Below are 115,343 nucleotides of genomic sequence, written 5' to 3'. Positions count from 1 at the left end.
CACGAGGAACATGACGAACATCACGGCACCGCCCCGCCCGCGACGCCCTCCGGGGGGCGGCCCCGGTACCCCTGCGACTACGCTCGGAGCCGGATCCGGACCTTGATCGGAGGCGGCGGGATGACATCGGTGCCGGGGCGCAGGAGCAGTACCTTCACCCGTCTGCTGCGACACGGCTTCACCCACCCCGCCGCGGCCGAGCGGCTGCTGGGCCTGCCCGAGATGGTGCCCGTGCGCGCCGACTCCGTCCTCCTCGACGCCCTCGGCGCCACCGCCGACCCCGACCTGGCCCTGCGCGGGCTCGTGCGCCTGGTCGAGGCGCAGCAGCCGGACGAGCGGCAGGTGCTGCTCGACACGCTGATCTCCGCGAAGCCGCTGCGCGACCGGCTGCTCGGGGTGCTCGGCGCGTCCGAGGCGCTCGGCGACCATCTGGCCCGGCACCCGCACGACTGGCAGGCGCTGGTGATGTACGAGGCGTCCGATCTGCACCCCGGGGTGGACGACTTCGAGCGGGGACTCGCCGAGGCGACCGACCCGGTGTCGCTGCGCGTCGCCTACCGCCGCTGTCTGCTGTCGATCGCCGCCCGCGACGTGTGCGGCACCACCGACGTGGCGCAGACCGCCGCCGAACTGGCCGACCTGGCGACGGCGACGCTGCGCGCGGCCCTCGCCATCGCCCGTACCGACGCCCCCGAGGACGCCGCGGCCTGCCGGCTCGCGGTGATCGCCATGGGCAAGTGCGGCGGCCACGAGCTCAACTACGTCTCCGACGTCGACGTGATATTCGTCGGGGAGCCCGCGTCCGAGGCCACGGCCGGGCCCGCGTCCGAGGCCACGGCGCTGAAGGCCGCGACCCGGCTCGCCTCGCACCTCATGCGGATCTGCTCGGAGACCACCGTCGAGGGCGCCATCTGGCCCGTCGACGCCAATCTGCGGCCGGAGGGCCGCAACGGGCCGCTGGTACGCACCCTCTCCAGCCATCTCGCCTACTACCAGCGCTGGGCCAAGACTTGGGAGTTCCAGGCGCTGCTCAAGGCGCGGCCGGTGGCCGGCGACCCGGAACTCGGCGCCGACTACGTCGACGCGGTCTCGCCGCTGGTGTGGCAGGCGGCCGAGCGGGAGAACTTCGTGCCGGACGTGCAGAAGATGCGCCGCCGGGTCGTCGACAACATCCCCGCCGCGCACCTAGACCGTGAGCTGAAGCTGGGGCCGGGCGGGCTGCGGGACGTCGAGTTCGCCGTACAGCTGCTGCAGCTGGTGCACGGCCGCACCGACCCGGCACTGCGCAGCGGCTCCACCCTGGAGGCGCTCGGGGAGCTCGCCGCGGGCGGTTACGTGGGCCGGGCGGACGCGGCGCAGCTCGACGAGGCGTACCGCTTCCTGCGCTCGATGGAGCACCGGATCCAGCTGTACCGGCTGCGCCGTACGCACCTGGTCCCGGAGGGCGAGGAGGACCTGCGGCGCCTCGGGCGTTCCCTGGGGCTGCGCGCCGACCCGGTGGCCGAGCTCGACAAGGAGTGGCGGCGGCACGGCTCCGTCGTGCGCAGGCTGCACGAGAAGCTCTTCTACCGGCCCCTGCTGGACGCGGTCGCCCAGCTCGCGCCGGGGGAGACCAGGCTCAGCACCCAGGCCGCCCGGCAGCGCCTGGAGGCGCTCGGGTACGCCGATCCGGCCGCCGCCCTGCGGCATCTGGAGGCCCTGTCGTCCGGGGTGTCGCGCAAGGCGGCGATCCAGCGGACGCTGCTGCCGGTGCTGCTGGGCTGGTTCGCGGACTCCGCCGACCCGGACGCGGGCCTGCTGGGCTTCCGCCAGGTGTCGGACGCGCTGGGCAAGACGCCCTGGTACCTGCGGCTGCTGCGGGACGAGGGCGCCGCCGCGGAGAACCTCGCCCGGGTGCTGTCCGCCGGACGGCTCGCCCCCGACCTGCTGCTGCGAGCCCCCGAGGCGGTGGCGCTGCTCGGCGATCCCGAGGGACTGAAGCCGCGCGGCCGCGACCATCTGGAGCAGGAGGTGCTCGCGGCGGCCGGGCGGGCGGACGGCGCGGAAGCGGGCGTCGCCTCGGCCCGCGCCGTGCGGCGGCGGGAGCTGTTCCGTACCGCGGCGGCGGATCTGATCGGCTCGTACGGCACCGAGGAGAACCCGGCCGAGCTCGACCCGGGCACGCTCGTCGACCGGGTGGGCGACGCCGTCACCGACCTCAGCGCGGCCACGATCGCCGGTGCGCTGCGCTCCGTCGTCCGCGAGCGGTGGGGGGACGAGCTCCCCACCCGGTTCGCGGTCATCGGCATGGGCCGCTTCGGCGGACACGAGCTGTCGTACGGCTCGGACGCCGATGTGCTGTTCGTCCACGAGCCCCGCGAGGGCGTCGACGAGCACGAGGCCGCCCGGGCGGCCGGGACGGTCGTGGCGGAGATGCGGCGGCTGCTCCAGCTCCCGAGCTCCGACCCGCCGCTGCTGATCGACGCCGATCTGCGCCCCGAGGGCCGCAACGGGCCGCTGGTGCGCACGCTCGCTTCCTACGCGGCCTACTACCGCCGCTGGTCACTGGTCTGGGAGAGCCAGGCCCTGCTGCGCGCCGAGCCGATGGCGGGCGACGAGGAGCTGGGCGCCCGCTTCATCGAACTGGTCGACCCGCTGCGCTACCCCGCCGACGGCCTGGGCGAGGACGAGGTCCGGGAGATCCGCCGGCTCAAGGCCCGGATGGAGACGGAGCGGCTGCCGCGCGGCGCCGACCCGACGCTGCACACCAAGCTGGGGCGCGGTGGTCTCAGCGACGTGGAGTGGACGGTGCAGTTGCTGCAGATGCGCCACGGCCGGGCCGAGCCGGGGCTGCGCACCACGCGCACCCGGGCGGCGCTCGCCGCCGCCCGGGACGCGGGCCTGCTGTCCCCGGAGGACGCCGGGATCCTGGACGACGCGTGGGTGCTGGCGACGCGGGTCCGCAACGGCGTCATGCTGGTGAGGGGCCGCGCGGGCGACACCTTCCCCTCCGACGCGAAGGAACTGGCCGCGGTGGGCCGGTATCTGGGGCACGGCCAGGGGCATGTGGGCGAGATGGTCGACGGGTACCGCCGGGCGACGCGGCGCGCCCGCGCGGTGGTGGAGCGGCTGTTCTACGGGTCGTAGCCGACGGGCCCTCGGTTGCAGCCGACGGGCCCTCGGCCGTGCCGACGCGCCCCCGCCGTGGCCGGCGGGGCCTCGGTGGGCGGGATCCGGGGCCGGCCGAGGCCCGGGCCGGCGGTGTGCGGGGCCCGGGGCCGACGGGGCGCGGGGGCGGCGGGGGGTGCCTCCGGGTGCCGGCCTACGCCGTGAGCACCGGGCCGCCGCGGACCGGGTCCGGCACATGCCGCGGCAGCCGGTGCGGCAGGGACCCGTACCAGACGTAGGACAGGCCGTAGCCGAAGCCGAGGCAGAGCAGTCCGCCGACGGCGTCCAGCCAGAAGTGGTTGGCGGTCGCCACGATCACCACGAGCGTGAGCGTCGGGTACAGCAGCCCCAGGATCCTGCCCCAGGGCGCGGTCGCCAGCGCGAAGATGGTCAGCCCGCACCACAGCGACCAGCCGATGTGCATCGACGGCATGGCCGCGTACTGGTTGGACATGTTCTTCAGATTGCCCGAGGCCATGGAGCCCCAGGTCTGGTGCACCAGCACCGTGTCGATGAAGTTCTGGCCGTTCATCAGCCGCGGCGGCGCCAGCGGGTAGAGGTAGTAGCCGACGAGCGCGACGCCGGTGGTGGCGAAGAGGACCAGCCGGGTGGGGGCGTAGCGGCCGGGGTGCCTGCGGTAGAGCCACACCAGGACGCCGATGGTCACCACGAAGTGCAGGGTGGCGTAGTAGTAGTTCATGGTCACGATCAGCCAGGTCACCGAGTTGGCGGCGTGGTTGACCGTCTGCTCGACGGCGATGCCGAGGGCCTGCTCGGCCTCCCAGATCCAGTCGGCGTTCCGCAGGGCCTGGGCCTTCTGCTCGGGGACGGCGTTCCGGACGAGGGAGTACGTCCAGTAGCTGACCGCGATGAGGAGGATCTCGAACCAGATGCGCGGCCGGCGGACCGACCGCCACGCGCGCAGTCTGCTCCGCTCCGGGGCCGGGCCGTCCACGGTCACCATGGGTGACGGGGACGCGGTCCGGTCTTCCGAGGACTTCACGGTCGCTTCACCCATGGGAGGAGAGTCTGCCAGACGGGTGCGTGCGATCCGATCATCCGTCGGGCTGGTTCGGGAGGGGGTCCGGTCCCCCTTGAGGACGAGCCGGAGCCCCCGTATGTCCCGGGCGTCGCGCGGAATTCGGGAGTCCGGTGGAGGGGCGCGCGAGCCGGGTGGGACGGATCAGGGCGAACCGTGCAAAGGCCCCGCCGCGGTCGAGCCGCGGACGACCAGTTCCGGCATGAACACGAACTCGCTGTGCGGAGCCGGAGTTCCGCCGATCTCCTCCAGCAGGGTCCGGACCGCGGCCTGCCCCATCGCGGGGACGGGCTTGCGGACCGTCGTCAGCGGCGGATCGGTGAAGGCGATGAGGGGCGAGTCGTCGAATCCGACGACCGAGATGCCGTCGGGCACCTCCAGCCCCCGCTGCCGCGCGGCCCGGATCGCGCCCAGCGCCATCATGTCGCTGGCGCACACCACGGCCGTGCAGCCCCGGTCCATCAGCGCGGACGCCGCGGCCTGACCGCCCTCCAGGGTGTAGAGGGAGTGCTGGATCAGTTCGGACTCGATCCGCCGCTCGTCCAGGCCGAGCTGGTCGCGCACCGCCTTGACGAAGCCCTCTATCTTCCGCAGTACCGGCACGAAGCGGCGCGGTCCGAGGGCGAGCCCGATACGGGTGTGGCCGAGGGAGACGAGATGGGTCACGGCGAGCTGCATCGCCGCCCGGTCGTCGGGCGAGATGAAGGGCGCCTGCACCTGCGGCGAGAAGCCGTCGACGAGGACGAACGGGACGCCCTGGGCGCGCAGCTTCTCGTAGCGCTGCATGTCGGCGGTGGTGTCGGCGTGCAGCCCGGAGACGAAGATGATGCCCGATACGCCCCGGTCCACCAGCATTTCGGTGAGTTCGTCCTCGGTGGAGCCGCCGGGGGTCTGGGTGGCCAGTACGGGCGTGTAGCCCTGGCGGGTCAGTGCCTGCCCGATGACCTGGGCCAGGGCCGGGAATATCGGGTTCTCCAGCTCGGGCGTGATCAGCCCGACGAGCCCGGCGCTGCGGCGGCGCAGCTTCACGGGGCGCTCGTAGCCGAGGACGTCGAGTGCGGCGAGCACTGATTCGCGGGTGGTCGAGGCAACACCTGGCTTGCCGTTCAGCACGCGGCTGACCGTGGCCTCGCTGACCCCCGCCTGGGCTGCGATGTCGGCAAGCCGTGCGGTCATGGGATTGGACTGTACCGGTCGCATGTCAGATTGCCCACCAGACGGTCGAGTCGGCGGGAAGCACCGCCGTCCCGCCGCCGAGCTCGGGTGGCGCGGAGGACAGCAGGCACCTTCCGGGAACGGGGAGCCGCACGCCGGTGCCACGCGTGTTCGTCGTGCAGACGAACCCGTCACGGGCGAAGGCCAGCACTCCCTCGGGGGCGTCGAGCCAGGTGACGTCCGCGCCGGCGCCCAGCCCCGGGTGCTCGCGCCGCAGCGCGAGAGCGGCCCGGTAGAGCTCCAGGGTGGAGCCGGGCACCCCGGTCTGCGCCTCGACGCTGAGCTCGGCCCACTCGGCGGGCTGCGGGAGCCAGCTGCCGCCGCTGCCGAAGCCGTACGACGGGCCCGAGCGGGTCCAGGGGATCGGGACCCGGCAGCCGTCGCGGAAGCCGTCCTGGCCCTCCGCGCGGAAGAACGACGGGTCCTGGCGCACCTCGTCCGGCAGATCGAGGACCTCGGGCAGGCCCAGCTCCTCGCCCTGGTAGACGTACACGGACCCGGGCAGCGCCAGCATCAGCAGCGCCGCGGCCCGGGCCCGGCGCAGGCCCACCGGCCCGCCGCCGTAGCGCGTGGTGTGCCGGGGCACGTCGTGGTTGGACAGCACCCAGGTGGTGGGGGCGCCGACGGACGCGGTCGCCGCCAGCGACGCCTCGACGACCTCCCGCATCCGCTGTGGGTCCCAGGGGCAGCGCAGGAACTGGAAGTTGAACGCCTGGTGCAGCTCGTCGGGGCGCACATAGAGCGCGAGCCGCTCCGGGCTGGGCGCCCAGGCCTCGGCCACGCCGATGCGCTCTCCGCCGTAGCCGTCGAGCAGCCGCCGCCAGGAGCGGTGGATCTCGTGGACGCCGTCCTGGTCGAAGAAGGGCAGCACCTGGGCACCGATCATCTTGGCCTGCTCGCGGGCTCCGATGTCGGGCAGCCCGTCGGCCTTGACCATGCCGTGGGCGACGTCGATGCGGAAGCCGTCGACCCCGAGGTCCAGCCAGAAGCGCATGACCGCGTCGAACTCCTCGCGCACGGCGGGATGCTCCCAGTTGAGGTCGGGCTGCTCGGGGGCGAAGAGGTGCAGGTACCACTCTGTGCCCCCCTTGCCGTCCGGGGTCGCCGTACGGGTCCAGGCGGGGCCGCCGAACACCGACTCCCAGTCGTTGGGGGGCAGTTCGCCGTGCTCGCCCCTGCCGGGCCGGAAGTGGTAGAGCGCCCGCTCCGGGCCGCCCGCCAGGGCGGAGCGGAACCAGGCATGCCGGTCGGAGGTGTGGTTCGGGACGATGTCCACGATCACCCGGAGCCCCAGCCGGTGCGCCTCCCTGACCAGGGCGTCGGCGTCGTCGAGGGTGCCGAAGAGCGGGTCGACGGCACGGTAGTCGGAGACGTCGTAGCCGCCGTCCGCCTGGGGTGAGGCGTAGAAGGGAGTCAGCCACACCGCGTCCACGCCGAGTCCCGAGAGGTGGGGGAGCCGGTCGCGGATGCCGCGCAGATCGCCGATGCCGTCGCCGTCGGCGTCGGCGAAGGAGCGCACGTACACCTGGTAGATCACGGCGTCCCGCCACCAGTCCCCGGGCCGGGCGGTCCGCGGAGCCTGCGGGACCGGAGAGACGGCAGTGGTCTGCGAGACCGGAGCAACCGGAGTGACCGGAGCAACCGGAGTGACCGTGGAGGTCGGCGAGGTCTGCGCGACCGGAGCGACCGGAGCGGCGGGCGCGACCGGGCCGATCTGCGCGACGGGGGTGACCGGGGTGACGGGGGTGACGGGGGTGACGGGGGCGACCGGGGCGATCTGCGGCGTGGTGGTGGTGCCGAGCTCCTGCGTCATGGGCGCTCCTTCGGATGCCTGTTTCGGGACGTTCCGGATCTTCCAGTCAACGGCGAGCTGTCTCCGACGGTAACAGCGCTGCAATCTCTTGCGAAGCGGTTGCGGGGGCGCATCCGGGGCGCTGGAGCGGGTTCGACGGCGGATGACAAGGCGCACAACGGCAACCGTGAGGACACGTGGAGGTAACGATCACGGTCCCTTGCGGAAAATTGTCGCAAGGTCTTTCGGTCTGCTTTCAGCCTTGTTACGTTCCTGCACGAATCGGCGCCGTGATGGAGCGGGCCCGGGTTGAAGGAGTTCACATGCGACGTGGCATAGCGGCCACCGCTCTGGTCGCGAGCCTGGCGCTCACGGCGACCGCGTGCGGCGGGGACGACGCCGAGGGCGGCAAGAGCGGCTCGGGCAAGCTGTCGGGCACGGTCACCTGGTGGGACACGTCGACCGTGGGCAGCGAGGACAAGGTCTTCAAGAAGCTCGCCGAGGGCTTCACCAAGCTGCACCCCGACGTCAAGGTCAACTATGTGAACGTGCCCTTCGGCGAGGCGCAGAACAAGTTCAAGAACGCCGCCCAGTCCGGCTCCGGCGCCCCCGACGTGATCCGCTCCGAGGTGGCCTGGACCCCCGAGTTCGCCGACCTCGGCTACCTCGCCCCGCTGGACGGCACGCCGGCCCTCAAGGAGGACAAGGACTTCCTCCCGCAGGCCGCCGCCTCCACGAAGTACAACGACAAGACCTACGCCGTCCCGCAGGTCATCGACTCCATGGGCATCTTCTACAACAAGAAGATCTTCCAGGAGGCCGGCGTCCAGCCGCCGTCCTCGATCGCCGAGCTGAAGACCGTCGCCAAGAAGATCAAGGACAAGACCGGCAAGACCGGCCTCTACCTGCGCGGCGACGACGCGTACTGGTTCCTCTCCTTCCTCTACGGCGAGGGCGGCAACCTGGTCGACGCCGAGAAGAAGCAGATCACCGTCGACAACCCGGCCGGTGTCAAGGCCATGAAGGTCGTCAAGGACCTCGTCGACTCCGGCACTGCGAAGACCGACGCCACCGACGGCTGGAACAACATGCAGACGGCCTTCAAGGACGGCAAGGTCGCCATGATGATCAACGGCCCGTGGGCGGTCACGGACACCTACTCCGGCAAGGAGTTCCAGGACAAGTCCAACCTCGGCATCGTCCCGGTCCCGGCGGGCTCCGACGGCCAGGGCGCCCCGCAGGGCGGCCACAACCTCGCCGTCTACGCCGGTTCAAAGAACCTCGACGCCTCCTACGCCTTCGTCGAGTACATGACCTCGGCGGAGTCCCAGACCACGGTGGCCAAGGACCTCAGCCTGCTGCCGACCCGCTCCTCCGTCTACGACAAGCCCACCGTCTCCGGCAACGAGATGGTCGCCTTCTTCAAGCCGGTGGTCGACAAGGCCGTCGAGCGCCCCTGGATCCCCGAGGGCGGCAGCCTCTTCGCCCCGCTGGTGACCGAGTACACCAAGGTTCTCACCGGCCAGACCACCCCCGAGAAGGGAGCCAAGGCCGTCGGTGACGCCTACCGCAAGCTCCTGAAGGACTGGAAGTAGGGGCCGGCGGGGGAAGCAAGAGTCGGCACTAGTCGGCACTAGTCGGCACTAGTCGGCACTAGACGGCACGAGACGGCAAGAGAAGAGGAAGACCGACCGATGGCTGTCCACACCAGCGGCCAGTCGGTGGCGGAGGCCGCGGAGCCCGGGAGGGCCCGCGGCCGTCGCCGCGACTCCGCAGGCACACCCGGCAAACTCCGCCGGGGCCTCTCCACACACTGGTACGCCTGGACCATGGTCGCCCCCGTGGTGATCGTGATCGGCGTGATCATCGGCTACCCGCTCGTCCGCGGCGTCTACCTGTCGCTGACCGACGCCAACGAGCGCAACGTCGAGCGGTCGATCGGGGTGAACCACCTCCCCGCGACCTACGAGTTCGTCGGGCTCGACAACTACGCCGACGCGCTCACCGGCAGCCAGTTCCTGGGCACCCTCGGATGGACGCTGGTGTGGACGGTCTCCTGCGTGGCCGTCACCTTCGGCCTGGGCCTCGCCCTCGCCAACATCCTCAACCGCAGGATCGCCGGCCGGTCGTTCTACCGGATGCTGCTGGTCCTGCCGTGGGCCGTGCCCGGCTTCGTCTCCGTGTTCGCCTGGCGCTTCCTCTACAACGAGGACAACGGCCTGCTCAACAAGCTCCTCGCGGGCGGCGGCATCGACGCCGTGCCGTGGCTCAACGACCCGACCTGGGCCAAGTTCTCGGTGATCGCCGTCAACGTCTGGCTCGGCGTCCCGTTCATGATGGTCGCCCTGCTCGGCGGACTGCAGTCCATCCCCGGCGAACTGTACGAGGCCGCCGAGATGGACGGCGCCAACGCCTGGCAGCGGTTCCGCAACATCACCATGCCCGGGCTGCGGTCGGTGTCCACCACCGTGGTGCTGCTGAGCACCATCTGGACCTTCAACATGTTCCCGGTGATCTTCCTGCTCACCCGGGGCGGCCCCGGCGAGGCCACCCAGATCCTGGTCACCCAGGCGTACAAGTTCTCTTTCGAGATCAGCCCGCGCGACTTCGCCCAGTCCTCCACCTGGGGCGTGCTGATCCTCGTCCTCCTGATGGTCTTCGCCGCTGTCTACCAGCGCGTCCTCCGCAAGCAGGGAGAAACCTGGTGACCACGACCAACGCCCCGGCCACCCCGGCCGGCACCCCCGTGCGCGGACGCCGTTCGCCGATCGCCTCGGCCGGGCTGCACCTCACGCTGCTCACCGCATCCGTGATCGCCGTCTTCCCGGTCCTCTGGGTGCTGCTGACCTCGCTGAAGCCGGCCAGCTACGCCACCACCACGGACTTCGTGCGGGAGACGACGCTCCAGAACTACACCAAGCTGCTCCAGGACACCGAGTTCCTCACCTGGTTCGGCAACTCGCTGCTCGTCGCGGGCCTGACCACGGTCCTCGGCGTCTTCGTCGCCGCCACCACCGGCTACGCCGTCAGCCGCTTCCGCTTCCCCGGCAAGCGGGGCCTGATGTGGACGCTGCTGATCACCCAGATGTTCCCGGTCGCCGTCCTGATCGTGCCGATCTACAACATCATGTCGAACCTGGGCCTGCTCAACGAGCCGGCCGGCCTGGTCATCACGTACCTCACCATCGCGGTGCCGTTCTGCGCCTGGATGATGAAGGGCTTCTTCGACACCATCCCGCGCGAGATCGACGAGTCGGGCCAGGTCGACGGGCTCACCCCGTTCGGCACCTTCTGGCGGCTGATCCTGCCGCTCGCCCGCCCGGGCATCGCGGTGACGGCGTTCTACTCGTTCATCACCGCCTGGGGCGAGGTCGCCTACGCGTCCGCCTTCATGGTCGGCGACGAGAACCTGACCCTCGCCGGGGGCCTGCAGAAGTTCGTCAACCAGTACGGCGCCCAGTGGGGTCCGATGACCGCGGCCTCCGTGCTCATCGCCATCCCGGCCGCGATCGTCTTCCTCTTCGCGCAGCGCCACCTGGTCACGGGCGTGTCGGCGGGCGCCGTCAAGGGCTGACGCCGCACATGCCCCACCTTCCCCCCAACCACCACCATCCCAGGGATGAAATGACCCAGCACCTCGCTGCCCCCGCCACCGCGACGACGTCCGGCCACCGCGCCGAGCCAGCGCCATGGTGGCGGGACGCGGTGATCTACCAGGTCTATCCGCGCAGCTTCGCCGACGGCAACGGCGACGGCATGGGCGATCTCGCCGGGATACGCAGCCGGCTCCCGTACCTCAGGGAGCTCGGCGTCGACGCGGTCTGGCTCAGCCCCTTCTACGCCTCCCCACAGGCCGACGCGGGCTACGACGTCGCCGACTACCGGGCCATCGACCCGATGTTCGGCACGCTCCACGACGCCGACGCGCTGATCCGCAGCGCCCACGCCCTGGACCTGCGCATCATCGTCGACCTCGTGCCCAACCACTGCTCCGACCAGCACGACTGGTTCCGCCAGGCACTGCGCGAGGGCCCCGGCTCCCGGCTGCGCGAGCGCTTCCACTTCCGGCCCGGCAAGGGCGACGACGGCGAACTGCCGCCCAACGACTGGGAGTCGATCTTCGGCGGGCCGGCGTGGACCCGTACGGTGAACCCGGACGGCTCGCCGGGCGAGTGGTACCTGCACCTCTTCGCCCCCGAGCAGCCGGACTTCAACTGGGAGCACCCCGCCGTGAGGGACGAGTTCCGCTCGATCCTCCGCTTCTGGCTCGACCTGGGCGCCGACGGCTTCCGCGTGGACGTCGCCCACGGCCTGGTCAAGGCCCCCGGACTGCCCGACATCGGCTCCGGCGACCAGGTGAAGCTGCTCGGCAACGACGTCATGCCGTTCTTCGACCAGGACGGCGTCCACGAGATCTACCGCTCCTGGCGGCGCATCCTCGACGAGTACGAGGGCGAGCGCATCCTCGTCGCCGAGGCGTGGACGCCGACCGTCGAGCGCACCGCGCTGTACGTCCGGCCCGACGAGATGCACCAGGCCTTCAACTTCCAGTACCTCACCACCAACTGGGACGCCGAGGAGCTGCGCGAGGTCATCGACGGCTCGCTCGCCGCGATGCGCCCGGTCGGCGCGCCCACCACCTGGGTGCTGTCCAACCACGACGTCACCCGGCACGCCACCCGCTTCGGCAACCCGCCCGGCCTCGGCACCCAGCTGCGCGAGCAGGGCGACCGCGAGCTCGGCCTGCGCCGGGCCCGCGCGGCCACCCTGCTGATGCTGGCGCTGCCCGGGTCGGCGTACGTCTACCAGGGCGAGGAGCTGGGCCTGCCGGACGTCACGGACCTGCCGGACGAGGTGCGCCAGGACCCGTCGTTCTTCCGCGCGGAGGGCCAGGACGGCTTCCGCGACGGCTGCCGGGTCCCGATCCCCTGGACCCGCGAGGGCGCCTCGTACGGCTTCGGCAGCGGCGGCAGCTGGCTCCCGCAGCCCGCGGAGTGGGCCGAGCTGAGCGTGGAGGCGCAGACCGGGGTGCCCGGCTCCACCCTGGAGCTGTACCGCGCGGCCCTGGCCGCCCGGCGCGAGCACCCGGGACTGGGCGCGGGCGACGCGGTGACCTGGCTGGACGCACCCGACGGCGTCCTCGCCCTGTCCCGCGAGAAGTTCGTCTGCACCACCAACACCACGGGCGCGCCGGTGCGCCTCCCCGCCCCCGGCGCACTGCTGCTGGCCAGCGCGCCGGTCGGGGTCGACGGCGGCTTCGCCGTCCTGCCCGCGGACGCCACCGCGTGGTGGACGGTGTGACGCTCCCCAGGCCGAGGGCCTCGGGGGCGGCCGCCCCCCGGCTCACCGACATCGCCGCGCAGGCCGACGTCAGCGAGGCCACGGTCAGCCGTGTCCTCAACGGCAAGCCCGGTGTGTCGGCGGCGACCCGCACCCGGGTCCTCGCGGCGCTCGACATCCTCGGCTACGAGCGCCCGGTGCGGCTGCGGCGGCGCAGCGCGGGACTGGTCGGGCTGGTGGTGCCCGAGCTCACCAACCCGATATTCCCCGCGTTCGCCCAGGTCATCGAGCAGGTGCTGGCCGGGCACGGCTACACGCCGGTGCTGTGCTGCCAGCAGCCGGGCGGCGCCAGTGAGGACGAACTCGTGGAGCAGCTGGAGGAGAGCGGTGTCGACGGCATCGTCTTCCTCTCGGGACTCCACGCGGACACGGCCGCGGACCAGCGGCGGTACGCCGATCTCGCCGCGCGCCGGGTCCCCTTCGTGCTCGTCAACGGCTTCAACGAGCAGGTCTCGGCGCCGTTCGTGTCACCCGACGACCACATGGCCGCGGGCATGGCGGTGCGCCATCTCGCCGAACTCGGCCACACGCGCATCGGGCTCGCGGTCGGGCCGGTGCGCTATGTGCCGTCGCGGCGGAAGACGGAGGGCTTCCTGGCGGCGGCCGGCCCGGACGCCGAACGGTACGTCCGGCACACGCTGTTCAGCGTCGAGGGCGGTCACGCGGCCGCCGCCGAGCTCATCGACGCGGGCTGCACCGGAATCGTCTGCGGCAGCGACATGATGGCGCTCGGGGCCATCCGGGCGGTGCGGGAGCGCGGCCTGGACGTGCCGGGGGACGTGTCGGTGGTCGGGTACGACGACTCGCCGCTGATCCCCTTCACCGACCCGCCGCTGACGACCGTGCGGCAGCCGGTCCAGGCCATGGCGTCGGCGGCCGTGGGCGCGCTGCTGGAGGAGATCCGCGGAAACCCGGTGCCGAGCACCGAGTACGTCTTCCAGCCGGAACTGGTGGTACGCGGCTCGACGGCACGGGCGCGGGGCTGACCGAGCGGGGTTGAGAACGCGGGCTCAGAGCGCGGGGCCGAGCGCTGGTCGGCGGCGCAGGCGGCCGTGGGGCTGGGCTCTGGTCGGCGGCGCAGCGGCCGTGGGGCTGAGCGCGGTGCCGAGGGCGCGGTGTTGAGGCCGTGGTGCTGAGCGCGGTGCTGTGGGCGCGGGGCCTGAGCGCCTATCAGGCGCTCGCGCCGGCGCCGGGGGCCCGGGGCCCGTGCCAGGCCGCCGTCCCGGTGCCGTCCGTTCACGGCGCGCGCAGGCACCCCACCGGAGTCCGCGCGGAGCCGCCCGCCCCGCCCCGCCGGGACCGGCACGCCATCTGCCCGCAGGGTGAAAATCCTTGCAGGCAGATGGCGTTCATGTTTCCCGGATGTGTCCGAACTGTTGACCGCGCAATCGTTCGGGCCTACCGTCACCTGCGCAGAGGGCTCTTTCAGTTTTGCAGCAAGAACATTCAACCTCCATCCCGGAGTTCTCGCTGCCCCCACCTCCCCACATCTCCACCTCCCCATCTCGACACCCCCCTTCCTGAGCCGCAGGAGGAACCACATGGCCAGCAGATCTCTGGCTGCCGCACTCGCCGTCGCGGCGGGCTTGGCCGCCGCGGTGATCGCGCCACCGGGTGCCGCGCAGGCGGCCCCGCCCGGCACCAAGGACGTCACCGCCGTCCTCTTCGAATGGCGCTTCGACTCGGTCGCGCAGGCGTGCACCGGCACCCTGGGCCCGGCCGGATACGGGTACGTCCAGGTCTCCCCGCCCCAGGAGCACATACAGGGCGCGCAGTGGTGGACGTCGTACCAGCCCGTCAGCTACAAGATCGCGGGGCGGCTGGGCGACCGCACCGCGTTCACGAACATGGTCAACACCTGCCACGCGGCGGGCGTCAAGGTCGTCGTCGACACGGTCATCAACCACATGGCGGCCGGGAACGGCACGGGCACCGGCGGCTCGTCCTACACCAAGTACGGCTACCCCGGCCTGTACTCCTCCTGGGACATGGACGACTGCACCGCGCAGATCACCAACTACCAGGACCGCTTCAACGTCCAGCACTGCGAGCTCGTCGGGCTCGCGGACCTCGACACCGGCGAGGAGTACGTCCGCAACAAGATCGCGGGCTATATGAACGACCTGCTGTCCCTCGGCGTCGACGGCTTCCGTGTCGACGCGGCCAAGCACATGCCGGCCGCGGACCTGGCCGCGATCAAGGGCAAGCTCACCAACCCGGACGCGTACTGGAAGCAGGAGGCCATCTACGGCGCCGGTGAGGCCGTCCAGCCCAGCGAGTACCTGGGCAACGGCGATGTGCAGGAGTTCCGCTACGCCCGCGACCTCAAGCGGGTCTTCCTCAACGAGAACCTGGCCTACCTCAAGAACTTCGGCGAGGGCTGGGGCTATATGACGAGCGGCAAGTCCGCCGTCTTCGTCGACAACCACGACACCGAGCGCGGCGGCGACACCCTCAGCTACAAGAACGGCGCCGACTACACGCTGGCGAACGTGTTCATGCTGGCCTGGCCGTACGGTTCGCCCGACGTCCACTCCGGCTACGAGTGGACCGACAAGGACGCGGGCCCGCCCAACGGCGGCACGGTGAACGCCTGCTACACCGACGGCTGGAAGTGCCAGCACGCCTGGCGCGAGATCTCCTCCATGGTCGCCTTCCGGAACACGGCCCGAGGTCAGGGCGTCACCAACTGGTGGGACAACGGCGCCGACGCGATCGCGTTCGGCCGGGGTGACAAGGCGTACGTCGCCATCAACCACGAGACGTCGGCGCTGACCCGCACCTTCCAGACCTCCCTCCCGGCCGGCGGCTACTGCGACGTCCAGTCGGGCACGGCCGTCACGGTGGACGGTTCGGGCCGGTTCACCCGGACCCTGGGCCCCAACACCGCCGTCGCGCTGCACACGGGCGCGAGGGACTGCGGGGGCGGTGGCGGCGGTTCGCCCGCCTCCGGCGCCTCGTTCGCCGTCAACGCCACCACGGTGCCCGGGCAGAACATCTACGTCACCGGCAACCAGGCCGCACTCGGCAACTGGAACACCGGCAGCGCACTCAAGCTGGACCCGGCGAGCTACCCCGTGTGGAAGCTCGACGTCGACCTGCCCGCCGGCACCGCCTTCGAGTACAAGTACGTGCGCAAGGACGGTGCGGGCAACGTCACCTGGGAGACCGGGGCGAACCGTACGGCGACGGTGCCGCCGACCGGCAGGGTGAGCCTGAACGACACCTGGCGGTCCTGAGGGCGGAGCCGGGCGGGGTCGCCGGGTGGCGCGGCCTGTGGAAGGCCGCGCCACCACCCGCCCGGCCGGCCGGGGCGCGCACTTCCGTTGCGTTCCGACAAGCCCTGACAAGCCCTGACGGGCCCTGACAAGCCCTGACAAGCCCTGACGGGCCCTGACGGGCTCTGACGGGCACTGACAAGCCCTGACGTCCCCGACGATCCCCGAAGGGCCCCGAGGTCCCAACCAGCCCGACGAGTCCCGACCAGTGAGGAGCAACCTCGTGACACCCCCCTCGCGCGGCAGGCGCAGAACGGTGGCGGCCGCCCTGGCCGTCGCCGTGTGCGCCGCACTCGCGCCCGCCGTGCCCGCCGCGGCGGCGAAGCCTCCCTCCCCGCCGTCCGACGCCAGGCTCGCCGCCGAGCCCGCCCGGCACGAACTGACCCGTGAGCAGTTCTACTTCGTGCTCCCGGACCGCTTCGCGAACGGCGACCGCCGCAACGACCGCGGCGGACTGACCGGCTCGCGCCTGCGGACCGGCTACGACCCCACGGACAAGGGCTTCTACCAGGGCGGCGACCTCAAGGGACTCACCAAGCGCCTGGACTACATCAAGGGCCTCGGCACGACCGCCATCTGGCTCGCGCCGATCTTCAAGAACCGGCCGGTCCAGGGCACCGGGAAGGACGCGTCGGCGGGCTACCACGGCTACTGGATCACCGACTTCACCCAGGTGGACCCCCACTTCGGCACCAACCGGGACCTGGAGACGCTGATCGACAAGGCCCATGCCAAGGGCATGAAGGTCTTCTTCGACGTCATCACCAACCACACCGCCGACACCGTCGACTACGCCGAGAAGGCCTACGGCTACCGCCCCAAGGGCGCCTACCCGTACCTCGACAAGGACGGCCGCCCCTTCGACGACCGCCAGGGCATCCCGCGCGGGGCGGTCGACACCGGCTCCTTCCCGTACACACCGGTCAAGGGCGAGGGAGCCGTGCGCAAGGTCCCGGCCTGGCTCAACGACCCGACGATGTACCACAACCGGGGCGACTCCACCTGGGCCGGGGAGAGCGCCGAGTACGGCGACTTCGTCGGCCTGGACGACCTGTGGACCGAGCGGCCCGAGGTCGTCGAGGGAATGAAGCGGATCTACGAGAAGTGGGTCCGCGACTTCCGGATAGACGGCTTCCGGATCGACACGGTCAAACACGTCGACCTGGACTTCTGGACCCAGTGGGCCACCGCGCTGGACGACTACGCCGCCAAGCGCGGCCGCGAGGACTTCTTCATGTTCGGCGAGGTCTACTCCGCCGACACCGCCGTGACCTCGCCGTACGTCACCCGCGGCCGGCTCGACTCGACCCTCGACTTCCCCTTCCAGGCCGCCGCCCGCGCCTACGCCTCCCAGGGCGCCGACGCCGGCCGGCTCGCCGAGGTCTTCGCCGACGACTACCGGTACACCACCGACAAGGCCAACGCCTACGAGCAGGTGACCTTCCTCGGCAACCACGACATGGGCCGCATCGGGACCTTCCTGAAGCAGGACAACCCCGGCGCCGGCGAAGCGGAGCTGCTGAAGCGGGCCCGCCTCGCCAACGAGCTGATGTTCCTCAGCCGCGGCAACCCGGTCGTCTACTACGGCGACGAGCAGGGCTTCACCGGCGCCGGCGGCGACAAGGACGCCCGCCAGACGCTCTTCGCCTCGAAGACCGCCGACTACCTCGACGACGACCAGCTCGGCACCGACCGCACCCACGCCGACGACGCGTACGACACCGGCCACCCCGTCTACCGCTCGATCGCCGCCCTGTCGAAGCTCACCCGCGAGCACCCGGCGCTGCGCGACGGCGTCCAGCGGGAGCGCCACGCCGAGGACTCCGTCTACGCCTTCTCCCGCACGGACGCCGGCAAGCGCGGCGGACCCGTCGAGTACCTGGTGGCCGTCAACAACGCGACCACCGGCAAGACCGTGACCGTGCCGGTGGACTCGGCGGAGTTCCGGGCCCTGTACGGCGGTTCCGGCACCGCCCGCGCCGAGGACGGCAAGCTCACCGTCACCGTCCCCGCCCTGTCGTCGCTGGTGCTGCGCGCCACCGGGCCCCTCGCGCCCCCCGCCGCGAAGCCGTCCCTCACCCTGAAGGCCCCCGCCGCCGGGGCGACCGGCACCGTGGAGATCTCCGCCGACGTCCACGACGGGCAGCTCAACCGGGTCGTGTTCGCCGCGCAGGTGGGCAACGGCGCATGGCGCACCCTCGGCACCGCCGACCACGCCCCGTACAAGGTCACCCAGCACATCACGGCCCCCGCCGGGACCCCCCTGCGCTACAAGGCGGTCGCCGTCGACAGCCTCGGCCGCACCGCGAGCGCCCTCGCCGCCACCACCGCGGGCCGGGTACCGCCGCCCGAGAAGCCCACGGCCGTCGAACGCACCCACGCGATCGTCCACTACAAGCGCGCCGACGGGGACTACGACGGCGCGCGGCTGAAGGCCGCCGGGACCACGGCCGCGTTCACCGGCCGCGACGCCTGGGGCGCCTTCGCCTGGGTCAAGGTCCCCGCGGGCACCTCGTCCCTCCCGTACACCGTCGAGAAGGACGGCGCCGCCGACGGGCCGCAGCGCACCGTCGACCTCGGCCGGACCGGCGAGGTCTGGATCACCCAGGGCCAGGACGGCCAGTTGGACACCGCACCCGACGGCGCCTACCCGCCGCAGGACCCGAAGAAGGCCGTGCTGCACTACCACCGGGCCGACGGGGACTACGACGGCTGGGGCCTGCACGTCTGGACCGGCGCCGCCGAGCCCACCGACTGGTCGAAGCCGCTGATGCCGGTCCGCCGGGACGCCTACGGCGTCACCTTCGAGGTCCCGCTCGCCGAGGGCGCCGGCTCGCTCAGCTACATCGTCCACAAGGGCGACGAGAAGGACCTGCCGACCGACCAGTCGCTGTCGTTCGGCAGCCACGGCCGCGAGGTGTGGATGCTCGCCGGGCAGCCGGCGTACCTGCTGCCGGCGAGCGGCGGCGCACCCTCGCTCGACCTGTCGAAGGCCGAGGCACAGTTCATCGACCGCGACACCGTCGTGTGGAAGGTGAAGGCCACCGACGCGACCAGCCAGCAGCTGGTGTACGCGCCCGGCGGCGGCATCGAGGTGGTCGACGGTGCGCTCAGCGACGAGGGGCACTGGCTGCGCCTCACCCCGTCCGCGCTGACCGACGCCCAGAAGGCGAGGTTCCCGCACCTCAAGGACTTCCCCGCCTTCACCGTCGACCCGCGCGACCGCGACCGCGTCGAGAAGGCCCTGCGCGGCCAGCTGATCGCCACCCAGCGGGCGGCGAACGGGGCGCTGCTCGCCGCCACCGGAGTGCAGATCCCCGGCGTCCTCGACGACCTCTACGCCGGCCAGGCCCGGAAGGCCGCGCTCGGGCCGGTGTTCCGCAAGGGCCGCCCGACACTGTCCGTCTGGGCACCCACCGCACGCAAGGTCGCCCTCGACATCGGCGGCAGGACCGTCCCGATGCGCCGCGACGACACCTCCGGCGTCTGGTCGGTCACCGGCCCGGCGAGCTGGCGGGGCAAGCCCTACCGCTACGCCGTGACCGTATGGGCGCCCAGCGTGCAGGAGCTCGTCACCAACAAGGTCACCGACCCGTACTCCACCGCCCTCACCACGGATTCCGCCCGCAGCCTCGTCGTCGACCTCGCCGACCCGAAGCTCGCCCCCGAGGGCTGGTCCACCCTGCGCAAGCCGGCGGCCGTGCCGCTGAAGGACGCCCAGATCCAGGAGCTCCACGTCCGGGACTTCTCGGCCTCCGACCGCACCGCGAAGCACCAGGGCGGCTACCTCGCCTTCACCGAGCGCGGCTCGGCCGGGATGAAGCACCTGACGTCCCTCGCGAGGAGCGGCACCTCCTACGTCCACCTGCTGCCCGCCTTCGACATCGGGACCATCCCCGAGCGGAAGTCCGACCAGTCCGCACCGGAGTGCGACCTGAAGGCGTACCCGCCGGACTCCGAGGAGCAGCAGGCCTGCGTGGCGAAGACGGCGGCGAAGGACGCCTACAACTGGGGCTACGACCCGCTGCACTACACCGTCCCCGAGGGCTCCTACGCCTCCGACCCCGAGGGCACCCGCCGCACGGTCGAGTTCCGGCGGATGGTGCAGGGCCTGAACGGCGCCGGGTTGCGCACCGTCATGGACGTCGTCTACAACCACACCGTCGCGAGCGGCCAGTCGGAGAAGTCCGTACTGGACCGGATCGTCCCCGGCTACTACCAGCGGCTCCTCGACGACGGCTCGGTGGCCACGTCCACCTGCTGCGCCAACACCGCACCCGAGAACGCCATGATGGGCAAGCTCGTCGTGGACTCCGTCGTCACCTGGGCGAAGGACTACAAGGTCGACGGCTTCCGCTTCGACCTGATGGGCCACCACCCGAAGGCGAACATGCTCGCCGTCCGCGAGGCCCTCGACGCGCTCACCGTCGAGAAGGACGGCGTCGACGGGAAGAAGATCGTCCTGTACGGGGAGGGCTGGAACTTCGGCGAGATCGCCGACGACGCCCGCTTCGTCCAGGCCACCCAGAAGAACATGGCCGGTACGGGCATCGCCACGTTCTCCGACCGGGCACGGGACGCCGTCCGCGGCGGCGGGCCGTTCGACGAGGACCCGGGCGTGCAGGGTTTCGCCTCCGGTCTGTTCACCGAGCCCAACGCCTCCGGGGCCAACGGCACCCCGGCCGAGCAGCGGGCCCGGCTGCTGCACTACCAGGACCTGATCAAGGTCGGGCTGTCGGGGAACCTGGCGTCGTACACCTTCACCGACACCCGGGGCCGCACGGTCAAGGGCTCGGAGGTGGACTACAACGGTTCACCGGCGGGCTACGCGGCCGCGCCCGGCGACGCCCTGGCCTACGCGGACGCCCACGACAACGAGACGCTCTACGACGCCCTCGCGTTCAAGCTGCCGCCGTCGGTGTCCGCCGCCGACCGGGCCCGGATGCAGGTGCTGGCGATGGCGACGGCCGCGCTCTCCCAGGGGCCCGCGCTGTCCCAGGCCGGTACCGACCTGCTGCGGTCGAAGTCGCTGGACCGCAACTCCTACGACAGCGGTGACTGGTTCAACCCCGTCCACTGGGACTGCCGCGACGGCAACGGCTTCGGCCGCGGCCTGCCGCCCGCCGCCGACAACAAGGCCAAGTGGCCGTTCGCCAAGCCGCTGCTGACCGCGCCGACGCTGAAGCCGGGCTGTGCGGAGATCACCGGCACCTCGGCCGCCTACCGCGACCTGCTGAAGATCCGTACGACCGAGCAGGCGTTCTCCCTCGGCACGGCGGACAAGGTGCAGTCGGCGCTGTCCTTCCCCCTCTCGGGGACGGACGAGACACCCGGCGTGATCACCATGCGCCTCGGCGAACTGGTCGTGGTGTTCAACGCCACCCCGGACCGGCGGACCCAGCGGATCGGCGCCCTCGCGGGCACCTCGTACGGGCTGCACCCCGTCCAGGCGGGGGGCGCGGACGCGGTGGTCAAGTCGGCGTCGTACGACGGTGCCACCGGCACCTTCACCGTGCCGGGCCGCACGGCCGCCGTGTTCGTCCGGCGCTGACCCGGGGCCGACCGCGGCCGACCCGCGGCTGATCCGGGGCTGTTCCGGGGCCGATCCGCGGCGGCGCGCCGGGGCCCGCCGGGCTCAGGCGCGCTGCTGCGGCACCCGTGCCGCGGACGCCTCGGACACCGCCTGCGGTCCGGACGCCGCGGACACCGACTGCGGTCCGGACGCCGCGGACGCCGACTGCGGTCCGGACGCCGCGGACACCGCCTGCGGCGCCAGGGCCACGAGCCGGCCGACGAGGTCCCCGAGGGGACCGTCGGCCGGCTCGTCCCGCATGATGCGGGCCAGCACGGCGGCCATGTCCTCGTCGTACGCCGCGGGCACCGCCACCAGAACGGCGAAGTCGTGGACCAGTTGGCGCTCCAGCTCCGCGCGCGGCACGTCCCGTCCCTCGAGCCAGATCAGCGCGGTGGACTCGGCGAGCGACACCCACGACCGGACGACCAGCCGCAGGCGCGGCGCCGGGTCGGTGACGCCGAGGTGGCCCAGGATCTGCTCGTAGGCCGCCCGGCGGACCTGGTCGATGACCGCGCTGGTGGTACCGCTGCCGGCCGCGGGACCACCCCGCATCAGAGCCGCGAAGCCCGGCCCGTGCTCCTCGACGAAGTCGAAGAACCGGCGCATCACCCTCAGCAGCCTTGCGCCGAGCGGTCCTTCGTGGCGCTCGGTGAAGCGGTGCGCGAGGTCCTCCGCCGCCCGCCGCAACGCGGCCTCGTACAGGCTCTGCTTGCCGGGGAAGTAGTGGTAGACCAGCGGGCGGGAGATGCCCGCGGCGGCGGCGATCTCGTCGATCGACACCTCGTCGGGCGAGCGGCGGCTGAACAGCTCCAGCGCCACTCCGATCAACTGCTGCCTGCGCTCTGCGACGCCCATCCTTCGGCGAACCCCGGTCGTCATACGAACAGCGTATCGGCCGGGCCTCGGACGCCGTCCGCCGCTCGACGGGTACGCTCCCGGACCATGACCGCTTCTGACCAGGAGACACCCCCGGAGGCACCGGTGGACGCGGGTACGCGGGTGGCCCCGGGGGCGCCGGTGGGCGCGGCGGCGCCGGAGGGCGTGACTGCCGATGCGCCGGCGACCGCCGATACACCGGTGACTGCCGATATGCCGGTGGCTGCGGAGGCGCCCGCGACGGTGAAGGCGCCCAAGGCGGTGGAGACGCACGCGACCACGGAGATGCCCGCGACCGTGGATACACCCGCGGCGGTGGAGGCGCTTGTGCCCTCGCCGGAGGGGATGAGCCCCCGCCGGGCCCGGATGCTCCGGATCGCCGCCGCGTCCGTCGTACTCGTCGCGCTGGCGGCGGTCCTGGCGGTGCGGCTGGCCAGCCGCACATCGGTGCTCGTGGTCGGGGTGTACGGACTGGCCATGATCCTGTGCGGAGTCGTCATCGAACTCAGCCGCCACGGCCGCACCCGGCTGGGCACATATCTGCTGGGCGCCGGCCTGGTGGCGGCCCTGGCGGCCGACTGGCTGCTGCTGCCCTGAGGCACTCGACGGCACCCCGCCGACGGGTCCGGTACGAGCCGGTCACCGCCCCGGAGTTCCTGCGCCGGGGCGACCGGCGGTACCGGTACCTGATGCAGGCCGGGCCGCGGCCCCGCGGCCCCGTCGGCCGCCCCGCGGTTCACGGCGGTCAGCGGAGGGCCGGGATCCGAGTACCGTCCGCGAGGCGCCCGCCGAGCTCCACCCGCACCCCCTGGCGTGCCGGCACGACGAGGTGGTTGCCCTCCGCGCCACCCGTGACCCCGCCGGAGGCGCGCACCGAGGCGACGTCCCCGCTGCCCGCCGCCAGTACGTACCACGTCCCCGTGCGCGACCTCCACAGCACACCCGCCAGCAGCCGCGGATCCCGCCGACCACACGCGGGCGACACCTCGGAACGGGCCACCACCACACCGGGCGACGCGGCCGCCGATCCCGACGCCGGAGGCTGGAACTGGGCGAGCACTTGGGCGCCCGTGCCGCGCCAGGTCTCCGCGCGGGTGCACAGCCAGGCGGCCCTGCCGTTCCCCTCCGGCAGCCACTGACGCGTGTAGCGCCAGGTGTTGACCTCCCGCACCCCGTTCGAGCGCATCGCGGTCAGAAGGCACGCCGTACGCGCCCACGCGGTACGCGCCTCCTCCGGCGCGCCGGGTACGTCACCGGCGGACAGCGGAGGACCCCAGGTCAGCCGGGCCGGGACGATCTCGCCCAGATCGGTGAGCAGCCGCCGTGCGCCGTCCCCGGCGAGCTCCAGCGCCTGCCACGACCGGCACTCGCGGGCCGCGACCGGGCTCGGCACCGCCTCGGTCACCCCGTGCGCGTCACGCTTCAGCGTCCGGGGCTCCGCCTCCGGTTCGAGCAGATCCCGCGCCGAGGCACCGCTCACCCAGGGAGCCGTGAGATAGCGGACGCCGTCGCTGCCCCGGCCGACCAGCAGCGCCCCGGCGGTGGGCGCGTCCGCCGCATCGGTCCGCGCGAGGTCCAGTGCCGGCCCGCCGCCCGTGCCCTCGTCCGGCTCCGCGTACCGCACGACGCGCAGCCCGTCGTGGAACAGCACCACACGGGCCCGGCCCACCGCGCCCGCGAACAGCAGCTGCGGGGCTCCCACCGGCGGCCCCGACGGAGTGCCGGGCGTCGCGGACACCCGCACCGCCGCACCGGGCCGCGCCCATACGGCGAGCGCCCGGCGCAGCAGTGCGCGGTCCCCGCTCAGCGCACCCCGGGCGGGCCACACGGAGAAGTCCGTGCGGCTGGAGGTCCGCCAGGCCAGGGGCCCGACCCGCTGCAGTCGGGACGGGTCCAGCGCCGCCTCGGTCGCCGGGTGGCGTGTGTACGGCGGGGCTGCGGCCTCCGCCGGTGCCCAGCCCTCTCCGGGCAGGCCCAGCAGCGTGCCGACGACGAGCGCGGCCGCGGCCGCCGCGACCGCCGCCTTCGCGTGCCTGCGGCGGCGCATCAGATCGGTCGGCCGGGCCTGCAGGGAACAGGGGTCGAACTCCGGGGAGTCCAGCAGCGCGACCGCCGTCCCGCGCTCCGGGGCGCGGAGCCCGTCCGCAGCGGCGAGCGCCGCATGCGGGTCGGCGACCCCGGCGCCGGTCAGCACCTGCCGGACCGCGGCGTCGGGCAGCGTCTCCAGGGCGCGCAGTACGTACGCGGCACGGGCGGCCCCGGACAGCGCGGACAGCGCCTGGCCGAGGGCGAGTTCGTCGGCGCCCCCGGAGCGCGGGAACAGCCGCAGCCCCCATACCTGGGGCAGCAGCGGCGGGAACTGCACTCGCTTCGGCCAGGCCCGCCGCCGCAGCGGAAGACCCGCGTCCAGCGCCTGCCGCACCACCCGCCCCCGGACGTACGCGTACCCCGGCGCGGCCGTTCCGCGCGGAACCGGGACCCTCGACCCACCGGTCTGCGGAAGCCGGGCGGTACGGCCGCGCGGCAGGGAGCGCTGCACGATCCAGTGAGCGGTCAGCACCCGGCGATTGCGGCCGAGGGAGGACGGCAGGACGAGGTAGGCGATCCGCACCAGACGCGGATAGTGCTCCACGAGCGCGGCTTCGGCCTGCTCCACGTCGACGGCGCCTGGGGCGGGTTCCTGGGTGCTCACCCTCAGCTGAACGAGCGAATACTGCGATAGTCACCAGCCCCGGCCGGCCGGCCCGTGGGGCGGGAACCCGGCGGACCGCCGGCTTCACGGACACGGTACGGCGGCGGCTTCTCCAGGGTGTCGTGGGGCGTGAGATGCGGGTGCGACGTGCGGCACGTTACTCCCCGTTCCTCTGCACACCGGCGCGCCGACCGGGCACGATGGCCCGATGAGTACGCAACGAGCCCGAAGCACCGCCCCGATGGCCCTGGCCGCGCTGGCACTGACGGCCGTCACGGCCCTCACCGCCTGCGCCGGGGACACGGACGACGCCCCCGATGTGCCGAAGACGGCGACGGGGAGTCTGGAGCAGCTGGCGAAGCAGGCGGACTGCGAGCCGAACATCCAGACGGACGCGGAGGAGCTGCGGCAGGCGAACTGCACGACGAAGGACGGCAAGTACATCCTCACCACCTTCGCCACCGACCGCGGCCAGCGCGAGTGGATCAACGAGGCCAACGACTACGGCGGCTCGTACCTCGTCGGCAGGAAGTGGGTCGCGGTCGGCGACGAGAAGGTGGTGACGGCACTGCGCGGCCGGCTCGGCGGGACCGTGGAGCGCGGTGCCTCGCATGGCGGGCACTCGGGGAGCAGTGCCGGCAGTGGGGGGAACGAGGACGAGCACTCCGGCCATCACTGAGCGGGCCGCGCAGGCCGGCGGAGGGAACACGCCGGGGAGGGGGCGGGGGGAGGGACCGGGTAGCGGCCGGGACCGGGGGAGCAATGCGCCGGGGAGGGCCGGCCGAGGAGTGCGTGGGGAGGGGCCGGGGAGGCACCGGGGAGGCACCGGGGAGGGGCCGGGGAAGGGCCGGGAACGGCGGCGGAAGGTGGCGCCGAACCCCGGGACTCAGGCGGGAAGCCCGGGGATCGGCGCCGGCTCAGGGAGCGGTCAGCGGCACGTGCGTCCGCTGTTGATGCAGTTCACCATCTTCTTCATCAGGTTTTCGTCGAAGACGTTGATGAAGTCGCCGTGGTCGGTGACGGGCTTGTGCAGCTGCTCCGGGAAGGAGTCGACCGCGAAGACGCTCGGGTTGGCCCCGTCGAACACCGGCGGCGGCACGTCGTACACGATGCGCTGCACGAGCTGCGGGATGGCGCGGAAGCCGTTGGGGCAGGCGCCGTTGGCCTGGGCGAAGGCGACATGGGTACGGTGGTTGGCACTGTCGGTGTTCTGGCCGTCCCAGCAGCTCTGGAACTTGAACGTCCGCACCACCTGACTGCCCTCGGGGCAGATCGGGTACTTGTCCTTCAGCTGGCGGTTCTCGAAGCCGGTGCAGCTCCACGAGGCGTTCGCGTTCGCATCACCGTTGACGAACGCCTTGGCGTCACCGGTGATGATCCGCAGGAGCCGCGGCATCGCCGTCACCTTCGACCGCGGGTTGCCCACGAAGTCCATGGTGACCTGCGACGGCGTCTGGATCTCACCGACGTTCTGGTCCTTGCCACCGCCGTCGGCGTCGGCGTCGGCCTCCTGCTGCCCGTTCTGCAGCCGCAGCACCGGCCAGAAGTACGACGACTTGTCGCCCTGGTTCACACAGGTCGTCTCGCCGGCCGCGAGGTCGTCGTCACTGGCGAAGGCGTCGTTGGCCTGGTTGCCCACGTAGTCGTGCATATGGTGGGCACCGTTGGCGACACCCGGCGCGACGATCACGTTGTCCGGGTTGAACTTGCCGTTCTCGTTCACCCCGCAACTCGTCGTGAAGACGCCACGGGAGGCACCACGCCGATTGCGCGGGTCACCGGCGTTCGGCTGCACCGACTGGATCTCGACGAAGTCGGACTGCTCCGGACCGTTGCCCGCCTGACCAGCGTTGCCGCCGCCGTCCTGACCGCCGCCGTCCTGGCCTTGGCCGTTGCCGTCGTTCTGACCCCCGTCCTGACCCTGACCGCCGTTCTGGCCCTGGCCGTTGCCGTCGTTCTGATTGCCGCCGTTCTGGCCCTGACCGCCGCCCTGGTTTTGGCCCTCGTCGTCGGCCCGCAGGGTGCACGACGCCATGGACTCCAGACCCTGCGGCTTGGGCGCCTTGCCGCGTTCGATGAGTGCGGCGATCCGCTGGAGGATCACCGTCCGCTCGTTCTTCAGCGGGGTGAGGATCTGCTGCTGCCCGTACTGGGGGTTCTGCTCGATCCGTTGCCTGAGCTCGGCGAAGCGCTGGTACGCCGTGGTGATCTGGGTGTCCAGCGTGGCGAGTTCACGGTCGACGTTGCGGCGCTCCTGCTTGGGCACCTGTTTCAGTTCGTTGCCGACGTCCGGGCAGTCGATGGTGGAGACCGACTGACCGGCGGCCTGGGTTCTGTTGGGGCTCTGACGGCCCTCACCCGCAGATGCGTAGACGTTGACCGCGATCAGCCCACCCCCGCCCAGAATCAGGGCGGCCGAGGCGGCGATCGCCCGGTTCGCCAGCGTTGAGCGTTTGCGTGTTGTGCGTGCCATGGAACTCCAATCCCGGGGTGGGAGCAACGCGCCGTTCCATACGGCGTCGCGCCGCGCCCCGTTCAGACGGGACCGGATTTCGTAGAAATCTCCATTCTCAAAACGGGCCTCACCGGGTACCAACGGGCGGGCCTGGCATGGGCGTTGCCGCATCCCCCGCGAGTGCCGCCGGCCCGCCGCGCGCGCCCCGCCGCCGTGTGCCGTAACACTCGCTGCGGGACGCAGGACCGGGTTCGGCGACCCGGCAACGCGGCGACCTGGCAACGCGGCGACGCGGCGACGCAACCCGGCAACCCGGCAACGCAACCCGGCGACCCGGCAACCCGGCAGCGCGGTGCGGCGGCGTGGCAAGGCGGCGACGCGGCGAGGCCTCAGGGCGGCCGCCGGGAGGCCGGCCGGATCACCGGCGGCAACGCGGAAGGGGCGCCCGCCGGATGACCGCGTACGGCCGGCGGGCGCCCCTTTTGAGGCGGTGGCGGGATCAGACCTGGCCGGCCTTCTCCAGCGCGGAGCAGCAGGTGTCCACCAGCAGGCGGGTCACCACGTACGGGTCGACGTTGGCGTTCGGACGGCGGTCCTCGATGTAGCCCTTGCCGTCCTTCTCGACCTGCCACGGGATGCGCACCGAGGCACCACGGTCGGAGACGCCGTAGCTGTACTCGTTCCACGGTGCCGTCTCGTGCAGACCGGTCAGCCGGTCGTCGATGCCCGCGCCGTAGTTCTTGACGTGGTCCAGCGGCTTGGAGCCCTCGCCCAGCGACTCGCAGGCGGTGATGATGGCGTCGTAGCCCTCGCGCATCGCCTTCGTGGAGAAGTTGGTGTGGGCGCCGGCGCCGTTCCAGTCGCCCTTCACCGGCTTCGGGTCGAGCGTGGCGGAGACGTCGAAGTCCTCGGCGGTGCGGTACAGCAGCCAGCGGGCGATCCACAACTGGTCCGCCACCTCCAGCGGCGCGAGCGGGCCGACCTGGAACTCCCACTGGCCGGGCATGACCTCGGCGTTGATGCCGGAGATGCCCAGCCCCGCCTGCAGGCAGTGCTCCAGGTGCGCCTCGACGACGTCCCGGCCGTGGATCTCGTCGGAGCCGACACCGCAGTAGTAGCCGCCCTGCGGGGCCGGGAAGCCGCCGGCGGGGAAGCCGAGCGGACGGTCGCCGTCGAAGAAGGTGTACTCCTGCTCGATGCCGAAGATCGGCTCCTGCGCGGCGAACTTCTCCGCCACCTCGACCAGCTGGGCCCGCGTGTTGGACGGGTGCGGGGTCATGTCCGTGTTCAGGACCTCGCACAGCACCAGCACGTCGCCGCCGCCGCGGATCGGGTCGGGACACGTGTAGACCGGCTTCAGCACGCAGTCGGAGGCGTGGCCCTCGGCCTGGTTGGTGCTGGACCCGTCGAAGCCCCAGATGGGAAGCTCGGAGACGTCTGCGGCGGGACCCGTCAGAATCTTCGTCTTCGAGCGAAGCTTCGCGGTCGGCGCGGTGCCGTCTATCCAGATGTACTCAGCCTTGATGGTCACGGGCCCTCATCCTTCGCGGGTGCAGCGGGTATGAGGCGCAGCTTCGCAACCCCGGATTTCCCGGCCATTGCTCGATTGTGAACCCCGTGTTACTCGGAGATCCCGCGTTCCCGGGGGCGCGGGTGTACGCGGAACGGCCGGCCGGGGGCGGCGCGGCACTGGCGTCCGGCGAGCGGTCGTGCAGCGGCACCGGTCACGGGCGCCGCACGCGTCGTATACGCCCGGGTGGTCCGGGCCGGGCCTCGGGCGATGCGGCGGGGCCCGCCGGGGTGATCGAGAGCGGCGGCGTCCACGGCGCTGAGCGGGGAGCGTTCCCGGCCCGGGCCCGACGGCGGTGCCGCCGGTCCGCTGTCCGGCCCGGTCCGGCGTCCGACTCGGCCCGCTGTCCGACTCGGTCCGCCGGGCCTCAGGCCCGTCGGCCCGCGGGTCCGCGGGTCTGCGGTCTGCGGGTCTGCGGGTCCGCGTGGTCCGCCCTCCGCCGTTTCGCCGACGGTGCGATCCCCGAGGCAGACTGGCCGCATGACGAAGCCGCGCATCGGACTGATCGGAACGGGCCCCTGGGCGGAGCACACACATGCCCCGGCTCTCGCGGCGCACCGCGGGGCCGTCTTCAGCGGCGTGTGGGGCCGGCGCCGGGAGGCCGCCGCCGCACTCGCTTCGGCCCACGGAGTCAAGGCGTACGAGGACATGGACTCCCTCATCGAGGCGAGCGACGCCATCGCGTTCGCCCTGCCCCCCGACGTCCAGGCCCCACTGGCGGCCCGCGCGGCCGCCGCCGGGCGTCATCTGCTGCTGGACAAGCCGGTGGCGACGACGGTGGCCGGGGCCCGTGAGGTGGCGGCGGCGGTGGAGCGGTCGGGCGTCGCGTCCGTCGTCTTCTGCACGCTGCGGTTCGCGGCGGAAACGGCCCCGTGGATCGCGGAACAGGCCGCCTCCGGCGGCTGGTTGACAGGGCGGGCGCACTGGCTCGGCTCGCTTTTCGGGCACGGCTCCGACAGCCCCTACGCCGCCTCGCCCTGGAGGCGGGAGAGGGGCGCGCTGTGGGACGTCGGCCCCCATGCGCTGTCCGTGCTGCTTCCGGTGCTCGGCGACGTCACGGAGCTGACGGCCCTGCGGGGTCCGGCCGACACGGCCCATCTGGCCTTCCGTCACGCGTCGGGTGCGTCGAGCACGGCCACGGTGGGCCTGAGCGCCCCTTCCGAGGCGGCCGGCGCGAGCATCGAACTGTACGGGGAGCGGGGACGCGTCCCCATGCCGGCGTGGAGCGACGCCGTCGGATCGTTCGGTTCGGCGATCGACGCCCTTGCCCGGTCGGCCCGCACGGGTGAGCCGCACGCCTGCGACGTACGCCTGGGCCTGCGGATCACGGAGATCCTGGCGGAGGCCGAGGAACGGCTGGGGGCGGCGCGGACCGGCGCGGCCGGGGACTGAAGCCGCCCCGTGCGGACGGGGTGACGGCTGTTCGCGGACGGACCGCCGCACCGGTCCCCGCCGCGGCGACGAGAGGGGCCGGCCGGCCCCGTTCCACGAGAGGGCGGAGGAGCGGCCGGACCGAGGGTTCCGTCCGCCCCTCCGCTTCCCCGGGTGCCCGGAGGGCGGTCGCAGGCACCGGGGGGCTGGGGGCGCGTCAGCCGACGCGCTCGATCCGGGCGTTGCGGATCAGGAACTTCCCGGGCTCCCGGACCTGCTCGAACGCCGCGTTGTTGAGCAGCGCGCAACTGCCGGACGCGGACGTGACCTCGACGGTCGTCGACTTGTCGTTGTCGAGGTTCGTCACCTTCAGCAGCGTGCCGACCGGGAACTGGCCGCTGGAGGCAGCCGGAGCGCCGCCCTCGCCGGAGAGCGTCACGGTCGAACCGGCGCAGACGACTTCCCCGGCGGCGGCGCCGCCCTGGCCACCCGCGCCGTCCGCGGGCGGCTGCTCGGCGGCGGGGGGCTCGGCCGCTTCGCCACCGGCACCGCCCGCCTCGCCGCTGAGGCGCTCGATGCGGACCTCGCGGATCACGTTCTTGCCGGCCTCGCGGACCTGCTCGAACGCCGCGGCGTTCAGCAGGGCGCAGCTGCCGGAAGTCGACGTGACCTCGACGGTGGTGGTCTTGTCGTTCGCCAGGTTGGTGACCTTCAGCAGGGTGCCGATCGGGAACTGGCCGCTGGAGGCGGCCGGAGCGCCGCCGTCGCCGGAGAAGGTGAGGTTCTGTCCCGCGCAGACGACCTCGCCGGTGGCACCCGCCTCCGCACCCCCGCCGGGGGCCGCACTTGCGGACGCCTCGTCCTGACCGGCCGAGGGCTCGGCCGGCGCCGCCGCCTGGTCTCCGCCTCCGGAGCCCTGCGCACAGCCCGCGGCCTGCTGCTGGAGGTTGATCTGCTTGATCACCGCCTCGCGGTTGGCGATCCGTGCTTCCGACTGGGCGTCGGGATTGGCCCGTTGAGCGGCGATGAAGTTCTCGTTGTTGCGTACCGCCTGGGCGAATCCGTCACAGGCCGCCGAGGCATTGCTTGTACCGGTCATGACAACCGCAGTCCCGCCGACCAGCGCCGCAGCGCCGATCATGAGCGCGATCTTCTTCTTGCCGCTGAGGGTCTTCTTGCGCGACACGTAAGGCTCCTGTCCCCGGCTCTGAACGGCGGCCGGATCGGTTCCGTGTGCCGTTACGTACGAGTAGGCCGAGGTGCCCGCTCAATGTCTCAGCGGCGACTTCCTTAACTGAGGCTTAAGTTCTCGCAGGTGGCGCGGGTGGGGCCGTACGGCGGGCCGGCGGGTGCCCTGGGGTGGCCCACCCGCCCGGCCCGCGCTCGCACCCGCTCGGCCCGCTCCCGCACCCGCCCGGCCCGCGCACCCGTGCCGCCCTCGTCCCCGTGTCAGTTCCGGCGGGTACGGAGTCCGCGGCGGCCGAGGGCGTCCCGTACCGCCTCGTCGGTGCGGGCCACCACCGCCGTGCCGTCGTCCGCCGTGATGATCGGACGCTGGATCAGTTTCGGGTGCTCCGAGAGCGCCCTGACCCACCGGGCGCGCGAATCCGCGTCCCGCGGCCAGTCCTTCAGACCGAGTTCCCCGGCCACGGCCTCCTGGGTGCGGGTGATGTCCCACGGTTCCAGTCCGAGTCGCTCGAGTACGTCGCGGATCTCGCTCTCGGACGGGATGTCCTCGAGGTATCGGCGCACCGTGTACGACGCGCCCTCCTCGTCCAGCAGGTGCAGCGCACCACGGCACTTCGAGCACGCGGGATTGATCCAGATCTCCATGTCAGCACCGTACTCCCCGTCTGTCACTCGAACACCCTGAACACCCTCTGGCCAGGGGCGATTGTCAGTGGCGGCCGGTAAAATCGAACTAGTTCGTGAGGGATCAACCACCGCGCCAGGAGGTCGCCGATGGGCGTTGCCGCGATCACGACGACAACGGGGACGAGGACAGGGACGGGGACGGGGACGGAAGCGAGGACGGGGGCGGAGACAAGGGCGGGAACGGAGCGGGGCGCCAGGTCGGGGGCGAGCAGGCGTGCCGGGAGGGGGGCCGGGGCTGGGGCGAGCCTGCCGGAGCGCCGGTCCGCAATGCCCGGGGCGGCGAAGCGGCCACTGCCCGCGGGACTGCCGCGCGAGTGGTACGAGACCCACAACCGCCGGCTCAAGGCCATGCGCCTGGCCATCGCGCTGCTCGACACCGGCGTGTACCACCCGGCGAACGCGAGCAACCGGCGGATACGCACCACGGCCGAGAGCATCGGCATCCGCCCGCCGTCCGACACGACGTGCCGCATGGTGCGTTCACTGATCCACTACGACGACTGACCGCTGACCGCTGACCGCTGACCGCTGACAAATGACAGCTGACGACTGACAGCTGACAGATGACCACAACTGTCGGCTGATGACCGACAACTGCCCACCGAGCACCGAGCACCGGCAACCGACGGCCGAAGACCAGCGACTGACGTACCGCCGTACCGCCGAACTGCCGAAGCGGGTACGGCGGACCCGCGTCGGGCGATCGGGAACGCGTCGCCGTCGGCCCCGTGCAGGCGCGGACCGCCCGCGCCGCCCGGTGCCGTCGTCCGGCCACGTCGTCCGGCCGTCAGGGGGTGCTCGGCGCTCTGCCGTCGCGGGCGGGGATCCGTCGGGTCCCCGCCCGCGACGCGGGCGACGGCAGGCGACGACGGCCGACCGGGGCGTGGCCGACCGGGGTGCCGGACGTGCCGCTCGTGTGGCGTGTCACAGACAAGCCGACCGGAGCTGTGGGAAGTTCAACTCTGCTTTCCCTCAGTTGAGTTGATGTATCTCACCGGCCCGTCTGCCGAGAGGACCGCATGAGCACGCTGGAAGCCATCACGCTTGACCAGGTGGTCGACACGAACCGGTATCCGCTGACCGACCTCGACGGTTCCCAGGGGCAGGCGGTGGTGGCCGGGGCCCGGCGCGAGCTGTCGGACCTCGGCTGCACCGTCCTGCCGGACTTCATCCGGCCCTCCCTCCGGGACGTCCTCCGCGAGGAGGGCTCGTCGCTCGCCCCCCGCGCCTACCACGACACGGAGACGGTGAACGTCTACAACATCGCCGTCGACTCGGATCTACCCGAGGACCACCCCGGCCGGAGGACCTTCCAGCGCGGCAACGCGTTCGTCGCCAGGGATCGTATCCCCGAGGACTCCCTGATCGGCAGGCTCTACTCGAACGACCTGTTCCGGGACTTCGTCGCCCGCTGTTTCGGGCTGCCGCGCCTGTACGAGCTGGCGGACCCGCTCTCCGGGCTGGTCCTCAACGTGGTGCCGCCCGGCATGGAGCACCCCTGGCACTTCGACACCAACGAGTTCACGGTCAGCATGCTCACCCGGGAGGCGGAGGACGGCGGCGCCTTCGAGTACTGCCCCAACATCCGGTCCGCGCAGCACGAGAACTTCGCCGCCGTACGGGATGTCCTCGACGGCCGTGGAGACCGGCTGATCCGCCGCCTGCCCCTGCGCCCGGGTGACCTGCAGTTGTTCAAGGGCCGCTACTCGCTGCACCGGGTGAGCCCCGTCGGCGGCGGGACCGCCCGCCACTCCGCGATCTTCGCGTACAGCGAGCGCCCCGGTGTGATCGGGAGCGTCGCCCGCACCCGGCAGCTGTTCGGGCGGGTGCTGCCCGAGCATCTGGAGGCCGAAGGCCGGGCCGTGCGCGGCGACCGGCTGCTGGACTAGCGGTCTCCGGGGCCGTGCGCGGGCCGGGCTGCTCGACTGCGGTGTCCGGGGCCGTACCCGCAGCCGCCCGACCGCCGTCCCCGACCGCCGCAGCCGCCCGACCGCCGTGCCCGTCCGACCATCGCGGCCGCCCGGCCACCGCGCGCGCCCGGCGACCGTGCCCGGCGCCCGGTCGCCGTCCGTCCCGCCCCGCAGACGCTCCCCACGCAGCGACCCAGCCACCTAGCGACCCAGTCACCCGGCCACCCAGTCACCGGCCACCCAGCCACCCGGCCCCCGGCGCCTCGGCCACCCCGGCCCCGGCACTGCTGCGCCCGGCCACCCAGCGACCTCACGGAGGAACAGCACCCCGTGCGATTCGACGCCACCGGAAAAGTGTCCCTCGACCACATCTACGCCCAGCCCGACCCCCGTACGTACTTCACCGTGCTCCGCCCTCTCGGCTACTGCGTTCCCCAGCAGGCCAAACCGTGGTTCGCCAAACTGATCCAGGAGTACCGCGAGTCCCGGCAGGTCACCGTGCCGCAGGTGCTGGACATCGGCTGCTCCTACGGCATCAACGCCGCCCTGGTGAAGTACGACGCGACCCTGGACGAGCTGTACGAACGCTACGGTGACTCCCGGGCCGGGGACGAGAGCCGGGCGGCCCTGCTCGCGCGCGACCGGGAACTGGCCCGCTCCCGCGGCCCGGCGCGCCCTCTCCGCTTCGTCGGCCTGGACGCCGCGGGCGGAGCGCTGGCCTACGCCCTCGAAGCGGGCTTCCTCGACGACGCCGTCCACGCCGACCTGGAGAACCACGACCCCACACCCCGCCAGCGCGCCCAGCTCGCCGGCACGGACCTGGTGATCTCGACCGGCTGCCTCGGCTACGTCACCGAACGGACGCTGACGCGGGTGGTGCGGGCCCAGGACGGACGCCTGCCGTGGATGGCGCACTTCGTGCTGCGGATGTTCCCCTTCGACCGCGTCGAACACGCCCTGGCCGGGCTGGGGTACCGCACCACCCGCGTCGACGAGGTCTTCAGGCAGCGCAGGTTCGCCTCCCCGGAGGAGCAGACGCTCGTCCTCGACGGCATGGCGGCCGCCGGGGTGGATGCCCGGGGCTTCGAGGCGGAAGGCTGGCTCCACGCACAGCTCTACATCTCCCGGCCGTACGACACCGCAGTCACCGACGACCCGAAACGAGACCAGCAGTGAACAACCGTCAGACCTCCGCGCCTCAGGCGCCGGAGCCCGGCGCGGCACCCTCCACCTTCGCGTACGAGGAGAGCCTGCCGCGCGTACCGCTCCCCACGCCGGAGGCCAGTTGCGAGAGGTTCCTCTCCTGGTGCGCGCCGCTGCTGACCGCGGACGAACTGGCGGCGACCGAGGCGGAGGTCGCCGCCTTCCTCCGGCCCGACGGCCCCGGCCGCGTGCTGCACGCCGCACTGGAGGAGTACGACGCCACCGAGGGTGTGCAGAGCTGGCTGGACACGTTCTGGCCGTACCGCTACCTCGGCAGGCGGGACCGTATCGCGCTCAACGCCAACTTCTTCTTCCTGTTCCAGGACGGCGGCGAGGGGCAGGTGCCGCGCGCGGCCGGGGTGATCGCGGGGGCGCTGCACCACAAGGGCCTGCTCGACCGGGAGCAGCTCCCGCCGGTGGTGCAGCGCGGAGTGCCCCAGTCGATGGTGCAGAACAGGTTCCTCTACTCCACCACCCGGATTCCCGGCGTGCGGCAGGACACGGTCCGCGCCCCCTACAGCGCGGACCGGCCCGGGCCGTCGGGTGCCCGGCACATCGTGGTGTTCTTCCGCGGCGGGATGTTCCGGCTGGACGTGGTCGGCGCGGACGGCGTCCCGTACGGCCTGCGGGACCTGGAGGCCGGACTGCACGCGGTCGTGAAGGCCGGTGCCGAACCCGCGGCGCCGGGCACCTCGGTGGGCCACCTCACCACCATGGCCCGTGCGGAGTGGGCGGCCGCCCGCGAGGAACTGCTGCGTGTGGACCCGCGCAACGCGGAGTCGCTGGACGTCGTCGAGACGGCGCTGTTCTGCGTCAGCCTGGAGGACTTCGCGCCCGCCGGAGTGCAGGAGGCGTGCGACGAACTGCTCTACGGCGACCGCGGGAACCGCTGGTTCGACAAGGCCGTGTCCTTCGTCGTCTTCGCGGACGGCCGGGCGGGCATCAACGTCGAGCACTGCGAGCTCGACGGCACCACCATCCTCGGCTTCACCGACTTCCTCCTGGGCACCTCGGCCGAGGAGCACTCCCGCCGCTCGGGCGCCCGTTCCCAGGGCCTGCCCGCCCTGGAGCCGGTCGTCTTCGCACTGGACGCGCCGCTCCGGGAGAAGGTGCGCGCCGCTGCCGAGTCCTTCGCCGCGTACGGTGACGCGACCGCGACCACCACGGTGACCTTCCCGGACTTCGGGAGTACCACGGCGAAGTCCCTGGGCGTGTCCCCGGACGCCTTCGTCCAGTGCGCCTACCAGCTCGCCCACCAGCGCGCCAAGGGACTGCTGGGTGCCACGTACGAATCGATCGCCACCCGGCAGTACCGCAACGGCCGCACCGAGGCCATGCGCGTCGTCACCCCGGAGATGCGGGCGTTCGTCACGGCGATGGAGGATCCCGCCGTCTCCCCGGCGGGCCGCCTCGCCGCCTTCCGGGCCGCCGCCGACGCCCATGTGGCCCGGGCGAAGGCCGCGCAGGCCGGACAGGTACCCGAGCAGCACCTGTGGGAACTGGAACTCGTCCAGCGCCGCCGCGGCCCGGAACTGGGTGTCACCGAGCAGCCCGCCCTCTACCGCACCCCCGGCTGGCTGAAGATGCGCGACGACTACCTCAGCACCAGTTCCGCGCCCTCCCACCACATCCAGTTCTTCGGCTTCGGCTCCACCAGCAGCCGCTGCATCGGGGTGGCCTACGTACTGCTCCCCGAGCGCTTCAACCTCTACCTGAGCACGCCCGTGCCGGTCGCGGACCGGATGCGCGCCTTCGCGGACCGCCTGCGCGAGGCGGTCGCGGAACTCAGGGACCTGCTGGAGAACGGGAGCGGGGAGAACGGGAGCGGCGAGAACGGGAGATAGCCCACGGGGGGACGGACGACCGAGGGGACGGACGACCGGGGGGACGGTATCCGACGCGGTCGGCCGGGGGACGGCCGAGCGTGCGTGGCCCTGGCCTCACGGGCCGGGGCCCGGCCCTCGGACGAGCCCGGGCCGTGGCCCCCGACGTCGTCTCACAGTCCGGCGAGGTAGGCGGCCGCACCCTCGGCGACGCCTTCGACGAGGGTGATGCCCGCCTCCTGGGTGGGCCGGCCGTCGCTGAGTACGGCGATGAGCAGGCGGCGGCCGTCCCTCTCCACCAGGCCGATGCTGTTGACCACCCACAGGCCCGTGTCACTCCGGGGGAGCCAGCCGTTCTTCAGCCGCGCGGACCCGGCGTCGCCGGCGGCGGACACCCCCCAGCCCTGGCCCGCGGACACCGAGCCCATCAGCTCCTGGACGTAGGCCCGCGAGGTGCCGGACAGGGCGGACTCCGCGGTGAACAGCGCCCTGAGCAGACGCAGCTGGTCGGAAGCGGTGGTCTCGGTGAGACCCCACAGGCCCTCCTGCCCCGGAGCCGTCTCCCTCAGCCCGAGCCGGCGGTTCGCCTCCGCCAGGCCGTCGGCTCCACCGATGACGTCCCACAGCGCGGTCGCCGCGGCGTTGTCGCTGGCCCGGATCATCGCCGCCGCCCACTGCCGTTCCTGCTCCGTCAGCCGGCGCCCGGCGTCCTGGGCCTGAAGGAGCAGCGCGGCCAGGACATCGGCCTTGACGATGCTCGCGGTGACATAGGTACGGCTGTCGCCCGCGGTGGCGCTCTGCCCGGTGTCCACGTCCATCAGGGCCACCGACACATGCCCGGAGATCCCCGCCCGCACCGCCTCGGTCGCGGCGTCGAGCCCCTCGTCCAGGGACGGCCCGGCGGAGGCCGACGGGCCGGGGGTCCGCACCGCGCCGGCCGGCTCGGCGCGAGCGCCGCTCACGGACCCGCCCTCCGGCCAGGCCAGGCAGGCGAAGACGGCCGCTCCGACCGGGACGAGGAGCAGCGCGGTCAGGGCCGCGGCGGCGGATATACGGGGGCCGGAACGCGCGGGGGATCGATGCCGTGTCATGGCCGCGGAAGGTAACCGGCCCGCCTGGGGATTCCCTGTGAGCGGGGTCCCGCACCCCCGGCACGGCCCTCCGGGAGGGCCGGGGTTCCGGTCCGGTCCGCGGCGCCCATGGTGCACGATGGTCGCCCGCAGAGGAGCCGGGCCCCGGGGGGTTCGGGGCAGGAGGGTGCACATGGCCGGGGCGGTGGAGCGGGGACGCGTTCTGGTGGTCGACGACGACGCGGCGATCCGCCGGTCGCTGGCCCGGGCACTGCGGCTGGGCGGATTCTCGGTGGAACTCGCCGAGGACGGGCGCTCCGCGCTGCTCGGCGTCGGTGACCGGCGCCCCGACGTGATCGTGCTGGATGTGTCGATGCCCGGGATCAGCGGCATCGAGGTGTGCCGGACGCTGCGCGCGGACGGCGACGACGTGCCGGTGCTGATGCTGTCGGCCCTGGACGAGACCACGGACCGGATAGCCGGCCTCCAGGCCGGGGCCGACGACTACCTGGTCAAACCCTTCGCCCTGCAGGAGCTGGTGCTCAGGCTCGAGGCGCTGCTCCGCCGGCGCCCGCCCGCCGACGGCGAACTGCTGCGGGCCGGCCCGCTGGTGCTGGACCCGGCCGCCCGGGAGGCCCGGCTGGACGGAGAGCGGGTACCGCTCACCCGGCGGGAGTTCGAACTGCTCGCCGTACTCGCCCGCAACCCCGGTCTGGTCCTCACCCGCGACCAGTTGCTGGACCGTGTGTGGGGCTACGACTTCGAGGTGCGTACGGGTGTCGTCGACACGTTCGTCAGCTATCTGCGGCGCAAGCTGGAAGCCGGCGGGGGTCCGAGGCTGATCCACACGGTCCGCGGCGTCGGGTTCGTCCTGCGCGCGGAACCCGGAACCCGCGGCGGCGGGGCGGCATAGTGAAGCTGTCCACCCGGATCGCGCTCGCCGTGGGCGTCACGGTCCCGCTGCTCGTTTTGGCCGCCGGGTGGCTGCTGGTCCGGCTGGTGGCCGCCGAACTCCACGCCCAGCAGGACGCCCTGCTGCGCGACCGGGCCAGGACCGTCGCCCAGGACGCGCGGGGTCTCCTCAGGGCCTCCGCCGCCGGCCGCCCGCCCGCGGTGGAGCAGGCACGGGAGCGGCGTCTCTACAACTCGGCGCTGGATGTGGGGATCCGCCTCGTAGGACCCGAGGGAACCTCCTCCGGCGGACCCCAGCCGGACGCGTCCGTACCGTTGCCCGCGCAGGCGCCGGAACCGGTCACCGTCCGTGCCGGGGAGACGAGTTGGCGGGCGCTGTCGGTCGACCTCACCGGGCCGGGGAAGCGCGTCGACGGCACCCTGTGGCTGTTCTCGCCCGACGCGAGGAGCGAGGCCCAGCTCGCCCTGGTCCGTACCCGTGTGCTCCTGGTGGCCGGGACCACCGCGCCACTGGCCGGGTTCGCCGCCGGAGCGGTCGCCACCCGCGCCACCCGGCCGCTGCGGCGGCTCCAGCGGCGCACCAGCGGGCTGGACCCGCGCTCCACCGCGACCCGCCTGGACCACCACCCCACCCGGGTCGCGGAGGTCGACGACCTGGCCCGCACCCTGCAGACGGTGCTGGCCCGCTACGACGAGCAGGCCGCCCGGACCGCGGAGACCCTCGCCACCGCACGGTCCTTCTCGGCCGCGGCGTCCCACGAGCTGCGCACCCCGCTGATGAGCATGCAGACCAATCTGGAGATCCTCGCCGAGCACCCGGAACTGGCCGGGGACGAGCGGGCGGAGGTGGTGTCCGATCTCCGGCGGGAGCACGCACGGCTGCTCGGCCTGCTGGTGATGCTCCGCGAACTCGGCCGCGGGGATCTGGTGGAGACCGACTCCTTCGGGCCGGTGGACCTGTCGGAGATCGCCGAGGCGTCGGCCGCCGACCTGCGGCGCAGGCATCCCCGCGCGGATATCGCGGTGGCGCTCAGGCCCGGCGTGCACGTCCACGGCTGGGAGCCGGGGCTGCGGACCGTCGTCGACAACCTGCTCGCCAACGCGGTCCTGCACGGCCGGCGTCCGGGGGCGCCACCGCGTATCGCTCTGGCCCTGGGCACCGAGACCGGTCCGGAGGGCCACGCCGCCGTCCTGACGGTGGACGACGAGGGGCCGGGGATCGCGCCCGATGCGCGCGAGAGCGTCTTCGAGCGGTTCCGCCGGCGTCCCGGAAGCCCGGGTTCCGGGCTCGGGCTCACTCTCGTCGCGCAGCAGGTCGCGCTGCACCGGGGCCGGGTGCGCGCGCTGGACCGGCCGGGGGGCGGAACACGATTCGAGGTCCGTCTCCCGGTGCGCGCCGGCACGGGAGGGACGCTGCCGCTGCGCCGCGACTGGATGATCGAGACCGCCGCCCATCCGCGGGAGCCCGACCGGCCGCCGGGCGGCGGAGGGTCCCCACAGGGATTCCTCCCCCCACAGAGATTCCACAGAGAGCGCTCCTAGCGTTCCGGCCCGAACGGGCAACCGCCCGCGGAAACGAACGTGGAGAGACCGTCATGTCAACGTTCAGGAAGACCGCCCTAGCCGTCGCCGTCCTGGGCTCGCTGCTCGCCGGCGCCGGTACGGCCCAGGCCGACGGCGGCACACCCGCGCCGGGCAGGAACAGCGCCGGAGACGGCGCGCAGGCCCTGTGCAAGCGGGTGCCGAAGATCGAGAAGCGCATCGAGCGCTCGCTGGGGCGCCTCGACGGGACGGCCGACGCGCGGGGCTCGATCGCCAGGCTGGAGAAGCGTGCGGCCGCCGCGGAGGCGGCCGGTCACACCGAGGTCCACACGTTCCTCGAGAACCGGCTCGCCGCCCGCAAGGCGCTCAAGCCCACCCTCGAACAGCGCCGGAAGGATCTCGCCGAGGTCAAGAAGTGGTGCGAGGCCGACCGAGACGAGGACGGAAACTGATGCGGACGGCCTCCCCGCGCGGCGCCCTGGTGCTCGCCGCGGTGGCCGCCACGGCCGCCCTGCTGGCCGGGTGCGGCCCCGGCGCGCAGGAAGCGGGCGACGGGGGCCCGGCGCCCGCCGGGACGGGCCCCGCCTCCCCGGGGACGGGTTCCGTACCGGAGGCTGGGGACGTCGACGGGGAACTGGCCAGGATGGAGGAACTGGTGAACGGCGCCGAGTCGGCCGCGGCAGTCGCCGACCAGGACGCCGCGTCGGACCCCGAGTAGCCCGGCCGCCCGGCGACCGCGGCCGCGCAGGCCGCGCATGACGGCCGCGCACGAGGGCCTCGCACGACGACCGTGGGCCGTGTCCTCCCCGGGAGAGGAGGACACGGCCCACGGCTCCTGTACGGCCCAGGTCAGTGTTATGGGGCTCTGACCTGCGGGCTTTCTAGATGTCGAAGTACAGCTCGAACTCGTGCGGGTGCGGGCGCAGCTGGATCGGGGCGATCTCGTTCGTCCGCTTGTAGTCGATCCAGGTCTCGATCAGGTCGGCCGTGAAGACACCGCCGGCCTGGAGGTACTCGTTGTCCGCCTCGAGGGCGTCGAGGACCGCCGGGAGGGAGGTCGGGACCTGCGGGACGCCCGCGTGCTCCTCGGGGGCGAGCTCGTAGAGGTCCTTGTCGATCGGCTCGGCCGGCTCGATCTTGTTCTTGACGCCGTCGAGGCCCGCGAGCAGCAGCGCCGAGAAGGCCAGGTAGGGGTTCGAGGACGGGTCCGGCGCGCGGAACTCGACGCGCTTGGCCTTCGGGTTGGAGCCCGTGATCGGGATACGCATCGCGGCCGAGCGGTTGCGCTGCGAGTACACCAGGTTCACCGGCGCCTCGAAGCCCGGCACCAGGCGGTGGTAGGAGTTGACCGTCGGGTTGGTGAAGGCCAGCAGCGACGGGGCGTGCTTCAGGATGCCGCCGATGTAGTAGCGGGCGGTGTCGGAGAGGCCCGCGTAGCCCTGCTCGTCGTAGAACAGCGGGGAGCCGCCCTGCCACAGCGACTGGTGGACGTGCATGCCGGAGCCGTTGTCACCGAAGATCGGCTTGGGCATGAAGGTCGCGGTCTTGCCGTTGCGCCAGGCGACGTTCTTCACGATGTACTTGAAGAGCATCAGGTCGTCGGCCGCGGCGAGAAGCGTGTTGAACTTGTAGTTGATCTCGGCCTGGCCGGCGGTGCCGACCTCGTGGTGCTGGCGCTCGACCTGCAGGCCGGCCTTCTCCAGCTCCAGGGAGATCTCGGCGCGCAGGTCGGCGAAGTGGTCGACCGGCGGGGCCGGGAAGTAGCCGCCCTTGTAGCGGACCTTGTAGCCGCGGTTGTCCTCGATGGCCCCGGTGTTCCAGGCGCCGGCCTCGGAGTCGATGTGGTAGAAGCCCTCGTTCGCCGAGGTGGCGAAGCGCACCGAGTCGAAGACGTAGAACTCGGCCTCGGGACCGAAGTACGCGGTGTCCGCGATGCCGGTGGAGGCGAGGTAGGCCTCGGCCTTCTTGGCGATGTTCCGCGGGTCACGGCTGTACTGCTCGCCCGTGATCGGGTCGTGGATGAAGAAGTTGATGTTGAGGGTCTTGTCACGGCGGAACGGGTCCAGGCGCGCCGTGGACAGGTCCGCGCGCAGCGCCATGTCGGACTCGTGGATCGCCTGGAAGCCGCGGATCGACGAGCCGTCGAAGGCAAGCTCATCGGACGGGTCGAACGCCGTGGCCGGGATGGTGAAGTGCTGCATCACGCCCGGAAGGTCGCAGAACCGGACGTCGATCATCTTCACGTCGTTGTCCGCGATGAACTTCTTGGCGTCGTCGGCGTTCTGGAACATCCAACTCCTCCTACTCCCGTCCCGGGGAGGGGCGGGGTTGTGACTCGGTCGTGCGGCCAGTGCGGTGGCACACGCAGGACACGACCCTAGGCAGCCGGGATTTCTCCAGCATGACTCATTTGTTTCGCGGAAGTTAACCGGAGGGCCGGTGCTCCGTGCCGTGACACGCCTCGGCGGGGCCTCCCACTGCCCCTCCCGGACCCCTCGCGGACCCGCCCCCCGGCCCCTCTCGGACCCGTCCCCCGGCCCCTCTCGGACCCGTCCCCCGGCCCCTCGCGGACCCTTCGCGGACCCGCCCCGGACCTCTCCCGGCCGGTCCGGCAGGCCCGGAGTACCGCTCCGTCCCGGGCTGCCGGGTACCCGGGAGCGGGTGAGCGAAGGCGCGCACAGTACCGTGGACGGGTGGACAACAGGCAAGCGATCGGATCGTGGCTCTCCGGGCCCCGCGCGGCGGCCGAGGACATGGGCGCCGACTTCGGCTACCGGGGCGAACGGCTCGGGCTGCCGCAGCACGGACCGGGCTCCGTCGCCCCGCTCGGGCGGCGCTTCGGCGCGCTCTTCATCGACTGGGGCCTGTGCGTACTCGTCGCATACGGCCTCATCACCGGACGCGACTGGTCGGCGACGGGCAATCCGGCGCTGCTGGTGTTCCTGGTGCTCAGCGTGCTGACCGTCGGTACCGTCGGCAGCACCCCCGGCAAGCGGCTCCTCGGCCTGCGGGTCGTCGGCGAGAACGGCGGACGGCTCGGCCCGGGCCGGGTCCTCGTCCGCAGCGTGCTGCTCTGCCTGGCCATCCCGGCACTGGTCTGGGACCGCGACGGCCGCGGTCTGCACGACCGGCTCGCCCGCGCGGTCCAGGTGCGCGTCTGACGCTCCTGCCACGCGCGGCAACCGCCCGGATACCACCGGGCGGGAGTCCGCGCCGGGGCCGGGCCGTATCCCGGTCCTGCAGCCGCTTCTTGCAGCCGCTCCCGTCCTGCAGCCGGTCCTTCAGCCGCCGGACGGGGGCGCACCGGCCGCCGGACCCCGCGCACGCACGATCCCGCGGAGGCCCCCGCACGCACGATCCCGCACCCACGATTCCGCGAGGCGCACGAAGAGGGCGCCCCCGCTCGGCCGGGGGCGCCCTCTTCCGTGTGTGTCGCTCGCCGTGCCCGTCCGCGGGCACGGCGGCGGTGTCAGCGCATCTTTCCGCCTCGCGGCATCCGCATGCCCTTCGGCATCGGGCCCTTCGGCAGCGGCATGTTGCTCATCAGGTCGCCCATGGCGCGCAGGCGGTCGTTCGTCTGCGTCACCTGGGGGCCGGTCAGCACCCGGGGGAGCTTGGTCATGGTGGTGCGCAGCTTCTTCAGCGGCACCTGGCCCTCGTCGTTGCCGACGATGATGTCGTGCACCGGTGCGTCCACGGCCACCCGGGCCATCTTCTTCTTCTCGGCCGCCAGCAGGGTCTTGACCCGGTTCGGGTTGCCCTCGGCCACCAGCACGATGCCGGCGCGGCCGACGGCCCGGTGGACGACGTCCTGGCTGCGGTTCATCGCGATCGCAGGGGTCGTGGTCCAGCCCCGGCCCACGTTCTGCAGCACGGCGGCCGCCGCTCCCGGCTGTCCCTCCATCTGCCCGAAGGCGGCTCGCTCGGCGCGGCGCCCGAAGACGATCGCCATCGCGAGGAAGGCCAGCAGGAAGCCCAGGATGCCCAGATAGATCGGGTGGCCGATCAGGAAACCGATCGCGAGGAAGACACCGAAGGTGACGATTCCCACACCCGCGACGACGAGACCGACCTTGGGGTCGACCCGCCGGGTCATCTTGTAGGTAAGGGCGATCTGCTTCAGTCGCCCGGGGTTCGCAGAGTTCTCTGCCGTGTCCTTCCTCGCCATGTCCTGAAGTTTACGTGCCTCAGGAAGAGCGAGTCGCCACGGCCTCCAGGACGTGCTGCGCCTCGACCCGGTCCCTCGCGCGGCGCCGGTCCTCGAGGACGGCGGTCCAGGCGTTGCGGCGGGCGGTGCGCTGGCCGCCGCCCAGGAGTACGGACTCGACGGCGAGGAGGGCCTGGGTGAGCGTCGGGAAGGCGTTGGCGCGTACGGAGGTCGCGGCCTGCATGGCGGAGGTCTCCCTCGGGGCGGTGTGGTGGGCGACGGGAGTGTGCGTGCTCTGCGTAAAGCCAGAGTCACTGACTGGTGTTACCAGGGCGTGACTCGCTGGTCAAACGCTGATGAAACCTTTCGGCACACCGCGCCGAACGGGACGCGGCCCGCACGCGCCTCCGACCTGCGGGGGCGTACGGGCCGCGGGGAACCGGCCATTACCTGCGGGTAAGTCCTCGTGCGTGACTTCACACGGCCTGGGCGGCCGCGTTCTCCCCGCTCCGCTGCCCGGCGGCCGACCGCCGCTGGTCCATGGCCTGCTGGAAGAGGCGCCCGGCCCGGTACGAGGAGCGCACCAGCGGCCCCGACATCACGCCGGAGAAGCCGATCTCCTCGGCCTCCTCCTTCAGCTCCACGAACTCCTGCGGCTTCACCCAGCGCTCGACGGGGTGGTGCCGTACGGAGGGCCGCAGGTACTGGGTGATGGTGATGAGCTCGCAGCCCGCGTCGTGCAGGTGCCGCAGGGCCTCGCCGACCTCCTCGCGGGTCTCGCCCATGCCGAGGATCAGGTTCGACTTGGTGACCAGGCCGGCCGCGCGGGCCTCGGTGATCACCTTCAGCGAGCGCTCGTAGCGGAAGCCGGGGCGGATGCGCTTGAAGATGCGCGGCACCGTCTCGACGTTGTGCGCCAGCACCTCGGGGCGGGCGGAGAAGACCTCGGCCAGCTGGTCCGGTTCCGCGTTGAAGTCCGGGATCAGCAGCTCGACCTTGGTCCGGCCGGCCTCGCGCCCCGCCGTCTGCGCATGGATCTGGCGCACGGTCTCCGCGTACAGCCAGGCGCCGCCGTCCTCCAGGTCGTCGCGGGCGACACCGGTGATCGTGGCGTAGTTCAGGTCCATCGTGACGACCGACTCGCCGACCCGGCGCGGCTCGTCGCGGTCGAGCGCCTGCGGCTTGCCCGTGTCGATCTGGCAGAAGTCGCAGCGCCGGGTGCACTGGTCACCGCCGATGAGGAAGGTGGCCTCGCGGTCCTCCCAGCACTCGAAGATGTTCGGGCAGCCGGCCTCCTGGCAGACCGTGTGCAGACCCTCGCTCTTGACGAGCTTCTGCAGCTGGTTGTACTCGGGGCCCATCTTCGCCCGGGTCTTGATCCACTCGGGCTTGCGCTCGATGGGGGTCTGGCTGTTCCGGACCTCCAGGCGCAGCATCTTGCGTCCGTCGGGTGCTACAGCGGACACGACCGGCTCCCTAACTTCGATTCCTCGGCGGACCCCAGGGTACGCCCGTTGATAGTGGTGCCCTCACCCCTGGCCAACCTCTGGCCAGAGGCGGGCATTCCTCAGGCCGTCCTCGGGCCGTCCTCAGGCCGCCGGGGCGGGCTCGGGCACCGGGCCCGCGGCCCCCGCCGCGGCCTCCGGGGCGGTCGCGCCCGCCACCGCCCGGGGCTTCGGGTCGGCGTTCTCCAGCACCTCCCGCAGATGCTTCTCGACGACCGGCAGGACCTCGGCGATCGTCACGTCACGGCCCAGTTCGCCCGCGAGCGAGGCCACCCCCGCGTCCCGGATGCCGCAGGGCACGATCCGGTCGAACCAGGTGTTGTCCGGGTTCACGTTCAGGGCGAAGCCGTGCATGGTCACGCCCTTGGCGACGCGGATGCCGATGGCGGCGAGCTTGCGGTCCTCGCGCCGCTGCCCCGCGTTGGAGGGGGCGTAGTCCGGGCCGCTGAGCCGGGGGTCGAACTCCTCGTCGTGCAGCCGCGGGTCGAAGTCCAGCGACAGCCCTCCCATGGACGGGCGCCGCTCCACCGGGTCGCCCAGCACCCAGACGCCGCTCCGGCCCTCGACCCTGGTGGTCTCGACGCCGAAGTCCGCACAGGTCCGGATCAGCGCGTCCTCCAGACGCCGCACATGGGCGACCACGTCCACCGGCCGGGGCAGCTGCATGATCGGGTAGCCGACCAGCTGACCGGGGCCGTGCCAGGTGATCTTCCCGCCACGGTCGACGTCGACGACGGGGGTGCCGTCCAGCGGCCGCTCGCTGTCCTCCGTACGCCGTCCGGCCGTGTAGACCGGCGGGTGCTCCAGCAGCAGACAGGTGTCGGGGATCTCGCCGGCGAACCGGGCCGCGTGCACACGGCGCTGCTCGTCCCAGGCCGCCTGGTACTCGACGGCGTCGTCACCGAAGCCCAGATGGACAAATCGCAGCTCGCTCACCGCAGTGCCTCCTCAAGCGTTCACGGTGCACCCATCGCGCCCCGGCCACTGTACGACGCGTGCCGCACCCGTCAGCGCTGCCCTCAATCCTCACACGATCGGATGAATGCGGGACGAAGGCGGCGGTAGTGCCGGTGCGGACCGCTAAATTCGCGCCGTTCCTCCCTCCAGAGCTTCTCCCTCAGGGCCGAGCCTGGGGGACCCCAGGCTGCGAGGGCCGCACCGGGCCCGGAAGGCAGGAGACCGCACAGCTGATGACGGACCGACCCCCGCAGCGCACCCCGAACCGCCAGCTCGCCGCACTCATCGCCGAAGCCGGCTTCTCCAACGCGGGGCTGGCCCGCCGGGTGGACCAGCTCGGCCTGGAGCACGGCCTCGACCTGCGGTACGACAAGACGTCGGTGACGCGCTGGCTGCGCGGGCAGCAGCCGCGCGGCACCACTCCCGCCCTGATCGCCGAGGTCTTCACCCGGCGGCTCGGCCGGCGCCTGTCGGCCCAGGACCTGGGCCTGGACGCCTGCGCGCCGGTCTACGCCGGGCTGGAGTTCGCGGCCACCCCGGAGGAGGCCGTGGACATCGTCAGCGGGCTCTGGCGCAAGGACTCCGGCAGTCACGCCGAACTGCGGAAGATCGCGTTCACTCCGGCGGGTCTCGTCGTCCCGAGCCGTGACTGGCTGATCGGCCGCGCCGACGAGCGGGTGGGCCGAGGGGAGCCCACCCCGAGCGGCGTGCAGGCCAGGGTGCCCGGCCAGGGCGGCCGCACCGCGGTCCCGCGGCAGCGCGGCACCGACCGGGGCCCGGGCCAGCGGGTCAGCCCGGGCGACATCGCGGCGCTCCGGTCGGTGGGCGACCTCTTCCGTACGCTCGACCACGCCTACGGCGGCGGGCACGCCCGGCAGGCGCTCGTCCGCTACCTGGAGCACGAGGCCGAGCCGATGCTGCGGGGGACGTACGGGGAGAGCACCGGACGCCGGCTGTTCGGCGCGGTGGCGGACCTCACCCGGCTCGCCGGCTGGACGTCGTTCGACATCGCCGCCCACGGTCTCGCCCAGCGGTACTTCGTCCAGGCGCTGCGGCTGGCCCAGACCGCGGGCGACCGGGCCTACGGGGCGTACGTACTGGTCACGATGGCCCGCCAGGCCGTGTACCTCGGGCACGGGCGGGAGGCCGTCCAGCTCACCCGGGTCGCCCAGCAGGGCGTCGGCTCCTCCGCCCCGCCCACCGTCCAGGCCCTGCTGCACGCGGTCGAGGCCCGCGGACACGGGGTGCTCGGGGAGGTCCGGTCCTGCACGGCCTCACTGGTCCGGGCCGAGCGGACACTGGGCATCGCACGCCCCGGGGACGACGTGCCGGTCTGGGCGCGGTTCTTCGACGAGGCGCAACTGGCGGACGAGTTCGGGCACTGCCACCGCGACCTGCAGCAGTACCGCGCGGCCGTGCAGCACGCCGAGCGCTCCCTCCAGCTGCGCGCCCCCGGTTTCGCGCGCAGCCGGCTCTTCTGCCGTGTCGTCCTCGCCACCTCCCGGCTCGGACTCGGCGAACTGGACCAGGCGTGCGCCCTCGGGGCGGAGGCGGCGCAGCAGGCGTCGGAGATGCGGTCGGCACGGGCCATCGAGTACGTGCGGGACTTCGAGCGGCGGCTGGAGCCCTACCGCGACGCGGCCGCGGTCCGCACCTACCGCGACCGGGTCGCGGCGATCGGCTGACGGCCGGCTGACCGGCCGGGTCCGGCCGGGGCCCATCGGGTCCCCAGCGGGGCCGACCGGGTGAGCTGGACGGCCGGCGGCGCCCCATCCGGGCCCCGCCGCCGCCCCGGGAGGGCCCGGCGGGCGGGCCCGGAAGCCCCTGAGCCGCGCCGGGGACCGTCCTGGAGGCTGCGTGGACAGTCCCGGCAGCGGACGGGCCCGCTGCCCGGCCGGCCGGACAGCAGGGATCCGGCCCGGCGGCAGCGGTGCTCGGGCCGCGGTGGTCGCGCGGTTGTGGTCAGGTCGCAGTGGCCGGGCCGCGGCGGTGGTCAGGCCGCGGCGGGGCTGAGCAGCGCGGGGGCGAGCTCCGGCTGGATACCGAAGTCGCGCAGGACCGCGTGCGCCGCGCGGCGCGCCGAGTGCAGCGCGCCCTGGACGGTGCTGGTGTCCCGGTGGCCGCCGCAGACGTAGAGCCCGCAGAGCAGTCGTACCGGCCGGCGCAGGTCGTGCGGCGCGGGCATCGTGGGGACGGCCTCCGGGTCGTGGTGCACGTCCAGCAGCTCCCAGTCGGCGGTGGGCGTCCCGTACAGCGCGGCGAGATGGGCCCTGACGCGTTCGTCGAGTCCGGCGGGCGGGCGGCCCAGCACCGCGGAGGTGACCAGGGCCCTGCCCCCGGGCGCACGGGACGGATCCACCTCGCTCATCACCGCCGTGTGCGCGACCGGGCCGGTCCCGTCCGCGTCCAGCACCAGGGCCGGCTCGGCCAACGGCGGCGCCGGGGCGGCGTGGTGCAGGACGGTGAGGGAGTGGAAATCCGGCACTCGCAGGCCCGGGAGCAGTTCCGCCGCGGCCCTGGCCCCCGTCGCCACGAGCAGGGCCCGGCAGCCGAAGGTGCCGTGCTCCTCGGTGGTGACCGAGGAGATGGACGCCTCGGTGACCCGCGCACCGGTGATCACGGTGCCCGGCGGCAGCGCGTCCGCGAGCGCCTCCGGAAGCCCGCCGGCGCCGCCCGTCGGCACGCAGAGCCGGCCGCGGGCGAAGCCGCGCAGCACCAGGTCGGCGCAGCGGCTGGAGGAGACCAGGTCGGCGTCGTTCAGGAGGGCGGTGAGCAGCGGCCGGAGGAAGGTGTGGACGGTGCGCGGGGGCAGACCGCGGCTGAACAGCGCTTCCCGCGTGGCCAGTTCACGACGGGTCAGCAGGCGCCGGGTCGGGGTGGCGGCGATCCGTCCGAGAGCCGCCGCGAGCCGGGCCTGGTCCAAGGCGCCGCCGAGGGGGATTCGGGGAGCGCTCGCCAGGGCGCGCGCTGCGGTCAATGCGCCCCTCGCGCGCCGCGTGCCCCCCGTCCCGCGCATGCCGAGGACCTCTCCGGCGCGATGGTGCCGGCCCTCGCTGTGCACGAGCACACCGGGTGAGAACCGGCTCAGCGGGAGACCGGCCAGGGCCGGGACGCGGCGGAGCTCCGGGTAGGAGGTGTTGAGCAACTGGACCGTCCGGTCGAGCCGGAACCCGTCCAGTTCACCGGTGGCCGTCCGGCCCCCCGGGCGCGGTCCTGCCTCGAGTACGGTGACCGTGACTCCCGCACTGGTCAGCCGATGAGCCGCCGCGAGTCCGGCGATACCGGCTCCGACGATGACGACGTCCGCGTGGCGTGCGCTGCTGAGCACGTGCCCCTCCCGAGGTCGGCGCGGCTGTTGTGGGGTCCTCATGCCCCCAACCGGCTGGCGGAATGCCGAAGTTCGGAACGAGGGTAGAAACCCGGCCGCGGGAATCCACGCGCGCGCGGCGGGCGCCCGGGAGCACGGTGCCGCCGGTCCGTGCGACCGGCTTCGGACCGGGGTACGCGCCGGGGCGCGCGGAGGGCGCAATCGTTCGTGTGCCGACGCGCCGGGTGTGCGTCACGGGCGCCCGGCGCCGTCCGGGACCGTGCCGTTCCGGGACCGTGCCCCTGGGACCGCGCCGCCCCGGGACCGCGCTGCCCACCGTCGACCGCTGACCGCTGACCGCTGACCGCCGATTGCCGATTGCCGATTGCCGATCGGCCGTGTCGCGTCAGTCGAGTGCCGCGCGGATGGCCTCGTCGATGGACGGGTGGGAGAAGGCGAAGCCGGAGTCGAGGAGCTTCCTCGGTACGACCCGCTGGCTGCCGAGGACGTCCTCCGCGAACTCGCCGAGGAACACACGCAGGGCGACCGGCGGCACCGTGAGCAGCGTCGGACGGTTGAGCACCCGGCCCATCGCGGCCGTCACCTCGCGATTGGTGAGCGGCTCCGGGGCCGTCAGGTTGACCGGGCCCGACAGGGTGTCCGTGTCCACGATGTGGCGCAGTGCCGCGACCTCGTCCTCAAGGGAGATGAAGCTCCAGAACTGGTCTCCGCTGCCCAGCCGCCCGCCCAGACCCGCACGGAAGATCGGGAAGAGCCGGCCCCACGCGCCACCCTCGCGCGCCACCACCAGCCCCGTGCGGGCGAACGCGACCCGCACGCCGGCCTCCTCGGCCGGCGCCGCCGCGGCCTCCCACTCCTCGCAGACGCGCGGGAGGAAGCCCTCACCGGGTGGGGCGCTCTCGTCGACCGCGCGGTCGCCGGTGTCGCCGTAGTACCCGATCGCCGAGCCGCACACCAGCACCCGCGGCGGCTCCTCCATCGACGCGACCGCTTCCGCGATCGCGGCCGTGCCGAGCACCCGGCTGTCCCGGATCTTCTTCTTGTACTCCTCACTCCACCGCCGGTCGCCCACCCCGGCGCCCGCCAGATGGACCACGGCCTCACAGCCGACGAGGCCCGCCGTGTCCACGAACTGCCGCGCGGGGTCCCAGCGGACCTCGTCGGCGGCCCGCGGCGGCCGCCTGACGAGCCGTACCACCTCGTGCCCTCCGCCGGGACCCCTGCTGGGACCTCCGTCGGCACCTCCTGCGGGACCTGTGCCCGCCCCTTCGGCGACATCTCCGCCGGGACCTCCGGCCGCACCCCCGGCCCGCAGGGATCGCACCAGTGCGGAACCGATCAGACCGCTCGCGCCCGTCACAGCAATACGCATGCATCACATCCTGCCCTCATGACACATTGACCGCCATGTCCGAACCCGGCACGCCCTTCGTCATACGTCCCGCCCGGCGATCCGACGACGCCGACCTCGCCGAACTCGACCGCGCCACCTGGTCGACGCTGCACGCGGTCCAGCCGCGCCCGGTGCCGCCGTACCGCCCGTTCTTCGACGAGACCCATCCACCCGAGCAGCATCTGGTCGCCGAGCCGGTCACCGGGGGTGCGACCGGCGACGGAAGGATCGCCGGGTACATCCGGCTCTGCGCTCCCACCCCGCTCGCCTGCAACCAGCACGTACGGCAGATCCAGGGCCTCGCGGTGGCCCGCTGGGCACGTGGGGAGGGCGTCGCGCGGGCACTGCTGCGCGCCGCCGGGGACGAGGCGCGCCGCCAGGGCGCGACCCGTGTCACCCTGCGGGTGCTCGGCCACAACACTCCTGCCCGCCGTCTCTACGAGTCCGAGGGCTACACCGTCGAGGGCGTGCTGCCCGGCGAGTTCTTCCTGGCCGGCCGGTACGTCGACGATGTGCTCATGGGACGCCCGCTCACCGGGTAGCCCGGGCCGATGGGACGCCCGCTCACCGGGCAGCCGGGGTCACGGGCGCCAACGGGCGGAGCCCGCCGGACAGTTCCCGCAGACACCGCAACGCCGGCCCCGCGGGCGACCCCGTGCCGGCGCCCGCGGCCCCGGGCGGCGCGTCGGCGGCCCACACCTCCAGCCCGATGCGCAGCGCGTCCACGGCGACCGCCGCGGTGAGCCGCAGTTCCAGCGGGTCGGAGTCCGGCCCGGCCAGCCGGGCGAGCACCGGGACCAGCCGCTCCTCGGACTCCTGGTTCACCCGGTACCAGACCGCGCGTAGCGCCGGGTCCCGCAGCGCCGTGCGCAGCAGCGCCCGGGTGCGGCGCAGACCCTCGGCGGTCCCGCCCACCGGCACCGCGAGCGCCTCGGCCAGCGTCCGCTCCAGCGCCTCGGGCAGCGGGGTGCCCGGGCCGGTGGCCGCGAGCAGTGCCCGCCAGCGCTCCGCGCCCACGGCCAGCAACGGGCCGACGGCATCGTGCTTGTTGCGGAAGTACCGGTAGAACGTGCGCAGGGCCACCCCGGCACGGTCCGCGATCTCCTCGGCCGAGGTGGCGTCCGGGCCGTGCTCGGTGAACAGTTCCGCGGCGGCTCGGGCGATCTCGAGCCGGGTCGCGGCCTTGCGGCGCTCGGTCAGCGGCCGGCGCGGTGACGGCGGCGTGGTGCTCACCGGACGAGCCTACGCCCGCCGTGGGCCGACGCCACTGACCGTACGTCAGGGCCGGACGCGTCACCCGTCCGTGTACCGCGCGTACTCCGTCCGTGGACGCCTCCGGGGCGCCCTGCGGGCCCGGACTCGGGCGGAGGTTCGAGCCCCGGCGAGGGTTCGGGGGGGCGAGGGTTCGAGCTTCGGCGAGGGTTCGGGCTCCGGCCGTACCCCGCCCGGGAACGGACACCCCGGGCCGCTCCGGGGGCCCGGACACCCCCGGGCAGCCCGGGCAGCCCGGGCACCGCCCCCGGCCGCGGACCGGGCCGCCTACGACCCGAAGCGCTCCCACAGTGCCGGGAACCGCTCCGCGAGCACACGGTCGCTCTCCAGGTCGAAGGGGGCGCCCTCCGGCTCCGCGGGCTGCGCCGCGATCCCCAGATCGGGTGCGGCCGTTCCGGTGAGCTGCTCGTACGCCTCGTCCGCCGCGTACCCCAGCTCCTCACCGTCGCCGTCGATCTCCTCGTCGAAGTCGTCCAGCAGTTCGGCAAGGGAGTCCGGGGCATGCACCGCGCCCTCGAAGACCTCCCGGCCCTGGCCGATCAGCCAGCAGCGGAAGTAGTCGAACGCGTCGTCGCTCGCGCCGCCGAGCAGCACGGTGGCCGCACCCCACAGATCCCAGCGGTACGCGCGGTTGTAGCGGGCCTCGAAGTGCCGCGCGAAGTCCAGTACGGAGTCGGGGTCGAGCTGCAGCAGCCGTTCGACCAGCAGGTCGGCGTGGTCCTCGGGGTCGCCCTCGGCCGCGTCGCGGGTGCTGTCGATGATCTCCCAGAACTCCGTCTCGTCCATCACGGGACAAGCATCGGGGGTCGCGGGGGCCCCCGCACGCGGAGTGGCCGAATTGCCGTCTCGCGGAAAGGCGGCCGGGTGTGCGTCCGGCCGGAACACGTCAGGGGAATGCGGACAGAGGATGTCTGGATTACGTGCGAGCGTCGCACCATGACGACCGAGACACCACTGCAGGGGAAGATCGCACTCGTCGCGGGTGCGACACGGGGCGCGGGCCGGGCCATCGCCGTACAGCTGGGCGCGGCGGGCGCCACGGTCTACGTGACCGGACGTACCACCAGGGAGCGGGTCAGCGAGGTCGGCCGGGCGACCGAGACGATCGAGGAGACGGCCGAACTGGTCACGGCCGCGGGCGGCCGGGGCATCGCCGTCCCCACCGACCACCTCGACGCGGCCGCGGTCCGCGCCCTCGTCGCCCGGATCGACGAGGAGTGCGGCAGGCTGGACATCCTGGTCAACGACGTCTGGGGCGGCGAGCACCTCGTGCTCTGGGACACCAAGATGTGGGACACCGACCTCGACCGCGGACTGCGCATGCTGGAACTTGGCGTCCGCAGCCACATCATCACCAGCAGCTGTGCGCTGCCCCTGCTGGTGCGCCGGCCCGGCGGGCTGGTCGTCGAGGTCACCGACGGCACGGCGGAGACCAACCGCCGCTTCCGCGAGAACTTCTACTACGACCTCACCAAGAACGCCCCGATCCGGATGGCGTTCGCCCTGGGCGAGGACCTGAAGGACACCGGTTGCACGGCGGTGTGCGTGACGCCCGGCTTCCTGCGCTCCGAGCAGATGCTGGACACGTTCGGGGTACGCGAGGACAACTGGCGGGACGCGATCGCCGACCAGCCCCACTTCGCCATCGCCGAATCACCGGTGTACCTCGGGCGCGCGGTCGCCGCCCTCGCCGCCGACCCGGACCGGGCCCGCTGGAACGGCCGTTCGCTCTCCAGCGGGCAGCTCGCTAAGGAGTACGGGTTCACGGACGCCGACGGGAGCCGGCCGGACGCCTGGGCGTACTTCGAGGACGTCGTGTTCGGGGGCAAGGATGCACCGGCGGACGACTACCGCTGAGCGGAGCCGTCTACCGCTGGGCGGCGCCGTCTTCGGCTGGGCGGCGCCGGCTTCGGCTGAGTGGTGCCGTCTACCGCTGGGCGAAGCCGTCTTCCGCTGAGTGGTGCCGTCTACCGCTGGGCGGCGCCGCCGCGGGACCGGCCCCCGTAGAGGTCGTGCAGCCGGGCCGCGGCCTCCGCGAACCGCTCGCGGAGGCCCGCGGGCCGCAGCACCTCCGCCTCCGCTCCGAGCGCGAGGAGCTGGGTGAACGCCACCTGCTCGGACTCCACCGGCAGCGTGACCGTGCGCCACCCCCGGTCGTCCGCCGGGCCCGCCGTCTCCAGCGCCTCCCCGGCCGCCGCCCGGTCGGTGACGTGCGGCAGCCGGCTGGCCGCGTCCGGGGACAGCCGCAGCACCACCTCGGCCCGCAGGATGGAGCGGGCGAACTGCGCGGCGCGCTCCTCCCAGAAGGCCGGCAGATCGAACGACGCGTCCCGTTCGAAGTGCTCGGCGGTCAGGGAGACGGCCGTGAACCGGTCGATGCGGTAGACGCGGAACGACGTGCCGTCGGCGAAGGCGCACAGGTACCAGACGCCGGCCTTCAGTACGAGGCCGTACGGCTCCAGCCGCCGCTCGGCGTCCCGGTAGCGGGCGGCCACCACGCGGTCGTCCCACACGGCCTCGGCGACCACCGGCAGCAGGTCCGGCGTCTCCGGCTCGTGGTACCAGCCGGGCGCGTCCAGATGGAACCGCTGCGCCGCGCTGCGGGAGGCGTCCCGGAGCGCCGGGAGCAGCGCGGCGGAGACCTTGAGCCGCGCGGCGGAGGCCGCGTCCTCCAGTCCCATCTCACGCAGTGCCCCGGGCACCCCGGACAGGAACAGCGCCTCGGCCTCGCTCCTGGCGAGCCCGGTCAGCCGCGTCCGGTACCCGCCGACGAGCCGGTAGCCGCCCGCCCTCCCGCGGTCCGCGTACACCGGAACCCCCGCCTCCGACAGGGCGAGCGCGTCCCGGGTGACGGTCCGTTCGGAGACCTCCAGCTCGTGGGCGAGCTCGGCGGCGGTCATGGAGGGCCGGGACTGGAGCAGCAGAACCATCTTGATGAGCCGGGCAGCGCGCATGCCGGCCATTGTCGCGGCAACGCGCGCGCCCGCGTGGGCCCCGTCCGGCGGGCGGCTGGCGTCCGTGTCCGTGGGCCGCGTCCGGCAGGCGGGGTGCGGAGGCCTGCGTGGGTCCCCTCCGGCTGGGCGCGGGCGCCCTGCGTGGGCCGCGTCCGGCGGGCGGGAGGCGTCCGTGTCCGTGGGCCGCGTCCGGCGGGCGGGAGGCGTCCGGGTCCATGGGCCCCGCCCGGCGGACGGAACGCGGACGCCCCGCCGGCCCGGGGACCGCGGGGCGTCCGGGGGCACCCCCCGGGTTTCCGAGCCCGGGGGTGCCCCGGGCTCAGAAGCCGTAGCGCTCGCGTGCCTCCTTGACCGCGGACGCCGGCACCTCGCCGCGGCGGGCGAGCTGCGCCAGTGCCGCGACCACGACCGACTGCGCGTCGACACCGAAGTGGCGGCGCGCCGACTCGCGGGTGTCCGACAGGCCGAAGCCGTCGGCGCCCAGCGAGGACCAGTCCTGCTCCACCCACTGCGCGATCTGGTCCGGCACCTGCCGCATGTAGTCGCTCACCGCGAGGACCGGACCCTCGGCGCCCTCCAGGGCCTGACGCACGTACGGGACGCGGGACTCGCCGCGCAGCAGTGCCTCGTCCGCCTCCAGCGCGTCGCGCCGCAGCTCGGTCCAGGAGGTCGCCGACCACACGTCCGCCGTGACGCCCCACTCGGCGGCCAGCAGGCGCTGCGCCTCCAGCGCCCAGTGGATCGCCGTGCCCGAGGCGAGGAGCTGGATGCGCGGGTCGCCCGCCTCGCCCTCGCCCGCCCTGAACCGGTAGAGACCGCGGACGATGCCCTCGTCCACGCCCTCCGGCTTCGCGGGCTGCGGCATCGGCTCGTTGTAGACCGTCAGGTAGTAGAAGACGTCCGGGTCCTCGTCGGGGCGGGCCTCGCCGAACATGCGGCGCAGACCGTCCTTGACGATGGCCGCGACCTCGTAGGCGAACGCCGGGTCGTAGGTGAGCGCCGCCGGGTTCGTCGCCGCGATCATCGGCGAGTGGCCGTCCGCGTGCTGCAGGCCCTCGCCGGTCAGGGTGGTGCGGCCGGCGGTGGCCCCGACGAGGAAGCCCCTGCCGAGCTGGTCGGCGAGCTGCCACATCTGGTCGGCGGTCCGCTGCCAGCCGAACATCGAGTAGAAGATGTAGAAGGGGATCATCGTCTCGCCGTGCGTGGCGTACGACGACGCGGCGGCGATGAAGTCCGCCATCGAGCCGGCCTCGGTGATGCCCTCGTTGAGGATCTGGCCGTTCTCCGCCTCGCGGTAGTACATCAGCTGGTCGCGGTCGACCGGCTCGTACGTCTGGCCCTTCGGCGAGTAGATGCCGAGCGAGGGGAACAGCGACTCCATACCGAAGGTACGGGCCTCGTCCGGGACGATCGGCACCCAGCGCCGCCCGGTCTCCTTGTCCCGGATCAGCTCCTTGACCAGGCGGACGAAGGCCATCGTCGTCGCCACCGACTGGTTGCCGGAGCCCTTGTCGAAGGCGGCGAACGCCTTCTCGGCGGGCGCGGGCAGCGGGGCGACCGGGTGGACGCGGCGGGCCGGGGCCGGGCCGCCGAGCGCCGCGCGGCGCTCCTGGAGGTAGCGGACCTCGGGGGAGCCGGCACCGGGGTGGCCGTAGGGCACCCGGCCGTCGGCGAAGTCGCCGTCCCTGATCGGCAGGTCGAGCAGGTCGCGCATCGCCTTGAACTCGTCCACCGTCAGCTTCTTCATCTGGTGGTTGGCGTTCTTGGACGCGAAGCCCTCGCCGAGCGTGTGGCCCTTGACCGTCTGGGCCAGGATCACCGTCGGGGCGCCCTTGAACTCCACGGCGGCCTTGTAGGCGGCGTACACCTTGCGCGGCTCGTGACCGCCGCGCGAGAGGTGGAAGCACTCGAGGATCTTGTCGTCGGTCAGCAGCTTCGCCATCTCGGTGAGCGCCGGGTCCTTGCCGAAGAAGTCCTGCCGGATGTAGGCGGCGTCTCGGGTCTGGTACGTCTGGACCTGGGCGTCCGGGACCTCGCGCAGCCGGCGGACCAGGGCGCCGGTGGTGTCGAGCTGGAAGAGCTCGTCCCAGGCGTTGCCCCAGAGGGTCTTCACGACGTTCCAGCCGGCGCCGCGGAACTGGGCCTCCAGCTCCTGAACGATCTTGAAGTTGGCGCGGACCGGGCCGTCGAGGCGCTGCAGGTTGCAGTTGATGACGAAGGTCAGGTTGTCCAGGCCCTCACGACCGGCCAGCGCGAGCGCCGCGGTCGACTCGGGTTCGTCCATCTCGCCGTCGCCGAGGAACGCCCAGACGTGCGACGCGGAGACGTCCTTGATGCCGCGGCTGGTCAGATAGCGGTTGAAGCGCGCCTGGTAGATCGCGGACAGCGGGCCCAGGCCCATGGAGACCGTGGGGAACTCCCAGAGCCAGGGCAGCCTGCGCGGGTGGGGGTACGACGGCAGGCCGCCGCCGCCCGCCTCCCGGCGGAAGTTGTCGAGGTGCGCCTCGGTGAGGCGGCCGTCGAGGAAGGCCCGGGCGTAGATGCCGGGGGAGGCGTGGCCCTGGATGTACAGCTGGTCGCCGGAGTCCCCGGCCTGGGAGGTGCCCCCGCCCTCCTTCCCGCGGAAGAAGTGGTTGAAGCCGGTCTCGTAGAGCCAGGCGGCGGAGGCGAAGGTGGCGATGTGGCCGCCGACGCCGTGCTGCGAGCCGCGGGTGACCATCGCCGCCGCGTTCCACCGGTTCCAGGCGGTGATCCGGCGCTCCATCTCCTCGTCACCGGCCGGGAGCGGCTCGGCGGCGGTCGGGATGGTGTTGACGTAGTCCGTCTCCAGGAGCTTGGGCAGATCGAGCCCTGCCACACCCTCGGCGTGCTGGAGGGTGCGGCGCATCAGGTACGCGGCGCGATGCGGGCCGGCGGCCTTGGTGACGGCGTCGAGGGAGGCCGCCCATTCGGCGGTCTCCTCGGTGTCACGGTCCGGGAGCTGGTCGAGCTCGCTCGGAAGCATGGCTACGGGGTCGGTCATGACACCGCCTTCCGGAGAGGGAGGAGGGGTGGAGGGGCCTTGTCTGGCAGGACGGGGCCGGGCGGACCGGTGAGTCCGTGGTGAACTGTAAGCCTCCGATCGATGATCGATCAAAGCGTTCGGGAGAAAACTTCTTCACTTCGAGAAAGTCGGCACAGGGTGCCGCGAAACAGGGCACCCGGTGCCGGTGTCATGGCCCGGCACCGGCACCGGGGCGGGTGCGGGTGCCTGTGCCAGTACGGGTACGGGGGTCCGGGTGCCGGTGCGCGGTGTTCGCCGGGCGGGCCTGCGTGCGGTCCGGCGTGCTCAGGTGGACCATGCCGCGAGGAGTTCGGCCGGGCCGTATGCGGCGTCGAGCCCCGCGCAGTCCGTGCCGCTGCGCGAGACGGCGATCACAGGCACGGGAGCGGGCGTGAGCGCGGCGCGGTGGCCGTGCAGCGCCGCGAGATCGTGCCGGTCGAACGGGGAGTTCTCCAGCCACTTCACCGAGCCGACGAACAGCAGCTCCCTGGCGATCGGCGCGCGGTCCGCTCCCACGACGTCGATCTCCACGTCGTTGGTACGGGTCCAGTAGCCACCGATGGCGGGGGCGGCGGGGAGGTTCGCGTCGGGCAGTAGCCGTGCCAGTGCCTCGCGCACCAGAGGTTCGATGGCCCTGCCGCGCCAGCTGGTCCAGTTCTCGCGGATGCGCTGCAGCGTCAGGTCGCCCCGCCCCCGCTCGATCTCTTCCATCGCCGGACCCAGGAGCTTCAGCCAGAAGCGGAGGTAGGGATCCGCGACCCGGTAGCGACGATCCTTCGAAGGCCGTGTGGACAAGGGCAGCTCCGCCGTGATCACCCGCTTGTCCGCAAGAATCCCCAGCGACCTCTGTAGCGGGGTCGCCCCGATTCCGCCGGCCGCGCGGGCGATGTTGGAGAACGTCCGCTCACCGCTGCCGATCGCCGAGAGGACGGCGCGGGCCTGAACCTGCTGAGGGAACTCGGCCGCCAGCGAGCGCTCGGCGGACACCAGCAAGGCCGAGACCGGATCGCTGAGCGCAGCCCGCAGGAACTCCCACATCCCGGCGCCGTGCGTCCACTCCGCGCAGATCAGTGGCAGTCCACCGGTGATCAAGGCCGCGTCGAAGGCTGGGGCGGGATCGAGACCGAGCATCTCGCCCACCTCCGCCGGGTTGAGCGGCCCCAGCACCATCTCCCGTCCGCGCTGGTGGAACGGGCGTCCATAGCTGTTCAGCGTCTCCATCATCGATAGGTCGGATCCGATGAGAACGAGCAGGACCGGCTTCTTCTCCAGCACTCGGTCCCAGGCGCGCTGAAGCATGCCCTCGAAAGCGCCCTCCGCATCCATCAGATAGGGCACTTCGTCCAAGACCACCACGCTCGCCCGGTCGTGTGGAAGTGCCGCCGCCAGGACATCGAAGGCCGCATCCCAGGTCGCCGGGCGGGCCGCGGTCAGCAGGCTCGCCAGCGGAAGGCTTGACGCCCGGGCGTCCTGGCTGAGCCGTTCCAGGTCCGCTTCCGGCGACGCCCCTGTGGCGGCATAGAAGAGGAACGGCGCGCCGGACCTCTCGGCGAACCGCTCCACGAGCCGCGACTTGCCCACCCGGCGACGCCCGCGAAGCATCACGCAGCGCCCGGGCCGCTCCCCTCCGACCCCGCTCGCCACCTTGCCCAGCTCGCGGTCCAACGTCTCGAGCTCGTGCCGCCTGCCCACGAATGCCGTCATGGGGCCACCTCTCCCTCACCACCTGCCATGGTGATACTAACATCGAGGTTAGTAACACTGACGTTAGTTGAGTTGGGGTGGGATCTCAGGCGCGGGGCGCGCAGCCCAGAACGTGGGCCTTGACGAGCGCGCCGATCCGGGGATCACGGCGGCGGAAGGCCTCCACCAGCTCCTCGTGCTCCTCCGCGTAGGACTTCTGCTTCGTCCCCAGCCACCGGATGGACAGCGCGGTGAAGACCTCGATCCCCAGGCCCTCCCAGGTGTGCAGCAGCACCCCGTTGCCCGCGGCCTTGACCAGCTCCCGGTGGAACGCCACCGTGTGCCGCACCTGCGCCGTCCCGTCCGCGGCGCGGTCCGCCTCGTACAGCGCGGCGACGTGCGGTTCCAGTGCCGAGCAGTCGGCCGCCAGCCGCTCGGCGGCCAGCTCGGCGGCGATCTGCTCCAGCCCGGCCCGGACCGGGTAGCTCTCCTCCAGGTCCGCAGCGGTGAGGTTGCGCACCCGGACGCCCTTGTTGGGCGCCGACTCGATCAGCCGGAGGGACTCCAGCTCGCGCAGCGCCTCCCGTACGGGTGTCTGGCTCACGGCCAGCTCCGTGGCGATGCGGCGCTCCACGATCCGCTCGCCCGGCTTCCAGCGGCCGCTGACGATGCCCTCCACGATGTGCTCGCGGATCTGATCGCGCAGCGAGTGGACGACGGGCATGGTCATGGACCGCTCCTTCAAGAAGAGAAGACCCCTAGACAATACGGCGGCGGCCGTACCCGGAAGTACTCCCGGGTACGGCCGCCGCCGGTGAGGCTGGTTACAGCCGGGGCGCTCAGAGGCCGAGCTCGACCTCGAACTCACCGGCCTCGAGGATGGCCTTGACCGCGGTCAGGTAGCGCGCGGCGTCGGCTCCGTCCACCAGGCGGTGGTCGTAGGAGAGCGTCAGGTACGTCATGTCGCGGACGCCGATGACCGTGCCCTCGGGCGTCTCGATGACGGCCGGACGCTTCACCGTGGCGCCGATGCCCAGGATCGCGACCTGGTTCGGCGGCACGATGATCGTGTCGAACAGCGCACCGCGCGAACCGGTGTTGCTGATCGTGAACGTCGCACCCGCCAGCTCGTCCGGCGTGATCTTGTTGCCGCGGACCTTGCCCGCGAGATCGGCGGTGGCCTTGGCGATACCGGCCAGGTTGAGGTCGCCCGCACCCTTGATGACCGGGGTCATCAGGCCCTTCTCGGAGTCGACGGCGATGCCGACGTTCTCCGAGTCGAAGTAGGTGATGGTGCCCTCGTCCTCGTTGATCCGGGCGTTGATGACCGGGTGGGCCTTCAGCGCCTGGGCAGCGGCCTTGACGAAGAACGGCATCGGGGAGAGCTTGACGCCCTCGCGGGCCGCGAACGCGTCCTTGGCCTGGGTCCGCAGCCTCATCACCCGGGTGACGTCGACCTCGACGACCGAGGAGAGCTGGGCCTGGCCGTGGAGCGCCTTCATCATGTTGTCGCCGATGACCTTGCGCATGCGGGTCATCTTGACGGTCTGACCGCGCAGCGGGGACACCTCGAGAGCCGGGGCCTTCTTGGCGGCCGGCGCGGCCGCCGCGGGAGCCGGTGCGGCGGCCTTCGCGGCCTCGGCGGCGGCGATGACGTCCTGCTTGCGGATACGGCCGCCGACGCCGGTGCCCTTGACCCTGGACAGGTCCACGCCGCTCTCGGCGGCGAGCTTGCGGACCAGCGGTGTGACATAGGCGCCGTCGTCCGCGGCCGGAGCGGCAGCGGGAGCCGGTGCCGGGGCGGCGGGCTGCGCCGGGGCGGCCGCGGGGCTGGGCCGCAGCGGGGGCCGGGGCCGCGGGCTCGGCCGGAGTCGGAGCCTGGGCCGCGGGAGCCGCCTGGGCCTGAGCCGGTGCGGCGGCGGGCGGGCGGCTGCGCCGGAGCCTCCGGTGCCGGTGCGGCGGCGGGCTGGGCCGGGGCCTGGGCCGGCTCGGCGGGGGCGGCCGGAGCGGCACCCGGGGCACCGATGACGGCGAGCTTCGCGCCGACCTCGGCGGTCTCGTCCTCACCGACGACGATCTCCAGCAGCACACCGGCGGCCGGTGCGGGGATCTCGGTGTCGACCTTGTCGGTGGAGACCTCGAGCAGCGGCTCGTCCTCCGCGACCTCCTCGCCGACCTCCTTCAGCCAGCGGGTGACGGTGCCCTCGGTGACCGACTCGCCCAGCGCGGGCAGGACGACGTCGGTGCCCTCCGCGCCGCCGCCCCCGGCGGCGGCCTCGGCGGCCGGCGCCGCCTGCTGCGGCTCGGGGGCCTGGGCCTGCTCGGCCGCCGGGGCGGGCTGCGGCTCGGGGGCCTGGGCGGGCTGCTCCGGCTCGGCGGCCGGCGCCTGCTCGGCCGCCGCCCCGGAGCCGTCGTCGATGACGGCCAGCTCGGCGCCGACCTCGACGGTCTCGTCCTCGGCGACCTTGATGGACGCCAGCACACCGGCGGCCGGTGCGGGGATCTCGGTGTCGACCTTGTCCGTCGACACCTCGAGCAGCGGCTCGTCGGCCTCGACGCGTTCGCCCTCGGCCTTCAGCCAGCGGGTGACGGTGCCCTCGGTGACGCTCTCTCCGAGCGCCGGAAGGGTTACGGAAACCGGCATGGTTTCGGTTGCTCCTTACGAAAGTGCGGTAGTGGTCGTCGCGCCCGTGACCGAGATCAGTCGTGGGAGTGGAGGGGCTTGCCCGCGAGGGCCAGGTGGGCCTCGCCGAGCGCCTCGTTCTGCGTCGGGTGCGCGTGGACGAGCTGCGCGACCTCGGCCGGCAGAGCCTCCCAGTTGTAGATCAGCTGGGCCTCGCCGACCTGCTCGCCCATACGGTCACCGACCATGTGGACGCCGACGACGGCACCGTCCTTGACCTGGACGAGCTTGATCTCGCCCGCGGTCTTGAGGATCTTGCTCTTGCCGTTGCCCGCCAGGTTGTACTTCAGAGCGACGACCTTGTCCGCGCCGTAGACCTCCTTGGCCTTGGCCTCGGACAGGCCCACGGAGGCGACCTCCGGGTGGCAGTAGGTCACCTTGGGCACACCGTCGTAGTCGATCGGGACGGTCTTCAGACCGGCCAGACGCTCCGCCACCAGGATGCCCTCGGCGAAGCCGACGTGCGCGAGCTGCAGGGTCGGGACCAGGTCGCCGACGGCGGAGACGGTCGGCACGTTCGTCCGCATGTACTCGTCGACCAGGACGTAGCCGCGGTCCATCGCGACGCCCTGCTCCTCGTAGCCCAGGCCCTGGGAGACCGGGCCGCGGCCCACGGCGACCAGCAGCACCTCGGCCTCGAAGGTCTTGCCGTCGGCGAGGGTGACCCGCACACCGTCCTCGGTGTACTCGGCCTTCTCGAAGAAGGTGCCCAGGTTGAACTTGATGCCGCGCTTGCGGAAGGCGCGCTCGAGGAGCTTGGAGCTGTTCTCGTCCTCGACCGGGACGAGGTGCTTCAGCGCCTCGATGATCGTGATGTCGGTGCCGAAGGACTTCCAGGCCGAGGCGAACTCGACACCGATGACGCCGCCGCCCAGGACGATCGCGGACTTCGGCACGCGGTCCAGGACCAGCGCGTGGTCGGAGGAGATGATCCGGTTGCCGTCGATGGTCAGACCGGGCAGCGACTTCGGTACCGAACCGGTGGCGAGGAGGACGTGGCGGCCCTCGACCCGGCGGCCGTTGACATCGACGGACGTGGGGGAGGACAGCCGGCCCTCGCCCTCGATGTACGTGACCTTGCGGGAGGCGATCAGACCCTGCAGGCCCTTGTACAGCCCGGAGATCACCTCGTCCTTGTACTTGTGGACCGCCGGGACGTCGATGCCCTCGAAGCTGGCCTTGACGCCGAACTGCTCGCTCTCGCGCGCCTGGTCGGCGATCTCGCCGGCGTGCAGCAGGGCCTTGGTGGGAATGCATCCGCGGTGCAGGCAGGTGCCGCCGACCTTGTCCTTCTCGATCAGGGCGACGTCCAGGCCCAGCTGCGCTCCGCGCAGGGCCGCGGCGTAACCACCGCTGCCACCGCCGAGGATCACTAGGTCGAAAACGGTGCTGGCGTCGTTCGCCACGTCACGTCCTCCATGCATGTGCGCCGGGCGCCGGCGTCTCCCAGGGCGGGGGACGACCGGGCGGCGGCTGGTGTTCGGCCGCTTGTCTTCGGCCCTGTGGTGGGGGCCCTGTCCTGCCGGGAACCCATCTTCGCACTTGTCGACGGGAGGCGGGACGCGGGGCCGGGATACGGGACGGCACCGCGGCCGGCCCCGTCGGTTACCTGTACGTAGGAACCTGCGGATTTCGTCGATGGCGAACGGAATGCCGGCGCCCGCTATTCCCGCGGACCCGGGAGCCCGGCCCCGGCGCCGGGTCCCGGGGGTCGCTCCGGGACCCGGTGCGGACGCCTCAGCCCAGGTCGCCGTCGGCGGCCCGCTCGGCCAGCCCGACCAGGGTGCGGACCGCGGAGCCGGTGCCGCCCTTGGGCGTGTAGCCGAACGGCGCGCCCTCGTGGAAGGCCGGGCCGGCGATGTCCAGGTGGGCCCAGGTGATGCCCTCGCCGACGAACTCCTTCAGGAACAGGCCCGCGACCAGGCCGCCGCCCATCCGGTCGCCCATGTTCGCGATGTCGGCGGTCGGCGAGTCCATGCCCTTGCGCAGGTCGGCGGGCAGCGGCATCGGCCAGGAGTCCTCGCCGGCCTCCTCCGCGACCTCGTGGACCGCGGTGCGGAACTCGTCGTCGTTGGCCATGATCCCGAAGCGCCGGTGGCCCAGTGCCAGGACCATCGCGCCGGTCAGCGTCGCCACGTCCACGATCGCGTCCGGGCTCTCCTCCGACGCCTTGGCGATGGCGTCGGCCAGCACCAGCCGGCCCTCCGCGTCGGTGTTGAGCACCTCGACCGTCTTGCCGCTGTACATCCGCAGCACGTCGCCGGGGCGGGTGGCGGTGCCGGACGGCATGTTCTCGGCCAGGGCCAGCCAGCCGGTGAGGTTCACCCGCAGACCGAGCCGGGCCGTCGCGACGACGGCGGCGAACACGGCGGCGGCGCCGCTCATGTCGCACTTCATCGTCTCGTTGTGGCCGGCCGGCTTGAGCGAGATGCCGCCGGAGTCGTAGGTGATGCCCTTGCCGACGAGGGCGAGGGACTTCTCCGCCTCCGGATGCGTGTACGCCACCTTCACCAGGCGCGGGCCGCGGGCCGCGCCCTGGCCGACGCCGAGGATGCCGCCGAAGCCGCCCTTGACGAGCGCCTTCTCGTCCCAGACCTGCACCTTGAGGCCGTGCTCCTTGCCGGCGGCGGTGGCGACGGCCGCGAACGACTCGGGGTAGAGGTCGTTCGGCGGGGTGTTGACCAGGTCACGCGCCCGGTTCATCTCCTCGGCCACGGCGACGGCCCGCGCGGCGGCGTCCTTGAAGGCCTTGTCGCGCGGCTTGGCACCCAGCAGGGCCACCTCGGCCAGCGGCTTCTTGCCGTTCCCCTCGTCCTGGTAGGCGGTGAAGGCGTAGGCGCCCAGCAGCGCGCCCTCCGCGATCGCCTGGGCGTCCCCGGCGGCCTCGACCGGCAGGGCGAACGCCGCCTTCTTCGCGCCGGCCAGCGCGCGGGCCGCCGAACCGGCGGCGCGGCGCAGCGTCTCGGCCGGGTACCCGGCGTCCTTCTCCGGGGCGGCGCCGAGCCCGACCGCGATCACCAGCGGGGCCTTCAGGCCCGACGGCGCGGGCAGCTTGGTCACCTCGCCCTCGGCACCGGAGGCGCCGAGCGTCTCGAGGACGGTGGCGAGCTTCCCGCCGAACGCCGCGTCCACGGCCTCGGCGCCGGCTGCGACGACTGGGCCCTTGGCGCCCCTGGCGCCCTTGGCGACGCCGACGACGACCGCGTCGGCGCGCAGCGTCGCAGCGCCGGCAGTGCTGAGAGTGAGAGCAGTCACGGTGGTGAAATCTCGCTTCCGTTGAGTTTCCTGGGCCGAAGAGGTGGGTCGGCCGCCCGGCGCATCGTAAGTCGGGCGGGCCGGAGCGCCGCCACGAGCCTACGCGCGCCCGCGATGTTCGCTCGCGCCGTCGGGGATTCACCCGTCCGTGGTCACTCCGCCGGGTTTCGGGCCGGAACGCCGGGTTCCGGTCCACACTCGGGCCGGAGAAGCAAGGGAGCGATTGGCTGCTTTGCAGGATTTCCACATGTCCTCCCCGGTGTCTTCGCCGGGGAGGGGCACCAGCGGATCAACAAGGGGTGGGGGAAACACCATGGCATCCGTATTCGCCAGGGGGTCCGGCGCGGCTGCGCGCACGGGCGGATCACCGCGGCGGCCGGCCCGGCGCGCCCACGACGGGGGAGCGGCCGGCCGGTGGGCCGGCAGGCGGGGCGGGCTCGGCGCGGCGGTGGTCGCGCTCACCACGTCGGCGCTGTTCGCCGCGGCGCTGCCCGGGTCCCCGGCCGCGGCCGCCGACCCGGTGCCGCGGATCGACCTGAAGGTCCTCGTCGTCGACGACGGAGGGCCGGCGGTCGCCGCCGTCACCTCCGAGCTGCGCGGCACCGGCGTCGCGTACCGCGTGCTCGACCTCGCCGACCCGGACCGCCCCAGGATCGACGCCGCGTTCCTGAGCGACACCGTCGGCGGCCGGCCGCGCGCCAAGTACCAGGGGGTGGTGCTGCCGAACGAGGCGCCGTTCGGGGCGGGCTCCGCGGGGGCCGCCGAGCAGGCCGCGCTCGTCGCGTACGAGCAGCGGTTCGGCGTCCGCCAGGTCGACGCCTACACCTGGGCCCACCCGGGGGTGGGGCTCGACTACACCAGCGAGGGCGGCTGGTCCGGCACGCTCGACGGCGCGGCCGCCCAGGTCACGGCCGCGGGCCGGTCCGGCCCGTTCGGCTACCTCGACGGCGCCCTGACCTTCGAGGACAACGCTCCGTCCGTCAGCGAGAGCTACGGCTATCTGGCCCGCCCCCGCGAGGGCTTCACCAGCTATGTCGACGCTCCCGTGCCGGGCGGCGAGGGCCGCGGCAGCCTGCTCGGGGAGTACGCCCACGACGGGCGCCGCGAACTCGTCGTCACCTTCGCCTACAACCAGCACCAGCGGCAGTTCCGGCTGCTGGCGCGCGGCATCGTCGAATGGCTCACCCAGGGCGTCCACCTCGGGCGGAGCCGGAACTACTTCTCGGTGCACGTCGACGACGTCTTCGCGTCCGACGCCCGCTGGGACACCGAGCGCAACTGCACCCCCGGCGACATCGACTGCGTCGGCGGACCGGGCGAGCAGGTCCCGGACATCCGGATGACCGCGGCCGACGCCCGGTACGCCGCCCAGTGGCAGCGCACCAGCGGCCTCACCCTCGACATGGTCTACAACGCGGGCGCGGCCGAGGACTGGAAGGCGGAGAACGGCGGCACGGACGCCCTCACCGCGCAGCTGCTCGCCGACCGGGCCCAGTACCGCTGGGTCAACCACACCTGGAGCCACCCGTTCCTCGGCTGCGTCCAGGACGTCTCCGTCGTCCCCTGGCAGTGCTCCAAGGACGCGGCGGGCGCCATCCGCTGGACGAGCCGCGCCGAGATCTCGTCGCAGATCCGCGACAACCACCACTGGGCGGTGGACGAGGGCCTCCCGGTCGACCGTGCGGAGCTGGTCACCGGAGAGCACTCGGGGCTGAAGACGCTTCCGCAGCAGCCGGTGGACAACCCCAACCTGGCGCCGGCCCTCGCCGACAACGGCGTCAAGTGGATCGCGAGCGACAACTCCCGCGAGCCGCAGCAGCGTCCCGTCGGCGGCGCCGCCACCGTGCCCCGCCATCCGATGAACGTCTACTACAACGTGGGCACGGCCGCCGAGATGGCCGACGAGTACAACTGGATCTACACCTCACGGGCCGACGGCGGAAGCGGCGTCTGCGAGACCGACCCGGCCTCCACCTGCCTGGACGAGCCTCTCGACGTGGCCACGGGCTACGCGACGTACATCGTCCCGCAGGAGGCCCGGATCGCCCTCGGCCACATCGTGGCCAACGACCCGCGCCCGCACTACGTCCACCAGTCCAACCTGGCCGAGGACCGCATTCTCTACCCCGTCCTCGACCGGGTCCTCGCCGACTACCGGGCGGCGTTCGCCGACAACACGCCCCTGGTCAACCCGCGCCACCGGGACGCCGGCACGGAGCTGAGCCGCCGCGCGGCCTGGCAGGCGGCCCTGGACGCCGACCGGGTCACGGCGTACCGGATCGGCAGCACCGTCACCGTCCAGGCACCCGGCGGGGTCGTCGTCCCCGTCACCGCGCCCGAGGGCACCCGCAAGCAGCTCCTGCTCGGCACGGCCGCCTTCGGCACCGCCTACGCGGGGCAGCGCTCGGACTGGACCCAGCCGGAGCTGCTGCAGTCCGCCGTCACCCTGCGACTGCCCTCCTGACCGGTCCCGCCCGGCCGCACGGGTCGGGGTACCCGCGGCCGGGCGCCCGCGCCGCCCACCCGCCGTACCCGGGGTCAACGCCTATCGCTGAGGAGTCCCCCGCAGATGAGCCTGCCGGCCCGGACATGGAGCCTGTTGCCGACCCGGACGTGGAGCCTGCTTCCGGTGCTGGTGGCCCTGGTGCTGCTGGCCGGCTGCACCTCCGCCCCCGACGACTCCGCGCCGCCGCGCGCCACCCGCTGGCGGCCGGGACCGGGGACGCCGTGGCAGTGGCAGCTCAGCGGCCGCCTGGACACGACCGTGGACGTCCCGGTGTACGACATCGACGGCTTCGAGCACCCGAGGTCCACGGTCGCCGACCTCCAGCGGCGCGGCCGCAAGGTGATCTGCTACCTGTCCACCGGCGCCTGGGAGGAGTTCCGCCCCGACGCGGACGAGTTCCCCGGGGACGTGCTGGGCAAGGGCAACGGCTGGGAGGGGGAGCGCTGGCTCGACATCCGCCGTACGGACGTCCTGGAGCCGCTGATGGCCAGGCGTTTCGACATGTGCCGGGACAAGGGCTTCGACGCGATCGAGCCCGACAACATGGACGGCTACTCCAACGACACCGGTTTCCCCCTCACCGCGGACGACCAGCTCCGCTACAACCGGCTGATCGCCCGGATGGCCCACGAGCGGGGACTGTCCGTCGGGCTGAAGAACGACCTGGACCAGATCCCGGCCCTCGTCGGCGAGTTCGACTTCGCCGTCAACGAGCAGTGCGCCCAGTACGCGGAGTGCGCGGCGCTGACACCGTTCGTCGAGGCCGGCAAGGCCGTGTTCCACGTCGAGTACGAGCTGCCGACCAGCCGCTTCTGCCCCCAGTCGCGGCGGCTCGGGTTGAGCTCGATGCGGAAGCGCTACGAACTGGACGCCTTGCGCCGGCCCTGCTGACGCCGGGGGGCCTGCTGACGCCGGCGGGCCGGGGATGTCCGGCGGAGCGCGGCCGTTCGGCGGCTCCGCTGCCGACGACCCGCGGAGGCTTGGCGACCCGCGGAGGCTCGACCCGCGGGGGCTTGGCGACCCGCGGATGCCCGGCGGGCCGCCGACGTCCGGCGTGTCGCGGATGCCCGGTGGGCCGCGCGGTCGGCTACCGGAACCCTACGGCGAGCGCGATCAGCGCCGCCGTCGCCGCCGTCTCCGCGATCGCGCCGAACACATCGCCCGTGACCCCGCCGAAGCGGCGCACGCAGTGCCGCAGCAGCAGTTCCGCGGCGGCCGCCCCGGCGAGCACGGCCAGCGCGAGCCGCAGCGCCCCGTACCCGCCGAACAGCGTCCCCCAGGCGGCGACGACGGCCGTGACCAGCAGAGCGACGCCCAGCGCCTGCCGCGCCGGCACGGTGGCGGCGACCATGGCGCCCAGCCCCTCTGGCCGTGCGGCCGGGACGGCGGTCCGGGAGGCGAGCGTGAGCGCGAGCCGGGCGGCGGCACCGGCGGTCGCCGCCGCCGTCGCCCCGTACATCCAGCCGCGCCCGTAGAGCCCGTACAGCGCCGCGACCTGGGCCAGCAGCACGAGCACCAGGGTGGCCACCCCGAACGGCCCGATGTCCGACCGCTTCATGATCTGCAGCGCGTCCTCGGCGGGTCTGCCGCTGCCCAGGCCGTCGGCGGTGTCGGCGAGGCCGTCCAGGTGCAGGCCGCGGGTGAGGACCGCGGGCACGGCGGCGGAGGCGACCGCGGCGAGCAGCGGACCCCCGCCGAGCAGCAGGAGCAGCCCGCCCGCGGCACCCGCGCAGAGGCCGACGACGAGTCCGGCGAGCGGGGCCCAGCGCATCCCCGCGCGTGCCGTGTCCCGGTCCCAGCGGGTGACGCGTACGGGCAGCACGGTGAGGGTGCCGAAGGCGAACCGTATGCCCGCGCGGCCGGAGGAGTGGTGGGAGCTCACCGCGCGCAGCGTAGCCGGTGCACCGCGGCGGTAAATTGCGCATGACGGACAAAACGGGAGCGGGTGGCATGGGTCACTGGTTTTACCGCAACATCGTGGAGCCCGGGAAGCTCCCGTTGCTCATCGCGCTGGCCTCGTTCGTCCTGACCTTCCTGATCACCCGGACGGTCACCCGGATGATCCGGGCGGGCAAGGGCCCCTTCGGCAACGTCAAGGCGGGCGGACTCCACATCCACCATGTGGTGCCGGGGGTCGTCCTCACCGTGGTCGGCGGCTTCGGCTCGGTCGCCAGCAGCCAGCACACCGGCGCAGGAACCGTGGTGTTCGCCGTGGTCTTCGGGGTGGGCGCGGGGCTCGTCCTGGACGAGTTCGCGCTGCTCCTCCACCTGGACGACGTCTACTGGACCGAGGAGGGCCGCAAGAGCGTCGAAGTCGTCGTCCTCACCGCGTCCCTGCTGCTGCTCACCCTCGGCGGCTTCGCGCCCCTCGGCGTGAACGACCTGTCCGAAGAGGAGCGCGACGACCGGAGGGCCTTCCTGCTGACCCTCGCCGTCAACTTCATGTTCGTGCTGATCTCCCTCTTCAAGGGCAAACCGCGGATGGCGATCATCGGCACGCTGGTGCCGTTCGTCGCGATCGTCGGCGCGCTGCGACTGGCCAGACCCACCTCACCGTGGGCCAGGCGCCTCTACCGGCACCGCCCGCGCTCCCGGGCCAGGGCGATGCTGCGGGCCTTCCGCCACGACCGGCGCTGGAGCGGGCCCCGCCGCAAGATCCAGGACCTGATCGGCGGTGCCCCGGACCGGCTGCCGGTGGCCGGCGCCTCCGAATCGGGCCGGGACCGCGAGACGCGCTGAAAGCAGGCCGCCGCGGCGATCGCCAGGAACACCGCGGCGATCGCCGCCAGGTGCTCCTTGCCGGCCAGATTGGGCTTGACCACCACCTCCACCACCATGGCGAGGACCACCAGAGCCAGCGTGAGCCGGGCCCCGTACCGGACGCACACATACACCGCGAGGCCGACCACGGCGGCCGACGGTCCGGTGTCCACGACACCGGCGTCCGAGGCGGGCAGCCCGAGCGGATGGTCCGGCCCGAGCGCGATCCCGGCCCGGGCGTACATCGTCCCGGCGAGCGTCGCCGCGTACGCGACCGCCAGCGTGCGCCGCCGGCCCAGGCAGATCTCGGCGATACCGAACACCAGGAGGATCTGCGCCAGCGCGCCCCACACCGGCAGGTCGAGTGCGGGGACGAACAGGGAGAGCGGAGTGCGCAGCACGGCGAGCCACAGCGGGTCCTCGGCCCGCACCGACCCGATGCCCTGCACCGGCCCGTAGCCCCAGGAGCGGTTCTGCACGAGCTGGCAGAGGGCGGTGAGGCAGACCGCGGTGAGCGTCAGGGGGATCGCGCGCCAGGACCTCGTCACCAGTGCCGTGCGCACGGTCCGGTACAGCGGCCCCCACTCACGGCGCGCGAAGGCACCCGCGCGGTTCACCGGCGGCCCGCCGGGAGTACGGGGCCGGGCCGGGCGGGTGGGTGGTGGACGGTGCCGGTCCCCGGGGGACCGGCGCTCTCGTGGGCGGGCATGGAAGGCGGCTCCCGGGCAGGGTCGGTACTCGGCGTGGGCGCGGTACGACGACTCGGTCAGGTCCCGGTCCGGTCCGGTCCCGGTCGGGTCCCGGTCCGGTCCGGTCAGCGGCGGGACCCGCGGCGCGGCCGGGCCGCGGGTGCCGGGCCGCACCGCCGGTCCCGCCCGAGCGTCGCGCCGTGTTCCAAGACCCGGGGAAGCGCGGGGAAGTTGACCCGCGCCGGAGTGATCCCGCTCTCTCGCCCCGGCGGGCGGCGGGCGGCGGGCGGCGTGGCGGTGCGGGCGCGGCGGGTGCCGGCGCCCGGTGGCGCCGCCCTACCCGCTCGGCTCAGTGTGTGTCGCCGTCGGCGGCCGCCAGGTTGTCGCTCGCGTCCCCGGCGTCGCTGCCGGCCCCCGCCGGGCTCGCGTCCCCGGCGGCGGCCGGGCGCTCGGGCAGCTCGGCGGCGAGCGCGGCGGCCGCCTGCACCAGGGGGAGGGCGAGAAGGGCGCCGGTGCCCTCCCCGACGGTGACCCCGTGATCGAGCAGCGGCTCCAGGGCCATCCGGTCGAGGGCCTTCACCTGGGCCGGCTCCCCGCTCACCTGACCGGCCAGCCACCAGTCCGGCGCCCGGAACGCCGCCCGCTGGGCGACGAGGGCGCACGCTGCCGACACGACCCCGTCCAGGATCACCGGCATCCGGCGTACCGCGGCCTGCAGCAGGAACCCGGTCGTCGCGGCCAGATCCGCGCCGCCCACGGCCGTCAGCAGCGCCAGCTGGTCGCCCAGCACGGGCCGGGCCCGGCGCAGCGAGTCGCGGATCGCCGCGCACTTGCGCATCCACGCCAGATCGTCGATGCCGGCGCCGCCGCGGCCGGTGACGACGGAGGCGTCCGTACCGCACAGCGCCGCCACGAGGGTGGCGGCGGGTGTCGTACCGCCCACGCTCAGATCGCCGAGCACGACCAGGTCGGTGCCGGCGTCGGCCTCCTCGTCGGCGATCGCCACACCGAGGCGTACCGCCTGCTCGGCCTCCTCCCGGGTGAGCGCGTCCCCGGTGTCGATCCGCCCGCTCCCGCGCCGTACCCGGTGCCGGACGACGTCCTCCGGCAGCAGGCCCGGATCGCAGTCCAGACCGGCGTCCACGACCCGGACCGGCACGCCCATCCGCCGGGCCAGCACCGCCACCGGGCTCACCCCGTCCAGGACGGACCGCACGAGCTCGTGCGCCGTGCCCGCGGCACGGCCGGACACACCCAGCTCCGCCACCCCGTGGTCCCCGGCGAACAGCACCACCCGGGGCCGCTCGACGGCCCGCACCGGCACGGCGCGCTGCGCCGCCGCAAGCCACTCGCCCAGCTCGTCCAGCCGGCCCAGAGCGCCGGGCGGCACGGCCAGCCGCTCCCGGCGTTCCTCGGCGTCGTGCCGCACACCGCTGTCGGGGCGCTCGATCAGGTCGGAGAAGTCGTCGAGATTCAGCGCGCTCATTCGCCGAACAGTACCGGCCCGCACGCGGTGTTCCGCGCTCGGGCCGCGCGGCACCGGCCGTCCGCACCGGCCCCGAAGGCGCCGCAGGTCCCGGAGGGCGAGAGCCCCCGGGCCGACGTCCCCGGAGCCCCCACGGTCCCCCGCGTCCTCACCGTCCGCGGGGTCCCCGCCGTCCCCGCTCTCCCGGTGTCTCCACCGCCCCCACGGTCCTCGGCGTCCCCACCAGCCGCGGGGATTCCCGCCAATGCCGCCAACCGCGGGGATTCCCGCCGACCCCGGCATCCCCCGGGGTTCCCGCCGTCCCCGGCATCACCGCAGCGGCAGCGCCTGCCCCGCCACCATCAGCACCACGTGCTCGCACTCGGCGGCGAACGAGGCGTTCAGACGGCCCAGCTCGTCGCGGAAACGTCGGCCCGAGGCGGTCGCCGGGACGACGCCCGAACCGACCTCGTTGGTCACCGCGACGACCGTGCGGCGCGTGGCGCGCAGGGCCTCCACGAGGGCGGCCGTACGCCGGCGCAGGGCCGTGCGGCCGGACGTCTCCCAGCGCTCGTCGTCCCAGGCGCCCACCTGGTCCATCGCGTCCGTCAGCCACAGCGACAGGCAGTCGATGAGCAGCGGCGGTCCGCTCCCGGCCAGCAGCGGGACGAGGTCGCAGGTCTCCAGGGTCCGCCAGCTCCCCGGCCTGCGCTCCCGGTGGACGGTGATCCGCTCCGCCCACTCGGCGTCGCCGCCCCGCGTCCCGCTCGTCGCCACGTACACCACGTCGGGGAAGGCCTCCAGCCGCCGCTCCGCCTCCAGCGACTTCCCGGACCGCGCACCGCCGGTGACGAGGGTGCGCCGGGGCACGTCCGGCACGTCCTGGTACTCGCCCACGTACAGCGTCGTGCCGTCCGGCACGGTCCGCGCCCCCGAAGCGGCCAGCCGCCGGTCCAGCTCGGGGCCGGGCAGAGCGTCGTGGTCGATGTGGACGGCGATCACGTCGGTCGTCGGACCGACCGCGCCCCTCGCCCGCAGTTTCGCCAGGCCGTCCGGCCGCCCCAGCACGTCGGCCACCACCATGTCGTAGGGGAGGGGGTCGCCGTCCGTGACGCCGGCCGGCGCGCCGCCCGGCGGCAGGTACAGCAGCCGCTCCCCGTCGAGTGACGCCACCTCGTAGCCGGTGCCCGGCGAGTCCAGGGCCACCGCCCGCACCCGGTGACCGCTGATCAGCGTCAGTTCCTGGCCGTCCGGCACCCGCCCGGCCGCCGGCAGCCCGGCCGGCAGTTCCACCGCGGGCCCGCTGTGCGGGTGCGACAGCAGCACCTGCCGTACGCCCACCAGCGAACGGCCCGCGCGGGCGGCCGCGAGTGCGGCACCGGGCGTCAGATCGAGCAGCAGCGCGCCGTCCACGAGCAGGGCCGTCGCGGCGCGGGCCCGGTCGCCGCGGGCGGTGGCGCAGACGGCGCAGGGGCAGTCGGGGCGCGGGAGCCCCGCGGGGGCTCCGGTGCCGAGCAGTGTCAGTTCCACGGTCACGATCTTCCCGCGTCCCCGCGGCGGGTGCGCGCCCGGCTACGCTGCGGGCAGCAAGGTGATCGGCAAGGACGACCGGCACCGCGGTCACGTGGTGGGACCAGGAGGCGCACATGGCATGGACGTGGCGGTTCGAGAAGTCCGACGGGACGGAGGTCCAGCCGGCCGTCGAGCCGGAGGAGTTCAGTACGCAGGGGGACGCCGAGTCCTGGATCGGTGAGGTCTGGCGCGAGCTCCGGGAGGGCGGCGCCGACCAGGTCTTCCTCTACGAGGACGGCGGCCGCGTCTACGGCCCCATGAGCCTGCACGCCGAGGGCTGATCCCGCGGCCGCGGTCACCGCCGCACCCGCACCCGCACCCGCACCCGGGGCCGCAACCGCACCCGGGGCCGCAACCCCATCCGGGGCCGCAACCGCGGCCCGCCGCTCCGCCGACGCGGGGCGGCGGGCCGCGTTCCCCGGGGCAACGGCGTCCGCGGCCCCGTTCCCGCCGACCCGCGCCGGCCTGCCGGCTCGCCGGAGCGCCGTCCTCATCGCGCCGACGACAGGAACTGCGTCGCCGCCAGTTCCCCGTACAGCGGGTCCTCCGCCACCAGCCGCGCGTGGGAGCCGATCGCACGGACCCGCCCGGCGTCCATCACCACGATCCGGTCGGCCAGTGTCACGGTGGAGAGCCGGTGGGCTACCACCAGCACCGTCACCTCGCGGGCGATCTCCGCGACGACGTCCCGGAGCGCCAGTTCGTTGACCGCGTCGAGCTGCGACGTCGCCTCGTCCAGGAGCAGCAGCCGGGGGCGGCGCAGCAGCGCCCGCGCTATCGCCACCCGCTGGCGCTCGCCGCCGGCCAGCTTGGAGCCGCGGTGCCCGACCACCGTCTCCAGCCCGTCGGGCAGCCGGTCCACCAGCCCGTCCAGCCGCGCCCGGACGAGGACGTCCCGGATCTCTTCCTCCGTCGCGCCGGGGGCCGCGAAGACCAGGTTCTCCCGCAGCGTCCCGGCCAGCACCGGTGCGTCCTGCTCCACGTAGCCGATGGCGGCGCGCAGCTCGGTCAGCGGCCAGTCCCGTACGTCCCGCCCGTCGACCACCACCCGTCCGCCGGTCGCCTCGTAGAACCGCTCGACGAGCCCGAAGACCGTCGTCTTGCCCGCTCCCGAGGGACCGACGAAGGCCGTCATGCCCGCGCCGGGAACCTCGAAGGTGACGCCGCGGTGGACGTACGGCAGGTCGTCCCGGTACCGGAAGGACACGTCCTCGAACCGCACGGACGCCGCCTTGCCGGGAGCGCCGGGCCGGGCGGGGCCGGCGCGACGCGGTTCCTCCGTCTCCAGCCGCTCCGTGTCCAGCAACTCCGTCTCCAGCCGCTCCGCCTCCGCGATCCGGGCGACCGCCGCCGAGCCCACCTGGTACTGGGAAGCCGCCTCGACCAGCTCCGTCACCGGCTCGATCAGGTAGAAGAGGTAGAGCAGGAACGCCATCAGCGTGGAGACGGAGATCGCCCCCGACGCGACCCGCGCCCCACCGATCCCGAGCACCGCCAGGAACGACACCTGTACGGCGAGCCCCACCGACGCCCCCGCGACCGACTGCCACTTGGCCGTCCGCACGCCGTACCGCCACGCCCGCCGCGCCGCCGCCTCCACGACGGCGGTCTCGCGCTCCTCGGCACCCGACGCCTTGACCGTACGGAACGCGCCGAACACCCGCTCCAGCACGGTGGAGATCTCCCCGACCGCCTCCTGCGCCCGCTGAGTGGCCCGCGCGATCCTCGGCATCGCCAGCGCGACGGCGCCGCCGACCAGAACGATCACGCCCACGGTGACGCCGAGCAGTACGGCGTCCATGACGGCCATCATCACGAGCGTCGCGACGAAGGAGAGGGACCCGGTGAACGCCGAGACGATCGACTGCGTGGTCACGGCGCGCAGGAGCGTGGTGTCCGAGGTGACCCGGGACATCAGGTCGCCCGGCTGGGTCCGCTCCACCTCCGGCACCCGCAGTCTCAGCAGGCGGCCGATGAGCGTCCGGCGGGCCGCCAGCACGACCGACTCGGCGGTCCGCTCCAGCACATAGGCACCGGCGGCGTGGATCGCCGTGCCGACGACCACGAGCGCGGTGAGCACCAGCAGGATCCCGTTGATGGATTCGCCCGCGCCGAGCCGGTCCACCAGGGCCTTCGCGGCCAGCGGCTGGAGCAGGCCGCCGGCGGCCCCGAGGAGGGCGAGGACGGCCCCGCACGCGACGGTCCAGCGGTGGGGCCGGAAATGGCGGTAGAGCGCCCGGAAGGTCTCGCGGGCGGGCATACGAGGGGTGTCCGTCGTGGACACGTCGGATGTGTTGGCGTTCACGTGGGGAGGGACGCGTCAGCGGCCCCGCCACCTGAGCCGGCACCGGGGCGACCCGACCCGACTCTTGCGGCTAGCGGCCCGGCCCGACCCGAGTCGATCCGGCACCGGCCCGAGTCGAGGCGGTCCGAGTGCCCGCCCGAGGCGCCGACGCCGGTGCCGTTCCGCACCGGTGCCGTTCCGCACCGGCGTCCGTTCCGCCCGTCGGCCCTGCGGCAACCGCAGCGAGGGCCTCGGGTGCCGCTACTGGCCGCGCACTCCGCACAGGTGCAGCAGTGCCGCCACCGAGCGGTACGGGTCCGTCCGGCCCGCGCGGTCCTCGGCCGCCAGCAGCCGGGTGAGTTCGTCCCCGGACGGCGGCTCCACGTCGTCCGGCGCGCCGTCGGTGAAGACCCGCACCCCGTACCAGGCGTGCAGGGGAGCGGCGATCCCGGCCAGGGTCGCCGTCAGCGATGCCAGCCGGTCCCCGCGCACCCGCAGGCCGAGGCGGTTGGTGTAAGTGTCCGTGTCGAAGGCGGTCAGCGCCGCGCTCCAGTCGCCTGCCAGCCCCGGCCGCAACGCCAGCGCGTCCGCGTTCCTCACCAGCAGGGACAGCAGACCGCCCGGGGCCAGCATCCGGGCCAGGCCCGCCAGCATGGCGTCGCGGTCCTCGACGTACATCAGCACGCCGTGGCACAGCACCACGTCGAAGGAGCCGGGCAGGAAGTGCACACCCGTCTCACGGCCGTCGGCCTCGATCGTCCGGAAGCGCTCCCGGATGCCCTCGGGCTCGTGCGCCAGGGCCTCACGGGCGACCTGCAGCATGTCGCGGTCGGACTCCAGGCCGGTGACCCTGTGCCCGGCCCGGGCGAGGCGCAGGGCCTGAGTGCCCTGCCCCATGCCGACGTCGAGAACCCGCAGCCGCTGCCCGACGGGGAACCGGGCGGCCAGCTGCTCGTCGAGCTGCCGTGCCACGAGCTCCTGCCGGACCGTGTTGCGCAGTCCGCCGAGACCCTTGAGCCAGGCGGCGGCGCCGCTGGCGAAGCCGGAGACGTCGCCTCTGCCGGAGGCATCGGACTTCTCCGACTTCGCAGGCCTGTCGGGCCTCTCGGATCGCCCGGGGCTCTCGGGTCGCCCGGGGCTCTCGGGTCGCCCGGGGCTGTCGGATCTCTCGGACTGCTCGGACTGACCGGAGTCCTCGGATTGATCGGCTTGCCCGGACTTCGAGGAGACGCTCGCGCTCAGGGCCGCTCTCCGCGCTTGACCTGGGGCTTGGGCAGCCGCAGCCGGCGCATCTGGAGCGTGCGCATGAGGCCGTAGGCCACCGCGCCGCGCTTCGGCTCGTTCGGGAATCGCTCGTTCAGCTGCTTCTTGAGCCGGATCCAGAGGCCGATCGAGTCGACCACGATCATCACGATCACGCCGAGCCACAGCAGCAGCGCGATGTTCTGCAGCTGGGGCACGCGGATCATGGAGAGCACCAGGATCACCACGGCCAGGGGCAGGAAGAACTCGGCGATGCAGAAGCGCGAGTCCACGAAGTCGCGGACGAAGCGGCGCACCGGACCCTTGTCGCGGACGGGCAGATAGCGCTCGTCGCCACCGGCCAGCGCCTCGCGCTGCCTGGCCAGATCGGCGCGGCGCGCCTCGCGCTGGCGGCGCATGGCCGCCTTGCGGTCGAGGGGAGCCGACTGCGCCCGGCGGCGCTGGGTCTGGGCCTCACTGCGCTTGGGGGTCGGGCGGCCCTTGGGGGCCTCGGGGTCGCGGGGCTGCTTGGAGAGGTCCGCCGTCACCTTGTCGGTGGGGGCCTTCTCTTCCTTGGAACGGCTACGGAACACAAAACACAAGGGTACGGGGTGACGGGCGGCAGCCCCAGCCCCCTGGGGAACGATCCGGCAACGGCGGTCGTCTCCAAGAAGCAGAAGCAGAAGCAGAAGCAGAAGCAGAAGCGGGTACCGTGCGGCACCACCGCGGCCTCCCCTGAAGGCCACCTACTCCTTGCGCGGGAGCGGGGCGGCCCGCAGGTCGTCCTCGGGGATGAGCGCATCGGCGCCCGAACAGTGCGGTAATGGATGCAGGGCCCGTACTGTGGGTTCTGGAGAAGCTGGAGCTGAGTTCCGTCAGAAGGGGGCGCGCGAAGCCCATGAGCGGTGTCATGAAGCGTATGGGGATGATCTTCCGCGCGAAGGCAAACAAGGCCCTCGACCGGGCCGAGGATCCGCGCGAGACCCTCGATTACTCGTACCAGAAACAGCTGGAGCTGCTGCAGAAGGTCCGCCGCGGCGTCGCCGACGTGGCGACCTCCCGCAAGCGCCTGGAACTGCAGCTCAACCAGCTCCAGAGCCAGTCCTCCAAGCTGGAGGACCAGGGCCGCAAGGCGCTGGCGCTCGGCCGCGAGGACCTGGCGCGCGAGGCGCTGTCCCGCCGCGCCGCGCTGCAGCAGCAGGTCACCGATCTGGAGACCCAGCACGAGACGCTCCAGGGCGAGGAGGAGAAGCTCACCCTCGCCGCCCAGCGGCTGCAGGCCAAGGTCGACGCCTTCCGTACCAAGAAGGAGACCATCAAGGCCACGTACACGGCGGCCCAGGCGCAGACCCGGATCGGCGAGGCGTTCTCCGGAATCTCCGAGGAGATGGGCGACGTGGGTCTGGCGATCCAGCGCGCCGAGGACAAGACCGCCCAGCTGCAGGCGAGGGCCGGAGCCATCGACGAGCTCCTCGCGTCCGGTGCGCTGGACGACCCGACCGGGATGGCGAAGGACGACATCGCGGCGGAGCTGGACCGCATCTCCGGAGGCACGGACGTCGAGCTGGAGCTGCAGCGGATGAAGGCCGAGCTGGCCGGGGGCACCTCCCAGCAGGCCATCGAGGGTGGCGACGCCTCTGCGGCGCAGGATCAGGCCGAGGGCAGCACCCGCCACAAGTTCGACAAGCAGTAGGGACGGCGCGTCATGATCGTACGGATCATGGGGGAGGGGCAGTGGACCCTGGAGGACAGCCACTTCGACGAGCTGAACAAGCTCGACGACGAGCTGCTCGCCGAGATGGAGACGGGTGACGCGGAAGGCTTCCGCCGCACCCTGTGCGCCCTGCTCGACGAGGTGCGCCGCTGCGGGGCACCGCTCGCGGACGACGCCCTGGAGCCCTCCGAGCTGATCCTGCCCTCCCCTGACGCGACGCTCGACGAGGTCCGCGCCATGCTCAGCGACGACGGCCTCATCCCGGGCTGAGCCCGGCCCCGGTTCCCGCCCGCCGGCCCCGGCCCGCACCCGGACGACGCTCCGGGCGGGCCGCGTCACCGGCGGTCTCCCGACCGGCCCGGCCCTTTCCGGAGGTCCGGGCCGCCGCTCCGGCCGCCGGGCGTGCCGCGTCCCACCGACGTGGTCCCACCCCGACGCGGTCCCTTCCGGGCGTGGTCCCTTCCCGGGGCGGACTCGGCCCGTGTCCCGCCGCGGCCCGTGTCCCGCCGCGGCCGACCCCGTACCGTTGCCTGACGTGACCGCACCCCTGACCGCAATCAGCCGGCTCGCGCCGACGCGCTCCTGGCTGAGCGCGCATCCGACGGCGTGCGACGCAGGCCTCGCGGCGGCGGTGCTCGTCTGCATGGTCGTCGCGTCGTTCGCCGACCCCCACGGGCCCCACGGGCCGACCTTCGGCACCCGCACGCCCGAGCTCCGCAGTCTGCTGCTGATGGTGACGGCCGCCGGGGCGCTGGTGTTCCGGCGCGACCGCCCCCTGCTCGTGCTCGCGGTCACCGGTGCCGTGTCCGTCGCCGAACTCGTCGCCGGCGACCCGCCCGCGCCCGTCGCGATGTCCGCGGTGGTCGCCCTCTACACGGTCGCGTCCCGCACCGACCGCCCGACGACCTGGCGGGTCGGCCTGCCGACCATGATCGTGCTGACCGGGTCGGCCGTGCTGTTCGGCTCCGCGCCCTGGTACAGCCAGGAGAACCTCGGCCTCTTCGCCTGGACCGGCATGGCGTCCGCCGCGGGCGACGCCGTGCGCAGCCGACGCGCCTTCGTCGACGCCATGCGGGAGCGGGCCGAGCGGGCCGAGCGCACCCGGGAGGAGGAGGCCCGCCGCCGGGTGGCCGAGGAACGGCTGCGGATCGCCCGCGACCTCCACGATGTCGTCGCCCATCACATCGCCCTGGTCAACGTGCAGGCAGGAGTGGCGGCACACGTCATGGACAGGCGTCCCGACCAGGCCAAGGAGGCGCTGTCCCATGTGCGGGAGGCGAGCCGTTCGGCGCTGGACGAGCTGCGGGCCACCGTCGGTCTGCTCCGGCAGTCCGGCGAGCCGGCGGCGCCCACCGAACCCGCGCCGGGACTCGCCGTTCTCGAGCCGCTGCTGGACGGCTTCCGGCGGTCCGGACTGCCGGTCGAGCTGGCCCGTACCGACCGGGGCACCGAGCTCCCCGCCGCCGTCGACCTCGCCGCGTACCGGATCGTCCAGGAGGCGCTCACCAATGTGCGCAAGCACGCCGGGACCGCGGCGAAGGCCGAGGTGAGCGTCGTACGGGTGGGCGGCACCGTGGAGGTCACCGTCCTCGACGACGGCCGTTCCGCCCCGCCGGCGGCTGAGGGCGCTGACGGCGGGCCGGCTGCCGGCGGCGGCAGCGGCGGTCACGGACTGATCGGCATGCGCGAGCGCGTCACCGCCCTCGGCGGCACCCTGACCGCGGGCCCCCGCTACGGAGGCGGCTTCCGGGTGCAGGCGATACTGCCGGTCAAGGCGCGCACGAAGGGGGACGTGGACCGATGACCATCAGGGTGCTGCTCGCCGACGACCAGGCTCTGCTGCGCAGCGCGTTCAGGGTGCTGGTGGACTCCGAGCCCGACATGGAGGTCGTGGGGGAGGCAGCGGACGGCGCCGAGGCCGTGGAGCTCGCCCGCTCGGCCCGTCCCGACGTCGTCCTCATGGACATCCGGATGCCCGGTACGGACGGTCTCGCCGCCACCCGGATGATCAGCGCCGACCCCGCACTCGCCGAGGTCCGGGTGGTGATGCTGACGACGTTCGAGGCGGACGAGTACGTCGTGCAGTCGTTGCGGGCCGGGGCCTCCGGCTTCCTCGGCAAGGGAGCGGAACCCGGGGACATGCTGAACGCCGTCCGGATCGCCGCCGCCGGTGACGCCCTGCTCTCGCCCGCGGCCACCAAGGGCCTCATCGCCGAGTTCCTGGCCCAGGGCGGGGGCCCGGGGCGCCCGGACTCCGAGCCGTACGCGGAGCGGCTGGCCGCGCTGACGGGCCGGGAGCGCGAGGTCCTCGTCCTCGTCGCCGGCGGGCACCCCAACGACGAGATCGCCGGCCGGCTGGAGGTCAGCCCGCTCACCGTCAAGACGCATGTGAACCGTGCCATGGCGAAGCTCGGCGCCCGCGACCGGGCGCAACTGGTGGTCATCGCGTACGAATCGGGCCTGGTACGCCCCGGAGTGGACTGACGGTCCCACCCGGTCCGGTACGCCCCGGAGTGGATTGGCGCTCCCCACCCGGCGGCACTCCTCGCGGAATGCTCCGAGGCCCGAGGCCCGAGGCCCGCGGTCGGCGGCCCGAGGTCTGCGGCCTGCGGTCCGCGACCGGGCCCGGGCGACCCGGCGGACCGGCCTCCGGGCCTCAGGCGCCCGTGGCCCCGTGCGGGAGACGCCTTCGCCGCGGTGCGCCTCACGCCCCGGAGCCCGGATCCGCACGGGCGGATCTCCCGCACGGGCGGATCTCCCGCCGAGGCGGGGGACGCCGTCGCCCCGGCACCAGGTGGCCGGGTGCCGGGGCGACGCGCGGACCCGCGCACGCGGGCGGGACCGCCGGGGTCAGGGAAGCGCCAGCATGCGCTCCAGGGCCAGCTTGGCGAAGCTCTCCGTCTCGGAGTCGACCTGGATCCGGTTGACCAGGTTCCCCTCCGCCAGCGACTCCAGCGCCCACACCAGGTGCGGCAGGTCGATCCGGTTCATCGTCGAGCAGAAGCAGACCGTCTTGTCGAGGAAGACGATCTCCTTGCCCTCCGGGGCGAAACGGTTCGCCAGGCGGCGTACCAGGTTCAGCTCGGTGCCGATCGCCCACGCGGAACCGGCGGGGGCGGCCTCCAGCGTCTTGATGATGTACTCCGTGGAGCCCACGTAGTCGGCCGCGGCGACGACCTCGTGTTTGCACTCGGGGTGGACCAGGACGTTCACACCCGGGATGCGCGCGCGGACGTCGTTGACGGAGTCCAGCGAGAAGCGGCCGTGCACCGAGCAGTGGCCGCGCCACAGGATCATCTTCGCGTCGCGCAGCTGCTCGGCGGTGAGTCCGCCGTTCGGCCGGTGCGGGTTGTAGACGACGCAGTCGTCGAGGGACATGCCCATGTCGCGGACCGCCGTGTTCCGACCGAGGTGCTGGTCGGGCAGGAAGAGGACCTTCTCGCCCTGCTCGAAGGCCCAGTCCAGCGCGCGCTTGGCGTTCGAGGACGTACAGATGGTGCCGCCGTGCTTGCCGGTGAACGCCTTGATGTCCGCGGAGGAGTTCATGTACGAGACGGGTACGGTCCGCTCCGCGACGCCCGCCTCGGTGAGGACGTCCCAGCACTCGGCGACCTGCTCGGCCGTGGCCATGTCGGCCATCGAGCAGCCGGCGGCGAGGTCGGGCAGGACGACCTTCTGGTCGTCGCCGGTGAGGATGTCCGCCGACTCGGCCATGAAGTGCACACCGCAGAAGACGATGTACTCGGCCTCCGGCCGGGCCGCCGCGTCCCTCGCGAGCTTGAAGGAGTCGCCGGTGACGTCCGCGAACTGGATGACCTCGTCGCGCTGGTAGTGGTGACCGAGCACGAACACCTTGTCGCCGAGCTTCTCCTTCGCCGCGCGGGCGCGCTCCACCAGGTCCGGGTCGGACGGGGAGGGAAGGTCGCCGGGGCACTCGACGCCCCGCTCGCTCCTGGGGTCGGCCTCGCGGCCGAGCAGCAGCAGCGCGAGCGGCGTCGGCTGGACATCCTGGGGGCCCCCTGCTGCGTCCGGCGCAGTGAGGGAGGGCTGGGCGGTGGTCACGTCACGCACCCTTTCTACTCTTCGATCGGGGCGGCGGAGCCGCTTCCGGTGGCTCTCCGGGGTGCACCGGAAGGCCTTTTCGTCTATTTGACGCTATCTATCATAACCGCTTCACGTCACGTTGACGATGTCCATAGTGTCGATGTGACGCAATTCCCGGTGCCGGGCCGTCCACTGGTCGATGACCCGGAGGGAGGGCATGTGCGAGCATGAAAGGGAAAGCCAGGGCCGGTCCGGAATGAATCCGGAGCCCAGCCGGTTGCCAACGTCGGCAAGCAGTGTCCGTACAACCCGGGAGAGAAGCAGATGTCCGTATCGGACGAGACCACCACCGTGAGCGACGGCATCCTCCTGTCCGACGCCGCCGCGGCCAAGGTGAAGGCCCTGCTGGAGCAGGAGGGCCGGGACGACCTGGCGCTGCGCGTCGCGGTTCAGCCCGGCGGCTGCTCCGGCCTGCGCTACCAGCTCTTCTTCGACGAGCGCTCGCTCGACGGCGACGTCGTCAAGGAGTTCGACGGGGTCAGGGTCGTCACCGACCGCATGAGCGCGCCGTACCTCGGTGGGGCGTCCATCGACTTCGTCGACACGATCGAGAAGCAGGGCTTCACGATCGACAACCCGAACGCGACGGGCTCCTGCGCCTGCGGCGACTCCTTCAGCTGAGCCGCCGGACCGGCCGAGCCGCCGGACGCCGGAGGGCGGTGACCCCGACCCGGGGTCACCGCCCTCCGGCGTCCGGACCCCCTGCTCACTTGCGGGGCACGGCGTCGCCGCTCTCGACGTCGACCACGGTGCGGTCGCCGAGCGGCTCGTCCAGCGTGACCTTCTCCGTCAGCTCCTTGGCGATCAGGATGCAGACCCGTCCGGGATCCGGCCGGGACTCGATGATCCTCACCTTCACCTCGGTGCCCGTCTCCTCCGCCTCCGCCGAGTAGGAGCTGCACACCCCGCCCCAGAAGCGCAGCGTCAGGGTGCGTCCGTCCTTCGCCACGGCGTACGACTCCACGGACCGGACCGAGGTCTCCGGGAGCTTCGAGGCGTCGGGCGGGGAGGGCACGGCGGTGGCTGACGGCACGGGCGGCTGCCCGGCGGCGGACTTCAGGTACTCCGGCGCCACGGCGGGATGGACGACCGTGGAGCCCGGCGCCCCGGTCTTCGACTCCGTCGCGAACAGCCACGAGGGAACGAGGGCGGGCCGCCCCTCCAGTGAGTGCACCGCCAGCCCGAACTCGGCTCCGGTGACCTTCACCACCTCGGCGGGCACCGGCGAGCCGCTCTCCGGCTCGCACGGCGCGGCCGGCTTCCCCTCGGCCAGCGGCCCGGGCGTCGCGCACCCCCCGATGCCGACCCGGCCGCCGCCCCCGCGTTCCGCGTTCAGCCGCTTCAGCGCCTCCTCGGCACCGACCACCGGGTACTCCGGGCCCGCGGCCGGCTCCACCAGCTGCCCGCTGCCGTTCCCGACCGTGCCGTCGGCGGCCACATGGACGCTGGTGGACCAGCCGTACGTCGGCAGACCGCCGACCAGTGGGTCGGCGCGCACGACCCGGTACGCACCCAGCACCTGCTTCGCGTCCAGCCTCGCGTCGCCCAGCCCCAGCGCCGCCAGCACGGGGGCGGCCGCCCTCTTCGCGGCCGCCTCGCCCACCGTGGGCACATCCGGCGGCCGGGACGCGGCCGGGCCGGTCGCGGCGGGATCGCAGACGTCCCTGCCCTTGACGCAGTCGTCGCCCTTCGGCGGACCGAAGGCGCTGAACGTCCACGTACCCGGGGCCTGCCGGTTCACCTGCAGCAACGGCCCGCCGGCGTCCCCGTCCGCACCGGACTTCCACACCTCGCCCTGCAGGCGCGGTTCCCCCGGCACACCGAGTGCCTCGGCCAGCGCCTCGACCTGCGCCTTGCCGACGGTCCCGTTCACCCTGTGCAGGCGGGCGGAGCCGGGGCCGTCCGGGAGCTCGCCCTGCGCCCGGTACTCCACGCCGTAGGGTCCGGGCTCTCCGGCGGCGATGCCCGTGACGCCGTCGAGCGCCAGCGGCGGGGGCTTGGGGTCGGTCCCCGGTGCGGCGCCCCCACCCCCACCGCCCGCGCCGTCAAGGGCGGTCGTGGCGAACCAGGCCCCGCCGCCCCCCGCGACCAGGACCGCGGCGGCCACGGACGCGACGGCCAGCGGGGACCGCCGAAGGCGGCGGACCGCGCCGCCCTCGGGGCCTCCGGCGCCGTCGGCGCTGTTCTGGGGGCGCTCTGTGCTGCTCACCGCATCGCTCCTTCGGACGGTCCCGGTTCATCGGGGGCATCCATGGGACGGAGTGGGGGAGCGCGCGGTTCCCGGAATGCGCCGTGTGAGGGAACGGAGGAGCGCGTGGGGGCGCGTGTCAGTCTCCGTACACGGACATCGAGCCGACCAGCCGCGCGGAGGCGGGGGAGACGACGATCCCGTGGATCAGCGAGGGGGGCACCGGGGCGGCCGTGGCCATCGGCGGCACCACCCAGTGCGGCGCCATCCGCGCGCTGTCGCCGCGCAGCTCCGCCAGGCTGATGTCGATCTGCCCGAGCCCGGCCGGGCGGCGCTCGTGGAGGGTGAGGTACGACAAGGGGTTCGGCATACCGGCACCGTACGCAGGGTAATGCTGAGGCAAAAGCCCTACTATCGGGTAGTTTCCGTACTTCAGAGGGCCCGGGTTAACCGGTAGCGTTAACCGTCAACTCCGCCTCCCCTCCAGGAGCACTCAGCCGTGCGAATCGCAGTCACCGGCTCCATCGCCACCGACCATCTGATGACCTTCCCCGGCCGCTTCGCCGACCAGCTGGTCGCGGATCAGCTGCACACGGTCTCCCTCTCCTTCCTCGTGGACAACCTCGATGTGCGCAGGGGAGGGGTCGGCGCCAACATCTGCTTCGGGATGGGCCAGCTCGGCACCAACCCGGTCCTGGTCGGAGCGGCGGGCTCCGACTTCGACGAGTACCGCGCCTGGCTCGACCGGCACGGCGTCGACACCGCGTCCGTGCGGATCTCCGAGGTGCTGCACACCGCGCGCTTCGTCTGCACGACCGACGCCGACCACAACCAGATCGGCTCCTTCTACACGGGCGCGATGAGCGAGGCGCGCCTGATCGAGCTGAAGTCGGTCGCGGACCGCGTCGGCGGCCTGGACCTGGTGCTGATCGGCGCCGACGACCCCGAGGCGATGCTGCGGCACACGGAGGAGTGCCGGTCCCGGGGCATCCCGTTCGCCGCGGACTTCTCGCAGCAGATCGCGCGGATGAACGGCGACGAGATCCGGATACTGCTGGACGGGGCGACCTACCTCTTCTCCAACGAGTACGAGAAGGGGCTCATCGAGTCGAAGACCGGCTGGACCGACGAGGAGATCCTGGAGCGCGTCGGCCACCGCGTCACCACGCTCGGCTCGCGCGGTGTGCGCATCGAGCACAGGTCCGAGCCCTCGATCGAGGTCGGCTGCCCCGAGGAGGAGTCCAAGGTGGACCCGACGGGCGTCGGCGACGCGTTCCGCGCGGGCTTCCTCTCCGGCCTGACCTGGGGCGTCGGCCCGGAACGCGCCGCCCAGGTGGGCTGCATGCTCGCGACGCTGGTGATCGAGACGCTCGGCACCCAGGAGTACACCCTGCGCCGCGCCCACTTCATGGACCGCTTCACCAAGGCGTACGGCCACGACGCGGCGTCCGACGTCCGGGCCCACCTGTCCTGACCCTGGCCCACCTGTCCCGGCCCGGGCCCACCCGCCCCGGGCCGGGCCCTGCGCCACGCCGAACCCGGGTCCTGCGCCGCGCGGACGCCGCGCCCCGCGGGGCCCGGCGTTCCGCGGGTCCTCGGGTCCGGGGACCCCGACGTTGCGCGTACCGCCGGGTGCGATGCCCACCGTCCCGCCGCGCCGGGCCGCCCCGCCCTCCGCACGCCGGGCCCGGTTCGCGCACCCGCGCACCCGCTCCCCGCCGCAGGGCGGGCCGTCAGCCGCGGCGACGCACCACGTACGCGGTCCCCACCGGCGCCGGGGACTCCCCGACGTACTCCTGGTCGCGCATCCCGCACCAGGCGGGGATGTCCAGCCGGGCCGCCTCGTCGTCGGCGAGGACGGTGACCGTGCCGCCGACCGGTACGTCTCCGATGACCTTGGCGAGCTCGATGACGGGGACGGGACAGCGCTTGCCGAGGGCGTCCACCACCAGGGACCCGGACCCGGTGGACGTCCCCCCGGCCGCCGGGGCGCCCAGCCGGCCGCGGACGCCGGCGACGATCCCGGGCAGCACCTCCAGAAAGCGGTCGACGTCCTCCTCCGCGGTGCCCGTCGGCAGGGACACCCGCACATTGCCCTCGCTCAGGACGCCCATCGCCCGCAGCACATGGCTGGGGGTGAGCGTCGAGCTGGTGCAGGACGAGCCCGACGAGACCGAGAAGCCCGCCCGGTCCAGCTCGTGCAGCACCGTCTCCCCGTCGACGTACAGACAGGAGAAGGTGACGAGATGGGGCAGCCGGCGCACCGGGTCGCCGACCACCTCGACGTCCGGCACCAGCTCCGGGACCCGGGTGCGGATCCGGTCCACCAGCTCACGCAGCCGCCGGGCCTCCGTCTCGGCGGAGTCCCGCACGGCCCGCAGCGACGCCGCGGCCGCCACGATCGCCGGGATGTTCTCGAAGCCCGGGGCGCGCCCCGACTCCCGTTCGTCCGCGGGGTCCTGCGGGGCGAAACGGACGCCCTTGCGGACCGCGAGGAGCCCCACACCCGCCGGACCGCCCCACTTGTGGGCACTCGCGGTGAGCAGCGACCAGTCCCCGCCGACCGGGCCCCAGCCGAGGGACTGCGCGGCGTCGACGAGCAGCGGCACCCCGGCCGCCCGACAGCGCTCGGCCACCTCGGCGACCGGCTGCTCGGTGCCCACTTCGTGGTTGGCCGACTGCAGGCAGGCGAGGGCGGTGTCCTCACGCAGGGCCTCCCCGAACACGCCCGGTGACACCGCGCCCCAGCGGTCGACGGGCACCTCGGTGACGGGCCGGCCCTCCGCCGCGTGCAGCACGGCGGAGTGCTCGACCGCCGACACGACCAGGTGGCTCCCCGCCCGGCGGCGGCCCGCGAGCGCGCCCGCGATGCCCGAATGGAGGGCACGTGTCCCCGAAGGGGTGAAGACGAGCTCGTCCGGGCGGCAGCCCACGGCGTCCGCCGCCGCCTCCCGGGCCGCGTCCAGCAGCAGCCGCGCCCGGCGGCCCTCGCGGTACAGCCGCGCGGGGTCCGCCCATCCCTCGTCGAGGGACGCCTGGAGCGCCTGCCGGGCGACGGGGTGCAGGGGAGCCGAGGACGCGGCGTCGAAGTAGGGCACGTCCCCACGCTAACGCGCAGGCCCCAAGGAGGCGTCAGAAGGCGTCGGCGGGGGCTCAGTCGGGGCCCGGCCGGGGCCCCGGCCCGGGGGCCGGCGCGTGGCTCGGCCGAGGGTGGGCCCGGGGCTCTTCCGGGGGGCGCCGGAAGGCCTCCGGCCAGGCGCCGCACGGCCTGCGGAACGGTCCGGTCCACCCCTTCGGGTCGAAGGACGGCGCGTTGGGCACCCTCCATGCGTGACCCCAAATAGCGTCCAGTAGGGTTTGGTCCGCATAAACATCCAAACCCCTGCCCGCGTCAGGGAGCGGCGACCGACCAGCGTGACGGCCGGGGCCGGCCGCGCGGGCGAGACTCTCGGGAAGGCGCTACGTGAGTCCCAACGGCTCCGACCTCCCCCACCGCCCGAACGGCGGGGGCGGTACCCCCATGTCGCGGCGCCCGATGCGGCGGAAGCTGCCGCAGGTGCTGACGGCGGGCTTGATCGTGGCAACCGCCACCGGTTGCTCCCCCACCTGGGAGGACTTCCCCCGCCTCGGTATGCCCACCCCCGTCACGGAGGAGGCTCCCCGGATCCTCTCCCTCTGGCAGGGCTCGTGGGCGGCTGCCCTCGCCGTGGGCGTGCTGGTGTGGGGTCTGATCCTGTGGAGCGTCATCTTCCACCGGCGCAGCCGGACCAAGGTCGAGGTTCCCCCGCAGACCCGGTACAACATGCCCATCGAGGCGCTGTACACCGTGGTCCCGCTCATCATCGTCTCGGTGCTGTTCTACTTCACCGCTCGTGACGAGTCGAAGCTCCTGGCTCTCTCCGACAAGCCGGCCCACACCGTCAACGTGGTCGGCTACCAGTGGAGCTGGGGCTTCAACTACCTCGAGGACGTGGACGGGAACCCGGCCACCGGCGATGCCGCGGCCCAGAAGGAACTGAACGCGATTCCGGACAAGTACACCAACGACTTCCCCAAGGGTGCCGAGGGCGTCTACGACGCCGGCATCCCGGGCACCCGGAACCCGCAGACCGGCAACCCCGGCCCCACGCTGTGGCTGCCGAAGGGCGAGAAGGTCCGCTTCATCCTCACGTCCCGGGACGTCATCCACTCCTTCTGGGTGGTCCCCTTCCTGTTCAAGCAGGACGTCATCCCGGGTCACACCAACGTCTTCGAGGTCACTCCGAACCAGGAGGGCACCTTCCTCGGCAAGTGCGCCGAACTCTGCGGTGTCGACCACTCCCGGATGCTCTTCAACGTCAAGGTCGTCTCCCCGGAGCGCTACCAGCAGCACCTGAAGGAGCTGGCCGAGAAGGGGCAGACCGGCTTCATCCCGTCGGGCATCGCGCAGTCTGACCCGGCCCGGAATGCGGAGAAGAACCAACTGTGAGCATCCTCAACGAACCCCAGGGTGCCGCGGCGGAAGGCGCCTCGCGTACCGACGCGTACGAGAACGAGCTCCCCGTCCGGCGCCGGCAGCCCGGCAACGTGGTCGTGAAGTGGCTCACCACCACCGACCACAAGACGATCGGCACGCTCTACCTGGCGACCTCGTTCTTCTTCTTCTGCATCGGCGGCGTCATGGCGCTCTTCATGCGCGCCGAGCTGGCCCGTCCGGGCACGCAGATCATGTCGAACGAGCAGTTCAACCAGGCGTTCACGATGCACGGCACCGTGATGCTGCTGATGTTCGCGACGCCGCTGTTCGCCGGTTTCGCCAACTGGATCATGCCGCTGCAGATCGGCGCGCCCGATGTGGCGTTCCCGCGGCTGAACATGTTCGCGTACTGGCTGTACCTCTTCGGCTCGCTCATCGCGGTGGGCGGCTTCCTCACCCCCAACGGTGCGGCGGACTTCGGCTGGTTCGCCTACTCCCCGCTCTCGGACGCGGTCCGGTCGCCGGGCGTCGGCGCCGATCTGTGGATCATGGGTCTGGCCTTCTCCGGCTTCGGCACGATCCTCGGCTCGGTCAACTTCATCACCACGATCATCTGCATGCGCGCCCCCGGCATGACGATGTTCCGCATGCCGATCTTCACCTGGAACGTGCTGCTGACCGGTGTGCTGGTCCTGCTGGCCTTCCCGGTGCTGGCCGCGGCCCTGTTCGCGCTGGAGGCCGACCGCAAGTTCGGCGCCCACATCTTCGACGCCTCCAACGGCGGCGCCCTGTTGTGGCAGCACCTCTTCTGGTTCTTCGGCCATCCCGAGGTGTACATCATCGCGCTGCCGTTCTTCGGCATCGTCTCGGAGATCATCCCGGTCTTCAGCCGCAAGCCGATGTTCGGCTACATCGGCCTGGTGGCCGCGACGATCGCGATCGCCGGCCTGTCCGTGACGGTGTGGGCCCACCACATGTACGTCACCGGCGGAGTGCTGCTGCCGTTCTTCTCCTTCATGACCTTCCTTATCGCGGTACCGACCGGTGTGAAGTTCTTCAACTGGATCGGCACCATGTGGAAGGGCTCGCTGTCCTTCGAGACCCCGATGCTCTGGACGATCGGCTTCCTGATCACCTTCACCTTCGGTGGTCTGACCGGCGTCATCCTGGCCTCGCCCCCGATGGACTTCCACGTCTCCGACTCGTACTTCGTCGTCGCGCACTTCCACTACGTCGTGTTCGGCACCGTGGTCTTCGCGATGTTCGCCGGATTCCACTTCTGGTGGCCGAAGTTCACCGGCAAGATGCTCGACGAGCGCCTCGGCAAGATCACCTTCTGGACGCTGTTCATCGGCTTCCACGGCACGTTCCTGGTCCAGCACTGGCTGGGGGCCGAGGGCATGCCGCGCCGCTACGCCGACTACCTGGCCGCCGACGGCTTCACCGCGCTGAACACCATCTCGACCATCAGCTCGTTCCTGCTCGGCCTGTCGATCCTCCCGTTCTGCTACAACGTGTGGAAGACCGCCAAGTACGGCGAGAAGATCGAGGTGGACGACCCGTGGGGCTACGGCCGCTCGCTCGAATGGGCGACGTCCTGCCCGCCGCCGCGGCACAACTTCCTCACCCTGCCGCGGATCCGCTCCGAATCCCCGGCCTTCGATCTGCACCACCCGGAGATCGCGGCTCTCGACCAGCTCGACCAGCTCGACCACGCCGGTCACGGTGCCATCACCGCTGACAAGGAGGCCGGCAAGTGAAGATCCAAGGCAGGATGTTCATCTGGCTGAGCGTCTTCATCCTCGCCATGGCCATCCTCTACGGCGTGTGGTCGAAGGAGCCGGCCGGTACGACGGCGCTGTTCCTGGCGTTCGGCCTGAGCATCATGATCGGCTACTACCTGGCCTTCACGGCCCGGCGGGTCGACGCGATGGCGCAGGACGACAAGGAGGCCGACGTCGCGGACGAGGCCGGTGAGGTCGGCTTCTTCTCGCCGCACAGCTGGCAGCCGCTGTCGCTCGCGGCGGGCGGCGCACTGGCCTTCCTGTCCGTGGCGATGGGCTGGTGGATCATGTACTTCTCGGCTCCGCTGATCCTGGTCGGCGTCTTCGGCTGGGTCTTCGAGTACTACCGCGGAGAGAACCAGAACCAGTAGCGGCGACGCCGCGCAGCACCGCGCAGGGGCCCGGACACTGACCCGTAAGGGTGGTGTCCGGGCCCCTCGTTTGCAGTCATCCGGCGCGCCGCCGCGTGGGTTCCTCCATAGCGTGTGCTCATGAACGACACGCCGCGCAAGCGCACCGTAGCGAGCTGCACCCTGCTCGCCCTGGCCCTCGGGGCGGGGACGACCGCGTGCGGCGGCCAGGACAGCCACCCGTTGTCGGCGAGGCCGTACGACGCGGCGCGTCAGGTCGCCTTCAACGCGCCGCCCTCCGGCACCAAGGCGGACCCGGACAAGCCCCTGGTGGTCACCGCCAAGGGCAAGGACGGCCGGATCACGGACGTCACCGCCGTCGACACCGCCGGCCGCTACCTGGCGGGCGAGCTCTCGGCGGACGGCGCGCGATGGCGCTCCACCGGCCCCCTCGCGGCCGGTACGCGCTACACCGTCCGGGTCTCCACGGAGAACGGCGGCGGCGACCCCGGCCTGCGTACCCTCACCTTCGAGACGGCCAGCCCGAAGCGGCTGCTCGGCATCGAACTGGGACCGAAGACGGGCACCTACGGGGTGGGGCAGCCGATCACGGCGGAGCTCAGCCGCCCGGTGGCGGCCCCGGCGGACCGGGCGGCGGTCGAACGCTCCCTCAGGGTCACCTCGTCCCCCTCGGTGGAGGGCGCCTGGCACTGGGTGGACGACAAGAAGCTGCACTACCGCCCGAAGGAGTACTGGCCCGCGGGCGCCTCCGTCGAGGTGCGCAGCACCCTGGACGGCGTCAAGGTCGGCGACCGGCTGTACGGCGGCCCCACCAAGCCCCTGAAACTGACCATCGGCGACCGGGTGGAGGCCATCACCGACGCGGCCACCCACCAGATGACGGTCAAGCGCAACGGGGAAGTGATCAACACCATTCCGGTGACCACCGGCAAGCCGGGCTTCTCCACGCGCAACGGCGTCAAGGTGGTGCTCGGCAAGGAGTACTTCGTCCGTATGCGCGGTACCAGCATCGGCATCCCGGTCGGCAGCGCGGAGTCCTACGACCTCCCCGTCTACTACGCGACCCGGGTCACCTGGAGCGGTGAGTACGTCCACGCCGCACCCTGGTCGGTCGGCTCCCAGGGGTACGCCAACGTCAGCCACGGCTGCACCGGCATGTCCACCGGCAACGCGGCCTGGTTCTTCAAGACCGTCCGCGAGGGCGACATCGTCAAGGTCGTCAACAGCCTCGGTGCGCCGATGGACCCGTTCGGGAACGGCTTCGGCGACTGGAACCTCGACTGGGACGAGTGGCGCACCGGCAGCGCGCTGCTGGAGGGGACCCGGGACGGCAGCGCCGGCGCGGGCGCCGCACGGCTGCGGCCCCGGGTCTGAGCGCAGGGGACGGCCTGGGCGGCCCGGCGGGACGGGCCGCGCGGCGTCAGGCCGCGGCCCGTCCCCGGCGCAGCAGCCCGGCCAGGGCGTCGGCGAACTCCACCGGCTCGACCGGCAGCGTCACCGCGGCGTCCGCACGGCTCCAGGTGGCCAGCCAGGCGTCCTGCGGGCGCCCCATGAGCACCAGGACCGGCGGGCAGCGGAAGATCTCGTCCTTGATCTGCCGGCACACGCCCATGCCGCCGGCGGGCACCGCCTCGCCGTCCAGCACGCACACGTCGATCCCGCCCTTCTCCAGCTCCTTGAGGACCGCGGGCAGGGTCGCGCACTCGACGAACTCGACCGCGGGGACGTCGGCGGCCGGGCGGCGGCCCGTGGCGAGCCGCACTTGTTCGCGGGTGCCGGAGTTGTCGCTGTACACCAGCACCGTGGCGGTCGACTGCATCGTTCCTCCGGGTTCGTCGGGGAGTTCGGGGCTGCACCGATGGGCCGGATGCTACTCCTCACCGGGCCCGTCCAGTACCGCCGGTACCGGCTCGACGACTGCTTTTGATGGGCCGTTCGGGCTGGACACGGATCACTGACACACCGAACGGCACCCCCCGGAGTGAGGGCTGGATAAGCGACCGACATAATGTCGGTCGTGGCGACAGCAACGACAGTAGAAACCGGGCACGCGCACCCGTCGGTCAATCGGCCGAACCTCACCAGCGTCGGAACCATCATCTGGTTGAGTTCCGAGCTGATGTTCTTCGCGGCCCTCTTCGCGATGTACTTCACCCTGCGATCAGTGATGGGTGCCGACTACTGGGCGGAGCAGGCCTCGGCCCTGAACTTCCCCTTCTCGGCCACCAACACCACGATCCTGGTGCTCTCCTCCCTCACCTGCCAGCTCGGCGTCTTCGCCGCCGAGCGCGGTGACGTGAAGAAGCTCCGCACGTGGTTCGTGATCACGTTCGTGATGGGTGCGATCTTCATCGGCGGCCAGGTGTTCGAGTACACCGAGCTGGTCAAGCACCAGGGTCTCTCGCTCTCGTCGGACCCGTACGGCTCGGTCTTCTACCTGACCACCGGCTTCCACGGGCTGCACGTGACGGGCGGTCTCATCGCCTTCCTGCTCGTTCTCGGCAGGACGTACGCGGCCCGGAGGTTCACCCACGAGCAGGCGACCGCCGCCATCGTCGTGTCCTACTACTGGCACTTCGTCGATGTCGTGTGGATCGGCCTCTTCGCCACGATCTACATGATCAAGTAGCCGGGCCCGTACCCGCACACCTTCCCGAAGCACCGACGCAGAAGATCCTGACACCGGGGTAATCCGTGAAAAAGCTCTCCGCACGACGACGCCATCCGCTGGCGGCGGTCGTCGTCCTACTCCTCGCGCTGGCGGCCACCGGGGGGCTGTACGCCGCGTTCGCACCCGCGGACAAGGCGCAGGCCGATGAAGCCGCCCAGTCCCTCGCCATCGAGGAGGGCAAGAAGCTCTACACCGTCGGCTGCGCCAGCTGCCACGGAACCGGCGGTCAGGGTACGTCCGACGGCCCGTCCCTGGTCGGCGTCGGTTCCGCCGCCGTGGACTTCCAGGTCGGCACCGGCCGGATGCCCGCCCAGCAGCCGGGCGCCCAGGTGCCGAAGAAGCCGGTGATCTACAGCCAGGCCGAGATCGACCAGCTCGCGGCGTACGTCGCCTCCCTGGGCCCGGGCCCGGTCACGCCGACCGAGAAGCAGTACAGCCCCGAGGGTGCCGACATCGCCAACGGCGGCGTGCTCTTCCGCACCAACTGCGCCCAGTGCCACAACTTCACGGGTGAGGGCGGAGCGCTGACGGACGGCAAGTACGCCCCCAACCTCAGGGGAGTGAGCGCGAAGCACCTGTACGAGGCCATGCAGACCGGCCCGCAGAACATGCCGTCCTTCCCCGACACGACGATGCCGGAGCAGGAGAAGCGCGACATCATCGCCTACGTCCAGACCGTCAACAGCGGCGAGACGGAGACCCCGGGCGGACTGAGCCTCGGTGGGCTCGGCCCCGTCAGCGAGGGACTGTTCGCCTGGGTGTTCGGAATGGGTGCGCTGATCGCCACCGCCATCTGGGTCGCGGCCCACACCGCTAAGGCCAAGAAGTCATGAGTAGCCAAGACATTCCCGAAGAGACCCCGTCCTCCGAGCAGGACCACGCACACGGCGCCGTCGCGGTGAAGGACCCCTTCGCCGACCCGGGCCTCCCGGCCCACCGGCCGCGGGTCCAGGACATCGACGAGCGGGCCGCCCGGCGGTCCGAGCGTACGGTCGCCCTGCTGTTCACCGTGTCGATGCTGTCGACGGTCGCGTTCATCGCGTCGTACGTCATCTTCCCGGTCGACAAGATCGTCTACATCTGGCCGTTCGGTCACGTCAGCGCGCTGAACTTCGCGCTGGGCATCACCCTCGGCCTGGCCCTGTTCTGCATCGGCGCGGGCGCGGTCCACTGGGCCCGCACCCTGATGTCCGACGAGGAGCGGGTGGACGAGCGCCACCCGATCGAGGCCCCGCCCGAGGTCAAGGCCAAGGTCATGGCCGACTTCGCCGCGGGTGCGGAGGAGTCCGGCTTCGGCCGGCGCAAGCTGATCCGCAACACCCTCTTCGGTGCCCTCGCCATGGTGCCGCTGTCCGGCGTGGTGCTGCTGCGCGACCTCGGCCCGCTGCCGGAGGACAAGCTCCGCCACACCCTGTGGGCCAAGGGCAAGCAGCTCATCAACATGAACACCAACGAGCCGCTGCGCCCCGAGGACGTCTCCGTGGGCTCGCTGACCTTCGCCATGCCCGAGGGCCTCAGCGAGCACGACCACAGCTTCCAGACCGAGATCGCCAAGGCCGCCCTGATGATCGTCCGGATCCAGCCGGAGGACATCAAGGACAAGCGCGAGCTCGAGTGGTCCCACGAGGGCATCGTCGCCTTCTCGAAGATCTGCACCCACGTGGGCTGTCCGATCTCCCTGTACGAGCAGCAGACGCACCACGTGCTCTGCCCGTGCCACCAGTCCACCTTCGACCTCTCCGACGGCGCCCGCGTCATCTTCGGCCCGGCCGGCCATCCCCTTCCGCAGCTGCGGATCGGTGTGAATGACGAAGGATTCCTCGAAGCGCTCAGCGACTTCGACGAGCCCGTCGGTCCTGCCTTCTGGGAGCGCGGATGAGCACTGCGAACGACAAGCGGAAGGCTCCGGCCGGCGAGCGCGTCGCCGACTGGGCCGACGGCCGGCTGGGGATCTACTCCCTCGCCAAGGCCAACATGCGCAAGATCTTCCCGGACCACTGGTCCTTCATGCTGGGCGAGGTCGCGCTCTACAGCTTCATCATCATCATCCTCACGGGTGTGTACCTGACGCTGTTCTTCCACCCGTCGATGAACGAGGTGGAGTACCACGGCAGTTACGTCCCGATGCAGGGCGTGCTGATGTCGGAGGCGTACGCCTCGACCCTGGACATCAGCTTCGACGTCCGCGGCGGTCTGCTGATCCGGCAGATCCACCACTGGGCGGCGCTGATCTTCCTCGCGGCCATGATGGTCCACATGATGCGCGTCTTCTTCACGGGCGCGTTCCGCAAGCCGCGCGAGATCAACTGGCTGTTCGGCTTCCTGCTGTTCGTCCTGGGCATGTTCACCGGCTTCACCGGCTACTCGCTCCCGGACGACCTGCTCTCCGGCACCGGTGTCCGCTTCATGCAGGGTGCGATCCTGTCCGTCCCGGTCGTCGGCACGTACCTGTCGATGTTCCTGTTCGGCGGGGAGTTCCCCGGCGGCGACATCGTGGCCCGGTTCTACTCGATCCACATCCTGCTGCTGCCGGGCATCATGCTCGGTCTGCTCGTGGCGCACCTGATCCTGGTCTTCTACCACAAGCACACGCAGTTCGCGGGTCCCGGCCGGACCAACAAGAACGTCGTCGGCATGCCGCTGCTGCCGATCTACATGGCCAAGGCGGGCGGCTTCTTCTTCCTGGTCTTCGGCATCATCACGGTCATCTCGGCGATCGCCACGATCAACCCGATCTGGGCGCTCGGCCCCTACCGGCCGGACCAGGTGTCGACCAACGCGCAGCCCGACTGGTACATGGGCTTCTCCGAGGGCCTGATCCGCGTCATGCCGGGCTGGGAGATCAACCTGTGGGGCCACACCCTGGTCCTGGGCGTCTTCATCCCGCTGGTGATCTTCCCGCTGGTGCTGGCGTCGATCGCGGTCTACCCGTTCATCGAGTCCTGGGTCACCGGGGACAAGCGCGAGCACCACATCCTGGACCGCCCGCGCAACGCCCCGACCCGCACCGCCTTCGGTGTGGCCTGGCTGACGTGGTACTTCGTCCTGCTGGTCGGTGGCGGAAACGACCTCTGGGCGACCCACTTCAACCTGTCCATCAACGCCATCACCTGGTTCGTCCGGATCTTCTTCTTCGCCGGACCGGTCCTGGCCTTCATCATCACCAAGCGGATCTGCATGGGTCTGCAGCGGCGCGACAAGGACAAGGTGCTGCACGGACGCGAGTCCGGCATCATCAAGCGCCTGCCGCACGGTGAGTTCGTCGAGGTCCACGAGCCGCTGACGCAGGAGGCCCTGCACACGCTCACCTCGCACTACCAGTACACCCCGGCCGAGGTCGGCCCGACGGTCGACGAGAACGGTGTGGAGCGGAAGGTGTCGCGCACCGAGCGGCTCCGGGCACGTCTCAGCAAGGCGTACTACGGCAAGGACAACCAGGTCGCGAAGCCGACCGTCGAGGAGTACAAGGAGATCACGAGCGGCCACGGCCACCACTGATCCCCCGCGCTGATCGCGGCGACCGCCACCGCCGGGGCAGCCCCGGCGACCGCCGTACGAAGAGCCCCGTCCATCCCCTGGACGGGGCTCTTCGCCGTCCCGCCGGCCGATAGGGTGGGAGGCATTCCCATCCGCACCGGACCCAGGAGGGACCATGAGCGCTGTGACCCCCGCAGACGGGGGTGCCCCCGGCGAAGCGCGATCCACCGCGGCGGGCCTCTCCTGGCCCGTGGTTCTGGACTCCCTGCTGTACGGGCGCGACCAGAGCGCGGAGGCGACCGCCTGGGCCATGGACCGGATCCTGCGCGGCGAGGCGACCGACGCGCAGATCGCCGGGTTCGCGGTGGCGCTGCGCGCCAAGGGCGAGACCGTCGAGGAGATCTCCGGGCTCGTGCGGACGATGTACGAGCACGCCCGGACGATCGAGGTGCCCGGGGAGACCGTCGACATCGTGGGCACGGGCGGCGACGGCGCCAGGACCGTGAACATCTCCACCATGTCCGCGATCGTCGTGGCCGGCACCGGCGCGAAGGTGGTCAAGCACGGCAACCGGGCCGCGTCGAGCGCGAGCGGGGCGTCGGACGTCCTGGAGAAGCTCGGCGTCAATCTGGAGCTGACGCCGGAGCGGGTCGCGGCGGTCGCCGGCGAGGCGGGGATCACCTTCTGCTTCGCGGTGAAGTTCCACCCGGCGCTGCGGCACGTCGCGGCGGCCCGCAAGGAGCTCGGCATCCGCACCACGTTCAACTTCCTCGGGCCGCTGACCAACCCGGCCCGGGTGAGGGCCCAGGCCACGGGTGTCGCGGACGCCCGGATGGCCCCGATCATGGCCGGTGTGCTCGCCGCGCGCGGCTCCAGCGCGCTGGTCTTCCGCGGCGACGACGGCCTGGACGAGCTCACCACGACGGCGACCTCGCGGGTGTGGGTCGTCCGGGACGGCGCCGTGCGCGAGGAGTCCTTCGACCCCCGGGACGTGGGCGTCGAACTGGTCCCGGTCGAGGCGCTGCGCGGCGCGGACGCCTCGTACAACGCCGATGTCGCCCGCCGGCTGCTCGCCGGGGAGGGCGGGCCGGTACGGGACGCGGTCCTGCTGAACTCGGCGGCGGCGCTGGCCGCGCTCGGGAACGGCGAGGGCGATCTCGTCGAGCAGTTGCGGGCCGGCATGGCGCGGGCCGCGGAGTCCATCGACTCGGGCGCGGCCAGGCGTGCGCTGGACCGGTGGGTGGCGGCGAGCCACGCGTGACGTGCGGCGGGGCGCGGTCCGGATGGCGGACCGCGCCTTGCGCGCCGCGGCACCTGTGGCAGGATGCTTCCCAAGGTCATGAGTGACAGCGACTACGGCCCCGGCCCGCTGTCCGGCAACCCTCCGTCCGTGGCGGGGTGCCCCGGGTGAAGACCAGGCCGCAGGCAGCGAGGTCTGCGGCAAGCGCGGACCCCGCGGACATCGGTGAATGTCGCATCCCTGGGGTCCTGGTCCTCGAGGGAGCTGTCTCGTGAGCAAGCGAATGCGTTAGGCCACGTCCGTGAGCGCCGCCGGCCCGTAGGGCGGGCGGGACGCCGCGGACACGGCCCCGGGCCGTCGGCCCTTCCCCCTCCGCACGCCGCCCGGGCGTGCGTCGAGGCAACACCCGTACGCGGAGCGGCCGCCCCGTGCCGCCGTCGCGCCGTGCGGGTTCCCCACGCCAGCTCGCCCCTACTCGCCGGGAGACACCGCCATGTCCGTGCGCCTCCACACCACCGAGATCGCCGCCACCGCCACCGCCACCGCCACGTTCACCTCGGCCCCTGCCCCTGCCTCCGGCACGTCGTCGGCGGCGCCGACCGCCGCCGCCGAGGTGCCGCGCCGCGGCGCCCCGCTGCCGGTCCTCGGCCGGGACGTCACCGTCCCGCTCGTGACCGGCGGTGAAGTCACCTACGCCGCACTCGACTACGCGGCCAGCGCCCCGGCCCTGCAGCGGGTGTGGGACGACGTCGCCGCGTACGCCCCGTACTACGGCAGCGTCCACCGCGGTGCCGGGTACCTCTCGCAGCTGTCCACCGACCTGTTCGAGAGCAGCAGGGCCACCGTCCACGCGTTCCTGGACTGCCGCGAGGACGACCAGGTCGTGTTCACCCGGTCGACGACCGACTCGCTGAACCTGCTGGCCGGCGCGCTCCCCGACGGCTGCGAGGTCTTCGTCTTCGAGACCGAGCACCACGCCTCCCTGCTGCCCTGGACGAACGCGCGCGTGACGTACCTGGACGCCCCGCGCACCCCGCAGCAGGCGGTCCGGACGCTGGAGTCGGCGCTCGCCGGCCGGGACCTCAGCGTCCCCGCCCTGGTCTGTGTGACCGGCGCGTCCAACGTGACCGGCGAGCTGTGGCCGGTACGGGAGCTGGCGGCCGCGTCCCACGCCCACGGTGCGCGGATCGTGCTGGATGCCGCCCAGCTCGTCCCGCACCACCCCGTCTCCGTCCGGGACCTGGATGTCGACTGGGTCGCCTTCTCCGGGCACAAGCTGTACGCGCCGTTCGGGTCGGGGGTGCTCGCCGGGCGGACGGACTGGCTGCGGGACGCCGAGCCGTACCTCGCGGGCGGCGGTGCCTCGCGGACGGTCGCACGCCGCGCCGACGGCGGTGTGGACGTCGAGTGGCACACCAGCGCCGCCCGCCACGAGGCCGGCTCGCCGAACGTCATCGGCGTCTACGCGATCGCCTCCGCCTGCAGGGCGCTGACGGAGGCCGGGTTCGACGCCCTCGTCGACCGTGAGCGGCACCTCGTCGAGAAGGTCCTCACCGGGCTCGCCGAGGTGCCCGGGGTCAGGGTGCTGTCGCTGTTCGGCGGCGACACCCCCGCGCGCTCGGAAGGCGACACTCGCGCGCGTGCCGCCGCGGGGACCGCCGGCCGGGTCGGCGTCGTCTCCTTCGTCGTGGACGGCTGGAACAGCTCGCACCTCGCCGCCGCGCTGTCGGCCGAGTACGGCATCGGGGTGCGCGACGGGCTCTTCTGCGCCCACCCGCTGGTGCGGACGCTGCTGGGCGGCGACCCGGGGCAGCCCGGCGAGTGCGGTGCCCCGGAGGCCGTGCCGGGCGAGCGCGGTGAGGCGGCGGCGCCCGCGGCGGAAGGCGCCGGGAGGCCGCTGAACGCGATCCGGGTCAGCTTCGGTGCCGGTACGCCGGACGAGCACGTGGAGCGGTTCGTGCGCGCGGTCAAGGAGCTGGTGCGCGACGGTGCGCGGTGGAGCTACCGCACCGAGGACGGGCGCTGCGTGCCCGCCGTGTGAGCGGCGCGGGGCGGCGGCGCGCGGGGGCGCCCGGTCCTCCGGCCTGACGGGCCCACCGGCGGGTGGCCGGGAGCTCGGGAGGCCCGGGTGGGCCGTCCACGGGGCCGGGCCCACCGGCCGCTCGACCGGCCGGGGGCGCTGTGGGCCGGGCCGCGCCGCGGCCCGTTCGGCGTCCGGTCCGTTCGGCGCCCGGCCCCCTCGGCGTCCGGGCCGCCTCCGGCCTACGCGTCGAGCCCGATCGCGAACGCCGCCTCCAGGTCGTGCTGGGAGTACGTACGGAACGCGACATGCGTGTCGGTCGCCTCGACGCCCGGGATCTTGCTGATCCGGCCCGGGATCACATCGGCCAGGTCGTCGTGCTTCGCGACCCGGACCATCGCGATCAGGTCGTATGTGCCGGTGACCGAGAAGACCTCGCTGACGCTGTCCAGGGAGGCGATCGACTCGGCGATCTCGGGGATGCGGTCCACGCTGGTCTTGATGAGCACGATCGCGGTGATCACGGCTGTCCTTCTCCCTCGGTGGCCGCTGCTTGGGCCTTCACTCTAGCGGCCTGCCGGAAGCGGCCCCACGCGTAGAGGAAGCCGATCCCGAAGCCCACCAGATGCGCCAGATAGGCCACCCCGGGGCCCGAGGACGAGCTCTGCGCCTCCGCCAGCCACTGCAGCACGAACCAGAAGACCAGCACGATCCAGGCGGGGAAGCGCAGCGGCAGGAAGAACAGGAAGGGATAGAGGCTTGTCACCCGCGTCCTCGGGAAGAGGCAGAGAAAGGCGCCCAGCACGCCCGAGATCGCTCCGGACGCCCCGACGAGGGTGTGGCCGGACTCCGCGTTGGCCGCCGCGTAGGCGAGGAGTGCCAGATAGCCGCAGCCCAGATAGAAGAGCGCGAACTCCAGGTGGCCCATGCGTTCCTCGACCATGGCGCCGAAGACGTGGAGGAAGAGCATGTTGCCGAGCAGGTGCAGCCAGCTGCCGTGCACGAAGAGCGCGGTCAGCGGGGTGAGCAGGGCGCGCGGGGAGCCCTGCAGCAGCTCGCTCGGGATCACGCCCCAGCGCTCGAAGTGGGCGGTCTGGGCGGTGAGCAGGGTGCCTCCGGTGCCGTAGGAGGCGTTGAGTCCGGACACCGGACCGACGAGGAACAGGAGGCAGCACAGGCCGATCGCTCCGTAGGTCACCACCGGGCCGGTCGTCAGGCCCCGTACCGCCGTCCACCGATCGGTCATGCCCAGAGCATGGCGCACCGGGACCGGAGCGGGCGGGCCGCCTCGCCGTGTCACGGCGGACCCGTCAGGTCGTAGGGTTACGGGCAGTACGCACGCGGAGACGCACGAGAAGACGCACGAGAAGCGAGGACGGCTCGATGACGACGGTACCCATGCCGACGGACACCACACGATGGCGCTGCACCCTGTGCGGCAACCTGACGCGTTTCGACGTGACCCGGTCCTCCCGGGCCGTCGAGTACGTGCATCTGGATCTCGCGGGGGAGCCCAAGGTGGAGGAACGCGAGGTGGTGAGTGAGACCATCGAGTCGGTCCGCTGCCGCTGGTGCAACGCCGTGGACCAGATCGAACTGGTGGACAGGCCGGGCGGCGGCTCCTGAGGGAGCCGAGCGGACCCGCGGGAAGACAGTGGGGTGACCGATCGTGGAGCAGCCCGAGAGCGGCGCCGGGCCGGCCGGTGCCGGCGACGCCGCCGAGGCGCTCGACCGCCCGCTGCCGGAAGGCGTGCGGCGACGGGTCGTCGCACTGGTCTCGGACGCCTTCGGCGGGCTGACCGTCACCGAACTCCCGGCCCAGTTGCGGCAGTACGCCCGATTCACCCCGTCCCGGCGGGCGAAGTACGCGGGCAACGCGATGGCCGCGGCCCTGGAGGGCGACCCCGTCTTCCGGCAGCGCATCGCCGAACGGCTCCGCGATTCCCAGCCCGAGCTGGCGGACGCCCTGGAGTCGGGGACACCGCCCGCCGCCGCCGACCCCGTCGACGTGGCGGCGGCGGCCTTCGTGCTGCGTCCGGCGGGCTGGGTCAAGCTGGTGGCCGCCGCCGGTGAGGAGGCCCAGCGCGCGGACGCCGAGCGCGCGGACGAGGAGAGCCGGCGGGAGCTGCAGCGGCTCCGCGAGGAACTGGACCGGCTGAAGGCGCAGCACAAGGCCGAGACCGAGCGGCTGCGCACCGAGCTGGACGCGGTCCGCAAGGAGTCGGACGCGCTGCACCGCAAGCTGCGCAGCGCCCACAGCGACATCAAGCGCGCCGAGGCGGCCGTGCGCCGCGGCAACGCCGAGAACGAGGGGGCGAGAGCCGAGGCGCACGCCCAGGTGACCGCGGCCGAGAGCGAGGCGCGCCGGCTCAGGGCCAGGCTCGCCGAGGCGGAGTCCGCGGTCGAGGCGAGCCGCAGGGCCGCCCGCGAGGGCCGGTCGATCGAGGACATGCGGGTACGGCTGCTGCTGGACACCGTGCTGGACGCGGCCTCCGGGCTGCGCCGCGAACTGGCCCTGCCACCCGCCTCCCTGCACCCGGCCGACACCGTCGACGCGGTGCAGCCCGGCCGGATGACCCCCAAGGACATCGCGGCGCGCGCGCTGTCCGAGACCGACCCGGCCATGCTGGACCAGCTGCTCGCGCTGCCCCAGGTGCATCTGCTCGTGGACGGCTACAACGTCACGAAGACCGGATACCCGACGATGCCGCTGGAGAAGCAGCGGCTGCGGCTGCTCGGCGGCCTCGCGATGCTGGCGGCGCAGACCGGCGCCGAGATCACCTGCGTCTTCGACGGCGCGGAGCTCGCCGCGCCCGTGCTGCTGGCGCCCCCGCGCGGGGTGCGGGTGCTGTTCTCCAAGCCCGGTGTGACCGCGGACGAGCTGATCCGCCAACTGGTCCGGGCGGAGCCGCCGGGCCGGCCCGTCGTGGTGGTGTCGACGGACCGGGAAGTCGCCGACGGGGTGGCGAAGGCGGGTGCGAGGCCGGTCGCGTCCGCGATGTTGCTGAAGCGGCTTTCGCGCGTCTAGCGCGACTCGTAACTCCTGGGCGTAATGCCCGATTTCACGGAACGGACCGTCAAGTCCCCGCTACAGGCCGTGTGGTGCGTGTAAAGAATGCGCTTCGTGGGCCAGATTTTTCTGATGAGGATTTGAAGTGATCACAGGAAGGTCACTAGGGTCAGGCCTCGAACCTTCGCGCGGTTGATCGCCCATCCGGGGTGACAGCGAAGGAACCGCCGATTTCGCGCAGTTCAGCCCTGCTTTGCCGGGGGACCCGAGTGTGCGCGGAGCCGGGGACCCACCCCGCGGCCCGGCAGGCGGCTCGAGGAAGAAGGAGCTCGCCTTCGTGGCGTCCCACCGTCGTCCCAAGCAGCCGAGCCGCACCCGTGTGACCGTGCTCACGGCGACCGCCGCCGCGGCCGTCGCCCTCACCTCCCAGGCCGCCCAGGCCGCTCCGGCCAAGCCGAGCAAGGACGAGGTCAAGGCCAAGGTCGACGCCCTCTACCACGAGGCGGAGAAGGCCACCGAGGACCACAGCCTGGCCAAGGAGCAGCAGACCAAGCTTCAGAAGGAGATCGACGCGATCCAGGACCGCGTCGCCCGCGGGCAGGACGAGCTCAACACCATGCGGGACAAGCTGGGTTCGGTGGCCAGCGCCCAGTACCGCTCCGGCGGCATCGACCCGTCCGTCCAGCTCTTCCTCTCCGGCGACCCGGACACGTACCTGGACAAGGCGTCGGCGATGGACCAGCTCGGCGCCAAGCAGGCCACCGCGCTCGAGGACATCCAGTCGAAGCAGCGGGACCTCGCCCAGCAGCGTGCCGAGGCCACCCGCAAGCTCGGTGACCTCCAGGACGTCCGCCAGACGCTGGGCGAGAAGAAGGCCAAGATCCAGGGCAAGCTCTCCGAGGCCCAGAAGCTCCTCAACACCCTGACCGCCGAAGAGCGGGCGAAGATGGAGGAGGAGGAGCAGCGCGCCAGCCGCGACGCCGGTGAGCGGGTGAGCCTCGGCAACGAGGTGCCGGCCTCGCAGCGCGGCGCAGCCGCGCTCAACGCCGCCGCCACCCAGCTGGGCAAGCCGTACGTCTCGGGCGCCGAAGGCCCGAACTCCTACGACTGCTCCGGGCTGACGCAGTGGGCCTACCGCCAGGCCGGGGTGAGCCTCACCCGGACCACCTACACCCAGCAGAACGACGGCGTGAAGATCGGCCGCAGCCAGCTCAAGCCGGGCGACCTGGTCTTCTTCAACGGCCTTTCGCACGTGGGTCTGTACGCGGGCAACAACCAGATCCTGCACGCCCCGAAGCCCGGTACCGTCGTCCGCTACGAGTCCATGGACTACATGGGCACCTTCCAGTTCGGCGTCCGGGTCTGACGGCCCCGCGGCTCGGCGCCCGGGCCTGACGGCCGCTCGCGTGGCGTCCGGGTCTGACGGCCCCTCGAGTGGCGCCCGTTCGAGCGAATCCGGGTACGCGCCGCTGACCGAGCGCCCCGCCGGTGACCTGTGGTCTCCTGCGGGGCGTCACTGTCTGTGCCCGATGCGGCTTTTGGCCGTCCCGTTCCCCCGCCGTTACTGTCTGCCGCGCAGCAGCCGCTCAGGCTGCGTCCAGCGGAAGGGAGTACGGCTCCTGTGGCGTCCCATCGCCGATCCTCGGCCTCCGGTTTCAACGGGGGTGCCCGGGTCACCCTCCTCTCGGCCACGGTGGCGACCGCCGCGGCCGCCCTCGGCACCGCACCCGCCGGGGCCGACCCGTCCACCGGCCCCGCCGCCATCCGCGCCATGGTCGACCGGCTGTACGAGCAGGCCGAGGTGGCGACCGAGCGCTACAACGAGGCGGCCGAGCACGCCGACGAGCTGGGTGCGCAGCTGACCCGGGTCCGCGAGCGGGCCGCCCGCGGCCAAGAGGACGTCAACCGGATGCGGGACGCGCTCGGTTCCGTGGCCGGCGCCCAGTACCGCTCCGGCGGGGTGGACCCCGCGCTCGCCCTGCTGCTCTCCGGCGACCCGGACACGTACCTGGACCGGGCCGCGGTGCTGGACCGGCTCGGTGACCGGGAGGCGGCCGTCCTGACCGACCTCCGGCGGGCCCAGCGGCGGCTCGGCCAGGAGCGTTCCGAGGCCGCCCGGCAACTGGCGGAGCTGGAACGCACCAGGACCGCCCTGGCCCGTCACAAGCGGACCGTGGAGGCGAAGCTCGCGACGGCCGAGCGGCTGCTGTCGTCCCTGCCCGCGGCGGAACGTGCGGCGTACGACCGGGCGTCGCGCTCCGGCCGGGCCGCCCCCGACCTGTCCGGCGCGGCCGGCCCCTCGTCGGCCCGTGCGGCCGCGGCCGTGGCGGCCGCGCAGAGCGCGGTCGGCAAGCCGTACGTCTGGGGTGCCAACGGGCCGAACGGCTTCGACTGCTCCGGCCTCACCCAGTGGTCCTACGCCCGGGCCGGGGTGGGGCTGCCCCGTACCTCCCAGGCCCAGCGGTACGCCGGACAGCAGGTTCCGCTGTCCCAGGCGAGGCCCGGTGACCTGGTCACCTACCGCTCCGACGCCAGTCATGTCGCCATGTACGTCGGCAACGGCCAGGTCGTCCACGCGCCCTACCCGGGCGCGGCGGTGCGCTACGACCCGGTGGGGATGATGCCGATCGCCTCGGTGACCCGGCCCTGACCGGCCGCGGCCGGGGCGGTCCCGCTCTCCCGCTCGCCTACCATCGGCAGGGTGGCTGGTCGGGACTTCTTCGGGCGGACGGCGGCGGGACGGCTGCGCGGGGCGGCACCCGTCCTGGCCGGGCTGATCCTGGCCGGGGCGCTCCTGACCGGCGGCTGCGCCGGCGCGCCGGGGCGTGACACGACCGGCCGCGAGGTCCAGCGCATGCTCGACGCCCGCGCCGCCGCGGTGCTCCGCCACGACGAGGCCGGCTATCTCTCGGCGTTCGACCCTTCCGCCCGGCCGCTGAGAGCGGCCGGGCGCGCGGAGTTCGCGAACCTCTCCGAGCTTCCGCTGAGCTCCTGGGAGTACCGGCTCACCGGGGTGCGGCGCTCCGGCGACCGGGCCACGGCCGACGCCGAACTGCGGTACCGCCTCGACGGGTACGACGCCTCGCCCGCGACCGCCGAGCGCCGGCTGGAGCTGGCCGAGCGGGACGGCCGCTGGTACATCACCGCCGACCGCCCCGGCAGCGGCGGCGCGCAGCAACTGTGGCAGCAGGGCGACATCGAGGTGGTGCGCGGCACGCACAGCCTGGTCCTCGGGGTGGGGCAGGACCGGGCCCGGCTCCGGCGGATCGCGGCGGACGCCGACCGGGCCGTCCCCGCGGTCTCGGCCGCGTGGGGCGGGGCCTGGGCCGGGCGGGTGGTGGTGACGGTGCCCGGATCGCAGGCCGCCATGGGCCGTCTGCTGGGCGCTCCCGCCGCGGAGTTCCGGGGTGTCGCGGCGGTCACCACGGGCATCGCCGCGACTCCCGGCAAGCCCGGCGGCCCGGCGCCCGCGGACCGGGTGACCGTCAATCCCGAGGCGTACGGAGAGCTCGGCGACCACGGCCGGCGCGTCGTCCTCACCCACGAGACCGCGCATGTGGCGACCCGCGCGCACACCTCGGCCGCCACCCCGCTCTGGCTCTCCGAGGGGTTCGCCGACTGGGCCGCCTACCGCGGCACCGGCCGCGACGTCCGGGAGACCGCACCGGAACTGCGCCGCGCGGTCCTCGCCGGAGACCTCCCCGGCACGCTCCCCGCCGACGCCGACTTCCGCTTCGGCGGCGGTGAACGCGCACTGGGCCGCGCGTACGAGGGCGGCCTGCTGGCCTGCGAGCTGATCGCCCGGCGCTGGGGCGAGGACCGGCTGCGCGCGTTCTACCGGGCGGTGGGCGCCGCGGAGTCGCGCGACGGGGCGGTGGAGGCGGCGTTCGCCGAGGTCCTGGGCACGAGCCGGGAACGCTTCACCGCGGACTGGCGGGAGTACCTGGCCGAGCGGCTGGGCGGCCGCTGATCCGCCGCCGGGTCCCCGGGGGGACGTACGCCCCGGCGGCGCGGGTTTCCGGAGGGGTCAGGGCCCGACCGAAGCCCGGTCGCGGCCGGACCGGGCCGGGAGTGCCCGGCCGCCCCGCCGCCGGCCCGGCGGGACCGTCCCCGTCCACAGGCGGCGGCACGCCAGCAGCGCGGCAGCCACCAGGAGTCCGTTGCGGGCCGCCAGGACCGCGACCCCCAGGGGGTCGCTCGCGACCACCTTGTCGAACCAGATCGGGAACTCCAGGAAGGTGAGCCCGGTGGCGGCCAGCACCAGCAGGCCCGGTGCGGCCATCCGGCTCCGCCGGAAGGCCAGGCAGACCGCGGCCAGTCCCAGCAGCCAGACCAGGTACTGGGGGCTGATCACCCGGCTCGTGGTGGTGAACAGCAGCACGGCCGTGAACGCCGCGTCCGCGGGGGTGGCGGCGGAGAACTCCGCCGCCCGCAGCCGCCACACGGCCAGCCAGCCGAAGACGGCCGCGGTGAGACCGAGTGCCACGCCGCTGACCAGGGGGACGTACGGGCCGAGGAACTCGACCGAGCCGTAGTTCAGCAGCACCTGCCCCTCCCAGCCGAAGTGCCGTGCGACGTGGAAGACCAGCGCGCCCAGCGACTCGACCTCGGTGCCCCGGTCCCGCTGGAAGCCGAGGAAGGCCAGCGCCCCCGGCATCGACGCCGTGAGGACCAGCAGCAGGGCGGCTCCCGTCACCGCCGCCGCGGCCCACGCGCGGCCCTGCCGCACCCCGGCCAGCAGCAGCACCGGCCACACCTTCAGCATCGCGCCGAACCCGGCCAGCGCCCCGGCGACACCGGGACGGCGGGCGGCGGCGAGGAGCGCGGCCACCGCGACCGCCGTCACCATCAGGTCGTACCGGGCGTACGCCGTCGGACCCAGCAGCGGCAGCCCCGCGATCCAGAACCAGGCGCCCCGCACCGACTTCCCGGGCCGTCGCCCCGTGTACAGCAGCAGCCCCAGGACCGCCGCGTCGCACACCAGGGCCAGGGCGAAGAACGCGTGGACGTAGTCGAGTGACGGCACCAGGCCGGGGGAGAGGATCGCCAGGGCGGCCGCGGGCGGGTACTGCCAGGTGACGTCGTCCAGCGGATAGGTGCCGGTCCGCAGCACCTCGTACCAGCCCTGGTAGATCACGGCGACATCGCTGGTCACGTCGGGGCCGCGGACGGGGAGGACCTTCAGGACCCAGAGCAGCAGCAGCGTCCTGGTGAGCGCGAAGGCCGCGACGGCCCCGGCCGTCAGGAGCCCGGACCCGGCGGGCCCCGCCGTCGCGGAACGCCCTGTGCCTGTCATGACCACCCCGTGCCGTTCGATCGGTTCCGTGCCCTGCGCGCCGCACCGCCGCCCTGCCGGCCCGGCCGCCATCATGCCGGACGCCCGGACGCCCGGACGCCCGGACGCCCGCGATGAGGCGCGGCGGCCGTTGGTACTGTCGGCGGCGATGGACAAGACCCTGATCGTCACCAACGACTTCCCGCCGCGTCCCGGCGGCATCCAGGCGTTCCTCCACAACATGGCGCTGCGGCTGGACCCCGAACATATCGTCGTCTACGCCTCCACCTGGAAGCGCGGCCGCGAGGGAGCCGAGGCGACGGCCGCGTTCGACGCCGAGCAGCCCTTCCCGGTGGTCCGCGACCGTACGACCATGCTGCTGCCCACCCCGCGCGTCACCCGGCGCGCCGTGGGACTGCTGCGGGAGCACGGCTGCACGTCGGTGTGGTTCGGCGCGGCCGCCCCGCTCGGGCTGATGGCCCCGGCGCTGCGCCGGGCCGGGGCGCGGCGTCTGGTGGCCACCACCCACGGCCACGAGGCGGGGTGGGCCCAGCTGCCCGGGTCCCGGCGGCTGCTGCGCCGGATCGGCGAGGGCACGGACACCATCACCTACCTCGGCGAGTACACCCGCTCGCGGATCGCCGCCGCGCTGACGCCCGGGGCGGCCGGGCGGATGGTGCAGCTGCCGCCGGGCGTCGACGAGAAGACCTTCCATCCGGACTCGGGCGGCGAGGCGGTGCGCGAACGGCTCGGGCTCACCGACCGCCCGGTCGTCGTCTGCGTGTCCCGGCTCGTGCCGCGCAAGGGCCAGGACACCCTGATCCGGGCCATGCCCGCGATCCTCGCCCGGGTGCCGGACGCGGTGCTGCTGATCGTCGGCGGCGGGCCCTACGAGACGGACCTGCGCAAGCTCGCCGGCACCACGGGAGTGGCGGAGTCGGTCCGCTTCACCGGCGCGGTCCCCTGGGAGGAGCTGCCCGCGCACTACGGCGCCGGCGACGTCTTCGCGATGCCGTGCCGCACCCGGCGCGGCGGGCTGGACGTGGAGGGCCTCGGCATCGTCTACCTGGAGGCGTCCGCGACGGGGCTCCCGGTCGTCGCCGGCGACTCGGGAGGGGCGCCGGACGCGGTACTCGACGGCGAGACGGGCTGGGTCGTCCGCGGCGGCTCCCCGGAGGAGACCGCGGAGCGCGTCGCCGCGCTCCTCCTGGACCCCGAGCTGCGCCGCCGCATGGGCGAGCGGGGCCGTGAGTGGGTCGAGGAACGCTGGCGCTGGGACCTCCTGGCGGACCGGCTCAGGGCGCTGCTGTAACCGGGAGGGCCCGGACGGGACCCGCCGGTACGAACGGCACGGGCACGGCCCGCGGCCGTCCCGGCTGCAGGGAGGGGCACGGTCCCGGCGGGGGGCCGGCTCGCGGCTGCCGGGGTGCGGACGGTTCCGGTCGGGGTCCGGCCCGCGGCTGCGGGGGCGGCACGGTCCCGGCCGTGTGTGCCCGCCCGCGGCTGCCATGACAGCTCGACCCCGGCCGTGTTCCCACCCGCGCGGCCTGAACCGCGCTCTTGCGCCCCGCGGAAAAGGGGCCCCGCAGCGGATAGGCGGAACCGGAAAATCCGCACATGCTGCGCACCATGACACCAAATCTGACGCGTCGTCACCTTCTTGGTCTCGGCGCCCTCCAGACCGCGGCCGCGCTCGGCCTCACCCGTATCGGCCCCGTACCCGCGGCCCGCGCGGCGACCACCGCGCCGGCCTCCCGGGCAGCGGCCGCCGACCACACCCCCGCCCTCGTCATCGGCTCCGGCTACGGCGCCGCCGTCACCGCCCTGCGCCTCGGCGAGGCCGGAATCCCCACCCTCGTCCTGGAGATGGGCCGGCTCTGGGACACCCCGGGGCCCGACGGCAAGGTCTTCTGCAGCACCCGCGCCCCGGACCACCGCTCGATGTGGTTCCGCACCCGCACCGAGGCCCCGCTCGCCCAGTTCCTCTGGCTCGACGTCGTCAACAAGGACATCAGCCCCTACCCGGGTGTCCTGGACCGCGTGCGCTTCGACGGCATGTCGGTGTACGTGGGCCGCGGTGTCGGCGGCGGCTCGCTCGTCAACGGCGGGATGGCCGTCACCCCGCAGCGGGCGTACTTCTCCGAGATGCTGCCGACCGTCGACGCCGGCGCCATGTACGACCGGTACTTCCCGCTCGCCCGGCGGATGCTGGGCGTCAACACCGTGGACCCGGCCTGGTTCGAGTCCACCGAGTGGTACCGCTTCTCGCGGATCTCCCGGAAGCACGCCGCCAACGCCGGCCTCAGGACCGTCTTCGTGCCCAACGTCTACGACTTCCCGTACATGCAGCGCGAGGCCGCCGGGCAGGCCGTGCGCTCCGCACTCGCCGGAGAGGTCATCTACGGCAACAACCACGGCAAGCGCAGTCTCGACCGCACCTATCTCGCCGCCGCCCTGGGCACCGGCAACGTCACCGTCGACACGCTCCACCGGGCCCGCGCACTGCGGGCGCAACCGGACGGCACCTACGTCGTCACCGCCGACCGCATCGACACGGCCGGGAGGGTCGTCGCCACCCGCGAGATCTGCTGCACCCGGCTGTTCCTGGGAGCCGGCAGCCTCGGCTCCACCGAACTCCTGCTGCGCGCCCGCGAGTCGGGCACCCTGCCGGACCTCAGCGAGCACATCGGCACGGGCTGGGGGGCCAACGGCAACGTCATGACGGCCCGGGCCAACCACCTCTGGGACACCGTCGGCGCCCACCAGGCGACGATGCCGGTCATGGGCATCGACGACTGGTCCAACACCGCCAACCCCGTCTTCGCCGAGATCGCCCCGCTGCCGATGGGCTTCGAGCACTGGATCAGCCTCTACCTGGCCATCACCAGGAACCCGGAGCGCGGCACGCTGACGTACCACGCCGGGACCGACACCATGCGGCTGGACTGGACGCCCGAGCAGAGCAAGGTCTCCGGCGACGCGGCCCGAAAGCTCTTCGACCGCATCAACCTCAGGAACGCCACGATCTACCGGTACGACCTGTTCGGCGGCAACCGGCCGGTGGCCGACGACTTCACCTACCACCCGCTCGGCGGCTGCGTGCTCGGCAGGGCCACCGACGAATACGGCCGGGTCCGGGGCGCCCCCGGGGTGTACGTCACCGACGGAGCCCTCGTGCCGGGCTCCATCGGCGTCAATCCGTTCCTCACCATCACCGCGCTCGCCGAGCGCAACATCGAGCGGGTCCTCGCCGAGGACTACCGGCGCTAGCGGCGGCCCGCGGCCCCTGCCGCCGGCGCCGGCAGGCAGCCCCTACGACCGGTAGATCGCCTCGATCTCGTCCGCGAAGTCCTTGGCCACCACGTTCCGCTTGAGCTTCAGCGACGGCGTGATGTGACCGGCCTCCTCGGTGAACTGGGAGCTGAGAACCCTGAATTTCCGCACCGATTCAGCCTTGGAAACCGCGGCATTGCCCTCGTCCACCGCCCGCTGGACCTCCGCCAGCAGGTCCGCGTCCTCGCGCAGCGAAGCCGCCGTCGAGCCGGCCGGCTTGCCGTGGTCGGCGGCCCAGCGGGCCAGGAACTCCTCGTCGATGGTGACCAGCGCGCCC

General features: G+C 72.8%; 90 protein-coding genes, 4 pseudogenes and 1 riboswitch (1 of these 95 running past the window's edge). Of the genes and pseudogenes, 51 read left to right on the top strand and 43 right to left on the bottom strand.

The genetic code is table 11. The annotated features are described in order from the left end of the window. The first annotated feature begins 120 nt into the window (after positions 1–120). The gene (locus tag DDW44_RS04440; protein WP_108905588.1) at positions 121–3,126 is read left to right on the top strand and encodes a bifunctional [glutamine synthetase] adenylyltransferase/[glutamine synthetase]-adenylyl-L-tyrosine phosphorylase; all 3,006 of its coding nucleotides are present in this window, start codon (positions 121–123) and stop codon (positions 3,124–3,126) included. Between the two features lie 175 nt (positions 3,127–3,301). Here the strand turns inward: DDW44_RS04440 and DDW44_RS04435 are convergent, their stop codons facing one another. The 3 genes from DDW44_RS04435 to DDW44_RS04425 all read right to left on the bottom strand — a co-directional run bounded on the left by DDW44_RS04435 (position 3,302) and on the right by DDW44_RS04425 (position 7,214). Further along, positions 3,302–4,165: a phosphatase PAP2 family protein gene (locus tag DDW44_RS04435; protein ID WP_017945242.1), complete on the bottom strand. Its 864-nt coding sequence runs from the start codon at positions 4,163–4,165 to the stop codon at positions 3,302–3,304. Positions 4,166–4,330: 165 nt separating this feature from the next. Further along, positions 4,331–5,362, bottom strand: coding sequence for a LacI family DNA-binding transcriptional regulator (locus tag DDW44_RS04430; protein ID WP_018892194.1), 1,032 nt, complete (start codon positions 5,360–5,362; stop codon positions 4,331–4,333). 25 nt (positions 5,363–5,387) lie between these two features. Next, on the bottom strand, positions 5,388–7,214 hold the full coding sequence (locus DDW44_RS04425) for a glycoside hydrolase family 13 protein (RefSeq protein WP_108905587.1): 1,827 nt from the start codon (positions 7,212–7,214) through the stop codon (positions 5,388–5,390). 302 nt (positions 7,215–7,516) lie between these two features. Here DDW44_RS04425 and DDW44_RS04420 point away from each other — a divergent pair, with 302 nt between their 5' ends. From DDW44_RS04420 to pulA, 7 genes are all read left to right on the top strand, one after another. Beyond that, positions 7,517–8,788, top strand: a complete 1,272-nt coding sequence (locus DDW44_RS04420; RefSeq protein WP_017945245.1) for an extracellular solute-binding protein — start codon at positions 7,517–7,519, stop codon at positions 8,786–8,788. A 99-nt stretch (positions 8,789–8,887) separates the two neighbouring features. Next, positions 8,888–9,901: a carbohydrate ABC transporter permease gene (locus DDW44_RS04415; RefSeq protein WP_017945246.1), complete on the top strand. Its 1,014-nt coding sequence runs from the start codon at positions 8,888–8,890 to the stop codon at positions 9,899–9,901. Then, positions 9,895–10,767: a sugar ABC transporter permease gene (locus DDW44_RS04410; protein ID WP_411354576.1), complete on the top strand. Its 873-nt coding sequence runs from the start codon at positions 9,895–9,897 to the stop codon at positions 10,765–10,767. The genes DDW44_RS04415 and DDW44_RS04410 overlap by 7 nt, the downstream gene beginning before the upstream one ends. A gap of 50 nt (positions 10,768–10,817) precedes the next feature. Beyond that, entirely contained in the window at positions 10,818–12,494 is a 1,677-nt protein-coding gene (locus tag DDW44_RS04405; protein ID WP_108905585.1) for a glycoside hydrolase family 13 protein, read from the top strand. Further along, on the top strand, positions 12,479–13,519 hold the full coding sequence (locus tag DDW44_RS04400) for a LacI family DNA-binding transcriptional regulator (protein ID WP_017945249.1): 1,041 nt from the start codon (positions 12,479–12,481) through the stop codon (positions 13,517–13,519). Before DDW44_RS04405 ends, DDW44_RS04400 begins: the two co-directional genes overlap by 16 nt. A 555-nt stretch (positions 13,520–14,074) precedes the next feature. Continuing rightward, complete coding sequence (locus tag DDW44_RS04395) at positions 14,075–15,772, top strand: carbohydrate-binding module family 20 domain-containing protein (RefSeq protein WP_108905584.1); 1,698 nt, start codon at positions 14,075–14,077, stop codon at positions 15,770–15,772. A gap of 262 nt (positions 15,773–16,034) precedes the next feature. Then, positions 16,035–21,362, top strand: coding sequence for a pullulanase-type alpha-1,6-glucosidase (gene pulA, locus DDW44_RS04390; protein ID WP_108905583.1), 5,328 nt, complete (start codon positions 16,035–16,037; stop codon positions 21,360–21,362). Positions 21,363–21,446: 84 nt separating this feature from the next. Here the strand turns inward: pulA and DDW44_RS04385 are convergent, their stop codons facing one another. Then, entirely contained in the window at positions 21,447–22,265 is an 819-nt protein-coding gene (locus DDW44_RS04385; RefSeq protein ID WP_244223960.1) for a TetR/AcrR family transcriptional regulator, read from the bottom strand. Positions 22,266–22,328: 63 nt separating this feature from the next. Between DDW44_RS04385 and DDW44_RS31935 the strand changes: the two genes are divergently transcribed. Continuing rightward, positions 22,329–22,859, top strand: a complete 531-nt coding sequence (locus DDW44_RS31935; protein ID WP_244223959.1) for a hypothetical protein — start codon at positions 22,329–22,331, stop codon at positions 22,857–22,859. A gap of 148 nt (positions 22,860–23,007) precedes the next feature. On the opposite strand, the gene DDW44_RS04375 is transcribed toward DDW44_RS31935, so the two are convergent. Next, complete coding sequence (locus tag DDW44_RS04375) at positions 23,008–24,918, bottom strand: hypothetical protein (RefSeq protein WP_108905581.1); 1,911 nt, start codon at positions 24,916–24,918, stop codon at positions 23,008–23,010. 277 nt (positions 24,919–25,195) lie between these two features. On the opposite strand from DDW44_RS04375, the gene DDW44_RS04370 reads away from it, so the two are divergent. Next, entirely contained in the window at positions 25,196–25,633 is a 438-nt protein-coding gene (locus DDW44_RS04370) for a hypothetical protein (protein WP_017945255.1), read from the top strand. Between the two features lie 249 nt (positions 25,634–25,882). Here the strand turns inward: DDW44_RS04370 and DDW44_RS04365 are convergent, their stop codons facing one another. Next, positions 25,883–27,427 (bottom strand): DUF1996 domain-containing protein, encoded by a 1,545-nt coding sequence (locus tag DDW44_RS04365; RefSeq protein ID WP_108905580.1) that lies wholly within the window; start codon positions 27,425–27,427, stop codon positions 25,883–25,885. A 481-nt stretch (positions 27,428–27,908) separates the two neighbouring features. Further along, positions 27,909–28,940: a glutamine synthetase gene (gene glnII, locus DDW44_RS04360; protein WP_027731460.1), complete on the bottom strand. Its 1,032-nt coding sequence runs from the start codon at positions 28,938–28,940 to the stop codon at positions 27,909–27,911. Positions 28,941–29,459: 519 nt separating this feature from the next. On the opposite strand from glnII, the gene DDW44_RS04355 reads away from it, so the two are divergent. After that, a complete protein-coding gene (locus DDW44_RS04355) occupies positions 29,460–30,371 on the top strand; it encodes a Gfo/Idh/MocA family protein (RefSeq protein ID WP_108905579.1) in 912 nt (303 codons plus the stop codon). A 196-nt stretch (positions 30,372–30,567) separates the two neighbouring features. On the opposite strand, the pseudogene DDW44_RS33635 reads toward DDW44_RS04355, so the two are convergent. Together DDW44_RS33635 and DDW44_RS04345 are read right to left on the bottom strand one after the other, a co-directional pair. Next, positions 30,568–30,909: pseudogene (locus DDW44_RS33635) on the bottom strand (hypothetical protein); the annotation flags it as partial. An 890-nt stretch (positions 30,910–31,799) separates the two neighbouring features. Further along, entirely contained in the window at positions 31,800–32,183 is a 384-nt protein-coding gene (locus DDW44_RS04345; protein WP_108905577.1) for an arsenate reductase family protein, read from the bottom strand. Between the two features lie 309 nt (positions 32,184–32,492). Here DDW44_RS04345 and DDW44_RS04340 point away from each other — a divergent pair, with 309 nt between their 5' ends. From DDW44_RS04340 to DDW44_RS04325, 4 genes are all read left to right on the top strand, one after another. Continuing rightward, positions 32,493–32,729, top strand: coding sequence for a hypothetical protein (locus tag DDW44_RS04340; protein WP_026165591.1), 237 nt, complete (start codon positions 32,493–32,495; stop codon positions 32,727–32,729). 515 nt (positions 32,730–33,244) lie between these two features. Continuing rightward, complete coding sequence (locus DDW44_RS04335; protein ID WP_108905576.1) at positions 33,245–34,114, top strand: HalD/BesD family halogenase; 870 nt, start codon at positions 33,245–33,247, stop codon at positions 34,112–34,114. 351 nt (positions 34,115–34,465) lie between these two features. Continuing rightward, positions 34,466–35,311, top strand: a complete 846-nt coding sequence (locus tag DDW44_RS04330) for a methyltransferase type 12 (protein WP_108905575.1) — start codon at positions 34,466–34,468, stop codon at positions 35,309–35,311. Further along, positions 35,308–37,182 carry a choline/carnitine O-acyltransferase gene (locus tag DDW44_RS04325; RefSeq protein WP_108905574.1) on the top strand — a complete coding sequence of 625 codons (1,875 nt, stop codon included), beginning with the start codon at positions 35,308–35,310 and terminating at the stop codon, positions 37,180–37,182. Before DDW44_RS04330 ends, DDW44_RS04325 begins: the two co-directional genes overlap by 4 nt. 152 nt (positions 37,183–37,334) lie before the next feature. Here DDW44_RS04325 and DDW44_RS04320 read toward each other — a convergent pair whose 3' ends face one another. Continuing rightward, entirely contained in the window at positions 37,335–38,252 is a 918-nt protein-coding gene (locus tag DDW44_RS04320) for a serine hydrolase (RefSeq protein ID WP_108905573.1), read from the bottom strand. Positions 38,253–38,424: 172 nt separating this feature from the next. Here DDW44_RS04320 and DDW44_RS04315 point away from each other — a divergent pair, with 172 nt between their 5' ends. Genes DDW44_RS04315 through DDW44_RS04300 form a run of 4 tightly spaced genes read left to right on the top strand, consistent with a single transcriptional unit; the run spans position 38,425 to position 41,403 of the window. After that, positions 38,425–39,144, top strand: a complete 720-nt coding sequence (locus DDW44_RS04315; RefSeq protein ID WP_108905572.1) for a response regulator transcription factor — start codon at positions 38,425–38,427, stop codon at positions 39,142–39,144. Continuing rightward, positions 39,144–40,685, top strand: a complete 1,542-nt coding sequence (locus DDW44_RS04310) for a sensor histidine kinase (RefSeq protein WP_108905571.1) — start codon at positions 39,144–39,146, stop codon at positions 40,683–40,685. The genes DDW44_RS04315 and DDW44_RS04310 overlap by 1 nt, the downstream gene beginning before the upstream one ends. Positions 40,686–40,738: 53 nt before the next feature. Beyond that, positions 40,739–41,137: a hypothetical protein gene (locus DDW44_RS04305; RefSeq protein WP_018892692.1), complete on the top strand. Its 399-nt coding sequence runs from the start codon at positions 40,739–40,741 to the stop codon at positions 41,135–41,137. Then, positions 41,137–41,403, top strand: coding sequence for a hypothetical protein (locus DDW44_RS04300; RefSeq protein ID WP_108905570.1), 267 nt, complete (start codon positions 41,137–41,139; stop codon positions 41,401–41,403). Before DDW44_RS04305 ends, DDW44_RS04300 begins: the two co-directional genes overlap by 1 nt. Before the next feature lie 163 nt (positions 41,404–41,566). On the opposite strand, the gene glnA is transcribed toward DDW44_RS04300, so the two are convergent. Continuing rightward, on the bottom strand, positions 41,567–42,976 hold the full coding sequence (glnA, locus tag DDW44_RS04295; RefSeq protein ID WP_017949921.1) for a type I glutamate--ammonia ligase: 1,410 nt from the start codon (positions 42,974–42,976) through the stop codon (positions 41,567–41,569). Between the two features lie 402 nt (positions 42,977–43,378). Between glnA and DDW44_RS04290 the strand changes: the two genes are divergently transcribed. Next, positions 43,379–43,846, top strand: coding sequence for an RDD family protein (locus tag DDW44_RS04290; protein WP_017949920.1), 468 nt, complete (start codon positions 43,379–43,381; stop codon positions 43,844–43,846). Positions 43,847–44,154: 308 nt separating this feature from the next. Here DDW44_RS04290 and DDW44_RS04285 read toward each other — a convergent pair whose 3' ends face one another. From DDW44_RS04285 to lipB, 4 genes are all read right to left on the bottom strand, one after another. Beyond that, entirely contained in the window at positions 44,155–44,853 is a 699-nt protein-coding gene (locus DDW44_RS04285; RefSeq protein WP_017949919.1) for a DUF4191 domain-containing protein, read from the bottom strand. A 19-nt stretch (positions 44,854–44,872) separates the two neighbouring features. After that, positions 44,873–45,076, bottom strand: a complete 204-nt coding sequence (locus DDW44_RS04280) for an SCO2195 family GlnR-regulated protein (protein ID WP_018892694.1) — start codon at positions 45,074–45,076, stop codon at positions 44,873–44,875. Positions 45,077–45,308: 232 nt separating this feature from the next. After that, on the bottom strand, positions 45,309–46,298 hold the full coding sequence (gene lipA, locus DDW44_RS04275; RefSeq protein ID WP_026282088.1) for a lipoyl synthase: 990 nt from the start codon (positions 46,296–46,298) through the stop codon (positions 45,309–45,311). Positions 46,299–46,421: 123 nt separating this feature from the next. Then, the gene (gene lipB / locus DDW44_RS04270) at positions 46,422–47,273 is read right to left on the bottom strand and encodes a lipoyl(octanoyl) transferase LipB (protein ID WP_017949916.1); all 852 of its coding nucleotides are present in this window, start codon (positions 47,271–47,273) and stop codon (positions 46,422–46,424) included. 254 nt (positions 47,274–47,527) lie between these two features. Between lipB and DDW44_RS04265 the strand changes: the two genes are divergently transcribed. Further along, positions 47,528–48,979: an NsdA family TPR-like regulatory protein gene (locus tag DDW44_RS04265; RefSeq protein WP_018892697.1), complete on the top strand. Its 1,452-nt coding sequence runs from the start codon at positions 47,528–47,530 to the stop codon at positions 48,977–48,979. Positions 48,980–49,287: 308 nt separating this feature from the next. Here the strand turns inward: DDW44_RS04265 and DDW44_RS04260 are convergent, their stop codons facing one another. Continuing rightward, positions 49,288–50,622 (bottom strand): NAD(P)/FAD-dependent oxidoreductase, encoded by a 1,335-nt coding sequence (locus DDW44_RS04260; protein WP_108905569.1) that lies wholly within the window; start codon positions 50,620–50,622, stop codon positions 49,288–49,290. A 385-nt stretch (positions 50,623–51,007) separates the two neighbouring features. Next, on the bottom strand, positions 51,008–51,994 hold the full coding sequence (locus DDW44_RS04255; protein ID WP_206307248.1) for a TIGR01777 family oxidoreductase: 987 nt from the start codon (positions 51,992–51,994) through the stop codon (positions 51,008–51,010). Positions 51,995–52,029: 35 nt separating this feature from the next. Here DDW44_RS04255 and DDW44_RS04250 point away from each other — a divergent pair, with 35 nt between their 5' ends. Further along, positions 52,030–52,557, top strand: a complete 528-nt coding sequence (locus tag DDW44_RS04250; RefSeq protein WP_108905567.1) for a GNAT family N-acetyltransferase — start codon at positions 52,030–52,032, stop codon at positions 52,555–52,557. Positions 52,558–52,579: 22 nt separating this feature from the next. Here DDW44_RS04250 and DDW44_RS04245 read toward each other — a convergent pair whose 3' ends face one another. Together DDW44_RS04245 and DDW44_RS04240 are read right to left on the bottom strand one after the other, a co-directional pair. Next, entirely contained in the window at positions 52,580–53,248 is a 669-nt protein-coding gene (locus DDW44_RS04245) for a TetR family transcriptional regulator (protein ID WP_108905566.1), read from the bottom strand. Positions 53,249–53,554: 306 nt separating this feature from the next. Continuing rightward, positions 53,555–54,073, bottom strand: coding sequence for a DUF4240 domain-containing protein (locus tag DDW44_RS04240; protein WP_018892702.1), 519 nt, complete (start codon positions 54,071–54,073; stop codon positions 53,555–53,557). A gap of 150 nt (positions 54,074–54,223) precedes the next feature. Here DDW44_RS04240 and DDW44_RS04235 point away from each other — a divergent pair, with 150 nt between their 5' ends. Further along, positions 54,224–55,144: an SDR family oxidoreductase gene (locus DDW44_RS04235; RefSeq protein WP_108905565.1), complete on the top strand. Its 921-nt coding sequence runs from the start codon at positions 54,224–54,226 to the stop codon at positions 55,142–55,144. A gap of 110 nt (positions 55,145–55,254) precedes the next feature. Here DDW44_RS04235 and DDW44_RS04230 read toward each other — a convergent pair whose 3' ends face one another. The 8 genes and pseudogenes from DDW44_RS04230 to DDW44_RS04200 all read right to left on the bottom strand — a co-directional run bounded on the left by DDW44_RS04230 (position 55,255) and on the right by DDW44_RS04200 (position 66,905). Next, complete coding sequence (locus DDW44_RS04230; protein WP_108908722.1) at positions 55,255–56,241, bottom strand: helix-turn-helix transcriptional regulator; 987 nt, start codon at positions 56,239–56,241, stop codon at positions 55,255–55,257. Between the two features lie 319 nt (positions 56,242–56,560). Then, positions 56,561–59,263 carry a pyruvate dehydrogenase (acetyl-transferring), homodimeric type gene (aceE, locus tag DDW44_RS04225; RefSeq protein ID WP_108905564.1) on the bottom strand — a complete coding sequence of 901 codons (2,703 nt, stop codon included), beginning with the start codon at positions 59,261–59,263 and terminating at the stop codon, positions 56,561–56,563. Between the two features lie 306 nt (positions 59,264–59,569). Further along, positions 59,570–60,988, bottom strand: coding sequence for an ATP-binding protein (locus tag DDW44_RS04220; protein WP_108905563.1), 1,419 nt, complete (start codon positions 60,986–60,988; stop codon positions 59,570–59,572). Between the two features lie 85 nt (positions 60,989–61,073). Beyond that, positions 61,074–61,697 (bottom strand): GntR family transcriptional regulator, encoded by a 624-nt coding sequence (locus tag DDW44_RS04215; RefSeq protein WP_017949905.1) that lies wholly within the window; start codon positions 61,695–61,697, stop codon positions 61,074–61,076. A 109-nt stretch (positions 61,698–61,806) separates the two neighbouring features. After that, a pseudogene (gene sucB, locus DDW44_RS32555) lies at positions 61,807–62,826 on the bottom strand (2-oxoglutarate dehydrogenase, E2 component, dihydrolipoamide succinyltransferase); the annotation flags it as partial. A 224-nt stretch (positions 62,827–63,050) separates the two neighbouring features. Continuing rightward, positions 63,051–63,611 (bottom strand): annotated as a pseudogene (locus DDW44_RS32550) (biotin/lipoyl-containing protein); the annotation flags it as partial. 56 nt (positions 63,612–63,667) lie between these two features. Next, a complete protein-coding gene (gene lpdA, locus DDW44_RS04205) occupies positions 63,668–65,056 on the bottom strand; it encodes a dihydrolipoyl dehydrogenase (protein ID WP_017949903.1) in 1,389 nt (462 codons plus the stop codon). 331 nt (positions 65,057–65,387) lie between these two features. Beyond that, positions 65,388–66,905: a leucyl aminopeptidase gene (locus tag DDW44_RS04200; RefSeq protein ID WP_108905562.1), complete on the bottom strand. Its 1,518-nt coding sequence runs from the start codon at positions 66,903–66,905 to the stop codon at positions 65,388–65,390. Positions 66,906–67,218: 313 nt separating this feature from the next. Here DDW44_RS04200 and DDW44_RS04195 point away from each other — a divergent pair, with 313 nt between their 5' ends. Together DDW44_RS04195 and DDW44_RS04190 are read left to right on the top strand one after the other, a co-directional pair. Then, positions 67,219–69,369 (top strand): hypothetical protein, encoded by a 2,151-nt coding sequence (locus DDW44_RS04195; protein WP_106430194.1) that lies wholly within the window; start codon positions 67,219–67,221, stop codon positions 69,367–69,369. A 105-nt stretch (positions 69,370–69,474) separates the two neighbouring features. Next, positions 69,475–70,302: an endo alpha-1,4 polygalactosaminidase gene (locus DDW44_RS04190; RefSeq protein ID WP_108905561.1), complete on the top strand. Its 828-nt coding sequence runs from the start codon at positions 69,475–69,477 to the stop codon at positions 70,300–70,302. A gap of 196 nt (positions 70,303–70,498) precedes the next feature. On the opposite strand, the gene DDW44_RS04185 is transcribed toward DDW44_RS04190, so the two are convergent. Continuing rightward, entirely contained in the window at positions 70,499–71,293 is a 795-nt protein-coding gene (locus DDW44_RS04185; RefSeq protein ID WP_108905560.1) for an adenosylcobinamide-GDP ribazoletransferase, read from the bottom strand. Positions 71,294–71,361: 68 nt separating this feature from the next. On the opposite strand from DDW44_RS04185, the gene DDW44_RS33310 reads away from it, so the two are divergent. Beyond that, positions 71,362–72,150 carry a hypothetical protein gene (locus tag DDW44_RS33310; protein WP_018892714.1) on the top strand — a complete coding sequence of 263 codons (789 nt, stop codon included), beginning with the start codon at positions 71,362–71,364 and terminating at the stop codon, positions 72,148–72,150. A gap of 23 nt (positions 72,151–72,173) precedes the next feature. Here the strand turns inward: DDW44_RS33310 and DDW44_RS32335 are convergent. From DDW44_RS32335 to DDW44_RS04165, 3 genes and pseudogenes are all read right to left on the bottom strand, one after another. Further along, positions 72,174–72,788 (bottom strand): annotated as a pseudogene (locus tag DDW44_RS32335) (hypothetical protein); the annotation flags it as partial. Positions 72,789–73,209: 421 nt separating this feature from the next. Then, the gene (gene cobT / locus DDW44_RS04170; protein ID WP_108905559.1) at positions 73,210–74,346 is read right to left on the bottom strand and encodes a nicotinate-nucleotide--dimethylbenzimidazole phosphoribosyltransferase; all 1,137 of its coding nucleotides are present in this window, start codon (positions 74,344–74,346) and stop codon (positions 73,210–73,212) included. 309 nt (positions 74,347–74,655) lie between these two features. After that, positions 74,656–75,855, bottom strand: a complete 1,200-nt coding sequence (locus DDW44_RS04165) for a bifunctional adenosylcobinamide kinase/adenosylcobinamide-phosphate guanylyltransferase (protein WP_167455473.1) — start codon at positions 75,853–75,855, stop codon at positions 74,656–74,658. 116 nt (positions 75,856–75,971) lie between these two features. Between DDW44_RS04165 and DDW44_RS04160 the strand changes: the two genes are divergently transcribed. Next, positions 75,972–76,178 carry a hypothetical protein gene (locus DDW44_RS04160; protein WP_017949892.1) on the top strand — a complete coding sequence of 69 codons (207 nt, stop codon included), beginning with the start codon at positions 75,972–75,974 and terminating at the stop codon, positions 76,176–76,178. 209 nt (positions 76,179–76,387) lie between these two features. On the opposite strand, the gene DDW44_RS04155 is transcribed toward DDW44_RS04160, so the two are convergent. The 3 genes from DDW44_RS04155 to DDW44_RS04145 all read right to left on the bottom strand — a co-directional run bounded on the left by DDW44_RS04155 (position 76,388) and on the right by DDW44_RS04145 (position 80,016). Next, positions 76,388–78,157, bottom strand: coding sequence for an ABC transporter ATP-binding protein (locus tag DDW44_RS04155; protein WP_108905557.1), 1,770 nt, complete (start codon positions 78,155–78,157; stop codon positions 76,388–76,390). A 285-nt stretch (positions 78,158–78,442) separates the two neighbouring features. Beyond that, complete coding sequence (locus DDW44_RS04150) at positions 78,443–79,153, bottom strand: class I SAM-dependent methyltransferase (protein ID WP_108905556.1); 711 nt, start codon at positions 79,151–79,153, stop codon at positions 78,443–78,445. Positions 79,154–79,419: 266 nt separating this feature from the next. After that, complete coding sequence (locus DDW44_RS04145) at positions 79,420–80,016, bottom strand: DUF3043 domain-containing protein (protein WP_026282093.1); 597 nt, start codon at positions 80,014–80,016, stop codon at positions 79,420–79,422. An 18-nt stretch (positions 80,017–80,034) separates the two neighbouring features. Here DDW44_RS04145 and DDW44_RS04140 point away from each other — a divergent pair, with 18 nt between their 5' ends. From DDW44_RS04140 to DDW44_RS04120, 5 genes are all read left to right on the top strand, one after another. After that, positions 80,035–80,247 carry a hypothetical protein gene (locus DDW44_RS04140; RefSeq protein ID WP_108905555.1) on the top strand — a complete coding sequence of 71 codons (213 nt, stop codon included), beginning with the start codon at positions 80,035–80,037 and terminating at the stop codon, positions 80,245–80,247. A 74-nt stretch (positions 80,248–80,321) separates the two neighbouring features. Continuing rightward, positions 80,322–81,116, top strand: coding sequence for a PspA/IM30 family protein (locus tag DDW44_RS04135; RefSeq protein ID WP_078503627.1), 795 nt, complete (start codon positions 80,322–80,324; stop codon positions 81,114–81,116). 12 nt (positions 81,117–81,128) lie between these two features. Further along, a complete protein-coding gene (gene pspAA / locus DDW44_RS04130) occupies positions 81,129–81,407 on the top strand; it encodes a PspA-associated protein PspAA (protein ID WP_017950185.1) in 279 nt (92 codons plus the stop codon). Positions 81,408–81,672: 265 nt separating this feature from the next. After that, the gene (locus DDW44_RS04125; RefSeq protein ID WP_108905554.1) at positions 81,673–82,941 is read left to right on the top strand and encodes a sensor histidine kinase; all 1,269 of its coding nucleotides are present in this window, start codon (positions 81,673–81,675) and stop codon (positions 82,939–82,941) included. After that, positions 82,938–83,621, top strand: a complete 684-nt coding sequence (locus DDW44_RS04120) for a response regulator (protein WP_108905553.1) — start codon at positions 82,938–82,940, stop codon at positions 83,619–83,621. The genes DDW44_RS04125 and DDW44_RS04120 overlap by 4 nt, the downstream gene beginning before the upstream one ends. Positions 83,622–83,987: 366 nt before the next feature. Here the strand turns inward: DDW44_RS04120 and nadA are convergent, their stop codons facing one another. Beyond that, the gene (nadA, locus tag DDW44_RS04115) at positions 83,988–85,199 is read right to left on the bottom strand and encodes a quinolinate synthase NadA (protein WP_051093201.1); all 1,212 of its coding nucleotides are present in this window, start codon (positions 85,197–85,199) and stop codon (positions 83,988–83,990) included. 306 nt (positions 85,200–85,505) lie between these two features. Here nadA and DDW44_RS04105 point away from each other — a divergent pair, with 306 nt between their 5' ends. Beyond that, positions 85,506–85,862, top strand: coding sequence for a HesB/IscA family protein (locus tag DDW44_RS04105; RefSeq protein WP_017950180.1), 357 nt, complete (start codon positions 85,506–85,508; stop codon positions 85,860–85,862). Positions 85,863–85,947: 85 nt separating this feature from the next. Here the strand turns inward: DDW44_RS04105 and DDW44_RS04100 are convergent, their stop codons facing one another. Continuing rightward, positions 85,948–87,450, bottom strand: coding sequence for a hypothetical protein (locus DDW44_RS04100; RefSeq protein ID WP_108905552.1), 1,503 nt, complete (start codon positions 87,448–87,450; stop codon positions 85,948–85,950). A 118-nt stretch (positions 87,451–87,568) separates the two neighbouring features. Continuing rightward, entirely contained in the window at positions 87,569–87,799 is a 231-nt protein-coding gene (locus DDW44_RS04095; protein WP_108905551.1) for a hypothetical protein, read from the bottom strand. A 129-nt stretch (positions 87,800–87,928) separates the two neighbouring features. Between DDW44_RS04095 and DDW44_RS04090 the strand changes: the two genes are divergently transcribed. After that, entirely contained in the window at positions 87,929–88,903 is a 975-nt protein-coding gene (locus tag DDW44_RS04090) for a carbohydrate kinase family protein (RefSeq protein WP_017950177.1), read from the top strand. 259 nt (positions 88,904–89,162) lie between these two features. Here the strand turns inward: DDW44_RS04090 and DDW44_RS04085 are convergent, their stop codons facing one another. After that, positions 89,163–90,527, bottom strand: coding sequence for a cysteine desulfurase/sulfurtransferase TusA family protein (locus tag DDW44_RS04085; protein WP_108905550.1), 1,365 nt, complete (start codon positions 90,525–90,527; stop codon positions 89,163–89,165). Positions 90,528–90,892: 365 nt separating this feature from the next. Here DDW44_RS04085 and ctaC point away from each other — a divergent pair, with 365 nt between their 5' ends. From ctaC to DDW44_RS04065, 4 genes are all read left to right on the top strand, one after another. Continuing rightward, entirely contained in the window at positions 90,893–91,897 is a 1,005-nt protein-coding gene (gene ctaC, locus DDW44_RS04080; RefSeq protein WP_017950175.1) for an aa3-type cytochrome oxidase subunit II, read from the top strand. Beyond that, complete coding sequence (gene ctaD, locus DDW44_RS04075; protein ID WP_108905549.1) at positions 91,894–93,645, top strand: aa3-type cytochrome oxidase subunit I; 1,752 nt, start codon at positions 91,894–91,896, stop codon at positions 93,643–93,645. Before ctaC ends, ctaD begins: the two co-directional genes overlap by 4 nt. Then, the gene (locus tag DDW44_RS04070) at positions 93,642–94,040 is read left to right on the top strand and encodes a cytochrome c oxidase subunit 4 (RefSeq protein WP_017949886.1); all 399 of its coding nucleotides are present in this window, start codon (positions 93,642–93,644) and stop codon (positions 94,038–94,040) included. Before ctaD ends, DDW44_RS04070 begins: the two co-directional genes overlap by 4 nt. A 120-nt stretch (positions 94,041–94,160) precedes the next feature. Then, positions 94,161–95,414 (top strand): L,D-transpeptidase, encoded by a 1,254-nt coding sequence (locus DDW44_RS04065; RefSeq protein WP_108905548.1) that lies wholly within the window; start codon positions 94,161–94,163, stop codon positions 95,412–95,414. 46 nt (positions 95,415–95,460) lie between these two features. Here DDW44_RS04065 and DDW44_RS04060 read toward each other — a convergent pair whose 3' ends face one another. Beyond that, positions 95,461–95,859 (bottom strand): response regulator transcription factor, encoded by a 399-nt coding sequence (locus DDW44_RS04060; protein ID WP_017949884.1) that lies wholly within the window; start codon positions 95,857–95,859, stop codon positions 95,461–95,463. A gap of 189 nt (positions 95,860–96,048) precedes the next feature. Between DDW44_RS04060 and ctaE the strand changes: the two genes are divergently transcribed. The 6 genes from ctaE (at position 96,049) to DDW44_RS04030 (ending at position 103,469) form a co-directional block, all read left to right on the top strand. Continuing rightward, positions 96,049–96,669: an aa3-type cytochrome oxidase subunit III gene (gene ctaE / locus DDW44_RS04055; protein WP_026281747.1), complete on the top strand. Its 621-nt coding sequence runs from the start codon at positions 96,049–96,051 to the stop codon at positions 96,667–96,669. A gap of 65 nt (positions 96,670–96,734) precedes the next feature. Further along, positions 96,735–97,544 carry a cytochrome bc1 complex diheme cytochrome c subunit gene (gene qcrC, locus DDW44_RS04050; RefSeq protein WP_027731502.1) on the top strand — a complete coding sequence of 270 codons (810 nt, stop codon included), beginning with the start codon at positions 96,735–96,737 and terminating at the stop codon, positions 97,542–97,544. Next, positions 97,541–98,590, top strand: coding sequence for a cytochrome bc1 complex Rieske iron-sulfur subunit (qcrA, locus tag DDW44_RS04045; protein WP_026165579.1), 1,050 nt, complete (start codon positions 97,541–97,543; stop codon positions 98,588–98,590). Before qcrC ends, qcrA begins: the two co-directional genes overlap by 4 nt. Continuing rightward, positions 98,587–100,209 (top strand): cytochrome bc1 complex cytochrome b subunit, encoded by a 1,623-nt coding sequence (gene qcrB, locus DDW44_RS04040; protein ID WP_108905547.1) that lies wholly within the window; start codon positions 98,587–98,589, stop codon positions 100,207–100,209. The genes qcrA and qcrB overlap by 4 nt, the downstream gene beginning before the upstream one ends. Positions 100,210–100,363: 154 nt before the next feature. Beyond that, the gene (trpD, locus tag DDW44_RS04035; RefSeq protein ID WP_017949879.1) at positions 100,364–101,449 is read left to right on the top strand and encodes an anthranilate phosphoribosyltransferase; all 1,086 of its coding nucleotides are present in this window, start codon (positions 100,364–100,366) and stop codon (positions 101,447–101,449) included. A 74-nt stretch (positions 101,450–101,523) separates the two neighbouring features. After that, positions 101,524–101,641, top strand: a riboswitch (SAM riboswitch). 280 nt (positions 101,642–101,921) lie between these two features. Beyond that, on the top strand, positions 101,922–103,469 hold the full coding sequence (locus DDW44_RS04030) for an aminotransferase class V-fold PLP-dependent enzyme (protein WP_244223958.1): 1,548 nt from the start codon (positions 101,922–101,924) through the stop codon (positions 103,467–103,469). Between the two features lie 221 nt (positions 103,470–103,690). Here the strand turns inward: DDW44_RS04030 and DDW44_RS04025 are convergent, their stop codons facing one another. Continuing rightward, the gene (locus tag DDW44_RS04025) at positions 103,691–103,972 is read right to left on the bottom strand and encodes an Lrp/AsnC family transcriptional regulator (RefSeq protein ID WP_017949877.1); all 282 of its coding nucleotides are present in this window, start codon (positions 103,970–103,972) and stop codon (positions 103,691–103,693) included. Beyond that, complete coding sequence (locus tag DDW44_RS04020; RefSeq protein ID WP_017949876.1) at positions 103,969–104,694, bottom strand: rhomboid family intramembrane serine protease; 726 nt, start codon at positions 104,692–104,694, stop codon at positions 103,969–103,971. The genes DDW44_RS04025 and DDW44_RS04020 overlap by 4 nt, the downstream gene beginning before the upstream one ends. A gap of 137 nt (positions 104,695–104,831) precedes the next feature. On the opposite strand from DDW44_RS04020, the gene DDW44_RS04015 reads away from it, so the two are divergent. The 5 genes from DDW44_RS04015 (at position 104,832) to DDW44_RS03995 (ending at position 110,428) form a co-directional block, all read left to right on the top strand. Next, entirely contained in the window at positions 104,832–105,074 is a 243-nt protein-coding gene (locus DDW44_RS04015) for a hypothetical protein (RefSeq protein WP_017949875.1), read from the top strand. Between the two features lie 43 nt (positions 105,075–105,117). After that, positions 105,118–106,476, top strand: a complete 1,359-nt coding sequence (locus tag DDW44_RS04010; protein WP_108905546.1) for an NYN domain-containing protein — start codon at positions 105,118–105,120, stop codon at positions 106,474–106,476. Positions 106,477–106,795: 319 nt separating this feature from the next. Then, positions 106,796–107,824, top strand: coding sequence for a C40 family peptidase (locus DDW44_RS04005; RefSeq protein ID WP_018890405.1), 1,029 nt, complete (start codon positions 106,796–106,798; stop codon positions 107,822–107,824). A 255-nt stretch (positions 107,825–108,079) separates the two neighbouring features. Then, positions 108,080–109,108, top strand: coding sequence for a C40 family peptidase (locus DDW44_RS04000; protein ID WP_108905545.1), 1,029 nt, complete (start codon positions 108,080–108,082; stop codon positions 109,106–109,108). A gap of 51 nt (positions 109,109–109,159) precedes the next feature. Further along, on the top strand, positions 109,160–110,428 hold the full coding sequence (locus DDW44_RS03995; RefSeq protein ID WP_208647932.1) for a hypothetical protein: 1,269 nt from the start codon (positions 109,160–109,162) through the stop codon (positions 110,426–110,428). A gap of 57 nt (positions 110,429–110,485) precedes the next feature. Here DDW44_RS03995 and DDW44_RS03990 read toward each other — a convergent pair whose 3' ends face one another. After that, positions 110,486–111,754, bottom strand: coding sequence for a glycosyltransferase 87 family protein (locus DDW44_RS03990; RefSeq protein WP_425275619.1), 1,269 nt, complete (start codon positions 111,752–111,754; stop codon positions 110,486–110,488). A 148-nt stretch (positions 111,755–111,902) separates the two neighbouring features. Here DDW44_RS03990 and DDW44_RS03985 point away from each other — a divergent pair, with 148 nt between their 5' ends. Next, on the top strand, positions 111,903–113,045 hold the full coding sequence (locus tag DDW44_RS03985) for a glycosyltransferase family 4 protein (protein ID WP_108908718.1): 1,143 nt from the start codon (positions 111,903–111,905) through the stop codon (positions 113,043–113,045). Between the two features lie 317 nt (positions 113,046–113,362). Next, entirely contained in the window at positions 113,363–115,003 is a 1,641-nt protein-coding gene (locus DDW44_RS03980) for a GMC oxidoreductase (RefSeq protein ID WP_208648034.1), read from the top strand. A gap of 42 nt (positions 115,004–115,045) precedes the next feature. Here the strand turns inward: DDW44_RS03980 and DDW44_RS03975 are convergent, their stop codons facing one another. Next, on the bottom strand, positions 115,046–115,343 hold the 3' portion of the coding sequence (locus DDW44_RS03975) for an AMP-dependent synthetase/ligase (RefSeq protein ID WP_018890399.1). 1,499 nt of this gene lie beyond the right edge of the window; only the last 298 of its 1,797 coding nucleotides appear in the window; its start codon lies off the right edge, out of view; the stop codon is at positions 115,046–115,048.

Origin of the sequence: Streptomyces tirandamycinicus (genome assembly GCF_003097515.1) — a bacterium.
GTDB lineage: Bacteria > Actinomycetota > Actinomycetes > Streptomycetales > Streptomycetaceae > Streptomyces > Streptomyces tirandamycinicus.
Note: the sequence above shows the minus strand (reverse complement) of the source record. Positions and strands in the feature narration are given on the sequence as shown.

What these genes read in the sequence shown, in the direction of transcription:
- pspAA (WP_017950185.1), top strand. Translation starts at nt 81,129, where the DNA reads ATGATCGTACGGATCATGGGGGAGGGGCAGTGGACCCTGGAGGACAGC.
- DDW44_RS04345 (WP_108905577.1), bottom strand. Translation starts at nt 32,183, where the DNA reads ATGGAGATCTGGATCAATCCCGCGTGCTCGAAGTGCCGTGGTGCGCTG.
- DDW44_RS04415 (WP_017945246.1), top strand. Translation starts at nt 8,888, where the DNA reads ATGGCTGTCCACACCAGCGGCCAGTCGGTGGCGGAGGCCGCGGAGCCC.
- DDW44_RS04265 (WP_018892697.1), top strand. Translation starts at nt 47,528, where the DNA reads ATGACGGACCGACCCCCGCAGCGCACCCCGAACCGCCAGCTCGCCGCA.
- DDW44_RS04095 (WP_108905551.1), bottom strand. Translation starts at nt 87,799, where the DNA reads ATGCCGAACCCCTTGTCGTACCTCACCCTCCACGAGCGCCGCCCGGCC.
- DDW44_RS04335 (WP_108905576.1), top strand. Translation starts at nt 33,245, where the DNA reads ATGAGCACGCTGGAAGCCATCACGCTTGACCAGGTGGTCGACACGAAC.
- DDW44_RS03980 (WP_208648034.1), top strand. Translation starts at nt 113,363, where the DNA reads ATGACACCAAATCTGACGCGTCGTCACCTTCTTGGTCTCGGCGCCCTC.
- DDW44_RS04255 (WP_206307248.1), bottom strand. Translation starts at nt 51,994, where the DNA reads ATGCGTATTGCTGTGACGGGCGCGAGCGGTCTGATCGGTTCCGCACTG.
- DDW44_RS03985 (WP_108908718.1), top strand. Translation starts at nt 111,903, where the DNA reads ATGGACAAGACCCTGATCGTCACCAACGACTTCCCGCCGCGTCCCGGC.
- DDW44_RS04370 (WP_017945255.1), top strand. Translation starts at nt 25,196, where the DNA reads ATGGCCCTGGCCGCGCTGGCACTGACGGCCGTCACGGCCCTCACCGCC.
- DDW44_RS04015 (WP_017949875.1), top strand. Translation starts at nt 104,832, where the DNA reads ATGACGACGGTACCCATGCCGACGGACACCACACGATGGCGCTGCACC.
- DDW44_RS33310 (WP_018892714.1), top strand. Translation starts at nt 71,362, where the DNA reads ATGGGTCACTGGTTTTACCGCAACATCGTGGAGCCCGGGAAGCTCCCG.
- DDW44_RS04250 (WP_108905567.1), top strand. Translation starts at nt 52,030, where the DNA reads ATGTCCGAACCCGGCACGCCCTTCGTCATACGTCCCGCCCGGCGATCC.
- DDW44_RS04280 (WP_018892694.1), bottom strand. Translation starts at nt 45,076, where the DNA reads ATGCAGGCCGCGACCTCCGTACGCGCCAACGCCTTCCCGACGCTCACC.
- qcrA (WP_026165579.1), top strand. Translation starts at nt 97,541, where the DNA reads ATGAGTAGCCAAGACATTCCCGAAGAGACCCCGTCCTCCGAGCAGGAC.
- glnA (WP_017949921.1), bottom strand. Translation starts at nt 42,976, where the DNA reads ATGTTCCAGAACGCCGACGACGCCAAGAAGTTCATCGCGGACAACGAC.
- DDW44_RS31935 (WP_244223959.1), top strand. Translation starts at nt 22,329, where the DNA reads ATGACCGCTTCTGACCAGGAGACACCCCCGGAGGCACCGGTGGACGCG.
- DDW44_RS04285 (WP_017949919.1), bottom strand. Translation starts at nt 44,853, where the DNA reads ATGGCGAGGAAGGACACGGCAGAGAACTCTGCGAACCCCGGGCGACTG.
- DDW44_RS04220 (WP_108905563.1), bottom strand. Translation starts at nt 60,988, where the DNA reads ATGACGGCATTCGTGGGCAGGCGGCACGAGCTCGAGACGTTGGACCGC.
- DDW44_RS04395 (WP_108905584.1), top strand. Translation starts at nt 14,075, where the DNA reads ATGGCCAGCAGATCTCTGGCTGCCGCACTCGCCGTCGCGGCGGGCTTG.
- DDW44_RS04020 (WP_017949876.1), bottom strand. Translation starts at nt 104,694, where the DNA reads ATGACCGATCGGTGGACGGCGGTACGGGGCCTGACGACCGGCCCGGTG.
- DDW44_RS04385 (WP_244223960.1), bottom strand. Translation starts at nt 22,265, where the DNA reads ATGACGACCGGGGTTCGCCGAAGGATGGGCGTCGCAGAGCGCAGGCAG.
- DDW44_RS04320 (WP_108905573.1), bottom strand. Translation starts at nt 38,252, where the DNA reads ATGACACGGCATCGATCCCCCGCGCGTTCCGGCCCCCGTATATCCGCC.
- DDW44_RS04300 (WP_108905570.1), top strand. Translation starts at nt 41,137, where the DNA reads ATGCGGACGGCCTCCCCGCGCGGCGCCCTGGTGCTCGCCGCGGTGGCC.
- trpD (WP_017949879.1), top strand. Translation starts at nt 100,364, where the DNA reads ATGAGCGCTGTGACCCCCGCAGACGGGGGTGCCCCCGGCGAAGCGCGA.
- DDW44_RS04105 (WP_017950180.1), top strand. Translation starts at nt 85,506, where the DNA reads ATGTCCGTATCGGACGAGACCACCACCGTGAGCGACGGCATCCTCCTG.
- DDW44_RS04190 (WP_108905561.1), top strand. Translation starts at nt 69,475, where the DNA reads ATGAGCCTGCCGGCCCGGACATGGAGCCTGTTGCCGACCCGGACGTGG.
- DDW44_RS04420 (WP_017945245.1), top strand. Translation starts at nt 7,517, where the DNA reads ATGCGACGTGGCATAGCGGCCACCGCTCTGGTCGCGAGCCTGGCGCTC.
- ctaE (WP_026281747.1), top strand. Translation starts at nt 96,049, where the DNA reads ATGTCGGTCGTGGCGACAGCAACGACAGTAGAAACCGGGCACGCGCAC.
- DDW44_RS04195 (WP_106430194.1), top strand. Translation starts at nt 67,219, where the DNA reads ATGGCATCCGTATTCGCCAGGGGGTCCGGCGCGGCTGCGCGCACGGGC.
- DDW44_RS04305 (WP_018892692.1), top strand. Translation starts at nt 40,739, where the DNA reads ATGTCAACGTTCAGGAAGACCGCCCTAGCCGTCGCCGTCCTGGGCTCG.
- DDW44_RS04060 (WP_017949884.1), bottom strand. Translation starts at nt 95,859, where the DNA reads ATGCAGTCGACCGCCACGGTGCTGGTGTACAGCGACAACTCCGGCACC.
- aceE (WP_108905564.1), bottom strand. Translation starts at nt 59,263, where the DNA reads ATGACCGACCCCGTAGCCATGCTTCCGAGCGAGCTCGACCAGCTCCCG.
- DDW44_RS04065 (WP_108905548.1), top strand. Translation starts at nt 94,161, where the DNA reads ATGAACGACACGCCGCGCAAGCGCACCGTAGCGAGCTGCACCCTGCTC.
- DDW44_RS04240 (WP_018892702.1), bottom strand. Translation starts at nt 54,073, where the DNA reads ATGGACGAGACGGAGTTCTGGGAGATCATCGACAGCACCCGCGACGCG.
- DDW44_RS04440 (WP_108905588.1), top strand. Translation starts at nt 121, where the DNA reads ATGACATCGGTGCCGGGGCGCAGGAGCAGTACCTTCACCCGTCTGCTG.
- cobT (WP_108905559.1), bottom strand. Translation starts at nt 74,346, where the DNA reads ATGAGCGCGCTGAATCTCGACGACTTCTCCGACCTGATCGAGCGCCCC.
- DDW44_RS04365 (WP_108905580.1), bottom strand. Translation starts at nt 27,427, where the DNA reads ATGGCACGCACAACACGCAAACGCTCAACGCTGGCGAACCGGGCGATC.
- qcrB (WP_108905547.1), top strand. Translation starts at nt 98,587, where the DNA reads ATGAGCACTGCGAACGACAAGCGGAAGGCTCCGGCCGGCGAGCGCGTC.
- DDW44_RS04340 (WP_026165591.1), top strand. Translation starts at nt 32,493, where the DNA reads ATGCCCGGGGCGGCGAAGCGGCCACTGCCCGCGGGACTGCCGCGCGAG.
- DDW44_RS04315 (WP_108905572.1), top strand. Translation starts at nt 38,425, where the DNA reads ATGGCCGGGGCGGTGGAGCGGGGACGCGTTCTGGTGGTCGACGACGAC.
- DDW44_RS04425 (WP_108905587.1), bottom strand. Translation starts at nt 7,214, where the DNA reads ATGACGCAGGAGCTCGGCACCACCACCACGCCGCAGATCGCCCCGGTC.
- DDW44_RS04355 (WP_108905579.1), top strand. Translation starts at nt 29,460, where the DNA reads ATGACGAAGCCGCGCATCGGACTGATCGGAACGGGCCCCTGGGCGGAG.
- DDW44_RS04435 (WP_017945242.1), bottom strand. Translation starts at nt 4,165, where the DNA reads ATGGGTGAAGCGACCGTGAAGTCCTCGGAAGACCGGACCGCGTCCCCG.
- DDW44_RS04030 (WP_244223958.1), top strand. Translation starts at nt 101,922, where the DNA reads ATGTCCGTGCGCCTCCACACCACCGAGATCGCCGCCACCGCCACCGCC.
- DDW44_RS04230 (WP_108908722.1), bottom strand. Translation starts at nt 56,241, where the DNA reads ATGCGCGCTGCCCGGCTCATCAAGATGGTTCTGCTGCTCCAGTCCCGG.
- DDW44_RS04405 (WP_108905585.1), top strand. Translation starts at nt 10,818, where the DNA reads ATGACCCAGCACCTCGCTGCCCCCGCCACCGCGACGACGTCCGGCCAC.
- DDW44_RS04135 (WP_078503627.1), top strand. Translation starts at nt 80,322, where the DNA reads ATGAGCGGTGTCATGAAGCGTATGGGGATGATCTTCCGCGCGAAGGCA.
- DDW44_RS04160 (WP_017949892.1), top strand. Translation starts at nt 75,972, where the DNA reads ATGGCATGGACGTGGCGGTTCGAGAAGTCCGACGGGACGGAGGTCCAG.
- DDW44_RS04430 (WP_018892194.1), bottom strand. Translation starts at nt 5,362, where the DNA reads ATGACCGCACGGCTTGCCGACATCGCAGCCCAGGCGGGGGTCAGCGAG.
- DDW44_RS04155 (WP_108905557.1), bottom strand. Translation starts at nt 78,157, where the DNA reads ATGCCCGCCCGCGAGACCTTCCGGGCGCTCTACCGCCATTTCCGGCCC.
- DDW44_RS03990 (WP_425275619.1), bottom strand. Translation starts at nt 111,754, where the DNA reads ATGACAGGCACAGGGCGTTCCGCGACGGCGGGGCCCGCCGGGTCCGGG.
- DDW44_RS04120 (WP_108905553.1), top strand. Translation starts at nt 82,938, where the DNA reads ATGACCATCAGGGTGCTGCTCGCCGACGACCAGGCTCTGCTGCGCAGC.
- DDW44_RS04215 (WP_017949905.1), bottom strand. Translation starts at nt 61,697, where the DNA reads ATGACCATGCCCGTCGTCCACTCGCTGCGCGATCAGATCCGCGAGCAC.
- DDW44_RS04235 (WP_108905565.1), top strand. Translation starts at nt 54,224, where the DNA reads ATGACGACCGAGACACCACTGCAGGGGAAGATCGCACTCGTCGCGGGT.